At 52.3% G+C, this 114,011-nt stretch carries 107 protein-coding genes and 3 tRNA genes (2 of these 110 cut by a window edge); 86 read left to right on the forward strand and 24 right to left on the reverse strand.

What is annotated here, in order from left to right:
* From P9H32_RS00830 to lipB, 10 genes are all read left to right on the forward strand, one after another.
* On the forward strand, positions 1-2 hold a 2-nt sliver of the coding sequence (locus P9H32_RS00830) for a biotin/lipoyl-containing protein (RefSeq protein WP_322606961.1). 1,810 nt of this gene lie to the left of the window's left edge; only 2 of the gene's 1,812 nt are visible here; its start codon lies off the left edge, out of view; the stop codon is cut by the window's left edge — 2 of its three bases fall inside, at positions 1-2.
* Positions 3-406: 404 nt separating this feature from the next.
* Positions 407-1,513, forward strand: coding sequence for a sodium ion-translocating decarboxylase subunit beta (locus P9H32_RS00835; RefSeq protein WP_348534453.1), 1,107 nt, complete (start codon positions 407-409; stop codon positions 1,511-1,513).
* A 124-nt stretch (positions 1,514-1,637) separates the two neighbouring features.
* On the forward strand, positions 1,638-3,278 hold the full coding sequence (locus P9H32_RS00840; RefSeq protein WP_322606963.1) for a mucoidy inhibitor MuiA family protein: 1,641 nt from the start codon (positions 1,638-1,640) through the stop codon (positions 3,276-3,278).
* Positions 3,278-4,072 carry a diaminopimelate epimerase gene (dapF, locus tag P9H32_RS00845; protein WP_322606964.1) on the forward strand — a complete coding sequence of 265 codons (795 nt, stop codon included), beginning with the start codon at positions 3,278-3,280 and terminating at the stop codon, positions 4,070-4,072. Before P9H32_RS00840 ends, dapF begins: the two co-directional genes overlap by 1 nt.
* A complete protein-coding gene (gene folK, locus P9H32_RS00850) occupies positions 4,056-4,562 on the forward strand; it encodes a 2-amino-4-hydroxy-6-hydroxymethyldihydropteridine diphosphokinase (RefSeq protein WP_322606965.1) in 507 nt (168 codons plus the stop codon). The genes dapF and folK overlap by 17 nt, the downstream gene beginning before the upstream one ends.
* Positions 4,563-4,617: 55 nt before the next feature.
* Positions 4,618-5,409, forward strand: a complete 792-nt coding sequence (gene panB, locus P9H32_RS00855) for a 3-methyl-2-oxobutanoate hydroxymethyltransferase (protein ID WP_322606966.1) — start codon at positions 4,618-4,620, stop codon at positions 5,407-5,409.
* Between the two features lie 81 nt (positions 5,410-5,490).
* On the forward strand, positions 5,491-6,336 hold the full coding sequence (gene panC / locus P9H32_RS00860) for a pantoate--beta-alanine ligase (protein WP_322606967.1): 846 nt from the start codon (positions 5,491-5,493) through the stop codon (positions 6,334-6,336).
* Between the two features lie 104 nt (positions 6,337-6,440).
* Positions 6,441-6,514: transfer RNA gene (locus P9H32_RS00865), tRNA-Cys, on the forward strand.
* 39 nt (positions 6,515-6,553) lie between these two features.
* Entirely contained in the window at positions 6,554-6,937 is a 384-nt protein-coding gene (gene gcvH, locus P9H32_RS00870; RefSeq protein WP_322606968.1) for a glycine cleavage system protein GcvH, read from the forward strand.
* A 57-nt stretch (positions 6,938-6,994) separates the two neighbouring features.
* Entirely contained in the window at positions 6,995-7,690 is a 696-nt protein-coding gene (lipB, locus tag P9H32_RS00875; RefSeq protein WP_322606969.1) for a lipoyl(octanoyl) transferase LipB, read from the forward strand.
* Here lipB and surE read toward each other — a convergent pair.
* Positions 7,687-8,448, reverse strand: a complete 762-nt coding sequence (gene surE / locus P9H32_RS00880) for a 5'/3'-nucleotidase SurE (protein WP_322606970.1) — start codon at positions 8,446-8,448, stop codon at positions 7,687-7,689. The genes lipB and surE overlap by 4 nt on opposite strands.
* 79 nt (positions 8,449-8,527) lie before the next feature.
* Between surE and P9H32_RS00885 the strand changes: the two genes are divergently transcribed.
* The 3 genes from P9H32_RS00885 (at position 8,528) to P9H32_RS00895 (ending at position 10,355) form a co-directional block, all read left to right on the forward strand.
* Complete coding sequence (locus tag P9H32_RS00885; protein ID WP_322606971.1) at positions 8,528-9,256, forward strand: 16S rRNA (uracil(1498)-N(3))-methyltransferase; 729 nt, start codon at positions 8,528-8,530, stop codon at positions 9,254-9,256.
* A 78-nt stretch (positions 9,257-9,334) separates the two neighbouring features.
* Positions 9,335-9,865: an ArsR/SmtB family transcription factor gene (locus tag P9H32_RS00890; protein WP_322606972.1), complete on the forward strand. Its 531-nt coding sequence runs from the start codon at positions 9,335-9,337 to the stop codon at positions 9,863-9,865.
* Positions 9,866-9,905: 40 nt separating this feature from the next.
* Positions 9,906-10,355: a phosphatidylglycerophosphatase A family protein gene (locus P9H32_RS00895; RefSeq protein WP_322606973.1), complete on the forward strand. Its 450-nt coding sequence runs from the start codon at positions 9,906-9,908 to the stop codon at positions 10,353-10,355.
* Here P9H32_RS00895 and P9H32_RS00900 read toward each other — a convergent pair.
* On the reverse strand, positions 10,352-11,428 hold the full coding sequence (locus tag P9H32_RS00900; RefSeq protein ID WP_322606974.1) for a tetratricopeptide repeat protein: 1,077 nt from the start codon (positions 11,426-11,428) through the stop codon (positions 10,352-10,354). The two genes, P9H32_RS00895 and P9H32_RS00900, sit on opposite strands and share 4 nt — an antisense overlap.
* Before the next feature lie 227 nt (positions 11,429-11,655).
* Between P9H32_RS00900 and aroC the strand changes: the two genes are divergently transcribed.
* The 11 genes from aroC to P9H32_RS00955 all read left to right on the forward strand — a co-directional run bounded on the left by aroC (position 11,656) and on the right by P9H32_RS00955 (position 23,117).
* Positions 11,656-12,741, forward strand: coding sequence for a chorismate synthase (aroC, locus tag P9H32_RS00905; protein ID WP_322606975.1), 1,086 nt, complete (start codon positions 11,656-11,658; stop codon positions 12,739-12,741).
* 16 nt (positions 12,742-12,757) lie between these two features.
* A complete protein-coding gene (locus tag P9H32_RS00910; RefSeq protein WP_322606976.1) occupies positions 12,758-14,134 on the forward strand; it encodes an anaerobic sulfatase maturase in 1,377 nt (458 codons plus the stop codon).
* A gap of 1 nt (position 14,135) precedes the next feature.
* Positions 14,136-15,047 (forward strand): peptidylprolyl isomerase, encoded by a 912-nt coding sequence (locus P9H32_RS00915; RefSeq protein WP_322606977.1) that lies wholly within the window; start codon positions 14,136-14,138, stop codon positions 15,045-15,047.
* Positions 15,048-15,488 carry a Sec-independent protein translocase subunit TatA/TatB gene (locus P9H32_RS00920; RefSeq protein WP_322606978.1) on the forward strand — a complete coding sequence of 147 codons (441 nt, stop codon included), beginning with the start codon at positions 15,048-15,050 and terminating at the stop codon, positions 15,486-15,488.
* The gene (gene tatC, locus P9H32_RS00925; RefSeq protein WP_322606979.1) at positions 15,472-16,524 is read left to right on the forward strand and encodes a twin-arginine translocase subunit TatC; all 1,053 of its coding nucleotides are present in this window, start codon (positions 15,472-15,474) and stop codon (positions 16,522-16,524) included. The genes P9H32_RS00920 and tatC overlap by 17 nt, the downstream gene beginning before the upstream one ends.
* A 5-nt stretch (positions 16,525-16,529) precedes the next feature.
* The gene (tatA, locus tag P9H32_RS00930) at positions 16,530-16,757 is read left to right on the forward strand and encodes a twin-arginine translocase TatA/TatE family subunit (protein ID WP_322606980.1); all 228 of its coding nucleotides are present in this window, start codon (positions 16,530-16,532) and stop codon (positions 16,755-16,757) included.
* A gap of 68 nt (positions 16,758-16,825) precedes the next feature.
* Positions 16,826-17,662, forward strand: a complete 837-nt coding sequence (locus P9H32_RS00935; RefSeq protein WP_322606981.1) for a CAAX prenyl protease-related protein — start codon at positions 16,826-16,828, stop codon at positions 17,660-17,662.
* 94 nt (positions 17,663-17,756) lie between these two features.
* A tRNA-Ser gene (locus tag P9H32_RS00940) sits at positions 17,757-17,848 on the forward strand.
* 553 nt (positions 17,849-18,401) lie between these two features.
* A complete protein-coding gene (locus P9H32_RS00945; protein WP_322606982.1) occupies positions 18,402-20,264 on the forward strand; it encodes a hypothetical protein in 1,863 nt (620 codons plus the stop codon).
* Between the two features lie 139 nt (positions 20,265-20,403).
* On the forward strand, positions 20,404-21,705 hold the full coding sequence (locus tag P9H32_RS00950; protein ID WP_322606983.1) for a homoserine dehydrogenase: 1,302 nt from the start codon (positions 20,404-20,406) through the stop codon (positions 21,703-21,705).
* Positions 21,706-21,770: 65 nt separating this feature from the next.
* A complete protein-coding gene (locus P9H32_RS00955) occupies positions 21,771-23,117 on the forward strand; it encodes an aspartate kinase (protein WP_322606984.1) in 1,347 nt (448 codons plus the stop codon).
* A gap of 95 nt (positions 23,118-23,212) precedes the next feature.
* On the opposite strand, the gene ppc is transcribed toward P9H32_RS00955, so the two are convergent.
* On the reverse strand, positions 23,213-25,873 hold the full coding sequence (gene ppc / locus P9H32_RS00960) for a phosphoenolpyruvate carboxylase (RefSeq protein WP_322606985.1): 2,661 nt from the start codon (positions 25,871-25,873) through the stop codon (positions 23,213-23,215).
* Between the two features lie 148 nt (positions 25,874-26,021).
* Between ppc and P9H32_RS00965 the strand changes: the two genes are divergently transcribed.
* The gene (locus P9H32_RS00965; RefSeq protein ID WP_322606986.1) at positions 26,022-26,876 is read left to right on the forward strand and encodes an SDR family NAD(P)-dependent oxidoreductase; all 855 of its coding nucleotides are present in this window, start codon (positions 26,022-26,024) and stop codon (positions 26,874-26,876) included.
* On the opposite strand, the gene P9H32_RS00970 is transcribed toward P9H32_RS00965, so the two are convergent.
* Positions 26,812-27,771, reverse strand: coding sequence for a lysophospholipid acyltransferase family protein (locus tag P9H32_RS00970; protein WP_322606987.1), 960 nt, complete (start codon positions 27,769-27,771; stop codon positions 26,812-26,814). The two genes, P9H32_RS00965 and P9H32_RS00970, sit on opposite strands and share 65 nt — an antisense overlap.
* Before the next feature lie 63 nt (positions 27,772-27,834).
* On the opposite strand from P9H32_RS00970, the gene P9H32_RS00975 reads away from it, so the two are divergent.
* From P9H32_RS00975 to tatA (P9H32_RS00990), 4 genes are all read left to right on the forward strand, one after another.
* The gene (locus tag P9H32_RS00975; protein ID WP_322606988.1) at positions 27,835-28,482 is read left to right on the forward strand and encodes a hypothetical protein; all 648 of its coding nucleotides are present in this window, start codon (positions 27,835-27,837) and stop codon (positions 28,480-28,482) included.
* Between the two features lie 108 nt (positions 28,483-28,590).
* On the forward strand, positions 28,591-28,803 hold the full coding sequence (locus P9H32_RS00980; protein WP_322606989.1) for a hypothetical protein: 213 nt from the start codon (positions 28,591-28,593) through the stop codon (positions 28,801-28,803).
* Positions 28,804-28,834: 31 nt separating this feature from the next.
* Entirely contained in the window at positions 28,835-29,278 is a 444-nt protein-coding gene (locus P9H32_RS00985; RefSeq protein ID WP_322606990.1) for a hypothetical protein, read from the forward strand.
* A 12-nt stretch (positions 29,279-29,290) separates the two neighbouring features.
* On the forward strand, positions 29,291-29,536 hold the full coding sequence (gene tatA / locus P9H32_RS00990) for a twin-arginine translocase TatA/TatE family subunit (RefSeq protein ID WP_348534442.1): 246 nt from the start codon (positions 29,291-29,293) through the stop codon (positions 29,534-29,536).
* Positions 29,537-29,566: 30 nt separating this feature from the next.
* On the opposite strand, the gene P9H32_RS00995 is transcribed toward tatA (P9H32_RS00990), so the two are convergent.
* Together P9H32_RS00995 and P9H32_RS01000 are read right to left on the reverse strand one after the other, a co-directional pair.
* The gene (locus P9H32_RS00995) at positions 29,567-30,751 is read right to left on the reverse strand and encodes an ROK family transcriptional regulator (RefSeq protein ID WP_322606991.1); all 1,185 of its coding nucleotides are present in this window, start codon (positions 30,749-30,751) and stop codon (positions 29,567-29,569) included.
* 99 nt (positions 30,752-30,850) lie between these two features.
* Positions 30,851-31,252 carry a hypothetical protein gene (locus tag P9H32_RS01000; protein WP_322606992.1) on the reverse strand — a complete coding sequence of 134 codons (402 nt, stop codon included), beginning with the start codon at positions 31,250-31,252 and terminating at the stop codon, positions 30,851-30,853.
* A 200-nt stretch (positions 31,253-31,452) separates the two neighbouring features.
* On the opposite strand from P9H32_RS01000, the gene P9H32_RS01005 reads away from it, so the two are divergent.
* The 3 genes from P9H32_RS01005 to lysS all read left to right on the forward strand — a co-directional run bounded on the left by P9H32_RS01005 (position 31,453) and on the right by lysS (position 34,733).
* Positions 31,453-32,025, forward strand: coding sequence for a hypothetical protein (locus tag P9H32_RS01005; RefSeq protein WP_322606993.1), 573 nt, complete (start codon positions 31,453-31,455; stop codon positions 32,023-32,025).
* Positions 32,026-32,095: 70 nt separating this feature from the next.
* Positions 32,096-33,151: a tRNA (adenosine(37)-N6)-threonylcarbamoyltransferase complex transferase subunit TsaD gene (gene tsaD, locus P9H32_RS01010; protein WP_322606994.1), complete on the forward strand. Its 1,056-nt coding sequence runs from the start codon at positions 32,096-32,098 to the stop codon at positions 33,149-33,151.
* Positions 33,152-33,290: 139 nt separating this feature from the next.
* Entirely contained in the window at positions 33,291-34,733 is a 1,443-nt protein-coding gene (gene lysS, locus P9H32_RS01015; protein ID WP_322606995.1) for a lysine--tRNA ligase, read from the forward strand.
* A gap of 172 nt (positions 34,734-34,905) precedes the next feature.
* On the opposite strand, the gene P9H32_RS01020 is transcribed toward lysS, so the two are convergent.
* Positions 34,906-35,571, reverse strand: coding sequence for a hypothetical protein (locus P9H32_RS01020; protein WP_322606996.1), 666 nt, complete (start codon positions 35,569-35,571; stop codon positions 34,906-34,908).
* Between the two features lie 487 nt (positions 35,572-36,058).
* On the opposite strand from P9H32_RS01020, the gene P9H32_RS01025 reads away from it, so the two are divergent.
* Both P9H32_RS01025 and P9H32_RS01030 read left to right on the forward strand, forming a co-directional pair.
* On the forward strand, positions 36,059-37,651 hold the full coding sequence (locus P9H32_RS01025) for an ABC-F family ATP-binding cassette domain-containing protein (RefSeq protein WP_322606997.1): 1,593 nt from the start codon (positions 36,059-36,061) through the stop codon (positions 37,649-37,651).
* A gap of 193 nt (positions 37,652-37,844) precedes the next feature.
* On the forward strand, positions 37,845-38,291 hold the full coding sequence (locus tag P9H32_RS01030) for an REP-associated tyrosine transposase (protein ID WP_322606998.1): 447 nt from the start codon (positions 37,845-37,847) through the stop codon (positions 38,289-38,291).
* Between the two features lie 160 nt (positions 38,292-38,451).
* Here the strand turns inward: P9H32_RS01030 and mfd are convergent, their stop codons facing one another.
* Entirely contained in the window at positions 38,452-41,580 is a 3,129-nt protein-coding gene (mfd, locus tag P9H32_RS01035) for a transcription-repair coupling factor (protein ID WP_322606999.1), read from the reverse strand.
* Between the two features lie 98 nt (positions 41,581-41,678).
* Between mfd and pyrB the strand changes: the two genes are divergently transcribed.
* The 8 genes from pyrB to queD all read left to right on the forward strand — a co-directional run bounded on the left by pyrB (position 41,679) and on the right by queD (position 47,796).
* Complete coding sequence (gene pyrB, locus P9H32_RS01040; RefSeq protein ID WP_322607000.1) at positions 41,679-42,746, forward strand: aspartate carbamoyltransferase; 1,068 nt, start codon at positions 41,679-41,681, stop codon at positions 42,744-42,746.
* Between the two features lie 71 nt (positions 42,747-42,817).
* Positions 42,818-43,750, forward strand: a complete 933-nt coding sequence (gene argF / locus P9H32_RS01045) for an ornithine carbamoyltransferase (RefSeq protein WP_322607001.1) — start codon at positions 42,818-42,820, stop codon at positions 43,748-43,750.
* Between the two features lie 9 nt (positions 43,751-43,759).
* Complete coding sequence (locus P9H32_RS01050; protein WP_322607509.1) at positions 43,760-44,731, forward strand: glycosyltransferase family 9 protein; 972 nt, start codon at positions 43,760-43,762, stop codon at positions 44,729-44,731.
* Positions 44,712-45,368, forward strand: coding sequence for an HAD family hydrolase (locus P9H32_RS01055; RefSeq protein WP_322607002.1), 657 nt, complete (start codon positions 44,712-44,714; stop codon positions 45,366-45,368). The genes P9H32_RS01050 and P9H32_RS01055 overlap by 20 nt, the downstream gene beginning before the upstream one ends.
* The gene (locus tag P9H32_RS01060; protein ID WP_322607003.1) at positions 45,353-45,988 is read left to right on the forward strand and encodes an HAD family hydrolase; all 636 of its coding nucleotides are present in this window, start codon (positions 45,353-45,355) and stop codon (positions 45,986-45,988) included. The genes P9H32_RS01055 and P9H32_RS01060 overlap by 16 nt, the downstream gene beginning before the upstream one ends.
* A gap of 3 nt (positions 45,989-45,991) precedes the next feature.
* The gene (locus P9H32_RS01065; RefSeq protein ID WP_322607004.1) at positions 45,992-46,741 is read left to right on the forward strand and encodes a 7-carboxy-7-deazaguanine synthase QueE; all 750 of its coding nucleotides are present in this window, start codon (positions 45,992-45,994) and stop codon (positions 46,739-46,741) included.
* Positions 46,741-47,427 (forward strand): 7-cyano-7-deazaguanine synthase QueC, encoded by a 687-nt coding sequence (gene queC, locus P9H32_RS01070; protein WP_322607005.1) that lies wholly within the window; start codon positions 46,741-46,743, stop codon positions 47,425-47,427. Before P9H32_RS01065 ends, queC begins: the two co-directional genes overlap by 1 nt.
* Before the next feature lie 12 nt (positions 47,428-47,439).
* A complete protein-coding gene (queD, locus tag P9H32_RS01075) occupies positions 47,440-47,796 on the forward strand; it encodes a 6-carboxytetrahydropterin synthase QueD (protein WP_348534454.1) in 357 nt (118 codons plus the stop codon).
* An 80-nt stretch (positions 47,797-47,876) separates the two neighbouring features.
* Here the strand turns inward: queD and queF are convergent, their stop codons facing one another.
* On the reverse strand, positions 47,877-48,293 hold the full coding sequence (gene queF / locus P9H32_RS01080; RefSeq protein WP_322607007.1) for a preQ(1) synthase: 417 nt from the start codon (positions 48,291-48,293) through the stop codon (positions 47,877-47,879).
* 168 nt (positions 48,294-48,461) lie between these two features.
* Here queF and P9H32_RS01085 point away from each other — a divergent pair, with 168 nt between their 5' ends.
* Complete coding sequence (locus P9H32_RS01085) at positions 48,462-49,277, forward strand: rhomboid family intramembrane serine protease (RefSeq protein ID WP_322607008.1); 816 nt, start codon at positions 48,462-48,464, stop codon at positions 49,275-49,277.
* A 38-nt stretch (positions 49,278-49,315) separates the two neighbouring features.
* On the opposite strand, the gene uvrB is transcribed toward P9H32_RS01085, so the two are convergent.
* Positions 49,316-51,292: an excinuclease ABC subunit UvrB gene (gene uvrB / locus P9H32_RS01090; RefSeq protein WP_322607009.1), complete on the reverse strand. Its 1,977-nt coding sequence runs from the start codon at positions 51,290-51,292 to the stop codon at positions 49,316-49,318.
* A gap of 50 nt (positions 51,293-51,342) precedes the next feature.
* On the opposite strand from uvrB, the gene P9H32_RS01095 reads away from it, so the two are divergent.
* Together P9H32_RS01095 and P9H32_RS01100 are read left to right on the forward strand one after the other, a co-directional pair.
* Positions 51,343-52,866 carry a sulfatase family protein gene (locus P9H32_RS01095; RefSeq protein ID WP_322607010.1) on the forward strand — a complete coding sequence of 508 codons (1,524 nt, stop codon included), beginning with the start codon at positions 51,343-51,345 and terminating at the stop codon, positions 52,864-52,866.
* A gap of 184 nt (positions 52,867-53,050) precedes the next feature.
* Positions 53,051-55,588 carry a glycoside hydrolase 5 family protein gene (locus P9H32_RS01100; protein WP_322607011.1) on the forward strand — a complete coding sequence of 846 codons (2,538 nt, stop codon included), beginning with the start codon at positions 53,051-53,053 and terminating at the stop codon, positions 55,586-55,588.
* Between the two features lie 20 nt (positions 55,589-55,608).
* Here P9H32_RS01100 and P9H32_RS01105 read toward each other — a convergent pair whose 3' ends face one another.
* The 3 genes from P9H32_RS01105 to P9H32_RS01115 are packed head-to-tail and all read right to left on the reverse strand — an operon-like array spanning position 55,609 to position 57,691.
* Entirely contained in the window at positions 55,609-56,166 is a 558-nt protein-coding gene (locus P9H32_RS01105) for a cob(I)yrinic acid a,c-diamide adenosyltransferase (protein ID WP_322607012.1), read from the reverse strand.
* A gap of 30 nt (positions 56,167-56,196) precedes the next feature.
* Entirely contained in the window at positions 56,197-56,646 is a 450-nt protein-coding gene (locus tag P9H32_RS01110) for a YehS family protein (RefSeq protein WP_322607013.1), read from the reverse strand.
* Positions 56,636-57,691, reverse strand: coding sequence for a fatty acid desaturase (locus P9H32_RS01115; protein ID WP_322607014.1), 1,056 nt, complete (start codon positions 57,689-57,691; stop codon positions 56,636-56,638). Before P9H32_RS01115 ends, P9H32_RS01110 begins: the two co-directional genes overlap by 11 nt.
* A gap of 203 nt (positions 57,692-57,894) precedes the next feature.
* Here P9H32_RS01115 and ffh point away from each other — a divergent pair, with 203 nt between their 5' ends.
* The 6 genes from ffh (at position 57,895) to rnhB (ending at position 61,855) form a co-directional block, all read left to right on the forward strand.
* Complete coding sequence (gene ffh / locus P9H32_RS01120; RefSeq protein ID WP_322607015.1) at positions 57,895-59,238, forward strand: signal recognition particle protein; 1,344 nt, start codon at positions 57,895-57,897, stop codon at positions 59,236-59,238.
* Positions 59,239-59,285: 47 nt separating this feature from the next.
* On the forward strand, positions 59,286-59,645 hold the full coding sequence (gene rpsP / locus P9H32_RS01125; RefSeq protein WP_322607016.1) for a 30S ribosomal protein S16: 360 nt from the start codon (positions 59,286-59,288) through the stop codon (positions 59,643-59,645).
* Positions 59,645-59,875, forward strand: coding sequence for a KH domain-containing protein (locus P9H32_RS01130; protein ID WP_322607017.1), 231 nt, complete (start codon positions 59,645-59,647; stop codon positions 59,873-59,875). Before rpsP ends, P9H32_RS01130 begins: the two co-directional genes overlap by 1 nt.
* A 137-nt stretch (positions 59,876-60,012) precedes the next feature.
* Entirely contained in the window at positions 60,013-60,729 is a 717-nt protein-coding gene (gene trmD, locus P9H32_RS01135) for a tRNA (guanosine(37)-N1)-methyltransferase TrmD (protein WP_322607018.1), read from the forward strand.
* A 63-nt stretch (positions 60,730-60,792) separates the two neighbouring features.
* Positions 60,793-61,140 (forward strand): 50S ribosomal protein L19, encoded by a 348-nt coding sequence (gene rplS / locus P9H32_RS01140; protein WP_322607019.1) that lies wholly within the window; start codon positions 60,793-60,795, stop codon positions 61,138-61,140.
* A 67-nt stretch (positions 61,141-61,207) separates the two neighbouring features.
* Complete coding sequence (rnhB, locus tag P9H32_RS01145; RefSeq protein ID WP_322607020.1) at positions 61,208-61,855, forward strand: ribonuclease HII; 648 nt, start codon at positions 61,208-61,210, stop codon at positions 61,853-61,855.
* Here the strand turns inward: rnhB and ybeY are convergent.
* Genes ybeY through P9H32_RS01160 form a run of 3 tightly spaced genes read right to left on the reverse strand, consistent with a single transcriptional unit; the run spans position 61,844 to position 65,513 of the window.
* On the reverse strand, positions 61,844-62,305 hold the full coding sequence (gene ybeY, locus P9H32_RS01150; protein WP_322607021.1) for an rRNA maturation RNase YbeY: 462 nt from the start codon (positions 62,303-62,305) through the stop codon (positions 61,844-61,846). The genes rnhB and ybeY overlap by 12 nt on opposite strands.
* Positions 62,235-64,541, reverse strand: coding sequence for an HD family phosphohydrolase (locus tag P9H32_RS01155; RefSeq protein ID WP_322607022.1), 2,307 nt, complete (start codon positions 64,539-64,541; stop codon positions 62,235-62,237). Before P9H32_RS01155 ends, ybeY begins: the two co-directional genes overlap by 71 nt.
* 21 nt (positions 64,542-64,562) lie before the next feature.
* Positions 64,563-65,513, reverse strand: coding sequence for a PhoH family protein (locus P9H32_RS01160; protein ID WP_322607023.1), 951 nt, complete (start codon positions 65,511-65,513; stop codon positions 64,563-64,565).
* A gap of 261 nt (positions 65,514-65,774) precedes the next feature.
* Here P9H32_RS01160 and P9H32_RS01165 point away from each other — a divergent pair, with 261 nt between their 5' ends.
* Positions 65,775-67,121, forward strand: coding sequence for a PEGA domain-containing protein (locus P9H32_RS01165; RefSeq protein WP_322607024.1), 1,347 nt, complete (start codon positions 65,775-65,777; stop codon positions 67,119-67,121).
* Between the two features lie 262 nt (positions 67,122-67,383).
* Positions 67,384-70,908 (forward strand): pyruvate:ferredoxin (flavodoxin) oxidoreductase, encoded by a 3,525-nt coding sequence (gene nifJ, locus P9H32_RS01170; protein WP_322607025.1) that lies wholly within the window; start codon positions 67,384-67,386, stop codon positions 70,906-70,908.
* 109 nt (positions 70,909-71,017) lie between these two features.
* Here nifJ and P9H32_RS01175 read toward each other — a convergent pair whose 3' ends face one another.
* The 3 genes from P9H32_RS01175 to P9H32_RS01185 all read right to left on the reverse strand — a co-directional run bounded on the left by P9H32_RS01175 (position 71,018) and on the right by P9H32_RS01185 (position 74,788).
* Positions 71,018-72,391, reverse strand: coding sequence for a Gfo/Idh/MocA family protein (locus P9H32_RS01175; protein ID WP_322607026.1), 1,374 nt, complete (start codon positions 72,389-72,391; stop codon positions 71,018-71,020).
* 233 nt (positions 72,392-72,624) lie between these two features.
* The gene (locus tag P9H32_RS01180) at positions 72,625-73,575 is read right to left on the reverse strand and encodes a c-type cytochrome domain-containing protein (protein WP_322607027.1); all 951 of its coding nucleotides are present in this window, start codon (positions 73,573-73,575) and stop codon (positions 72,625-72,627) included.
* 100 nt (positions 73,576-73,675) lie between these two features.
* Positions 73,676-74,788: a hypothetical protein gene (locus tag P9H32_RS01185; protein ID WP_322607028.1), complete on the reverse strand. Its 1,113-nt coding sequence runs from the start codon at positions 74,786-74,788 to the stop codon at positions 73,676-73,678.
* Positions 74,789-75,115: 327 nt separating this feature from the next.
* Here P9H32_RS01185 and P9H32_RS01190 point away from each other — a divergent pair, with 327 nt between their 5' ends.
* The 4 genes from P9H32_RS01190 (at position 75,116) to eda (ending at position 79,653) form a co-directional block, all read left to right on the forward strand.
* Positions 75,116-76,483, forward strand: a complete 1,368-nt coding sequence (locus tag P9H32_RS01190) for a hypothetical protein (protein WP_322607029.1) — start codon at positions 75,116-75,118, stop codon at positions 76,481-76,483.
* A gap of 93 nt (positions 76,484-76,576) precedes the next feature.
* Positions 76,577-77,707, forward strand: a complete 1,131-nt coding sequence (locus tag P9H32_RS01195) for a substrate-binding domain-containing protein (protein WP_322607030.1) — start codon at positions 76,577-76,579, stop codon at positions 77,705-77,707.
* A gap of 167 nt (positions 77,708-77,874) precedes the next feature.
* A complete protein-coding gene (locus tag P9H32_RS01200) occupies positions 77,875-78,975 on the forward strand; it encodes a sugar kinase (RefSeq protein WP_322607031.1) in 1,101 nt (366 codons plus the stop codon).
* A 42-nt stretch (positions 78,976-79,017) separates the two neighbouring features.
* Positions 79,018-79,653 (forward strand): bifunctional 4-hydroxy-2-oxoglutarate aldolase/2-dehydro-3-deoxy-phosphogluconate aldolase, encoded by a 636-nt coding sequence (eda, locus tag P9H32_RS01205; protein WP_322607032.1) that lies wholly within the window; start codon positions 79,018-79,020, stop codon positions 79,651-79,653.
* Positions 79,654-79,803: 150 nt separating this feature from the next.
* Here eda and P9H32_RS01210 read toward each other — a convergent pair whose 3' ends face one another.
* Positions 79,804-80,472 (reverse strand): YceH family protein, encoded by a 669-nt coding sequence (locus P9H32_RS01210; RefSeq protein ID WP_322607033.1) that lies wholly within the window; start codon positions 80,470-80,472, stop codon positions 79,804-79,806.
* Between the two features lie 257 nt (positions 80,473-80,729).
* Between P9H32_RS01210 and P9H32_RS01215 the strand changes: the two genes are divergently transcribed.
* Genes P9H32_RS01215 through P9H32_RS01230 form a run of 4 tightly spaced genes read left to right on the forward strand, consistent with a single transcriptional unit; the run spans position 80,730 to position 83,033 of the window.
* Positions 80,730-81,071, forward strand: coding sequence for a DRTGG domain-containing protein (locus tag P9H32_RS01215; RefSeq protein WP_322607034.1), 342 nt, complete (start codon positions 80,730-80,732; stop codon positions 81,069-81,071).
* Positions 81,068-82,003, forward strand: a complete 936-nt coding sequence (locus P9H32_RS01220; RefSeq protein WP_322607035.1) for a CBS domain-containing protein — start codon at positions 81,068-81,070, stop codon at positions 82,001-82,003. The genes P9H32_RS01215 and P9H32_RS01220 overlap by 4 nt, the downstream gene beginning before the upstream one ends.
* The gene (locus P9H32_RS01225) at positions 81,990-82,334 is read left to right on the forward strand and encodes a hypothetical protein (RefSeq protein WP_322607036.1); all 345 of its coding nucleotides are present in this window, start codon (positions 81,990-81,992) and stop codon (positions 82,332-82,334) included. The genes P9H32_RS01220 and P9H32_RS01225 overlap by 14 nt, the downstream gene beginning before the upstream one ends.
* A 9-nt stretch (positions 82,335-82,343) precedes the next feature.
* The gene (locus tag P9H32_RS01230; RefSeq protein ID WP_322607037.1) at positions 82,344-83,033 is read left to right on the forward strand and encodes a PHP domain-containing protein; all 690 of its coding nucleotides are present in this window, start codon (positions 82,344-82,346) and stop codon (positions 83,031-83,033) included.
* Between the two features lie 3 nt (positions 83,034-83,036).
* Here P9H32_RS01230 and P9H32_RS01235 read toward each other — a convergent pair whose 3' ends face one another.
* Positions 83,037-83,804, reverse strand: a complete 768-nt coding sequence (locus P9H32_RS01235; RefSeq protein WP_322607038.1) for an NYN domain-containing protein — start codon at positions 83,802-83,804, stop codon at positions 83,037-83,039.
* Positions 83,805-83,920: 116 nt separating this feature from the next.
* On the opposite strand from P9H32_RS01235, the gene P9H32_RS01240 reads away from it, so the two are divergent.
* The gene (locus P9H32_RS01240; protein ID WP_322607039.1) at positions 83,921-84,997 is read left to right on the forward strand and encodes a bifunctional 3-deoxy-7-phosphoheptulonate synthase/chorismate mutase type II; all 1,077 of its coding nucleotides are present in this window, start codon (positions 83,921-83,923) and stop codon (positions 84,995-84,997) included.
* 22 nt (positions 84,998-85,019) lie between these two features.
* Here the strand turns inward: P9H32_RS01240 and P9H32_RS01245 are convergent, their stop codons facing one another.
* Positions 85,020-87,440, reverse strand: a complete 2,421-nt coding sequence (locus P9H32_RS01245) for an EF-hand domain-containing protein (RefSeq protein ID WP_322607040.1) — start codon at positions 87,438-87,440, stop codon at positions 85,020-85,022.
* 149 nt (positions 87,441-87,589) lie between these two features.
* On the opposite strand from P9H32_RS01245, the gene P9H32_RS01250 reads away from it, so the two are divergent.
* The 6 genes from P9H32_RS01250 to P9H32_RS01275 all read left to right on the forward strand — a co-directional run bounded on the left by P9H32_RS01250 (position 87,590) and on the right by P9H32_RS01275 (position 95,109).
* Positions 87,590-87,677 (forward strand) — tRNA-Ser (locus P9H32_RS01250).
* A gap of 243 nt (positions 87,678-87,920) precedes the next feature.
* Complete coding sequence (locus tag P9H32_RS01255) at positions 87,921-89,522, forward strand: alpha-L-fucosidase (protein ID WP_322607041.1); 1,602 nt, start codon at positions 87,921-87,923, stop codon at positions 89,520-89,522.
* A 564-nt stretch (positions 89,523-90,086) separates the two neighbouring features.
* Positions 90,087-91,562 carry an RNA polymerase factor sigma-54 gene (rpoN, locus tag P9H32_RS01260; RefSeq protein WP_322607042.1) on the forward strand — a complete coding sequence of 492 codons (1,476 nt, stop codon included), beginning with the start codon at positions 90,087-90,089 and terminating at the stop codon, positions 91,560-91,562.
* 119 nt (positions 91,563-91,681) lie between these two features.
* Positions 91,682-92,083 (forward strand): response regulator, encoded by a 402-nt coding sequence (locus tag P9H32_RS01265; protein ID WP_322607043.1) that lies wholly within the window; start codon positions 91,682-91,684, stop codon positions 92,081-92,083.
* Positions 92,084-92,141: 58 nt separating this feature from the next.
* Entirely contained in the window at positions 92,142-93,059 is a 918-nt protein-coding gene (flgL, locus tag P9H32_RS01270) for a flagellar hook-associated protein FlgL (RefSeq protein WP_322607044.1), read from the forward strand.
* Positions 93,060-93,105: 46 nt separating this feature from the next.
* On the forward strand, positions 93,106-95,109 hold the full coding sequence (locus P9H32_RS01275; protein ID WP_322607045.1) for an ATP-binding protein: 2,004 nt from the start codon (positions 93,106-93,108) through the stop codon (positions 95,107-95,109).
* Positions 95,110-95,171: 62 nt separating this feature from the next.
* Here the strand turns inward: P9H32_RS01275 and P9H32_RS01280 are convergent, their stop codons facing one another.
* Both P9H32_RS01280 and P9H32_RS01285 read right to left on the reverse strand, forming a co-directional pair.
* Positions 95,172-95,435: a hypothetical protein gene (locus tag P9H32_RS01280; protein WP_322607046.1), complete on the reverse strand. Its 264-nt coding sequence runs from the start codon at positions 95,433-95,435 to the stop codon at positions 95,172-95,174.
* Between the two features lie 15 nt (positions 95,436-95,450).
* A complete protein-coding gene (locus P9H32_RS01285) occupies positions 95,451-96,134 on the reverse strand; it encodes a hypothetical protein (RefSeq protein WP_322607047.1) in 684 nt (227 codons plus the stop codon).
* A gap of 522 nt (positions 96,135-96,656) precedes the next feature.
* On the opposite strand from P9H32_RS01285, the gene P9H32_RS01290 reads away from it, so the two are divergent.
* The 18 genes from P9H32_RS01290 to P9H32_RS01375 all read left to right on the forward strand — a co-directional run.
* The gene (locus tag P9H32_RS01290; RefSeq protein ID WP_322607048.1) at positions 96,657-97,517 is read left to right on the forward strand and encodes a flagellin N-terminal helical domain-containing protein; all 861 of its coding nucleotides are present in this window, start codon (positions 96,657-96,659) and stop codon (positions 97,515-97,517) included.
* A gap of 235 nt (positions 97,518-97,752) precedes the next feature.
* Positions 97,753-98,703 carry a flagellin N-terminal helical domain-containing protein gene (locus P9H32_RS01295; RefSeq protein WP_322607049.1) on the forward strand — a complete coding sequence of 317 codons (951 nt, stop codon included), beginning with the start codon at positions 97,753-97,755 and terminating at the stop codon, positions 98,701-98,703.
* Between the two features lie 234 nt (positions 98,704-98,937).
* The gene (locus P9H32_RS01300) at positions 98,938-99,828 is read left to right on the forward strand and encodes a flagellin N-terminal helical domain-containing protein (protein WP_322607050.1); all 891 of its coding nucleotides are present in this window, start codon (positions 98,938-98,940) and stop codon (positions 99,826-99,828) included.
* A gap of 235 nt (positions 99,829-100,063) precedes the next feature.
* Positions 100,064-100,945, forward strand: coding sequence for a flagellin N-terminal helical domain-containing protein (locus P9H32_RS01305; RefSeq protein WP_322607051.1), 882 nt, complete (start codon positions 100,064-100,066; stop codon positions 100,943-100,945).
* 141 nt (positions 100,946-101,086) lie between these two features.
* Complete coding sequence (gene fliD / locus P9H32_RS01310) at positions 101,087-102,523, forward strand: flagellar filament capping protein FliD (protein ID WP_322607052.1); 1,437 nt, start codon at positions 101,087-101,089, stop codon at positions 102,521-102,523.
* Positions 102,524-102,609: 86 nt separating this feature from the next.
* A complete protein-coding gene (asnB, locus tag P9H32_RS01315) occupies positions 102,610-104,571 on the forward strand; it encodes an asparagine synthase (glutamine-hydrolyzing) (RefSeq protein ID WP_322607053.1) in 1,962 nt (653 codons plus the stop codon).
* A 16-nt stretch (positions 104,572-104,587) separates the two neighbouring features.
* Entirely contained in the window at positions 104,588-105,112 is a 525-nt protein-coding gene (gene fliW / locus P9H32_RS01320) for a flagellar assembly protein FliW (RefSeq protein WP_322607054.1), read from the forward strand.
* A gap of 26 nt (positions 105,113-105,138) precedes the next feature.
* The gene (gene csrA, locus P9H32_RS01325; protein ID WP_322607055.1) at positions 105,139-105,366 is read left to right on the forward strand and encodes a carbon storage regulator CsrA; all 228 of its coding nucleotides are present in this window, start codon (positions 105,139-105,141) and stop codon (positions 105,364-105,366) included.
* Positions 105,367-105,392: 26 nt separating this feature from the next.
* Positions 105,393-106,256, forward strand: coding sequence for a flagellin N-terminal helical domain-containing protein (locus tag P9H32_RS01330; protein WP_322607056.1), 864 nt, complete (start codon positions 105,393-105,395; stop codon positions 106,254-106,256).
* Positions 106,257-106,321: 65 nt separating this feature from the next.
* Complete coding sequence (locus tag P9H32_RS01335) at positions 106,322-107,023, forward strand: LysM peptidoglycan-binding domain-containing protein (protein WP_322607057.1); 702 nt, start codon at positions 106,322-106,324, stop codon at positions 107,021-107,023.
* Positions 107,013-107,768, forward strand: coding sequence for a response regulator (locus P9H32_RS01340; RefSeq protein ID WP_322607058.1), 756 nt, complete (start codon positions 107,013-107,015; stop codon positions 107,766-107,768). Before P9H32_RS01335 ends, P9H32_RS01340 begins: the two co-directional genes overlap by 11 nt.
* Positions 107,761-109,998, forward strand: a complete 2,238-nt coding sequence (locus P9H32_RS01345) for a tetratricopeptide repeat protein (protein ID WP_322607059.1) — start codon at positions 107,761-107,763, stop codon at positions 109,996-109,998. Before P9H32_RS01340 ends, P9H32_RS01345 begins: the two co-directional genes overlap by 8 nt.
* The gene (locus P9H32_RS01350; RefSeq protein WP_322607060.1) at positions 109,995-110,342 is read left to right on the forward strand and encodes a hypothetical protein; all 348 of its coding nucleotides are present in this window, start codon (positions 109,995-109,997) and stop codon (positions 110,340-110,342) included. The genes P9H32_RS01345 and P9H32_RS01350 overlap by 4 nt, the downstream gene beginning before the upstream one ends.
* 21 nt (positions 110,343-110,363) lie before the next feature.
* Positions 110,364-110,972: a helix-turn-helix domain-containing protein gene (locus P9H32_RS01355; RefSeq protein WP_322607061.1), complete on the forward strand. Its 609-nt coding sequence runs from the start codon at positions 110,364-110,366 to the stop codon at positions 110,970-110,972.
* Positions 110,973-111,091: 119 nt separating this feature from the next.
* Complete coding sequence (locus tag P9H32_RS01360) at positions 111,092-111,748, forward strand: sensor histidine kinase (protein ID WP_322607062.1); 657 nt, start codon at positions 111,092-111,094, stop codon at positions 111,746-111,748.
* Positions 111,749-111,760: 12 nt separating this feature from the next.
* Positions 111,761-113,143 carry a sigma-54-dependent transcriptional regulator gene (locus tag P9H32_RS01365; RefSeq protein WP_322607063.1) on the forward strand — a complete coding sequence of 461 codons (1,383 nt, stop codon included), beginning with the start codon at positions 111,761-111,763 and terminating at the stop codon, positions 113,141-113,143.
* Positions 113,144-113,279: 136 nt separating this feature from the next.
* Entirely contained in the window at positions 113,280-113,717 is a 438-nt protein-coding gene (gene fliS / locus P9H32_RS01370) for a flagellar export chaperone FliS (RefSeq protein ID WP_322607064.1), read from the forward strand.
* A protein-coding gene (locus P9H32_RS01375; RefSeq protein ID WP_322607065.1) for a hypothetical protein crosses the window boundary here: on the forward strand, positions 113,692-114,011 show its 5' portion. The gene runs 13 nt beyond the window's last position; the window shows 320 of its 333 coding nt (coding positions 1-320); the start codon lies at positions 113,692-113,694; its stop codon lies off the right edge, out of view. The genes fliS and P9H32_RS01375 overlap by 26 nt, the downstream gene beginning before the upstream one ends.

Below are 114,011 nucleotides of genomic sequence, written 5' to 3' on the forward strand. Positions count from 1 at the left end.
AAGGCGCACAGCGAAGGGAATAATCCAAATGAAGAAATTCATCACAATAGGGCTTCTCGTTGCCGCCGTTCTCGGCGGAGCCGCCCGGGTGCGGGCTGCAGATGAAGCGGCTGCACCGGCGGAAGCAGAGAAGACCGAGAAGGGGATTTCCATTGCCGAAGGTTTTATGGAACTCGGCAGGGAAACCGGAGTTTATCGTTTCTTTAATCCGCAGACGGCGGAGGAAAAGCACGATGCGTATGTTGCGGCACTGGAAAAGACGGTTGATGCGGAAATTGCCGCCGGCCATTTTCATGGGGCCTGGGAGCAGATCCATAAAGCACACGGTGTGGATCAGAAGCGGCTCGATCGGTTGGCGCAAGAAGTAGAGGACGCCGAAGCGGAGGGGTATCATGCGCCGGCTTCGCTGCCGCAGGGCGCGGGTCAGTTTATTATGATCATCGTGGGGCTGGTGTTGATTTTTCTGGCCATTAAGAAGGGCTTTGAGCCGCTGCTGCTGTTGCCAATTGGTTTCGGTGCCATTCTGACCAATATTCCGATGGCCGGAATTGCGGCGGGGCCGATGCCGGGGCAGCCGGGTGGTTTTCTGTATTATTTCTACACGGTAGGCGTGGAGTCGGGCGTTTTTCCGCTGCTCATCTTTATGGGGGTCGGCGCCATGACGGACTTCGGTCCGCTATTGGCCAATCCGAAGACCGCTCTGCTGGGTGCGGCGGCGCAGTTCGGGATCTTTATTGCGCTGTTGGGTGCCATGTGGCTCGGCGGTGCATTCGGAATGTTTACGCTGCAGGATTCGGCTGCCATTGGTATCATCGGTGGTGCAGACGGCCCGACGGCCATCTTTTTGGCTTCGCGTCTTTCGCCAAACCTGCTGGGGGCGATTGCTGTCGCGGCGTACTCTTATATGGCACTGGTACCGATTATTCAGCCGCCCATTATGCGGCTGCTGACCACCCCGGAAGAGCGTGCCATTGAAATGAAGCAGCTGCGTCATGTCACCAAAACGGAAAAGATTGTCTTCCCGCTGCTGGTGTTAATTCTCTGTCTGCTGTTGCTGCCTTCGGCGACACCGCTGATCGGTATGCTGATGCTCGGCAACCTGATGAAAGAGTGTAAGGTGGTGGATCGTCTTTCGGATACCGCGCAGAATTCATTGATCAATATTGTGACAATCATGCTCGGTCTGGCGGTCGGTTCTAAGCTGGCGGCTGAAAAGTTCCTGAACGTGCAGACGCTCGGCGTACTGGCTCTGGGGCTCATTGCTTTCTGTATCGGCACGGCGGCGGGAGTTCTGCTGGCGAAGCTGATGAATAAGCTGAGCAAAGAGCAGATCAACCCGCTGATCGGTTCGGCCGGTGTTTCCGCGGTGCCGATGGCGGCGCGTGTTTCCAATAAAGTGGGTCTTGAGGCGAATCCGCAGAACTTCCTGCTGATGCATGCCATGGGGCCGAATGTGGCCGGTGTGATCGGTTCTGCTGTGGCTGCGGGGGTGTTGCTCGCACTTTGCGGATAAACATCAATCAGTCATTGGAATAAGTCTGAAGGGTCGCCAAACGGCGGCCCTTTTTGGTTCCAGACTGCGGAGCTTTTGCGGTAGGCTTTTCCAATCATTGGAAAACTGAGGTGCAGGAGAGATTATGATGAATATATTGGCTGTTGCGGTGCTGGCTGTTTCTTCTCAGGTGACGGATGTCACCGTGTTCAACGATCGCGCGCTGGTGGTGCGTTCGGCAGAGGTGGAGCTGGAGCAGGGGATCTCTACGATCAGGTTTGATCATCTTCCGGAGGCCATTGATTCGCGCGGGATTCAGGTGACGGGCGCTGGAGATGCGGTGGTGCTCGATGTACGTTTCAAAACCGAAAATTATGAAGAGATTCCGGAAGAAGCCTGGAAAAAGCTTTCAGATGAAAAAGCGCGGCTGGAAAAAGAGGCGGATAGCGTCGGGCAGCAAATTGAGCGGTTTGAGGCATCGAAGGAATTTCTGAATGCCATCAGTAAAAAAGTGACTTCTGCGTCGGGAAAAGAGGAAGGGGCCGCTTCGCTCGATCCGGGCAGTTGGGAAAGCATGCTGGCGCTCTACAGCACCAAAAGCGAGGAGTATGACGAAGGCCGCCGCCTTGCCCGGGAAAAACTGGAAGGTATTCGGAAGGCTCTGGAAAAGGTGAATGCGGATATCCGCGATGCCGGGATGCATCAGCGGAAAACGCGACGTGTGGTGGAGGTGGATCTGGAAAGTGACCGGGCGGAAAATGCGGTGCTGCATCTTTCCTATATTGTGCGCGGGCCCCAATGGGTTCCGGCTTATGATATCCGGGTGGATACGGAAACGCGTGAGATGGAGGTAAACTATTTTGCGCTGGTTCGGCAGCGCACCGGCGAGGACTGGAGCGGTGTGGCACTGAAACTTTCGACGGCCAATCCCGGTCTCGGCGGTCAGCATCCGGAACTGGATCCATGGCGGATCAGTATGTCTTCTCCGCGTGCGGCAAAATCGCGGGCCTACAGTTTTTCCGCAAAAGCACTGCCGGACCTGGCCGGCAGCGCGGAGGTTTCGCTTGCGAACTCTTTCGGTTCGGATAGCGAGGTGAGCTCGTGGGCAGAAGCGCAGCCGGCTCCCATTAAACAGAGAATGTCTTCGGTATCGCGCAAGGGGGCATCGGTGGTTTTTGAAGTAAAAGGGCAAAGTGATATTGAATCGGACAATGTGGAGCATCGTGTGGCGGTGACCTCGGTGAAACTGCCTTCGGTCTTCCGTTATTCCTCGGTTCCGAAACTCAGTCCGTTGGCTTACCTGAAAGCGAATGCGGAAAATACAGGTGAGCATCCGTTTTTAGAGGGGAAAGCCAATGTGTTTCTTGATGGAAACTTTGTGACGTCCACTCAGATGGAGCTGGTGGCCCCGGGTGAGGAGTTCTGGGTTTTTCTCGGTGCGGATGAAAGTATGAAGGTGGAGCATAAGCTCATTAAAAAATATCAGAGTAAGGAAGGATTCGGCGGGAAAACGGTGCGGCATACGTATGAATATCTCATGACGGTGAAGAATACGCACAGTGTGCCTGAAGAAGTCATTGTATGGGATCAGCTTCCCATTTCCGGAAGTGAAGGGCTGGATGTGGAGTTGATCGAGCCGAAGTATTCTAAGGATACGGATGCATTGAAGATTGATGATGAGATGCGGATCAGCTGGTTTCGCACGCTTAAGCCGGGCGAAGAGTGGCAAATCCCTTTCAGTTTCCGTGTAGAGGCCCCGCGGGATATGAATATTTCGGGACTCTGATGAATATCTCTTTCCATAAAATGCATGGTGCCGGGAATGATTTTATCGTGATTGATGATTCCGGGCTTCGGTTTCCGCTGGATGATACGCCGTTTATTCAGAAGATGACTGCGCGCCGGACCGGCGTTGGCTGCGACGGAGTCCTGTTGATCCAGCCCTCGGAAACGGCGGATTTCCGGATGCGGTTTATTAATCCAGACGGCGGAGAGGTGGACATGTGCGGCAACGGGGCGCGCTGTATTGCTCGGCGGGCGTTTGATTTGGGTTTGGTGACAGAGGACATGACGATTGAAACCGGTGCTGGCAGGGTTGAGGCACAGGTGTTGGGTCGGCAGGTGCGGATTTGTTTAACTGAACCGAAAGATCTGAAGCTGGGATTGGATGCTGGACTGGAACGTCCGCTTGATTTTTTGAATACCGGTGTGGAGCACGCGGTGGACTGGGTGGATGATCCGTCGGAAATTGATGTTCAGGTTCTGGGAAAAAAAATCCGGGAACATCCGCTTTTCGGTTCGGGTGGAACCAATGCCAATTTTGCGAAGGTGGAAGCGGATGGGTCGATTATATTGCGTACTTATGAGCGCGGGGTTGAGGCGGAAACGCTGGCCTGTGGGACGGGTGCGGCGGCGGTTGGATTGATTGCCGCGGAGAAGGGTTGGGTCAGTTTGCCGGTTCCTGTGCATTGCGCCGGCGGGTATGATCTGGTAATTGATCTTTTTCGAAATAAGGCCACGCTGACCGGTGGGGCGGAATATGTTTTTGAAGGGACGGTCGAATATGGAGATCGGGTTTAGTCTGGGGTCCAATTTATATAATCGGAAAAGGTTGCTGATGCAGGCGAAGAATCTGCTGCTGTCGGCTCCGCGTACCACATTTTCGGCGCAGTCCCCGATTTACGAAACGACACCGGTGGATGTGAAGCCGGAGTATCAGGATATGGCGTATTTGAACTCCATTGTGGTGGTGGAGAGCGAACTTCCGCTGGCCAGCTGGCTTTCTTATATCGGGAAACTTGAGCATATGCTGGGACGTGAACGGAATATTGAGGATCGCAATGCGCCGCGCCCAATTGATGTGGATATTATTTATGCCGGCGACTCGATTATTGACAGCGGTGGGTTGGAGGTGCCGCATCCCCGTTGGGCCGAGCGCGAGTTTGTGGTGCGTCCGCTGGCGGATGTGCGTCCGGAGATGGTGCTGCCGGAAGCGAGTAAGTCGGTGGTGGAGATTCTGGCGTCGCTTGCGCCTGATGAAGGACTTCGCGTTTTTGATGAGCGCTGGTGAAATGATGTAGACGAAGCATACTGCATACTGCTTCGTTGCAATTTAGGAACTCAGGATGAAATGGACTGCCTCAAAACTCAGGGCCCTTAAGGGCGAACAGAAAATTGCCATGGTAACGGCCTACGATGCGCTGACCGGTGCGCTGGCGGATGATGCCGGTATTCCCGCTGTTCTGGTAGGCGATTCGCTGGGCATGACGGTGTTGGGTTATGATACGACGTTGCCGGTGAGTATGGATGAAATGGTGCATCATACGGCGGCGGTTTCGCGCGGGGTTCAGAATGCACTGGTGATTGCAGATATGCCTTTTATGTCGTATCAGCCTTCGCTGGCCGCGGGGCTGGAAAATGCCGGCCGCTTTTTGAAAGAAGCCCGAGCCGATGCGGTGAAAATCGAAGGCGGTGCGATTCGCGGCGAGCTGATTGAATCGCTGGTGAAAAACGGTATTCCGGTGCTTGGACATATCGGGCTGACGCCGCAGAGCATTAAGGAAATGGGCGGATATAAGGTTCAGGGAAAAACGTCTGAACAGGCGAGACAGCTGATGGATGATGCCATGGCGGTGGAGCAGGCCGGTGCGTTTGGACTCGTGCTGGAATGTGTGCCGGCGGAGCTGGGCGAAACCCTCTCGAAGGCGCTGACGATTCCGACCATTGGAATTGGTGCGGGGTCGGGATGCGATGGGCAGGTACTTGTGCTGACAGACCTGCTGGGTATGAGCGGGAAACCTGTCCCGAAGTTTGTGAAGCATTTTGCACATCTGCACGGTCAGATTATTGACGCCTTGCAGGCGTATAAGTCGGAAGTGGAGTCCGGAACCTTTCCTGCTGACGAAAATATCTATTAATTTTGCGGGCAATTGACCTTCATTGAACCGCTCTGATCCAGGGCGTATTCCTGAAGAGTTGTTCTGATGAGTGGGCTAAGTATGAAAATTATCGAATCTCCCAGGGAAATGCAGCAGACGGCGCTGGAGCTGAAGCGTGCCGGAAAAACGATTGGTTTTGTCCCTACCATGGGCTTCCTGCATGAAGGACACCTTTCTTTAATTGAGGCTGCGCGTTCACAGTGCGATGTGCTGGTGGTGAGCATCTTTGTGAATCCGGCGCAATTCGGACCGAACGAGGATCTTGATGCGTATCCGCGCGATTTTGAACGCGATGAAAGCCTCTGTGTGGAGGAGGGCGTGGATATCCTTTTTTATCCGGAGGGGGAGGGTATGTATGCCTCAGACGCCAGTTGCTGGGTGGATGAAACGAGGCTGAGCGTTGGGCTCTGCGGGGGATCAAGGCCGGGCCATTTCCGTGGCGTCTGCACGGTAGTGGCAAAGCTGTTTAATCTGGTGCAGCCGGACCGGGCGGTCTTCGGTGAAAAAGATGCCCAGCAGTTGCGGGTGATCGAACGGATGGTGAGGGACCTGAATTTTCCTGTAAAAATTATCCGCGGACCGATTGTGCGCGAGCCGGACGGATTGGCGATGAGTTCCCGGAACAGATATCTGAATGCGGAGCAACGTCGGCAGGCTCTTTGTTTGAAGCAGGCTCTTGATTTGGCGGAATCGCTGGTCGCTGAAGGCGACCGCAGTGTGGAGTCGATTCGACAGCAGATGCGTGTGCTGATCGGGACGGTGTCGGGGGCGGAAATTGACTATATTGAATTTGTTGATGACGTAACGATGGCCCCGGTTGAGGTTATCGAGTCCGAAACTCTGGTGGCGCTTGCGGTAAAAATCGGGGCGACACGCTTAATTGATAATATGGTTTTGAATCCGTAGTCCGCTACAGCGGAGACGGTTGCGATACCCGTTGTTTTTTTTAGTCATTTCTGTTTGAAAAGCATGAGCGCATCATTACATTGGTGTCCGCTTTTGAAACACAAGGTGCGGTAGCCAAGCGGTTAGGCAGTGGATTGCAAATCCATCTAGATCGGTTCGACTCCGATCCGCACCTCCATTTTTTCAGGTCCGCTTAATCGATAACCAGGAGAAGAAAATGTCGGTTCCACAAGATCTGTTCTACGCTAAATCCCATGAGTGGGTATCGCTTGAAGACGGCATTGCCACAGTCGGCATTACGGATTTCGCACAGAGCCAGCTTTCCGATCTGACTTTTGTTGAGCTTCCGGAAGTCGGGACCGTATTCGAGGCGGGTGATGAAGCTGCCGTGGTTGAATCCGTGAAAGCGGCTGCTGATGTTTATGCCCCGGTCGGCGGTGAAGTGGTTGAGGTAAACGGCGAGCTTGAAGACGCGCCGGAACTGATTAATAACGATTCGTTCGGTAAAGGCTGGATTTTCAAGATCAAGGTCAACGATGAATCGGAAGTTGATAATATGATGGATGCGGATTCCTATGAGGAACTCTGTCCGTCGGAATAATTTCTTCCGCGAATTTAAAATTCAGGGAGGACCGATGTCCTCCCTTTTTTGTTTTGTATGAAAGCGTGGTCTGTCAGTTTTAATGAGCCGGTTCCTTATCAGGAGGGGCTCGATTTGCAGCACCGTCTGTTGAAGGCGCGGCAGGAAGATCGGATTCCGGATACCGTTCTGATGTTACAGCATACACCAACGGTCACTCTTGGTAACCGCGGGCGTGACAATTATCTGCTTAAGACTGAAGAGGAGTACAAAGCATTGGGGATTGATCTGTTTCATGTGGAACGTGGCGGTGATGTCACTTTTCATGGTCCGGGGCAGTGGGTCATCTATCCGATTCTCTATCTCGGGGGCAACGAGGCTGATTCTCATGGCTACCTTTCAAATCTCGAAGAAATAGCGATCCGAACGCTGGGCGATTTTGGAATCAAAGGGTTTCGTCGTGAGGGCAAATCGGGAGCCTGGACTGATGCCGGTAAAGTTGCGGCCATCGGGTTTCGCTTAAAAAAATGGGTTTCTTTTCATGGCATGAGTTTCAATGTGTCGAATGATCTCATGGGCTTCGGCACCATTGTTCCTTGCGGTCTGGTGGGAGAACCGGTGGCTACGATGAAGACGCTGCTTGGCGAAGTTTGTCCTGAAATGGCGACTGTGCGCGATTCCATGCTCAATCATTTTTCCAAGGTCTGTAACCGGGAACTGGAGCGGTATGATGCGGATGACGCGCTTCCCGAAGAGCTAGGGATGTACTTTTAGAATTCCGTTTCCCATTTCCGGATGGCATCGAGTGCTTTATGTGCTGTTAAGTCGATGTGGATCGGGGTGAGGGATACATAGCCGGCTTCAATGAGTCGGATGTCCGTATCGGGATGTTCGTCCTGCAGTTCCAGTTCGCCATCGAGCCAGTAGTAAAGGTTGCCACGCGGATCGCGGTGTTCCGAGAATTTTTCAATAAAGCGCGATCGTCCCATTTTTCCGGCTTTTATGCCTTTAATGGCCTCAAACGGCAGATTCGGGATGTTGACGTTGAGCAGGGTGTCTTTCGGTAAAGGATTTTTCCGGACGTTGGAAATTACAAGCCGGGCCACTTTGGCGGCCGTTTCCCAGTTGGGGTTTTCCCAGGTGCACAGGGAGAGGGCGATGGCGGGGAAGCCGAGAACGACTGCTTCGCTGGCTGCGGATACCGTGCCGGAATAGAGTACGCTGATTCCGGTGTTGGGGCCGAGGTTGATGCCGCTTACCACGAGATCCGGAGGATCCTTTTTGTGAAGAAAGCTGCAGGCGAGTTTGATGCAGTCTGCAGGCGTTCCGTCAACGGCAATGCCGCTGAGTCCATTCTCCCGTTTAACCGGCAGGGTTCGGATGGGATCATAAATCGTGATGGCATGGCCGGTTGCGCTTCGTTCCGTATGCGGGGCAACGACGCGGAGTTCGTTTGTTTTGCAGAGTGCTTCATATAGAGCATTAATGCCTTCGGCGTGGATTCCATCGTCATTGCACAGCAGGATTTTCATTTTCTGATCATGCCGTTCAGGGAATAAAACATCAAGAATGGATGGTTGCATCAGCGCTTCGGAGCCGTATCCTGTCCTGATGAATCTTATTCTGCTCCATCCTGATGAAGTAAAAAATAACCGCACGGTGCTGACTGATGCGCGGGCGAAACATATCCGCAAGGTGTTGAAGGCTGCGCCCGGGAAATCGCTCCGGGTGGGGGTGGTAAACGGACCGTTGGGGCATGGTGTGGTGGAGCGTATAGATTCTGAAGATGTGGAACTGGTATGTTCATTTGAAAAAAGTTTGCCGGCCCGTCCGAAGGTCGATCTGTTGCTGGCGATGCCCCGTCCGAAAGTGCTTAAACGTTTGTGGGCGCAGTTCGCCGCGCTGGGCGTTGGAAAGATTGTGTTGCTGCGCGCCGGAAAGGTGGAGCGCTGCTATTTTGACAGTCATGTCATCGAGCCGGATTTTTATGTCAATCTGCTGCTGGAAGGGTTGCAGCAGGCCCGGTGTACGCATTTGCCGGAAGTGCAGATTGAGCCGTTGTTTAAACCCTATATCGAAGATCGGTTTGCAAACGATTTTTCCGAGCACTGGAAACTGCTTGCAGATCCTTCAGGTAAAAAGCGTATTCGCGATTTCCAATGTCCGGATGGTGCGCAGCGAACCGTCCTGGCCGTCGGTCCGGAAGGCGGTTGGACGGACTATGAACTGGAGATGTTGCGGGGGAAGGGGTTTGCGTTGCTCGGTATGGGGGATCGGATTCTTCGCACAGATACGGCTGTCGTAGGTTTGCTGTCGCTTCTTCATGAATGGGCGGAATGAGGTACACACCTGCGCAGGTGTGCATTTTTGGAAGGTGCACACTTGCGCAGGTGTGAGCGTACGCGTAACAATGTCCGTATGAGCGAAGATCTGATCTGGAGACAACTGCGGGTGTTGGCTAATCCGTTGCGAATCGAAATGCTGACTCTGCTCAGTACCGATTCGAAGTTGTATGTGCAGCGGATTGGAGAGTTGCTCGGCTGTGCAGAGGATATTGCGAGTAAGCATCTGCAGAGACTGGGAGATGGTGGATTTCTGCGTTCGTGGCGCAGAGGGCGATATCTCTATTATGGAATCAATACTGAGCATCCGCTGGTTGCAGCACTTCTTGAGGAGATCGATCGGCCGGAAGCGGATATCGGAACGATCCTTAAAAGTCTGACGGCATTTACCCATGAGCGGCGTATTCAAATCGTTCGCTCACTGATGACGGAACCGAAGTCTGTTGATGCACTCAGAGTGGAAACGGGTATTTCCGGAGATGCGCTGTTGCGGCATTTAAGAAAGCTTGAAGCGCGGGAAATGGTTTTTCACAGAGAGGGGTGCTGGTCGGTTGCTGTTCCGCGGAACCGCCTCAGACAGTGGCTCATGGAATATGTAACAGGTTAATAATGCGCACACCTGCGCAGGTGTGATTACAGGAGTGAAAATGAAAAATTTGATTAAGTGGATCGCAATTGGATTCGGGACGGGATTGAGTCCGGTGATGCCGGGAACGGTGGGAACATTGGTGGGATTGCCGATTGCGTGGTGGGTGATGCGGCTTCCGGAGATCGGAACGCAAGTGATCATCTGTGCCGTATTGAGTCTGCTCTCTATTCCGATCTGTGAAGTGGCGGAGAAGGTTATCGGCGGAAAAGATCCAGGGTGTATTGTGGCCGATGAGTATCTGACGCTGCCGATCACGGTGATCGGATTAACTGATCCCTGGGCCTTGTTGAGCGGCTTTGTGCTGCATCGAATATTTGATATTACAAAGCCGCCGCCGATTAAGCAGCTTCAGCACATTCACGGCGGCTTTGGTATTACGATTGATGACTTTCTGGCGGCCTTAATTGCGCTGGGGCTGAATCACGCTATTTTCTATTATTTCGGTTAGCGTTCTTCGATGCTGCGCATGAGCGCCTGATAGTCTTCATCGCCGCGAAGGCGGTCAAACTCTTCATCGTTCATGTAGTTGAGTGCCTGATTGGGGTCGGAAAGCTGAGCGGCACGCTGGAAGGCCGCAATGGCTTCTTTATTGTTTTCCCGGCGCATTTCAACACGGGCCAGAAGCTGATAGAGTGTAGCATCTTTTTTGATCTCTTCAGTAAGTGTATAAAGCTGTTCCGCCGCCAGATCCCAGTTGCCGATTTTTGTGAGGTACAGTGCAAAGCTATGGCGGGTGTTGCTGTCCTGCGGGCGAAGATCCAGGTATTTTTCATATGCACTGACGGCATCGGCCTCTTTGCCCATTTCCCGATATAGCATGGCCTGGTTTTTGAGCGCTTCCGGGTAGGCGGGGCGCAATTCGAGTGCCCGGATCAGATATTCTTCGCCTTTGTCGTAGGCTTTGGCTTCAATACAGGCGGCGCCTAGATTGTTCAGCACATCGAAGGTGAGATCGGCATCGGAAGCATCTTCAAGCAGTGCGAGGGCTTCGTCATATTTTTTCTGCTGGAAATAGGCCATGCCGAGCGGGACCCGCACGCCGTCGAGGTCCGGCAGAATTTCGAGGGCGTTTTCGTAATGCGTTGCAGCTTTGTTGAATTCACCGATTTCCATGGCCTGCTCAGCGAGGATGAGGTTGAAGGCCGCTTTTTTTACCCATGCAGAGTTGAAGGGGCGTTCTCCTTCACCGTTCCAGACTGGGTCGGCATAGTGGCTGGGAAAATCCATTACCCATTGGGATTCGGAGGGGAGGGAATAGCGCGGAATATATTCCTGGGTAATCGGTGCAGGGGCCTCGGCTTCGCTGATAATTTCCATGTATTCGCGGACCACGACAAAGACCAGGGCGACACCAAGGAGCAGTACTGCCGTGCCGAGTGCGAAACTGACCAGCTGGTGCCGCCGGATTTCGCGGTTTCGTTCTGCAATCATTTCCTGAGAGACCTGCGGCGTGTAGTCGTCCCGTTGTGTCGTATCGGTTGCGTATATATCCTGAAGGTGCTGGCGTTTTTCTGGTTCCATAATAAAGCGATATCCTTTTTGGCGTAGAGAGTGCGGATTGTCCATATCAGGCACGGTTTTGCAATTCAAATCGCGGTGCAGGTTATGTGGAAAAGGGTTGCGGGTGCAGAAGAATTTCTTGGTTTTTTCGTCCATTCCGGCGGCTGTTGGTGCTATAAACACGCGTTTTAAGCAACTTGAACCCAGCGGGAATCCAGGGATTGGAACCCGGTAGATAAGGAAAACCCATGTCGAGTACCTTCGGAACCCTGTATAAAGTGTCCACATTCGGTGAATCGCACGGAAAAGCGGTCGGAGCCATTGTTGACGGCTGTCCGGCGAATCTTGAACTGAGCGAAGCGGATATTCAGCCGCAGCTGACGCGTCGGCGCCCGGGCCAGAGCGCCATGACCACGGCTCGCGACGAAGCAGACAAAGTGATCATTCTTTCTGGCGTTGAAAACGGTAAAACGCTGGGCACTCCGATCGGTCTGATGGTGAACAATAAAGACCAGCGGCCCGGTGATTACGGTGAAATGAGTCAGGTGCCGCGTCCTTCGCACGCTGATTTCACCTATCAGATGAAATACGGGAATCGTGCCGCCAGCGGCGGCGGCCGTTCCAGCGCGCGGGAAACCATCGGCCGTGTTGCGGCCGGGGCCATTGCTGAAAAATGGTTGAAACAGCAGTTCAATACCGAAATTATTTCGTGGGTCAGTTCCGTGGGTGATATTGATGCCCGGGATATGAGTACGGAAAGTCTGACCCGTGAGCAGATTGATTCCAATATGATCCGCTGTCCCGATGAAGCGGCGGCGGAACAGATGATTGCGCTGGTGAAAAAAACCGCGGCGCGAAAAGATTCGGTGGGGGGCATTTTGACCTGCGTGGTCAGAAATATCCCGGCCGGGCTGGGTGAACCGGTTTTTGAACGGATGGAAGCCAGCCTGGCTCAGGCGATGCTTTCCATTCCGGCAACCAAAGGGTTTGAAATCGGTTCGGGATTTTCCGGTGCCCGTATGTTCGGCTCTGATCACAATGATCCGTTTGAGCTCAAGGCCGACGGGCGTCTCGGGACAACGACCAACTTCAGCGGAGGAGTGCAGGGCGGCATTTCCAATGGCGAACCGCTTGTTTTCCGAATTGCGTTCAAGCCGCCGGCCACAATCGGCAAGGCACAGGATACGGCAACGTTTGATGGAGAGGCAACGGTGCTTGAAGCCCGCGGCCGTCACGATCCCTGTGTGGTGCCGCGCGCGATTCCGATTGTTGAAACCATGACGGCGATTACGCTCATGGATTTTGTGTTGCGTCAGGCCTATCGTCAGGCGTAGTTCCGGAGTCTGGAAAATGTCCTCCTCTCGCTACAGTGCGTCCAGTTCGTTTCATGTGATGACCAAGCCGATCGGTCCGCTGTGTAATCTTGACTGCACATACTGTTTCTATCTGGAGAAGGAGAAACTCTTTCCCGGGGCGGAAAACTACAGGATGAGCGATGAGGTGCTGGACACCTATATCCGCAAATATATTCAGAGCCAGAATACGCCGGAAATCTCGTTTGCGTGGCAGGGGGGAGAGCCGACGTTGCTTGGACTCGACTTTTTCCGTAAAGCGGTGGCGATTCAACGGCGTTACGCCGGTGGACGTCCGGTACATAATGCCTTTCAGACCAACGGCACCAAGTTGGATGATGCGTGGTGTGCATTTTTTGCCCGGGAAAAATTTCTGGTGGGGCTGAGCATTGACGGGCCTGAGCATATTCATAACCGCTACCGTGTGAATAAAAACGGAAAAGGATCTTTTGCAGAAGTTTTCCAGGCGTTGGAACTGCTGAAAAAACATCGGGTGGAATTTAATACGCTCTCCTGCGTGACGCGTCAGAGTCCGGACGAAGCGGTCGAAATTTATGAGTTTCTGAAAGAGCAGGGCGTTACGTTTATGCAGTTTATTCCGATTGTGGAACGTGTGGGTGACCGCGCGGCTCATGATATTGGGCTGGGGTTGGCGGTTCCGCCGGATCCGGCGGCAGAGGAGCATTCAGAGGCGATGATGCCGTGGGCGGTGTCGCCGGAGGGTTTTGGACGTTTTCTCAGCCGTATTTTCGATGCGTGGGTGAAAAAGGATGTCGGCCGCGTTTTTGTGAATATGTTTGATGTTGCGTTGGGGGCCTGGTGCGGACTGGAACCGAATCTGTGTACTTTTTCGAAGCGGTGCGGGCAGGCGGTGGCGATGGAGCACGATGGCGGGGTGTATTCCTGCGACCATTATGTGTACCCGGATTATTATCTGGGTAATATTGCGGAGAAATCGCTGGAGGAGATGATTTATTCGCCGGAGCAACAGCAGTTCGGAAAAAATAAATCCGATACGCTTCCGGCGTATTGCAAGGCGTGTGCGTTTCTTTTTGCCTGTAACGGCGGCTGTCCGAAGCACCGTTTTGTGAAGGCGCCGGATGGTGAACCGGGGTTGAACTATCTGTGTGCAGGTTATAAAACGTTCTTCGAGCACATTGATCCTGTTATGAAGGATATGGCCGCGCTTGTCCAAAAAGGACGGCCGGCGGCAGACATAATAGATGTTGAAAAGCAGAAAATGACGGTTCCGGAGGTTGGAAAAACGCCGGACATCTCGGTCGCTGGGCAGGTTCCAAAGACTGGAACGGTGAAGCGAAATGATCTATGTCCGTGCGGTAGCGGAAAGAAATTTAAAAAGTGCTGTGGAAAGTAGTATGAGCGAAGAGAAGATAACGACCGAAGAAGCGAAGCCGGTTTTGGTGAATGGTGAAGAAGTCAGTGAAGGGCTGATTCAGCAGGAGCTGCAAATGCTGCGTGAGCGCTATTCGCAGGAAATGTCTTATACGGAAATGGACGAAAAAGCGGCGAAGATTGAGTCTGATGCCCGTGAAAACGCCGTGGAGCGGGTGCTGTTGATGCAGAAAGCGCGAGAGGAAATTGAGGAGCTGCGGCCCGAGGAGGTCGAAGCCCGTTTTCTGGCCCTGCAGGAGCAGCACGGCGGAAGTGATGAATTTAATAAGCGGTTTGAACTGACCGGGGACGATGTGAAAAAAATCAAGGACGATATCGCCGACGGTGTGCGCCTTGAAAAATATTTTGAAAAAATATGTGCGGGTGTGGAGCGCCCTGTGGAAGCGGATTCGCGTGCTTACTATGCCGCTCATGAGGAAAACTTCCGTATTCCGGAATCAGTGCATGCCGCTCATATTGTTCAGCATCCTTCGCCGGAGCTTCCGCTGGAGCGGGTGAATGCGGATCTGCTGAATGCGCTTGAGCGCCTGAAAAAGGGCGAGGACTTTGAAGCATTGGCCAAAGAGTTTTCGCATTGTGATGATGGTCAGCATGATCTGGGCTGGTTCGGACGCGGGCAGATGGTGCCGTCATTCGAAGAGGTGGCTTTTTCCACACCGGCCGGAGCATGCAGCGATATTTTTCAGACGGAATTCGGTTATCATATTCTGAAGGTATATGAGTACAAACCTGCGGAAACCCGGCCTTATGATGAGGTGCGGTATGATATTGAGAGCCTGCTGTATGATGAGCGTAAGAACGAAGCGATCGGTGCGGTGGCGGATGCGTTGCGGGCTGAAGCAAAAATTGAAAACCTGGTAATTGTTGAGGAATAAATGACAGCCGGTTTTTCACAACTTGGATTTATTGGACCGGGCGGACCGGAATTGATCGTGGTGATGCTGGTGCTGATCATGGTGTTTGGCGCCAAGGATGCCCCGAAAATCTTTCGCAAAATCAACGAATTTATGGCTTCGGTCAGGAATACGGCGGACAGTTTTAAACGTGAGATTATGTATGGCGATCTCCACGCCGATTCCGATACAGACGATGTGTCGTATGAGGACGATGATTACGACTATTCCGCCGATTATCATGACGAGGAATACGGCTATTCAGAAGAGGAGCAGGAGCGGGATTATTCCGATGAAACATTCCATAATCTGGAACATGATCTAGAGGATGCCGGTGTTGAAAAGAGGACGGTTGAGCCAGCTGGCGAAGCCGCGCCTGAAGTGCCGGAAGAAGGTGAGGTGGACGATGCTCGAAAAGCTTAAGTCACTCACCGGAAAATTCCGCTACGACGATTCAGAGATGCCGTTTCTTGAGCATCTTGAAGAATTTCGTCGGATGATCATTCGCGTGTTTGCGTCGCTTGCGGTGGGAATGTTGATTGTGCTTCCGTTTGCGGATCACCTGATCGGAGTGCTGCGGGCACCGGCTGAACCGTATATTATTAAGAATGCAGAAGAGGTGCTGAGCGAAGCTGCCGTGCAGCTGCGGATTCCGGTTGATGCGTTATCAACAAATACACTGTATACAGCCGAAGACGGTACCCGTTATTATGACGTCAAAGCCGAAGTCGCGCTTAATGAAGGGCAACAGGTTCATACCGGTGGTATTCGCCTCCAGTTTTCCGAACCGGCGGCGGCTATCAAAATGTGGCTGACGGTAACCTTTTTCGGTGGGTTGCTGCTGAGTCTTCCGTTTGTGGTCTTCTTTGTCGGCCTCTTCGTAATGCCGGGAATACGGGATGTGGAACGGAAGATGATGAGCCGTATCTCCATGTTTTCCGGGGGACTTTTTCTGGCTGGAATTTACATGGGCTATAAGGTGACGCTTCCTCTGGCGCTTGGGCTGATGTTGAAGATCGGAGGTCAGCTTGGCGGGGAATCCATCTGGTTCTATAACAAATACATCGGGTTTGCCCTGCAGCTGCTGCTGGCATTCGGTGTGGCGTTTCAGATGCCGGTGGTGATTTTGATTCTGGGGAAAATGGGACTGGTCAGTTCCAGCAGTCTGCGCGCCGGACGCCCGTATGTGATTGTCGGAATTTTTGTGCTGGCCATGATTCTGACTCCGCCGGATGTGGTGACTCAGATCCTGATGGCGGCGCCCTTGATTTTTCTGTATGAGTTCTGTGTATGGTTCCTCTATTTCAGTGGAAACCGTGATCTCCCGCCTCGTGAAGAGGAAACGGAGGAGAGCGTCGATGCGGAGCCTGAAACGGGAAGCCACGTTGCTGAAGAAACGCCGGTGGATGAGCCGGATGACGATGAAAACCAACCGAAGAAAGATTTAAGCAAGGAGTGAATGAAATGCAAACATTAGCCATTGGCATGCCGGGCGGACCGGAACTTTTAGTAATTCTGTTTATTGTGCTGTTACTGTTCGGAGCAAAAAAACTGCCGGAATTGTCACGGTCGCTGGGAAAAAGTCTCGGCGAATTTAAAAAAGGGCAGAAGGAAGGTACCCTGCCGGACAGCTCGGAAGACGAGGTTGAAAAACAGGAAATTTCCTCGTCAGACGAGGATCGTAAGGAGTGACCCAATGAAATCGGGCCGCCGTTTCCAGACCATGGAAAATGCGGCTCTTTTTCATGGTCCGCAGGCCCATGAGCGAACGACAGCGCACAGAGCTTTCTCCGGAAGAGCAGAAAGAAAACGGGAAGGCCGTTATTGCCCACGTTCTTCCCTTTGCCATTTGGCTGACCATGATGGTCTGGTTCAGCGATTATAACGCTCGAACCATCGGCGGTCTGATTCTGCTGGCGGTGTTCCGTCCTTGGCGGTGGTATCCAAAGCTCAACTGGAAAAATATCCCGGCGGCGATCGGGGTCGGATTATTTATTTTTATCGTCTGGGTTGGATTTGAGGCGCCTTTTGTTCAGCAGAAAGCTCCGGAATTGACCGAGTGGTATGACCGGCTTTTTGTGGATCCGATTATGAAGCCGTTTAAAACCCGGGAACTTTACGAGGTTCCGCTTTCGGCGGAATCCATGGAAATCCAGGAGGCCGTCGCATTGGGCGAAACGGTTGAGCGGACGAAGTTGCCCTATGAGGTGATTGAGAAGGGCGAGCATGCGGGGCTGCATGAATATGATCCGCGTGTGACGGGCTGGTTGGCATTCTGGGTGCATATGTTCGGATCGTCGGTGATCATCGCGATTATTGAAGAATTTTTCTACCGTGGATTTCTGTATCGCTGGATGCAGGGCAGTCCGTTTTTTAATATTGATGCCGGTATTCTGAACTGGCCGATGCTGATTCTGATTTCGTTCTTTTTCAGCGTGTCGCATTTTGAGCTGGGCGCGGCGGTTATCTGCGGTTTGGCCTATGGACTGCTGTACATCAAAACGCGTGATATCTGGGCGGCAATTATCGCGCATGGAACGACTAATTTTGTACTGGGCCTCTACGTTTTGAAGTACGGGCAGTATCACTTTTGGTAACCGTTTTTTCAAATGCTGGGATGAGGGTTGTTTTTGGCTAAAAACCGCTTGCAAAGCCCGGAGTGCTCATCTATCTTCCCTCCTCACTTTTAGCGGAAAGATGACTGAGTGGCTGAAGGTGCTGGACTGCTAATCCGGTGTACTCCTTACGGGGTACCGAGGGTTCGAATCCCTCTCTTTCCGCCATTATTTAAACCGCCGGTTTTGCCGGCGGTTTTTTTTGTCTGCAGTTAACCGCCGATTAACGGAATCCCGCCGGATCTTCTTTCGTTTCTCGAAACTCGACGTAATGTTCTGTGCCTTTATCCATTTCGCTCTGACAGTAGACATGCTCCCGTTTTGTTAACAGACCCCGGGAATAACCGGATGTCTTATGAACCGCTGCAAACCTGAATATACCGAAAAGAGCGAATCTGAATGGAAAAAATATTATAATTAATAAGGAAATGACCATATTCCCCGTGGGGGGGCTCTTATAGCCTGATAAGTCAAAAGTCATTTGTGTCATTAGAGCGGATGATTCGAATATTCGGGGGAGTGCAAGGCAAAGCTGTTTAATGTCGACGGTCTGTTTGGTGTCAAAGAGCGCCGTATGGGCAATACAATGAACTTTCAAGAGATATAGATCCGGAAAATGCCTATGGGATTATAGTGCTGATGTAAGGGATTAAAATTAAGGATAATAGGCAGAATCTTTGTATCTTTGTACCATCAAGTTAAATAGAGCAGGAGGGTATCGATGGACGTAAAGAGGGATGGAAAAGCCAAGGGAGTTGTCAAAGGTGCGCCAAGCGGGTTTGTGATCAGTTTGGGCATCCATGCTGCCGCGTTTTTTCTGGCAGGGCTTTTTGTGGTGTTCACAGTGGTTCAGAAAGAGGAGAAAAAATTTGTTCCGCCAAAACCGGTGGATCGTCCGAAAATGAAGCTGAAGAAGCCGAAGGTAAATGTGAAGAAGTCATCGAAACCGAAGCAGACACAGCGGATTGTGACTCAGGTTCGGAAGGCCAGTATGCCGGATATCCAGTTACCGGAAATGAGTGGAATCGGTGATGGGCTTGCGGGGGATATCGGCGGGTTTGAAATTGTTCCCAATCTTGAAGAGGTAACGCTGTTCGGTGGTGGTCAGACAATTGGTAATGATTTCGTCGGAACGTTTTATGATTTTAAACGTGATCGGCAGGGGCGACCCAGAAACTCTACGGACACGGACAGCTTTAAAACAGATATCGCCAAATTCATTCGCAGTGGCTGGCGGACATCCGCGCTGGCTCAGTTCTATCGTTCTCCAAAAAAACTGTATGCTACCTCATTTATGGTGCCCACCGTACGTTCCTCCACGGCACCGACAGCTTTTGGGGAACCGGAGACCGGAGGCTGGTGCTGGATGGCGCATTATAAAGGTCAGCTGGTTCACAAGGACGGCATCACCTTCCGTTTCCGGGGGCAGGGCGATGATATTCTGGTGGTGCGTGTGGACGGCAAAGAGGTGCTGAATGCCAGTTGGCCGGGTACGGCCGAGGAAATTTCCAAGTGGCAGTCTAATGATTCAAAAAACCGGACCTACAAACTCGGAAATAATACTGCGGTTATCGGAGACTGGATTACGTTGGAACCGGGGGTTCCGCTCGATATGGAAGTCATTTGCGGGGAAGTGCCCGGTGGTCATTTTGATATGATGCTGGTGGTTGAAGAAGAGGGGGTGGACTATGAACTCAATTCGCAACAGGGGCCCATTCTTCCCATGTTTAAAACGGCGGAGCCGAATCATGATCTGCGGGACCGGATTTATGAACATTTAGTCGAGGGAGAATGTTTTATTGAGGGCGGTCCGGTGTTCAGCGATTTTACTTCGGGGGGAAATGTCGAAGTTTTGGATGCCCCGGCTGTGGATGTTGAGCCGGCTGTTGCTTCCTCTGAAAGCCCGGAAGAATCCGCGGTTCGGCTATGGTCGCTTAAAAACGGTGAAATTCTGGAGGGCATATATGTCAGTTCAATCGGCAAAAGCGTGGTGCTGAAAAGCCTTCAGGGAAAACAGATGAAAGTGCCGGTGGATGAGCTGAACGATGAAGATCTGGCATTCATTACGCTCGCGAATCCGCCGGAGTTCGAGATTGGCTTCACGAAGCAGAGTTCTCAGCGAATCATCGAAACTTCTCCGTTTCTTAATGAAGAGGCTCCGCGTGTCTTTGACTGGACGTTTGGTTTGAAGATCCGGCAGGTCAATACCCGGGAATATCCTCATCCGCTCACCATCGAAATGTTTGCTGTCGGTGAGCAGTATCTTGATGATGATAAGTTTATTCTGCTGGATCGTCAGGTTACAGAATTTGTTCCGACAAAAGAAAACGACCGGGAAAAGGTGTTCAGGAGCAATAACGCCGTGGAACTGATGAATTACAATATGCATTCTCAGCAGTTCGGTCATAAGTATATGGGATATTTAATTACCGTAACGGATGCCCGTGGCGAAATTATTCAGTACGAAGCATCGAACGACTGGCTTTTCCTGGGATTGGAAAATCTGAAGAAGGTTCCCTTGGGCGGATTTTTCGATAAAACTTGCCGGAGGGTTCATCCGTCGGGGCCGAAACGGGACTATTAACCCGATCCATATCGGCTTTAAAATACGGGGGTTCCGGTTTGTGGAGCCCCCTTTTAATGTCCTGAATTGGCTTGAGTCGAAAAGTCAAATCACTATGGTTGCGCTTCTCTTTTTTTGACCAGAAAGCAGGATATTATAGATGAAAGAAATCAAAATCGGCATTCTCGGATTCGGCACAGTTGGGGCCGGTGTTGTGGAAGGGATTCAGAAAAATGGAAGCCTGATGGCCGAGCGTACCGGGATTACTCCGGTAGTTGCTAAGATTGCTGATCTCGATATTACAACCGATCGCGGAATCACTGTGGATGATGGGGTGCTGACGACCGATGCGATGGCGGTAATTGCCGATCCGGAAATTGATCTGATTGTTGAGTTGGTCGGAGGAACCTCAATTGCGCGGACCTTCACGCTCGAAGCTCTGAAGCAGGGCAAGCCGGTCATTACCGCCAATAAGGCGCTTCTGGCGGATTACGGCGCGGAAATTTATAAAACTGCACGGGATAACAATACCGGGATCTATTACGAGGCGGCCGTCGGAGGCGGTATTCCGATTCTGCGGTCCCAGCGTGCAGGGCTGATTGGAAACCAGATTGAAAGTATCTACGGAATCCTTAACGGCACCTGCAACTATATCCTCACACGAATGGAGCGCGAAGGCCTTCCTTTTGATGAAATTCTGGCCGACGCACAAGCGCTCGGTTATGCTGAAACCCCGCCGGACCTGGATATCGATGGGATCGATACAGCACACAAGGCCGTTGTGCTGGCATCGATGGCCTATGGCGCCCCCGTGCCTATGTCGGCCTGCCCGACCAGCGGAATTCGCGGACTCTCTGCCTCGGAAATCGAAAATGCCGATGAATTGGGTTATCAGATCAAGCTGCTGGCGATCATCAAAGACAATAACGGCGAAGTTGAACTTTCCGTGGAACCGGCACTGGTTCCGAAAGAGCATATGATTGCATCGGTTGCGGATTCCTTTAATGCCGTTTTTGTGAAGGGCGACATCGTTGATGATACCATGTATTACGGTCGTGGTGCCGGGCGTTTGCCGACTGGGTCGGCCGTCATCGGCGATATTATGGAAGCAGCATCCGATACCCTGAACAGGGTCGGTCCGCCGGTCAGCGTTACCATGATGCTGCAGAAAACGGAGCTGAAATACTGTTCGGCCGATAATATTGAGAAGCGTTGCTACATTCGCCTTTGTCTGGAAGACAAGCCCGGAGCGATGGCCAAAGTGATGAATATTTTTGGTGAACATAATATCAGTATTGCATCTGTGGTTCAGAAAGAGCGTCATGAAAGCGGTCGTGCGCCGGTGGTGATGCTGACGCAGAAAGCCAGAGAATCGGAATTCGTCGGGGCGATGAATGCGATCCAGGCACTGGATGTGTCCTGCGCCGAACCGATCCGTATGCGCCTTGAAGACTTTGGATAATTCATGATGAACCCCTAAACACAGACGATGAAGTCTGTGTGCGAGGGTTTGAAAGAAGGTAAGATATGAAAGTAGTTAAATTCGGCGGCTCCTCCGTCGCGAATGCAGAGCAGATTTCCAAGATTATTGACATTGTGGTATCCGATGCTGATCGCCGCATGGTGGTGGTGTCGGCTCCGGGAAAACGTTTCAGCGAGGATACCAAAGTTACTGATCTGCTGATTGCGCTCGGCGAAACAGTGCTGGCCGGAGACGACTATGAACCGGCTTTGGAAGAAGTGGTCGGCCGGTACGGCGAAATCCGGCAGGAACTGGATCTGCCGGAAACGATCATTCAAACCATCCGGGCCGATCTGCAGGGACGTATTGAGAACCGCAGCTCCAACGACTTGCAGTTTATGGATACGATGAAAGCCTCCGGTGAGGATAACAACGCCAAGATTATTGCTGAAGCATTCATCAAAAAAGGCTGCCCGGCAAAATATGTCAACCCGGGCGCTGCCGGAATGCTGCTTTCTGACGAATTCGGCAACGCCGAGGTGCTTCCCGAATCTTTCGAGAATCTCGCTAAATTGAAATACGAAGCGGAGATTATCATTTTTCCGGGATTTTTCGGTTGTACCAAAAGTGGTGAAGTGGCGACGTTTCCTCGCGGCGGTTCTGACATCACCGGGGCTATTCTTGCGGCCGCTGTGAAGGCTGAAGTCTATGAAAATTTCACCGATGTGGATTCGGTCTGTGCAATGGATCCGCGGATTATCGACAACCCGCCGGCGATCGATTGTATGACGTACCGCGAAATGCGGGAGCTGGCCTATGCCGGTTTCGGCGTTTTTCACGATGAGGCCATTATTCCCGCCGTTCATGCCGAAATTCCGATCTGCATCAAAAATACCAATAATCCGTCCGCACCGGGAACCATGGTGGTCCCTTCTCGCAAGCCGGAGCTCGGTTCGGTGGTCGGCATTTCCAGTGCTGACGGATTCAGTGCGATTTACATCGATAAATATATGATGAACCGCGAAGTCGGTTTCGGCCGGCGTTTACTCCAGATCCTGGAGGATGAAGGGATTCCTTTCGAGCACACGCCATCCGGTATCGATAACATGTCGGTTATCCTCCGCACATCGACGCTGTCTGACAAGGAAGCTGCTGTGCTCAGCCGGATCGAAAATGAGCTGGATCCGGATAAAGTGGTGATTGATCACGGCCTTTCGCTGGTTATGGTGGTGGGCGAAGGCATGCACTATACGCCCGGGATGGCCGCGAAAGCCACAGAGGCTTTCCATGCCTCCGGCGTAAACCTGGAAATGATTAACCAGGGGGCTTCCGAAATCAGCATGATGTTTGCTGTGAAAGATACGGATCGCATCATAGCCATCCGTTCTCTGGGCGCAGCGTTTTTCGGTTAGACATTTCCAATCGCTGGAAATGAAAACGGGTTTCCAATCATTGGAAACCCGTCTTTTTTTTCCGGCCGTTGGATAGGGCCTTTCTCGACAGAAAATCAGCCGGTATTTTTCATCGCGGCGGAAATGCCGGCAATGGTCACCATCAGGGCGTCTTCCAGTACTTCGGGATGGTTTTCATCTTTTTTGATCCGTCGCAGCACTTCACCTTGCAACAGGTTCAGCGGGTCGGCATAGGGATTGCGGACGAGCACCGATGCTCGCAGGGTTTCCCGTTCAGTTTTCACCGGCAGGTTTTTCACAATGTGTTCTGCAGTCTGTTTGGTGAGTGCCAGTTTTTCGCGGAGTGTGCGGCCGAGCGGTTTCAGTTCATCTGATGCCAGGCAGTCGTCGTAGTATTCCGCAACACGTGCATCGGCTTTGCACAGGACCATATCGAGCATATCCATGAAAAAATAAAAAAACGGCCACTGCTCAATCATTTCCTGAAGAACAGGTTCTTTTCCGTCATCCACGGCGGCTTTCAGGGCTTCTCCGATGCCCAGCCAAGCGGGCAGCATCAGGCGGATCTGCGTCCAGGCGAAGACCCAGGGAATGGCTCGTAGGCTTTCAATGCCCCTGCCGGTTTTCCGTTTAGCCGGACGGCTGCCGATATAGAGCCGTCCCAGTTCCTGTTCGGGGGTAACCTGCCGGAAATATTTCACGAAGTCAGGATGGTCCCGGACGATATCGCGGTAGGCCGTGCACGAAATATCCGACATCCGGTCCATCAGTTCCCGCCATTCCGGGCGGGCAACGGGCGGCGGGGCCAGCGTGGCTTCCGTGACGGCGGCCGTATATTGCATCAGATTGAAAACGGCATTGTCCGGGATGGAATATTTCTGCTGAATCACTTCGCCCTGTTCCGTAACCCGTATACGGCCGTCAACGGTTCCCGGGGCCTGGGCGAGCAGGGCATGCTCAACCGGTCCGCCGCCGCGGCCCACTGAGCCGCCGCGACCGTGAAACAGGTTCATCCGGATGCCGAATTCCTTTGCCACACGGGTGAGTGTTTCCTGGGCTTTATACTGAGCCCAGCTGGCGGCCAGTTTCCCCGCATCTTTACCGGAATCGGAATAACCGATCATCACTTCCTGATCGCCCTGAATATCCTGAGCATACCACGGAATGGAAAACAGGCGTTCCATCGTTTTTCCACAGTTTTCCAGATCGGCCAGCGTTTCAAAAAGCGGAACAACGCGCAGCGGGCGGGTGATGCCGGCTTCTTTCTGCAGCAAGCGTACCGCCAGTATGTCCGAAGGTGAACCGGCCATTGAAATGACGTAAGCGCCCAGTCCGTCACGCGGCAACGTGGCCACCACATCCAGAGTATTCATCAGTTCCTGCTGTTCCGGGGTGAAAGGCATATCGGCCGGAATCAGCGGGCGCCGGTTTTGGCATTCGGCAATGAGGAAGGTCTGGCGTTTTTCTTCGTCCCATTCTTTATAGGAACCAAGTCCAAGATATTCCGTAATGGCATTGATGGCCTCTTCATGACGCGGTGCTTCCTGCCGGATATCGAGGCGGGCGAGCGACAGTCCGAAACACGAGACGCGGCGGATCAGGCTGAGAAGGCTTCGGTCGGCGATCAGATCGCCGTTGTTTTCCTTGAGAGAGCGGTAGCAGATTTTGAGCTGCTCGAGCAGTTCATCGGTGTTGTAATAGATGTCGGTTTTCGGAATGCCCTTTTTGCCTGTCAGTCGGGCCTCGCACCATTTTTTGGTGAGACTCATTTTAGTGCGGATACCACGCAGAAATACCCGGTAGGGCTCGCGGGCATCGCCCACACAGCAGGCGCGCAATTCTTCGCTGCAGTTTTCCATGGAAAGACGCAGGATGAGTTTGTTGATTTCCCGGTGATAGAGATCGGCTGCCATCCAGCGCGAACGCAGAGAAACCTCTCGGGTCACTTCGGCGGTTACATTGGGGTTTCCATCGCGGTCGCCGCCCATCCAGGAGGCAATGCGGATCGGGCAGCAGTCGATCGGCAGCTTTTCGCCCAGTGTCTGTTCCGCGATACGGTCAAGGCTTCGCATGTAGCGGGGCACGGCCTCCCAGAGAATTTCCTCAATAATGGCCATGCCCCATTTGGCCTCTTCAACGGGGGTGGGGCGGGAGCGACGGATTTCATCGGTCTGCCAGATGGCGGTAATCAGGATTTCCAGATCGGAGCGCAGTTCGGCCTGTTCAAAGGGGGTGAGATTCAGTCGGTCCTGCTTGGCCAGCAGGCTGGATATTTTACTGTTTTTCTGAATCAGCGTGCGCCGTTTAACCTCGGTTGGATGGGCCGTCAGCACCAGTTCAATTTCCATGCGGCTGAGCGTTTCAAGAATCTCTTTTTTCGGGATGCCCTGTTCGACCAGTTCGGGCAGCAGCTCTTCGAGTTTGCTGTACTGTTCGCTCAAAGCGTCTTCGGCATGGTTGCGGTGACAGCGCATCGAGTGATAGTTCTCGGCAATGTTGGCCATATTCAGAAAGTGGCCGAATGCCCGGGCCAGCGTCAGGGTATCCTCATCATCCAGTCCGCGAATCAGTTCCCGCAGTTTTTGCGCCGCACCTTCATCCTGATCGTTGCGCGAAGCTTTTGAAAGCGCGCGGATTTCCTCGACCCGTTCATAGAGTCGCTCGCCCGCCTGAGCTTTCAGGGTGCGTCCGAGGATTTCGCCGAGTAAGCGGATATCTTTTCGCAACGGGGTTTGTGTTTCGTCCAGTTTTACCATGATTTTTCCGTCCGTGAATTTCGGGAAAGGTACCGGGAATCCGGCGCGTTGCAATTTTAAATGGTATAAAATTGGTCCGGTATCAAGGCGGGCCGGTCAGGGTGTGGTTCTTGACCTGCCGCGGCAATTCCGATTTTATGGCGGGCTTATGAAAGCTGCCCAGGTAAAACAACGTACCGTATTGGTGACCGGATGCTCGTCGGGAATCGGCGAAGCGACGGCGTATTTTCTACGTGATCAGGGCTGGACGGTTTTTCCGACGGCGCGGAAAGCCGATGATCTTCAGACGCTGAGAAATGCAGGCTTTGATGCACTGGAACTGGATCTCGGAAGCAGTGAGTCGGTGCAGTCCTGCGTGCATACGCTGCTGGAAAAAGTTCCGGAAGGGCTGGGCGGTTTGGTGAATAATGCCGGAATGGCGATGCCCGGTGCGGTGGAGGATCTAAGTCGCGATGCACTTCGACGGCAGTTTGAGGTGAATGTATTCGGATTGCAGGAGCTGACCAACGGCCTGATTCCGACTTTCCGGGCGCAGGAATGGGGGCGTATTGTGACCGTCAGTTCCATCTATGGCGTGATTGCCGCTCCAATGGTTGGAAATTACTGCGCTTCCAAATTTGCGGTTGAAGCGCTGGCCGACGCCCAGCGGGTTGAACTTTCCGGAAGCGGGATTTCGCTGAGTCTGATTGAGCCCGGTCCGATTGTGTCTGCATTTCGGCGCAATGCTGCGGCCGCGCTGGAAGAGAATGTGATTTCGGATGATGTACGTTATGCGGAAAATTACCGCAAAGAGGCGGCACGGCGGAAGAAGCAGTATAAAAAAGTCGATTTTATCAACCGTCCGCCGGAAGACGTGGCGAAGAAAGTTTTCCATGCGCTGGAAAGTTCACGTCCGAAACGCCGCTATGTTATCACTCTGCCGGCGTACCTTGGCGCGTTTATGGCGCGTTTTGTTCCGACGGCGCTGGTTGACCGGGTGATGGCTCGGGAACTTCCTCGATAAAGGGATCGAGCACCCAGCGCTTATTATACCAGAAATACTGCTCCGGCCGTTTCCGGATTTCGTTTTCATACATGGTCATGGTCAGCTGGGTCATGCGCTGCCAGTCGTCTTCGCGGCTGAGTGCGAAATCCGGTTCGATGGGATCAAAAAGAATGCAGCGGTGCTGAGTCCAGGATTCGCGGTAGACCACCATCGGAAAAATCGGCACCTTGGCCTGCCGCGCAAACAGGGCCATACCTCCGACCATGTTGGCTTCCTTGCCGAGAAACTGAACGGCGATACCCTTTGTTCTCGAGCGCAGATCATTGGTCATGGCCAGCACCTGACCGGTTTTCAGTTTTCGCATGACCTTTCGCAGCAGCATCGGGTCGTCGCGCGGCAGGGCCTGTTCACCGGTGCCGCCGCGTAGGCGGTTGATGAATTGATTGAAGAGCGGGTTGCGTTGTACGCCGACAATAAAAAAGAGCGGAACATCAAATACCTCCGAGGCACGTCCGCCGAGTTCCCAGCTGCCCATATGCGGTGTGGCGCAGACGGCACCCCGACCGCTTTTCAGAAATTCATGCAGCCGGTCGGATGCGAGCTGGAAATCGGTATATTTCCGGAAACGCGCCTGGGTCCAGAATCGGTAGCGCAGGACATCGACCATGTTGAAAAACATATATCGCATGGAGAGGAAGGCGATGCGGTTGACCTCCCGGGCGGGCAGATCGCTGCCCAGTACTTCGCGGATGCGTTCTTTTGCATTTGCGACACGCCAGCGGACCACGTAGAAGGCCAGCCAGCCAAGGCCGGCCCCCAGGGCCAGAGCGAGGCGGTAGGGCAGGATATTGAAGCAGAACTGAAAAAATTTCAGTGCGGCATATTCAGCGATGTGTTTGGGGCGATAGTTCATAGGCGAAGGATAGTAGGTGAGCGCCGGCTTGTTTTCAATCTAACAGGAAGATAGCCTTTGCCTATGAAAAAAAGATGGAACACCTCGCTGTGTATACTGCTGGTTCTGGCCGGATGCCGGTCTTATCAGCCCGCATCGGTTTCCGATGGGGCGATTTGCAATCCGAATGTCGGCTGGAACGGATATTCCATACGCGTTCCCGACGGCGTTCAGAGGCTGCGTTCGTCGGCCGACGAAAATGTGCCGGACCGTGAAGAGGAGATCCGCGAACGTTATCGGGAAGCGAACGAACGCTATGTGGCTGATTATCACACGTCCTATTACGAACAGTTTCTTTTTCAAAATTCGGCGCGGTCTTTTTATCTCAGTTTTATCTCGGAGACCTATAATTTTTCCAGAGGTTGGAACAGTCTGACATCCGTTGATAAACAATATATTATACAGAAAATGATCAATCGGAAGAAGGTCATCATCAACGATACTGCGGCGTATTCCGAACAGCTTGAAATCAATGGGCAGCGCGGGTGGTATATCAGCGGAAGCCGCAGGCCCTATTTCCAGAAAAATGCCGAGCCGACAGCGTATGAGGGGATATTTCTGATCGGTAATTTGAAAGAGGCGTTCTGGATCGAGGCCTTCGGGGAAATCACTGCACGTGCGGAGATGAAAACACGTGTTTTTGAAATGGCGGAGAGTCTGGAGGTGCAGTAACTGTATTTCCAGGATTTGGAATGCGGGCGAGGGGTTAAACATTGTTTAGCATGTCTGTTTGGCCTACATTCCGGCGTCACTATTTTGTATGGAAACAGGTTGGGAAAGATGATGAAACGATTGCTGCTCCTGATTTTATCTGCAGCGGTATTCACCGGTCGGGCTGGCGAAAAGAAGGATGATTCGGGCGGGGAAGGTATCCGTCGGCCGGCCCCGTATGTTTTCCAGCGTTTGGAAAACTGGCGAAGAACAGCAACAGCCCGATTATCGGTGATGTGGAGCACTGATTCGTGTGGAGGAACAGAAGCACGGATTCCCTGATCGTATTGAAACGATCATATAGGAGAAGTAGATGAGGTATTTATTTTTGGTAGTTTCGGTTTTGCTGCTGGCCGGTTGTGCTGCACCTGAGCCTCCGGCTGAACCGGTGGTGGATCCCGCTGCCTCCATGGAGTTTCTGCAACCCGGATTGCGTCCGGATGTGCTGCTGTTTCCGGAGTATATGCTGATGGAAGAGTACGAGCTCAATCAGCACGGCCGGATTCCCCAGACGGAGCTGATCGGGGCCGGATTGCGGACAAAGCTCAGTTTGGCCACCGTGCGGAAGGAGTACAGTGATGTTCTGGCCGACAAGGGGTGGAGTATTTCCACTATGGAAATTGACCGGCAGGCCTTTCGGCTTATCGCGCAACTGAACGATCAGACTGTTGAAATCCGGGGGGTTCAGGGACGGGGGCCGACGGAAGTTTTTATTCTATACAGGTCCGGATCTGCTGTCGGTGATGAAGAATTTTAACGGAGATTGATTATGAATATATTAGCCCTTGGTATGCCGGGCGGTTCAGAACTGCTGGTTATTTTATTTATTGTGCTTCTGCTTTTCGGGTCGAAAAAACTGCCGGAACTTTCCCGCTCGCTCGGTCGCAGTCTCGGAGAATTCAAAAAAGGGAAAGAAGATCTCGAGCATGAGTTGCGCACGGTTGAAGAAGATCTGAAAAAATCGACTGATATTCAGGAAGAGCTTGCCGCTGAAAAAAAGGAACATGCTGAATAAAGCGGCCGGTTTGCCGATACTGATTTGCAGCTAAATCAGCGAGCGAACGAGAGGGACCGGATCGTTCATAATGGCGTCGAGGACCAGACAGGCGGCACCGAAAACGGAGTCGTTATCGCGGCCGGAGACTTTGATGCGGACATTTTTTCGCGGCTGTTTCAGAGCACGCTCATCGACGACGGATTTGGTTGTTTCGAGCATATAGGGAAGAACGGGGCGCATGGCACCGCCGAGCACTACCGTGTCTAAATTGAACAGATTCACCAGATTGGCAATGCCCAGTCCGAGCATTTCAGCCATTTCATCGACGACCGGAATCAGTTTTTCATCCTGATCCCGGAGTGCTTTCGAAATCTGCTCCAGATCAATGGACTGCAGGCCGGCTTTGCGGGCGAGGGCGGTGATGCCGACTTCGGTCACCCAGCATCCCCGGTCACCGCAGGTGCAGGTTTCGCCGTCCGTCCTGATTTTCATATGTCCGGCCTGTCCGGCAAATCCGGAGCTTCCGTGGAAGAGCCGTTCTTCGAGCATGAGTCCGGCGGCCATGCCGACGCCGATGCTGAGATAGGCCAGGTTCCGGGCTTTGGAACGGTCGGAGTAGGTGTGATACCCAAGCGCGGACGTATTGGCCTCATTGTCGAGATAGACCGGAATGCCGAAATTGTTTTCCCAACGTTTTTTGAACGGGACATCACTCCAGTTGAGGGTCGGAGCATAGGTGAGTACGCCGTTTTCTGAATCGACGAGTCCAGCAAGGCCGAGGCCGATGCCCAGTGGATTGAGTCCTTCGCCACGGCCCCAGTTGAGGGCATCCTGCACCAGCCGTTCGGCCAGCTGGATGCTTTCGTCCTGCGGTTGGGCGGCTGAAATTCCGGCGGACTGTTCCCAGAGAATTTTTCCGTTGAAGTCGGCCGCGATGACGATGATGCGGTTGATGTCGATTTCAGCTCCGACGGCAAAACCGCCGTTGGGGGCGAGTTCAAGCAGAAGTCCGGGGCGTCCGGCACCGGTGCGACGGAATTCGGTTTCCACCACGAGCCCGGCGCTGAGCAGGTCGGTGACAATGTTGGAGGCCGTATTACGGGTCATGCCGAGTTCTTTGGCCAGGTCGGCGCGGGCCAGCGTTCCGCGTTCGCGCAACAGTTTAAGAATGGCTGACATATTCAGCCGTCGTACCGTAACCTGATCCGCTTTTTTGTGGTTTGCCCGCTGCATATCAACTCCATCTGTGAACGAAAGCCGGAATATAGGCTTTTTTATGAAGTGATGAGAAGCGATTTCCGGAAATTGGAAGAGTGGGCGGGGTGTTTGGGGCTATTCCGCGGCGTTGGCCCATTCTTCCACCTCGGGGTCGAGGTAGGCGTATTCCATCAGTTCTTCGGCCCAGTGTTCCCCCATGCCGGCCACGTGCCGGAGCATGCGGAATGCGATGACCTGTACCGCAGGGACCTCGGAATAGAGAGAATTGTTGAGACAGCGCCAGTGTGAAGGAACAATTTTTCGTGGATCGTCAACCTGTCGGTGGCAGCCTTCGCAGATGAATACACAACCTTCAACGCTGGGTTCTTCATCCAGCGGAGGGACTTCGTGGACCTCGAGTTTAACACCGCTTTTCCCGCAGAGTTCGCAGTGGGAACGGGAACGGCGGACGAGGTCTTTTGCATAGCGCGCCAGCATGTTCTGGCGGTAGAATTTTCCCTTGAATCCCGTGGACATGGTTTTTCCTTTTCAACAGATGAAGCGGGTAAAGATAAGGGATATTTTTCCAATGTCTGGAAAAAAAGCGTATTTTCCTCAGCTAGTTACCGCGAAAAAACAGTTGCGGACGCTTACTAATCCTTTAATACTGGCCGCCGTACAACAGTGTGTGTGGAACGGGTGTTCCGATAACTGGAAATTACACAGGAGACAGAGAAATGAAACAACTCGCCCTTGGCCTTTTGGCTCTCGCCGTAAGCATCGGATTCACCGGTTGCAAATCCGCCCCGAAAGCAGATTCGGATAAAACCATGTTTGATTACATGCAGGAAGAAGTCGGTAAAATCACGGAAAAAGGCGGTATGGCGTCTGTCGGTCTCGGTGAATCCCGCAACACCCAGCTGGCCATCACCAAAGCAAAAGTCGAAGCGCGTAAAAATCTGGCGCAGTTGGTTCAGGTGAAAATTGAAAACCTGGAAAAAGCGTTCATCGAAGAGGTGGGAGAAGCCAGCGGTTCTGAAATCAACGAGCTGTTCAGTTCGGCCACCAAGCAGATCACCGCACAGGAACTGCAGGGCACTGTGCCGAAAATGCAGAAATATGAAGCCAACGACGGTGTCACCACGGCTTATGTGCTGATGGTGCTCAATCCGGATGTTATTCCGGCCACACTTCAGAAAAGCGGTAATAAACTCTACGAGCGCTTCCGTGCATCAAAAGCTTTCGAGGAGCTTGATCAGGAAATCAAGGAATTCGAAGAGGCGGAACGCCAGGGTATGCTCGGCATGTAATCCGCAAAAAAAGCTAAAGTTTGAAAACGGGGCTTGAATCTCAGATTCAGGCCCCGTTTAACTACCCGCTATGAAAATCCTAGGAATTGAAAGCTCGTGCGATGAAACTGCAGCGGCCGTGGTTGAAAACGGTCGGCATGTTCTCTCCAATGCCATTTACTCCCAAATTGCCAAGCACCGTCCTTACGGCGGAGTGGTGCCCGAAATTGCATCGCGCAACCACGTGGCCAAACTGCCTTCGATCATTGAAGAGGCGCTGGAAAATGCAGGCGAGACCTACGATTCCATTGATGCGATTGCCGTGACTTACGGTCCGGGGCTGGCGAGTTCGCTGCTGATCGGTTATTCCGCAGCAAAAACGCTGTCGCAACGGCTGGATAAGCCGCTGATCGGAGTGAATCATCACGAAGGGCATCTGCATTCGGTTTTCATGATTGAAAATCCGCCGGCCGAGGAGGACGCCTATCCTATGCTGGGACTCCTTGTTTCCGGTGGTGACAGCAGTATGGTGCTGATGAAAGCGCCGGGTCATTATGAAATCATCGGCAGTACCATCGACGATGCTTCCGGCGAAGCGCTCGATAAAGCGGCGGCCATTCTGAAGCTGGGGTATCCCGGCGGACCGATTATTCAGAAAACCGCCGAGGGCGGAAACCCGAAGGCGATTCGTTTTCCACGCGGGCTGGAGAGTGTTGATCGGGGGAAGTGGGTGTATAAATATGCCCGCGACCTTTGCTTCAGTTTCAGCGGATTGAAGACCTCGCTGCTGACGTATGTGAAAAATCTTGATCATGAGCCGGAGGGTCAGGAGCTGGCTGATATTGCGGCCAGTTATCAGGAAGCTGTAGCTGATGCGCTGACGATGCGCGTGGAGCGAGCGCTTGACCGGTTCGAAATTAAAAGCTTCTCCTGTGCCGGCGGGGTTTCAATGAACCGGGTGCTGCGCGAAAAACTGGCGGCCCTTTCTGAAAAAACCGGTGTTACGCTGCTGCTTTGCCCGCCGCCGCTCTGTACGGATAATGCCGCGATGATTGCCGGCGCGGCCTATGAAAAGGTGCGGCTGGGCAAAGCTGCCAATGAGCCGATCGATGTAAATCCCAATCTGCGCCTGGCCGATTGGGAATAGTTTTTTTACCGCAGAACACAGACACCGTTAGAGATTCCTGAATGGAGGGGCTTTGCATTCTTCCGTTTAAAATTTTTCTGTGCATTGACTTGGGGGCGGGGAATGCTATGGTTTGCGGCCAATTTTTCAGGAGAAAATCATGAGCGAAGAAGTTTCCGGAAACGAATACCGCCAACAGCGTATTGAAAATATGAAAAAGCTTGAGGAGGCCGGTTTCCCAGCCTTTGGAAAAGCATTCGAGCGCACGGCGCGCCTTGCGGATCTGCATGCGGACTTTGAATTGGATAAAACCGTGAAAGCCTGCGGCCGGATTGTGGCGATTCGAAAAATGGGCAAAATGGCGTTTGCCCACATTTCAGACGGCTCGGCCAAATTTCAGCTCATGGTGAAAAAGGATGTGCTCGGCGAGGATAACTTCGCGGCGTTTAAACTGCTCGATCTCGGCGATTTTGTGGGGGTGGAAGGCGAGCTTTTCATTACCCGTACTGAAGAGGAAACGATTCGGGTAAGCAGCTGGACGCTGCTCTCCAAAGCCCTGCTTCCGCTTCCGGAAAAATTTCATGGTCTTACTGATGTGGAAACCCGCTATCGTCAGCGTTCGCTCGACCTGATCTCCAATGAGGAAGTGATGGACCTCTTCAAGAAGCGCACGCAGATCGTGAAGGAGATTCGTAATTTCCTGGACGGGCGCGGTTATTTTGAAGTGGAAACTCCGATGATGCATCAGATTGCCGGCGGGGCCTCGGCCAAGCCGTTTAAAGCGCACTATAATGCACTCAGTACCGATGTTTATATGCGGATTGCTCCAGAGCTGTATCTCAAACGGCTGATTGTGGGCGGTATGGATCGCGTATATGAAATGAACCGGAATTTCCGCAATGAAGGGCTCGATCGCACGCACAACCCGGAATTCACCGCGTTGGAAATCTATGAGGCCTTCGGCGACATGCGCACCATGCAGGAGCTGATTCAGTCGATGTTCACTCATCTGGCCGAAACCGTATTCGGTAAAATGGAATTTGAGTGGATGGGGAACACCATTAACCTGACGGCGCCCTGGCGTGAAGTGCCCTACTATGATCTCATTAAAGAGCACCTCGGCGAGGACTGGTTTGATAAGACGCTCGAAGAAGCCAGGACCAAAGCCGAAGAACTCGAAGTGCACATTGAAGACGATATGGACTTCAAGCAGGTGACTCACGAGATTTATGATAAGACTATTGAAGGAACACTGATCCAGCCGACCTTTATCACCCGTCTGCCGAAAGAACTGGTTCCGCTGGCCAACCACTGTGCCGACGATCCGGAACTGGTCGATGTATTTGAGCTGATTATCGGCGGTAAGGAAATTGCGCCGGCCTACAGTGAGTTGAATAATCCTGTTGAACAGCGAAAACGCTTCGAGGAGCAGGCCGCAGGCGATGGCTCAAAAATCGATGAAGATTTCCTGGAAGCGCTCGAATATGGAATGCCTCCGACCGGTGGAATGGGTATTGGCATCGACCGCCTGGTTATGCTGTTGACCGGCTCGGATGCCATTCGCGATGTTATTCTGTTTCCGCAGCTCAAGCCGCGCATATAGACGTGTGCTGATCTGTTTATAATGGGTGGGTCGGGCTCCGGGTCAATGCCCGGAGTGACGGCAGCACGCATACAGAGTCCGTGATTTTCCCATTAACGACGGTCTGTTTTCTCGGGGGTTCTTTGCGGAAAGTCCGTGGGCTTTCCGTCATCATTTCCTGAGCCCGAAGCGATTAGATGATAAGCTGACGTCGGATAATCAGGATGGAAATTCCCGTCAATGAAATCATGATTATGGATCTGGGTTCGGGAATAACGGATGCATTCAGGTTGTCGAGTTGCACGCCGAACATGGCATCTGCAGAGCCGCCGTTATCATAGTAATTTCCCTGTATTCCATAAGCGGTGATGGCCGTTAGATCCAATCCGGGGGTTGTTCCGGCCGTTGACGTGATTCCATCGTTGAAATCGACCCACGCAGAGGAGAATGTACTGGTGTTGAAGTCGGAGCTGGAAAAGTTGAATCGTTCACGGGTTCCGTCTGCATCCAACAGCAGCACTTGAATTACGTTTGCTCCATGGTCGGGCAGAAGGCGCGCTGTAAGTTCCAGAGCGATGGTTCCTGATAGGTTTAAATTCAGTCCGAGCGTTTCCGCACCTCCACTTACGGTTGGATTTCCGCCTTCCAGCGGGAGCACTTCCTGTCCGGAAACACTGCCGTCGGTGAAGGACTGAAACTGGTCAACCGGGGAAGCCCATGTGGATCCCGTATACGAGGATACGAGTGGATTTGTTGTTTCGAAATCTGAAATCAGTACATCGGAGGATGCTTCGACTGTGCAGCATGCAACTATAATGAGTACGGGGCTCAGCGACTTTATCGGAAGCCTGAATTTCATGTTAACCCTCCTTTGATATATTAGCTTTCTGAATAAGCATTTTTTATACCTTAGCTGAATGAATATTAAGTCCTTATCATCCGTTTTCGGTGAAGGGTAGCGAAGCGCTTCGGAGAGTGGTGGGCGGTATTTGCAGACCCGCTGCACCGCGAAAGAATGTATTGGAGCATAAGGGCGGTTTTGTTGCGGTTAGGAGAGAGGCGATGATTTTGACGGTTTCTATTAAGGGATCATGATCTGGAAATTTTTGGCAACGGTGGATCTGTGGGTCTGAACGGTGATCATTATTCTCAATTTGTCAATAAGGAGAAAATGTTGTGCTTTCGGAGAAGCTTGCCGACGCGGCCGTCAATCTCGTGTTTCATTACGTTTGTTTTCATTTAGACAGAATATCTTTTATCAAAATTCCTGTCGGTTCAATCGGCTGATCCTGTTATGAAAGCGCGCTCTTTAACCCGAATTTTTGATTAAACAGGATTTCTTATCTATGATTGCGACATCGAATATAACCATGCGCTTTGGTAAAGACGCCCTTTTTGAAGACGTCTCCGTCAAGTTTACCCCCGGCAACCGCTACGGCCTGATCGGAGCAAACGGTTCCGGAAAATCGACCTTCATGAAAATTCTGACCGGGCAACAGCAGCAGAGCGAAGGGGAAGTGGTCATCGGGAATGACTGCACATTGGGATATCTCCGGCAGGATCACGCCGCATTTGATGAATTTTCAATCATTGATACCGTGTATCAGGGTAATCCCGAACTTTGGAAAATTCATTGTGAGCGGGAATATCTCTACAATAAAGACGAGCTGACCGACGAAGAAAATGACCGGTGCGGCCATATTGAAGATGAGTTTGGCGAAGCCGGCGGATATACCATGGAGTCCGAGGCGGCGACGCTGCTCGTGGGCCTCGGATTTACGGAAGACCTGTTTGAACAGAATATGACCGTGCTGCAGGGCGGCTTTAAACTGCGGGTGCTGCTGGCGCAGGTGCTGTTCGGGCAACCCGATATTCTGCTGCTTGACGAACCGACCAACCACCTGGACATGGAGTCGATCGAGTGGCTGGTGGATCTGCTGAAGCGCTACACAGGGACCCTGATCACGATCTCGCATGACCGCTTTTTCCTGAACCAGGTCTGTACCCATATTGCTGACCTCGACTATCACGAAATCCGCATGTTCCCCGGGAATTATGACGACTTCACCATCGCGGCTCTGGATGCACGCGAGCAGCAGGAAAAGGCGAATAAGAAAGTCGAGAAACAGGCCAATGACCTGAAGGCGTTTATTTCGCGTTTCAGCTCCAATGCGTCCAAAGCCAAACAGGCGACGTCCCGCAAAAAACAGCTCGATAAGCTCGAAGTCACCAAAATCAAACCCAGCAGCCGCGTTTCGCCTTTTATCCGCTTTAATCCGAAAAACCGGCTGGGTGACAAAGTGATCGAGGCGAAGGATCTCTCCAAAACCTACGATGAAGTGTTATTTAAGGATTTTTCCTGCACCATCGGGCCGGAAGAACGCGTGGCGATTATCGGTAAAAACGGCATTGGAAAAACGACGCTGCTGAAAATTCTGTGTGATGAGCTGAAGAGTGATACAGGATCTATTATTTTCGGCGAAACCGTTGAAATCGGCATGTTTCCGCAGGACACGGCGGATCTGCTGGATCCGGCGGTCAGCGCACTGGAATGGCTCGGCCGTTTCGGTGACGGCGAATATAACGAAGTTGAGCTGCGCTCCTTCATGGGCCGCATGCTGTTTCGCGGCGAAGACGTGCTGAAAAAAGTGGGCGTTCTGAGCGGCGGCGAAAAGGCCCGTCTGGTTATTTCTAAAATGACCATGGAAGGGGGGAATGTGCTGGCGCTCGACGAGCCCACCAACCACCTCGACCTTGAATCCATCGAGGCGCTCAACTTCGGCCTGTCGCTGTTTCCGAATACACTGCTGTTCGTCTCCCACGACCACCGCTTTATCGCCACCCTCGCCACCCGCATTCTCGAAGTCACCGAAACCGGCATCATCGATTATCCCGGCACACTGGATGATTACGAAGCCATGAAGCGCAACCGGAAATAAAACCGGGGCGTTGGGTAGGGCGCGACCGCCGGGCGCGCCGCATGTCCGCGGAGCCTGAAGTAGAGCTGGCAGTTCGTGCATGCTGAGCGTGCGGCGGACGGCTCGGCGAGCCGTCCCTACCTTTCGGACCGCCCGGCGGACGGTCCCTGCCTTTGGGCTTGTCCGGCGCTTTTCTCGCATTTAATATTCTTTCATGCTTCCTGAAAGAAAAGGGCTTCCGCATGGCATTCCGTATTGGGTTGATTCCGGTTCGGAATATTTCATTACGATCTGCGCGAAACCCAGGGGCGTGAATCAGCTCTGCCAGGAAAGCAGATTTGAATGCTTACGTGATTCCCTTCAGTTTCGGCAGGATCGCGGGGACCTGTGGGTTCATCTCTGTTTGCTGATGCCCGATCACCTGCATGCGATCATGAGTTTTAACCGCGATGTCGGCATGCAGAAATCTATTACGGACTGGAAGCGGTACACCTGCACACAGTCCGGTATCCAATGGCAGCGCGACTTTTTCGATCATCGTCTCCGCGCCGATGAATCCTATATCGAGAAAGCGCATTATATCCGGATGAACCCGGTCCGCGCCGGGTTGTGTGAACAGCCCGAAGACTGGCTTTACGTTTGGGAAAACCGAAGCTGGTAACGTGCGATCGCCAAGTGATGCGACAGTGGTAGGGCGCGACCGCCGGGCGCGCCGCGAGTCTGCGGGGGCCGGAATATAGCTGGCAGTTCGTGCATGCTGAGGGTGCAGTGGACGGTTCGGCGAGCCGTCCCTGCCTTTCGGACCGCCCGGCGGTCGGTCCCTACCACTCTTCGGCTACGAGGGATATGATCTCTTTGAGCATGGGCGTGGTTTTGTCGCGGTTGAGGGTGGGGTGACGTCCGCCGTAGGTTTTGTACTTTTTCTCTTTGGACATCATGACCTGGAAATTACGGACGATGATCGATTTGAGGTCGTGTTCGGCGGCGGTGATGCGCAGTTCGGCGATGAGCATGAGACGCTGTACCTCCGGGGGCAGTTTGCCGAAGCGGTCTTTGATCTCGCGTTTCATCCGGGTGATTTCCTGTTTGGTGGCGAGAGCGGAAATCCGCTGGTAGAGGCGGAGCCGGAGGTTTTCATCCTCGATGTAATCGTAGGGAATAAAGGCGCCGTTTTCCCGGTTTCCAGACTTTGGAGAAAGGTCGAGGAAGTCGATTTTCACGGTGACGTCCATGAGCGGCGGCGGTTTTTTGCCCTGCAGGATGGCGATGGTGCGTTTGAGCAGCTGGCAGTAGAGGTCGAAACCGACGGCGGAGATATGGCCGCTTTGTTTGGCACCGAGCATATTGCCGGCACCGCGCAGTTCGAGGTCGCGCAGGGCGAGTCGGAAACCGGAGCCGAGGCCGGTGTAGCGCTTGATGGCGTTCATGCGGTCGCGGGCGGCGTCGATGAGGTCGCCGCCGGGGGTAAGCATCATGAAGACAAAGGCTTTGTGGTTGGAACGTCCGACGCGGCCGCGGAGCTGGTAGAGATCGGAGAGGCCGAAGCGTTCGGCGTTTTCAACGATCATGGTGTTGCAGTTGGGAATATCGACACCACTTTCGATGATGGTGGTGCAGAGCAGGATATCGAACCGGCCTTCGACAAAGGCGTGCATAATTTCGGAAAGTTCTTTTTCGCCCATCTGCCCGTGAGCGACGGCAATGCGGGCTTCGGGGACGAGGGCCATCAGTTTGGTTTCGACGGTATGAATGGTTTTGACGCGGTTGTGCAGATAGAAGACCTGTCCATTGCGGTGGAGTTCAGCGCGAATGGCTTCGGCGATGATTTCCTCGTCGTAAGGAATGACGTTGGTATCGACCGGTTGGCGTTCCTGCGGAGCGGTTTTGATGGTGCTGAGGTCGCGAACACCGGTGAGGCTCATATAGAGCGTGCGCGGAATCGGCGTGGCCGACATGGTAATGAGATCGACCTGTTTCCGCAGTTCTTTGAGGTGCTCCTTGGCGGTGACGCCGAAACGCTGCTCTTCGTCAATGATGACGAGGCCGAGGTTTTTAAAGTTTACGTCTTTGGACAGAATGCGGTGGGTGCCGATGAGGATATCAACTTCGCCCTCCAGGGTTTTTAAAAGGGTTTTGTTCTGCTGTGCTTTGGTGCGAAAGCGGCTGACCATATCGACGGTGACCGGAAATGCAGCCATACGTTCAGCACATGAGTCAAAATGCTGCTGGGCGAGCACGGTGGTGGGCACGAGTACCGCGACCTGCATGCCATCCATGACCGCTTTAAAGGCGGCGCGCATGGCGACTTCGGTTTTTCCGAAGCCGACATCGCCGCAGAGCAGGCGGTCCATGGGGCGCAGTTTTTCCATATCGCGTTTAAGTTCTTCGGCAGCAGTCAGCTGGTCGGCCGTTTCGGTATAGGGAAAGGCGGCTTCGAATTCGGCCTGCATGGCGGTGTCTTTGGAAAAACGGAATCCGCGTTTGGCCTGACGTTCGGCCTGGGTTTGCAGCAGCTGGGCGGCAATATCCTTTACGGCTTCTTCGGCCCCGGCCTTGTCGTTCCGCCATTTCCGGCCGCCGAGGGTGTGTGGTTTCGGCGCATTTTTTCCCATGCCTTTATAGCGGGTGAGCAGGTGGGCCTGGGTGACGGGAAGGTAGACTTTTTCGCTTTTAGCATATTCAATGGCGAGCACTTCCATGCTTTTGTCGGAAAAGGTGGTTTCAACGATGCCGAGATATTTACCGACGCCGTGCTCGACGTGCACGACAAAATCGCCGGGCTGGATGTCGGCCGCCTCGTTGACGCGCTCCTGTTTCTGAAAGCGTTTGGCCGTTCGGGCGTGGGCGCTGCGGTTGGTGTGGTAGGCATAGAAGTCGGCTTCGGTGATCAGCAGAATTTTCCGATCAAAATCCACCGCACTTTCATGGATTACGCCTTTGTGGAGTTCCAGGGATTGGAAGCCTTCGAGGTCGGAATAAAGTTCCGTGAAACGATTGAGCGTGCCTTCGGTTTCAAAAAAGAAATGGATATTCCAGTCATTGGATGCTTCGGCACAGCGTTGATCGACAAAGCGTCGGCGGGATTCTTCCGCTTCTTTGGGATGGGTGTCGTATGAAACGGCGACGAGCCCGGTATCGTAAAAGCTGAAACCGGTTTCTACAGGGCGATGCCGGGTCGATGATGTGACTTGTACGTCGTTAACGGTGAGCGTGTTTTCCGGAAGCAGGTCGGTGAGCGGGCAGGTTTCGTCGCCTGCAAAACCGAAGTCGAGCTGAGGAAGCTGGACGGATTCGGTTTTTTCGATGGAGCATTGGGTCTGGTCGTCGAAATAGCGGATAGAGTCGATTTCGTCGCCGAAGAATTCGATACGGACGGGGCGGGGCGAGCCGGGCGGCCAGCAGTCGAGGATGCCGCCGCGCAGGGCGGCTTCGCCCTGGGCATAGACTTCGATGCCGAATTCGTACCCGGCTTCGGTCATCCATGCGCAGAGTGTTTCAGGGTTGTGTTCTTCGCCGAGTTTCAGGGTCTGAACAGCCTGTTCCGATTTTCCGGAGATTGGAACGTCCTGCTCCATGGCCTGGGGGCAGGTGATGATGATGAAGCGTTGTTTCTCGGAGAGGAGTTGAACGAGTTTGAGGTGTTCGCCGAAGACCGCGGGGTCTTTTTCCATAGGTTGGAATAAGCAGGGGCGGGCGGATTCCGGTGATGCGGTGCCGCCTGTTTGCAGTAGACGCTGCAACGAAAGGAGTGATTCGTGGAGACGCTCCATTTCGCGAACGTCGGCTGCGATCCAGAGTACATTTTTTTCCAAGGTCTGGAACAGGTCGGCGCAGAGCAGAGCCTGAGCGCTGATCGGGGTGTCTGTCAGCTGAATGGAGCTGGTTGAAACGCCTTTAAGCACCTCTCCGTTTACCCGGAGGGTGCTGATTTTCTTCTCTTGAAATGACATGGCGGAAATGTAGGGGAAGAAATGGGATATGGGAAGGGTGGACTTTACGATCCGTCGCGCTATGATTACCCACTTGTTTTCGGAAGAAGGAAGAGATCATGGCTGATGTGAAAAATTTAAGTGATATTTCGTGGAAGGCATTCAAGACGTTGTCGTTGGCGGAGAAGGGCAGCTATTTTCGGGGAAGACACACGCTGATTGCCCAGCAGTTTACGCGCAGTGAGATTGAAGAGCTGTGTACACTGGCAACACGGATTAAACGGATCAATAAGCGGCGGGCCGGGGCCAACTTCCTGAAGGGGCTGCTGTCCGACAAGCGCGCAATGCTTTATTTTGCGCAGCCGTCATCGCGTACCTATCTTTCTCACAATGCGGCCTGTCAGATTCTGGGGCTGGATACAATGGATGTGCGCGACCAGAAGACGTCGAGTGAGGTGAAAGGCGAAACGCCTGAAGATACGATCCGGACCTTCAGTTCGTATGCCGATATGATTATCATGCGCCATCCGGTGGGGGGGTTCGCAGAGCGCGTGGCCTGGATGATGGCGCATACGAAACGGGAAATTCCGATTCTGAATGCGGGGTCCGGTGCGGATCAGCATCCGACGCAGGCGCTGCTGGATATCTACACGCTGCAACGAAGTTTTGAAAAGATCGGCGGGATTGACGGCAAGCATGTGGCCTTTGTGGGGGATCTGGCGCGTGGGCGTACGGTGCGTTCGCTGGCCTGGCTGCTGACCCTTTATAAGGATATGACGCTTTATTTTATTGCGCCGGACTCGCTGCAGATCGGGCAGGATATTCTCGATCAGCTGGACGAAGCGGGTACAAAATATGTGGTGACAGAGGATTTTGAATCCGTCATGCCGAAGGCCGATGCCATTTATATGACCCGGATTCAGGATGAATGGGATGTGGATGGTGACGGCAGTACCACGGAGGCTTCGGATTATTATATCGGTGCGGAGCATATGGATATCATCAAGGATACGACGGTGATTCTGCATCCGCTTCCGCGTCGGCAGGAAATCAGCACGGAGATTGATAATGATCCTCGTGCGGTTTACTGGCGGCAGATGCGTAACGGGATGTGGATCCGTGCGGCGCTGATTCTGAAAACATTCGGCCGCGAAGATGAAGTGAACCGTTATTACGACGACTATTAATTTGGATGAAAAATGAGGATGGAGGCGCGAAAGGTCGCGGCTCACATTTGACGAATCACGAGGAAAATACGATGGAACATTTAATTTCTCTAAAACTGTGGAGTCCCGAGAAGATTCGCGAAGTGCTGGATCTGGCGAAGGATGTGAAGGCGAATCCGGAAAAATATTACAACGCCATGGCGCACAAAAATCTGCTGATGATTTTTGAGAAGCCCAGTCTGCGCACCCGTCTATCCTTTGAATCAGGGATGACTCAGATGGGCGGGCATGCGATTTATTATGATATGTCCACGTCGCCGATGGGCAGTGGAAAAGAGACCATCAGCGATTCCATGCGGACCGCTTCGCGGTTTGTCGATGTGGTTATGGCGCGGCTTTTTAAGCATGAAGATCTGCTGGAAATGGCTGAGTATTCCACCGTGCCGGTCATCAACGCGCTGACGGATGACAGTCATCCGTGCCAGATTCTGGCCGACCTCCAGGCGATTGAGGAGAAAAAGGGAAAAGTTGCCGGGCTGAAATTGGCCTATCTGGGCGACGGGTTCAATAATGTGACGCATTCGCTGATGTATGGCGGAACCAAAATGGGGATGCATGTTTCGGTGGGATCGCCGGCCGGCGAGGAGTTTTCTCCGCGGGCGGATGTGGTTGCGGATTGTGAAGAATTTGCAAAGGAATCCGGCGGATCTGTTTTTGTGACTGATGATCCGGTGGAAGCGGTACGGGATGCTGATGTCGTCTACACAGATTCGTGGATGAGCTACCATATTCCGAAGGATCAGGAGGAAGCCCGCATTGCTAAATTTATGCCCTATCAGGTGAACAGCGCGCTGATGGCGCATGCAAAACCGGACGCGATTTTCATGAACTGCCTTCCGGCGATCCGCGGTTGCGAGCAGACTGCGGAAGTGATCGACGGTCCGCAATCCATTGTTTTTGATGAAGCGGAAAACCGGCTGCACGCGCAGAAAGCGGTTGTTCTTACGCTTTGCGGGGCGGCGTAAGTTTCGGTGATGCGCATCCTGATCGTCAAAACCAGTTCGCTGGGGGATCTGTTTCATGCGCTGCCGGCGGTGCATCTGCTGAAAGCCGCAATGGATGCCGAAATCGACTGGGTTGTAAACACGCAGTATGTCGGGCTTGCGGAGTGTTTTTCCGATGTCCGGAAGGTGATCCCTTTTCCGCGTCAGGGCCTGATTTCAAACCTTGGAGCATTCAGGGCGGAGCTGCGGAAGGAAACCTATGATCTGGTGGTGGATCTGCAGGGACTCCTGAAGAGTGCGCTGATCTGCCGGATGGCGAAACGGGCGAAACGGGCAGAAATTCTCGGTCCGTCGTTTCAGCGGGAAGGTGCGCGGTTTTTTTATTCTGCGGTTGTCGGGAAAAAAAACAAACAGCGCCACGCGGTGGAGGAAAATCTCGATGTACTCCGTTTTCTTGGAAAACCGGATTTCCCGGTTGAATTCCCGATCCGTTTTCCCGATGTTGACTTCCAGTGTCTGGAAAAAAAGCCGGTGGTGGTTTTTGCGCCATGTTCGCGGCATGCAGCTAAAAACTGGCCCTGGAAACGGTTTGTTGAGTTAGGGGAGCATCTGGATTGCCAGGTGATCCTTGTGGGGGCACCGACCGATGTGGAAACGTGTGAAAAAATTGAAAATCACCTGCCGGAGGGGGCCTGCACCAACCTGTGTGGAAAAACCTCGCTACTGGAACTCGGTGGTGTGCTGCAACGGGCGGATCTGGTGGTGACGGTGGATTCGGGGCCGATGCATATGGCTTCGGCAGCGGGTACACCGTGCCTTGCGATTTTCGGGCCGACCGATCCGACGCGCGTCGGCCCCTTTGGCGATCAGCATCGCGTGGTGCGTGTTTCCGGTGTCCGGACGTATTCAAAGCAGGATTTAGACAGTATCAGAATGGTAAAAGCCATCGATGTTATTCAAACAGCAAAGGGTATGCTGAACGATGAAACTGTGGGATTATGACGCCTTTATTCTGGATCTGGACGGCACCCTGATTGATTCAGGGAAATACCATGCGCAAGCGTTTGCTGATGCGGTGCTGGCGCAGAGTGGATACCGTTTGAAACCATATGAACATCATGAGTTTTTCGGTAAGCACAGCATCTGGTTTGCGGAAGATCTGAACGAGCGCTATGGATTGTCTTTGGATCCGCAGGAGGTGCTGAAGCACAAGCGCGAAAGGGTGCAGGAAATTTTTGTGGCGGAGCTTTTTGCCGGTGCACAGGCGTTTCTTGAATTCTGGTGCGGGAAAAAAACGATGGCGCTGGCAACCAATTCTCCGCTGGAATTTGTGGAGCCCGCGCTGCGGGATGCGCAGATTTTCAATTGTTTTGATGTGATTACCACAGCCAGTGATGTGAAGCGGCGTAAACCTGATCCGGAGATTATTGAGATCACGGCGGAGCGGCTGGATGTGGAGCCTGAACATACGCTGGTTTTTGAGGATCAGCTGATCGGCATCAAAGCGGCGAGGGCGGCCGGGGCCAAGGTGATTGCGGTGGATAACGGCCAGCCGGTGAACTATCCCGTCGATGTGGCGGTGCATACGTGGAATGATCTTTTAAAACTTTCGGAGCTGCATCGATGGAATCCCAATTGATTATTTTTGACCTCGACGGCACCTTGATTGATGCGCGCGGGGATTTAACGGCGGCCGTTAACCGGATGCGCAAGCATTTCGGGCTTGGACCGCTGGATTTTGAAACGGTCAGCAGCTACATCGGAAACGGGATGGCCAAACTGGTGGAGCGTTCACTGCAGGATTCTGATATTCCGCTCGATGATGCGATGAGCATTTATCCCGGATTTTATTATGAAGACCTGACGACGCACACGGTGCTTTATGACGGAGTGAAACAGGGTATCCCGGAGCTGGTTCAGTCTGGGCACCGTGTGGCGCTGTTGACGAATAAACCCGGCGGTCCAAGCCGGGCGATTCTCGAGCATTTTGGTCTTTCAGAATTTTTTACGGCCATTATCGGCGGCGGAGATGTGCCGAACCTGAAGCCGGAACCGGATGGGATTTTCCGGTGCCTGGAATGTTCCGGAATGGAAAAAGCCAGGGTCTGGATGGTGGGGGATCACTATACAGATCTGGCCGTGGCGGAAAATGCGGGGGTTCGCAGTGCCTTGGTGGAATATGGTTTCGGGGAGGCGCGGGGCTATAAACCCGATGCACAATTTGCTTCGTTTCCGGAGCTGGTCGGGTACTTTGTCTAGCCTATGAAAACGTACCTGTCAGAAATTTTCAGTTCGATTCAGGGCGAGGGGCCGTATGTCGGTGAACGCCATCTGTTTGTGCGTTTCTGCGCCTGTCACCGGAAATGTATTTATTGCGACACCGATACGTCGCTTTCGGACTATTGTATTGTGGAACGCCGGCCGGGTTCCGGTGAGTTTGAGCAGATCAAAAACGCGATGTCTGTGGAACAGGTTTTCGACCTGGTTCAGGAGGTCGATGCCAAAACTCGCAATAACCGGATTTCGATCACGGGCGGAGCCCCGTTGATGCAGCATCGGTTTCTGCTGAAGCTTCTGCCGATGCTGAAAAATGCCGGGCATAATATTTATCTGGAAACGGCGGGCGATCTGCCGGGCCCGTTGAAAGCGATTATTGAGTTTGTGGATGTCATTGCCATGGATGTGAAACTCGAAAGCGTGACGGAGGAACCGGCAACGTATCCGGCACACTGGCAGTTTTTGAAAATCTGTCGCGATTACAAGGTGGAGACCTTTGTGAAACTGGTGCTCTCGGCCAATACGCATGAAGGCGAGCTGATCGAAGCGGCCAAGGGGATCAAAAAGGCCGGCGGCGAAGATACCTTGGTGGTGATTCAACCGATGACCAAAGCGAGTAAAACGGATGCTGTACCCTCTGGAGAGCAGCTTTTCCGCTGGCAGGATAAAGTGGCGTCGGTATTGCCGAATGTGCGGGTTATTCCCCAGACCCATAAAATGTTGGAGATGCTTTGATGGCGAAAAAAGCGGTGGTTTTGCTGAGCGGCGGGTTGGATTCCGCTACAGTCATGGCGATGGCGGTGGCAGATGGATTTGATGTTTATGCGGTTTCCTTTCGGTATGGCCAGAGGCATTCCGTGGAGCTCGACTGCGCGGTGGAACAGGCGGCTGAAGGTGCAAAACAGCATAAAATTGTCGATATCGATTTGAGTTCGTTCGGCGGCTCGGCACTGACCGATGATATTGATGTGCCGAAACACGAATCGGTGGACGATCTGACCGAAGAAATTCCGGTGACGTATGTCCCCGCACGAAATACCGTTTTTCTTTCTTATGCGCTGGCCTGGGCCGAAGTACTTGAGGCAGATGATGTTTTTATCGGCGTCAATGCGCTCGATTACAGCGGCTATCCTGATTGTCGGCCGGCATTTATTGCAGCCTATGAAAAAATGGCCAATCTTGCCACGGTCGCCGGAGTGCAGGGCCGGAAGCTTACGATTCATACGCCGCTGATTGATCTGACCAAGGCGGAAATTATTCAGCGCGGACTTGAATTAGGAGTTGATTACGCTAAAACGACGAGCTGCTATGACCCGGCGCCGGATGGAAAAGCGTGTGGGCATTGCGATTCCTGCCTGTTGCGCAAAAAGGGATTTGCCGATGCCGGAACCTCCGATCCACGCCCGTATATTGAGGACTGATTTATGCCGAAAATGACGATTTCAAAAGAGTTCAAGTTTGATTCTGCGCACTTTCTGCCGTATGTGCCGGCGGATCATAAGTGTGCAAATATGCACGGACATACCTATTATATTGAGATTCACTGCGAAGGGGAACTGGATCCGAAACTCGGCTGGGTGATTGATTTCAACGCAGTGAAAAAAGTGGTCGATCCTCTGATTGATCAGCTGGATCATAAAGTGCTGAACGATATCGAGGGGCTGGAAAATCCCACAGCTGAAATGATTGCGGTCTGGTTCTGGAACAAAATCAAGCCGGATCTTCCGAAACTGGCCAAAGTGGTCGTGAAGGAAAATCCCACTAACGTCTGCATGTACGCCGGCGAATAGGTTTAATCGAAAAGGCTCTGAATATTCCGGAAGTTACCGGGATGAAACTCAGCGTTTTTAATCTCTTTGCGGTTGATTACTTATGCTTCCGCAGAGTCGATTTTTACGGAAGAGGTAATGCCGCCGCGTGCGGTGAAGTCGCCGTTCACGATGAGCCGCAACGGTTGCAGCTCTTTTTCAAGGTCCGTATAAATGCGGTTTACGATTTCCTCGTAGAACGTACCGGTCTGACGGAAAGAAAAGAGGTAGAGCTTCAGCGATTTGCTTTCGACGCAGATTTTATTCGGAATGTATTCGATCGTGATGGTTGCGAAGTCGGGCTGGCCGGTGATCGGGCAGAGTGAGGTGAATTCCGAGGTCTGGAAAGAGATTCGGTAGTTTCGGCCCTGATTCGCATTTTCAAAGGTTTCCAGTTTTGCTTCATCCGGGGAGGTCGGATAGCGCGTTTCGCCTTTTTTCAGCAAGGTCAGTCCGGTCAGTTTGGTTTCGTCAGTCATAATGGTCCAATCGTTGGAAAAATGTGCGCGTCATCCTATCCAAACCCAGAAAACGGGCAAGCCCCATTTTCAACGGTTTGTGTCTGGCGGGGTCGATAATTTAGACGACGAGCAAGATTGACCGGATTCACCGGTTTTGGTCTTCTCTGCGGAATTCGAAAGGGAAAGATGTATAATCGCCAAGCACAGAATATCGGGGGGATTGCCCGAATCACGCCATCGGTAAAGTTTCTGCTGATTGTGAATGTTGTTGTTTACTTCATTGATTCCTTCACGTCCTCCGTTCCGGAATACCGTTTTCTCACGAACACGTTTGCTCTGCAGGCCAGCTGGTGGACCACGCCGTTCGGTTTCGGCGAGCTGTTCACTTATATGTTTATTCATGCCAGTATCGGCCATTTGCTGATGAATATGATGGGGCTTTATTTTCTGGGGCCCACCTTGGAGCGGGGTTTGGGGCCGTACCGATTTTTTATTCTGTATTACACCAGCGGTATTCTCGGAGGACTCGGCTGGTCGCTTCTGGCCGGGCCGGGGCAGATCTGTGTCGGGGCATCCGGTGCGGTGATGGGGGTTTTAGGTGCTTTTGCCATGCTGTATCCCAATACAGAAGTGGCCCTTATCTTTCTGCCCAACGTGCCGTTCAAAGCCTGGAAATTTGTTTTGGTGCTGATGCTGTTTGAATTTTTTCAGACGTTTGTGCATCCCCTCATCGGCGGCATTGCCAACGCGGCTCACCTTGTCGGAGGCCTTGCCGGGATGGGCTATGCGATGACCATCCGTCATCCGCATATTATCGAACGTCTGAAAACAAAACTTCCAGACCTTGGAAAAAAGAAGGCGAAGCCCCGTGCAAAATCGTCGGCGCAGCCGACGCTCTCGAAAGCTGAGGTCGATGCCATTCTTGATAAAATCGGGAAAGAAGGCATGGGGGCTTTGACGCCGCGTGAACGGGAAATGCTCAAGCGCGCAACCCGCGGGTAGAGTACAATCCCGGTGCGGGCCGCTCCGGCGGCCGGTTCTTACCCTTGTTTTTCCTGCAAGGCCTGAATCTGGTCGCGGAGGGTGGCGGCGCGTTCGAACTCGAGTTTTTCAGCCGCTTCCATCATTTCCTGCTCCAGCTGATGGAGTGTCTCGGCCACGGAATATTCCACGCCCGCTTCCGCGACGGCGGCTTCGACCGTTTCTTCTGCAGTTTCGTAGATCGTTTTCAGGCTGTCCTGAATGTCTTTTTTGATGGCCTGCGGTACAATGCCGTGTTCTTTGTTGTAGAGAGTCTGTTTGCGCCGTCGGTGGTCGCATTTGTCGAGCATGCGCTGCATGGAATCGGTGATTTTTTCGGCATACATTATGACCCTTCCGTCGATGTGCCGCGCTGCACGTCCTGCGGTCTGAACCAATGCTGTTTCTGAACGAAGGAAGCCTTCTTTGTCGGCATCGAGGATGGCGACGAGTGAAACTTCGGGGAGATCGAGCCCTTCGCGCAACAGGTTGATTCCGATGAGGCAGTCAACCGTTCCGCTGCGCAGTTCACGCAAAATATCCACGCGTTCCAGCGCATCGATGCCGGAGTGGAGATAAGATACTTTCAGTCCGGTTTTTTCCAGATATTCAGTCAGGTCCTCTGCGGTGCGTTTGGTGAGGGTGGTCACCAGCGTGCGTTCATTTCGTTCGGCGCGGATACGGATTTCCTCCATCAGGTCGTCGATCTGGTTTTTGAGCGGTCGCAGTTCGACCGGTGGATCGACAATTCCGGTCGGCCGGATGATCTGTTCAACGGGTACGCCGCCGTGTTCCAGTTCATAGGGGCCGGGGGTTGCGGAAAGAAAGATGATCTGGTTGGTGATACTGATGAATTCATCAAAATTCATCGGCCGGTTGTCGAGTGCGGATGGTAGACGAAAACCATGGTCCACCAGCGTGCGTTTGCGCGACTGGTCGCCGTTGTACATGCCGCGGACCTGGGAGAGGGTTACGTGGGATTCGTCGATGATGGTGATGAAGTCATCGGGAAAATAGTCGAGCAGGCATTCCGGCCGGTCGCCCGCATTGCGACCGGCGAGATGGCGGGAATAGTTTTCAATACCGCCGCAGAACCCGATTTCCTTGAGCATTTCGAGATCATATTCGGTGCGCATTTTTATGCGCTGGGCTTCAATAAGCCGGTTTTCCCGTTCAAATACGGCTACTTGCTGTTCCATTTCCTGGCGAATGGCAATGAGCGCGGCATCGATTTTTGTCTGCGGCATCACAAAATGTTTCGCCGGTGACACCATGATGTGATCGTAGGCTTCGATGGTATCCCCGGTCAGAGGATCGATTTTTTTTATATTTTCAATCTCATCGCCCCAGAATTCGAGGCGAAGGCCGTAGTCTTTGGCGTAGGACGGAAAGATGTCGAGTGTGTCGCCTCGGACCCGGAATTTTCCGGGGCCGGGTTCGTAGTCGTTCCGCTCATATTGAATTTCGACCAGTTTTTTCAGGATGGCATCGCGATTGAGCTCTTCGCCCACATTGGCGCTGACGACCATTTCTTTATAATCTTCCGGCGATCCCAGACCGTAGATGCAGGAGATTGAGGCGACGATTATGACGTCGTCGCGGTTGAGCAGAGCATCTGTGGCGGCGAGGCGCAGGCGTTCGATTTCTTCATTGATGGAGGAATCTTTTTCGATGAAAGTATCGGTCTGCGGAATGTAGGCTTCGGGCTGGTAGTAGTCGTAATAGGAAATGAAATATTCGACAGCGTTGTTCGGGAAAAAGGTTTTGAGCTCGGCGTAGAGTTGGGCGGCGAGGGTTTTATTGTGCGATAATACGAGGGCGGGGCGTCCGTGGCGAGCAATCGTGTTGGCGATGGTGAAGGTTTTTCCTGAGCCTGTAACGCCTTCCAGGGTCTGGAACTTTCGTCCTTCGGCAAGGCCTTTGACGAGTTTGCTGATGGCCTCCGGCTGGTCTCCGGTGGGTTGAAAACCGGCTTCGATCTGAAATGATTTGTCCATAGCACGCAAACTATACACGTCCATTCGTGAAAAGCCAAATGAAGGGAAAGATGATGAGGAGATTTATACTGTTGGGCGGCCTGATTTGGGCGGGTGTTGTGTTGGCCGCGGAGCGGCCGAATGTGGTGATTCTTTATACCGATGATATGGGATTCGGCGATGTGGGGGCGAATAACCCGGAGTCAAAAATTCCGACGCCGAATTTTGACCGGCTGGCCGCCGAGGGTATGCGGTTTACGGACGGTCACAGTTCGTCGGGCATCTGCACGCCCAGCCGGTTTGCGTTGCTGACCGGAATGCATCACTGGCGGCGGTTTCACGGAATTACGCAGAGTTTCACCGATTCGGTGTTCAAGCCCGGTGATTTTACGCTGGCAAAAATGTTCAAGGCCAGCGGGTATAATACCGCCGCCATTGGGAAATGGCATCTGGGCTGGGGATTTGATGCGATTAAACGGGCGAATGCCAGGCCGGTGACGGTGGAACAAGACGGACGGAAAAAGAAGGCGTATACACCAGACGCTTTTGACTGGAGCAAGCCGGTTCCGAGGGGGCCGCTGGATCAGGGGTTTAACTATTATTTCGGCGATGGAACCATCAATTTCGCCCCGTATTGTTTTATGGAAAATGACCGGGTGGTTGAGCCGCCGACGGTAATGATGAATACGGAAACCTTTAAAACAATTCCGGAGGGCAATTGGGAGTTCCGGCCGGGGCCGATGGTGAAAGGGTGGGATCCTTATCGGGTTCTGCCGACGCTGGTCGACAAGGCGGTGGAGTGGATCGGGAAGCAGGATAAGGAAAATCCCTTCTTTTTATACCTGGCTTTTCCATCGCCGCATGCACCGATTATTCCTAACGATGAATTCCGCGGAACTTCTCAGGCGGGTCCCTATGGCGATTTTGTTTGCGAAACGGATGCTATGGCCGGGAGAGTTCTCCAGGCATTGGAAAAGAACGGTTTTTCAGAAAATACAATCGTTGTTTTTACGGCCGATAACGGTCCGGAAAAATATGCGTTTGAACGTTACCGGAAATATGGTCACTGGAGCTCCGGTCATCTGCGCGGGCTGAAACGCGATGTGTGGGAGGGCGGTCACCGGGTTCCTTTTGTGATCAAATGGCCGGGGCGTGTGCAGGCCGGAGCGGTGTCGGACGAAACGGTGAGTCAGGTGGATCTGGCGGCAACGTTTGCTGCGATGCTGGATTATGAGCTGAAATCAGACGAAGCGATTGATAGTTATGACCTTTCCCCGGTGCTGGATGGAAAAGTGCTGAATACGCCGCTTAGGGTTGCCACGGTTCAGAATACCAAGCCTCAGGTCTATGCTCTGCGCAAAGGCGACTGGGTGTTGATTGACGCTAAAAGCGGGACCCATTCGATGCCGCCGGAGTGGTATGATGAAGAAATGGGGTACCGACGTGCGACTACGCCGGGGCTGCTCTATAATTTAAAAGATGATCCGGAGCAGAAGCATAACCGGTATGAAGAGTATCCTGAAAAAGTGGAGGAAATGAGGGCGTTGCTTCAGCGTTACCGCAGCGGTAAAGGCTGCGCCCCGCATGCGGAATAAGAGGGCATCTGTACCGTCAGCACTTCTTTTAAGGTTTGCGGCCGTGTTCGGCCGAATCCGGAGGATTGTGAGTGGCGGTGTTTCGGGTGTGCTTATTGGTCGTATATAATTGACGCAAACCCCGATATTTCTTCCGGTTGGGGTGTGGCATGTTGATGCTGTGAATATATCGGAGGCTTTTCGGATGCGTAAATTTCTTTTGCTGTGGCTGTGTGTGTTTGCCGGACTTCAGGTTCGGGCGTCTACCTATGTTGATGATCAGGGGGTGATGCGCTGGAAGGAGACGCAGAAGGAAGTCTGTGTTTTCGGGATCAACTATGCTCCGCCGTTTGCCTATTGGGAAAGCCGTTTGCCAATCGGTTACGATCAGCATCAGGCGATCGACGAAGATGTGTATCATATTGCCCGACTGGGCATTGATGGGTATCGCGTGCATGTCTGGCCGTCATATATCAGCGATGAAGACGGAAATCTGGTCTACAATGAACATTTTGAGCTTTTTGACTATCTGTTGTTTAAGCTGAAAGAGCGCGGCATTAAAATTTTTATTACGCCGATGTATCTGTCCGGAACCCATGACGGGTTTCCGAAAAAATTCGGGGGCAAGGTGGGTTGCCTGTCAAATCCGGAAGCCTTTCCGGCTCAGGCCAATTATCTGGCCCGGTTTGTGTCACATGTGAATCCGTATACGGGAGTGGCTTATCAGGATGATCCTGACATTCTCGGGTTCGAGATTGTCAATGAGCCGGCGCATTGGAAACGCCCGGATCTGATTGAGGGGTATATCAACCGCATGGCCGATGCCATTCGCACGGCCGGATGCGATAAGCCGCTTTTTTACAATATGACCACCAGTGCCATGCATATTGATGAAATCCTCAAAGGGAAAATTGATGGCGGTACGTTTCAGTGGTATCCGACCGGTCTGACGTCCAATCACGATCTGAAGGGAAATATGCTGCCGAATGTGGATCGATACGTTATTCCTTTTGCGGATCGGCTGGACGGGCGGTTTGCAAAGTTCGGGTATGAATTCAGTCCTGCGGATGTCGGGGCATCGTCGCACCTGTATCCGGCGATGGCTCGCAGTTTTCGGGAGGCTGGATTTCAGTTTGCGGCACATTTTGCTTATGATCCGATGCATGCGGCCTACTGTAATGTGGCCTATCGTACGCACTTTCTGAATTTGGCCTATACGCCGAAAAAGGCCATCGGCATGCTGATTGCTGCGGAGGCCTTTCATGCTGTTCCGCGGAACAGGGGGTATGGCCGTTATCCGCATAACAACCGCTTTGAAGCGTTTCGGCTGAGTTATCCTGATGATCTTGCCGAGCTGGTGACCGAGAAAAAGTTTCTTTATTCCAATGATACGGAAACGGAGCCGCCGACGCCCGCGCTGCTGGAGAAGGTGGCAGGTACAGGGTGTTCGCCGGTGGTGCGCTATGACGGAACCGGAGCTTATTTTTTTGATAAACTGGAAGACGGGGTGTGGCGGATGGAGGTTATGCCGGATGCTGTCTGGGTGGAGGACCCGTTCTTTGTTCCCTATATTGAGCGGGAAACGGCGGTTGCGGTGTGGAGGGAACGAGCGGTTGAACTGTCTCTTCCGAATCTTGGCCGACGTTTTTCGGTTTGCGCTTTGAATAAGGGAAATACAATACAGAAAATGGCGGAAGACGGAGGGTTTACGATTGAGCCTGGAAGTTACCTGCTGGTGCGGGAAGGGGTGAAAACCGACTGGGATGCCGATGATTGTTGGCAGAATATTCGACTGGGAGAATTTCAGGCACCGCATCGCGGTGTGACGGATAACCGAATGTTACACACGCCGCCGGCGGAGGTGGATGCTGGAAAAATGCTGCGCCTTTCGGCCCGGGTGGTTTCGGAAGAAGCACCTGAAGCTGTGGAGTTGCTGGTGCATGAGGTGGGGCGTTCCGCCCGTCGGATTCCGATGAAAAAACAGCGGGGGTTTGATTATGAGGCTGAGCTTCCGGCAGATCTGCTGCAGCATTCCGGGGTATTACGCTATTACATCTGTGTGAAGCGGAAGGCGGATTGGAAAACATTTCCATCGGGCACGGTGGGTGGACATCCGCTCGAACGCAGGGTTTATGGGGACGATCGACTGATTGATAAAGAGTCGTATAAGATTCGTGTGGTCGAAAAAAATATACCGGTCTGTCTTTTTGATGCGGAGAGGGACTGGCGCGATATCACCAAAGCGCATCGAAAGCATCGGTTCGATCTCTACCCCGCACCGATTTCCGGCAAGAGCCTTATTCGCCTGAATGTGCAGGCCAAAAAAGATGAAATGCAGGATTTTTCTGTACGTATGTATTGCCGGCCGTATCTGAAAAACCGGGAGGAAACCCTTAAATCCCGGAAAACTCTTTCGCTCTACGGGCATGCATTGAATGATAAATCATGCACTGTTCAGGTAGGACTGTTGATGGAAAATGGGGGGTGTTACGGGGCAACGATGACCGTTTCGCCGGAATTGGAAACATATAGGCTGCCGTTGTCGGCATTGAAGCCGGTGAAGAATGTATTGCTTCCCCGGGCGTATCCCAGTTTTCAGAGTTATTGGTTTGAGTCGGCCGAGGTGTCTGAGTTTGACCTGACCAAAGTCGAAAGCCTGCAGATATCGATCCGTCCTGAAACCGGAGAAAAGGAACTGCCGGCAGGAAGTGGTGTGGCTGTCGGCTGGGTAACCCTCGAGTAATCTGAGGAATGTCGGGCAGGTCAGGGACGTTCGGTTTTCGGATTTACCCAGATTTCGTCGGGAATGCCGTCCAGTTTCGAGGCATAGCGCGCGAGCACGAAAAGGGTGTCCGACAGGCGGTTGAAATAGGCGAGCAGGGTGGGGTTGACATCTGTCGTTTCGCGCAGAGTGACGAGGCGCCGTTCCACCTTGCGGGATGCGGCGCGGGCGATATGCAGGTGAGCGGCCGCTTTTCCGCCGGCCGGCAGGATAAAGTGGGTCAGCGGTTCGAGTTCTTCTTCGGTTTTATCAATCAGGGTTTCGAGTGCGGTAATGTTATCCTCCGAAATATACGGCAAACGCCGATCCATGCTGACGTTGGTGACTTCGGATCCGGCGACCAGCAGCAAGCTCTGAAAGCCTTTCAGGATGCTGTCCAGCGGTTTGTCGGTAATGTAGGCGCGGGCCAGGCCGATGGCGGAGTTGCATTCGTCGATCGAACCTTGCACCTCCATCTGCGGATCATTTTTCGGTACGCGTGTTCCGTCAAAGCGCCCCGTTTCTCCTTTGTCCCCTGTCTTTGTGAAAATCTTCGGCATATCATTTCTCCTTGAAATTAAGAAGGTGAGCTAAACACTCAGACCGTGAATGAATTTGCGCAGGACCTGTTCGGGAACTTTGCGGTAGTTGCGGTGGCCCTCTTTGCGGAAAAAAGAGCCGAGTTCAGCGCTGGTGACTTTGAAGTCGGCTTTATTGAATACGGAAAGCATGCCGTCTTCTTTGAGCTCAAGGGCAATGCGGAGTTTTTTCAGAATCTCGTTGTTGGAAACAAACTCCAGCGGTTCCGGAATTTTTCCGGAGGGATGCGGGCCGCGTTTTTTGATGATCAGGCCGTCGAGAAAGCGGCAGAGATCAGGATCGCTGAGCGGGGAATAGCCCGGCTCATCTTCGCGTTTAAGCCAGTTTACCACTTCTTCGGAGGTGGTGGTCCGGCCGGTCAGAGCCATGATTTCGGCTACGGTTTCATCGTTGATATTAAGGGCGTAGCGAAGGCGGCGCAGGGAATCGTTATTGGTCATTGGAAGGGGCTTTCTTTCGACGGGCCTTGCGGATGAGATTCATGGCTTTAAAGCTGATGAGTTTTCTGGACTCTTCATCCCAGAGGTGGATGCGGAGCGATTTCAGGCTTTTGCGCACGCCGAGCGGTTCGATGTGCTGGAGCTTCTGGATCTCATCGTGGCAGGGCTGCAGGTTATAGTTAGGAATGGAGGGGTTCAAATGGTGAATATGGTGCAGGCCGATGTTGCCGGTGATCCACTGGGCGACCTTGGGCAGTTTGTAGTAGGAGCTGCCTTCCAGAGCGGCTTTGAGGGAATCGCGGACATCGTTTCGGGCCCAGTAGACTTCTTCGTACTGGTGCTGCACATAAAACAGCCAGACGCCGAGCGTGGCGGCAATGATGGTGATGGGCAGGTAGATCGACAGGAATGTCGTGTAGCCGATGGTCATTCCGCCGATCAGCAGGATGATCAGCAGGGCGAGGTTGGTGATGTAGACGCTGAGTCGGCCTTTATGCTGGATGCCTTTCTGGGAAAAGCGGTGGAAGACGAGGAAAACGTAGGAGGGGCCGACGCCCAGCAGGAAGAAGGGGTTGCGGAAAATCCGGTAGATGATCCGTTTGATTTTCGGGGCTTCGATATATTCATCGACGGTGAGGGTCCATATATCGCCGACGCCGCGTTTGTCGAGATTGCCGGCGGTGGCGTGGTGTTGGATGTGGGCTTTTCCCCAGTCGCGGAAGGGGGTGGAGCAGAGTATGCCCGTGATATAGCCGACGAGGGTGTTGGCCCAGCTGGATTTAAAATAGGAGGAGTGGCAGCAGTCGTGAAAGATAATAAAAATCCGCACGAGCAGCGGGCCGGCGATCAGGATGGCCAGAATGCCGGTCCACAGGGGCAGTGCGGTGGTGAAGGCGGCGATGGCCAAGGCCCAGAGCAGGGCATAGGGGATCAGTGTGTTGATCATCTGCCATGCGGCTTTGCCGCGGCTGGGTGTGGTGAACTGGAGAATAATCCGGTTCAGTTGCTGACGGGTGATAGGTTCGCTGGATAGTTGTTCGGTCATGTGTTTTGCTCGTTTAAACGGGGCCCTCAATTCATTAGGCAATAAAATGGGGGAATATGTTCAGCCGCGTAAACTACAATATCGAGCCGTCGGTGCGAGATTATTTAAGGAATATTGGTTGGGGGGTTTTTTGGTTTTGCCTCACCGAGGGCTTTCCGCTTAACTCCACGGCTCGATTAACACTTAAATGAGACCGGATTCCCATGTTTGAAAATTTAAGTTCTGCCCTGCAGAAAACATTCAAAGACCTGCGAGGCTATGGCAAGCTGACGGAGAAAAACGTCAAGGATTCGATGCGCGAGGTGCGCATGGCGCTGCTGGAGGCGGATGTCAATTTTAAGGTGGCGCGCGACTTCGTCAAAAAAGTGCAGGAAGATTGCATGGGCGAAGAGGTGATGGGCAGCATTACGCCCGGTCAGCTCGTCGTCAAACGGGTGCAGGATCACCTCGAAGAACTGCTTGGCGGCGCGCATAAGGATTTTGACCTCACCGGTAATCCGGCCTCTGTAATGATGATGGGCCTGCACGGTTCCGGGAAAACAACGTCGTCGGGTAAACTGGCGCTGCGCTGGAAAAAATCGGGCCGCCGGGTATTGCTTGTGGCCTGCGATATCCGTCGTCCGGCCGCGGTGGAGCAGCTGATGATTCTGGCGGGGCAGGTAGGCTGCGATGTGATCGGCCCCGAGCCCGGTGAAACGGTTCCAATGCTTGGAAAACGCGCGGCGGAGCATGCCCGGAATGCAAAGTATGATGTAGTGATCTATGACACCGGCGGCCGTTTTCAGGTGGATGATGAGCTGGTGCAGGAGCTGAAGGAATTCAGCGAATTTACGCAGCCGAAAAACCGGGTTCTGGTGCTGGACGCTGCCATTGGGCAGGAATCGGTCAATGTGGCGGAAACGTTCCGCGATGCGGTCGGTCTGACGGGCCTGATTCTCACGAAGCTCGATGGCGATGCGCGTGGCGGTGCGGCACTTTCGGTTCATGCTGTGACGGGCTGTCCGATTCTGATGACGGGGTCCGGGGAAAAGATGGAGGATCTGGAGCCGTTCTATCCAGACCGCATGGCCTCGCGTATTCTGGGCATGGGCGACGTTGTCAGCTTTGTGGAGAAAGCACAGGGGCTGATCGATGAGAAAGAAGCCTTGAGGATGCAGGAGAAGCTTTCGAAGAATCAGATGGACCTGGAGGACTTCCTGAGCCAGATCCAGCAGATGAAAAAACTGGGTCCGATGAGTAATTTGTTTGATATGATGCCCGGTGATGCCATGAAAATGGACCAGAAAAAGAAGGATGCCATCGCCTCCGCTTCAGAGCTGGAAATGAAGAAGTTTGAGTCGATCATTCAGAGTATGACGCCGTGGGAGCGGCGGAATCCGAAAAAAATCGATCGGTCGCGCCGATTGCGTATTGCGGCGGGATGCGGGCGCAAGTTCCAAGATGTCAACCAGTTGCTTAAACGGTTTGATCAAATGGGAAAAATGGGCAAGCAGTTCAAAAAGATGGAAAAAAGGTTGCGGCACCTGAAGAAGTTCACTACAAAGTAGCCCCTTTATCCGGAAAACCGGTTAATTTTCTTTAGGAGAGATAACAAATGGCAGTAAAAATTCGACTTCGCAGAATGGGCAGCCGCAACGCTGCGTTCTACCGTGTAATTGTTCAGGACGGTCGTTATGCACCGACCGGCCGTTTCATTGAAACACTCGGCTGGTATGACCCGAAACAGCAAGGCAACAACTTTTCGCTGAATATTGATCGTGTAAACTACTGGCTCGAAAACGGTGCGCAGCCTTCCGATACCGCAGCAAGCCTGATCAAAAAAGCGGAAGCGCTTCCGGCTGAAAAAGCGGTTTCCGGTGAAGTTACCGAAGAAGAAGTCCCGGCAGCAGCCGTAGAAGCAGAAGAAACTTCAGAAGAAGCGCCTGCCGCTGAAGAAGCGGAAAAAGCCGAGTAATGAAACGGATTCTCGAAACTATCGCCAAATCGCTGGTGGATGCGCCGAACGAGGTGCAGATCACGGAAGTTGACGGCGAAAAGACCCTTATCTTCGAGCTGCGTTGTAACGCTAAAGACGTGGGTAAGATTATCGGAAAGAGCGGTAAGACGGTGGGGGCCATGCGCACCATCCTCAATTCCATGGCTGCAAAGCAGGGCCGCAAAGCCATGCTCGAAGTGGTCGACTAGAAATCTTCCCGTGCTTGGAAATAAAGGCGTTCTGTAATGGGACGCCTTTTTTATTTCTGAACAGAAGGTGGTCAGGGAATTCGATGGATTGAGCGCCGTTCTTTGCATACCTTACGGTCTTCTATTGGATGATTGATATGAGTGAAGCGCTTCAGATTGATGTGATTACGCTGTTCCCCGGAATGCTCAAAGGGTTTCTGGAGGAGAGTATGATGAAACGGGCGGCCAAGGCCGGGCTCGTGGAGTTCAATCTCATTAATCCGCGTGATTTCACAACCGATAAGCATAATACGACAGATGACCGTCCGTTTGGTGGCGGCCCGGGGATGGTAATGAAATGCGAGCCGTTGTTTTCGGCGGTTGAGTCTGTCAGGACGCCGGAGAGTCGCGTGATCCTTATGACACCTTCCGGCAGCCCGTTTAGGCAGAACGACGCAGAGCGGATTTCCAAAGAGTGGAAACACCTGATTTTTATCTGCGGGCATTATGAAGGCGTGGATCAGCGGGTGATTGATGCACTGGTGGATGAGGAAATTTCGATTGGCGACTATGTGCTGACCAATGGAGCGCTTTCAGCGGTTGTGGTGATTGATGCGGTGGTTCGGCTGCTTCCCGGTGCACTGGGGGCAGGAGAGATTGCCACCGAGGAGGAATCCTTTTCTTCCGGATTGCTGGAATATCCGCAGTACACCCGTCCGCCGGAGTTTCGGGGATTTGAGGTGCCGAAAATTCTGTTTTCGGGGGATCATGGAAAAATTGAACAGTGGCGTCATGAACAGGCGCTGAAGCGCACGAAAGAGCGCCGGCCGGATTTGCTGAAGCATTCCGGTGAAAAGGACGAAAACAACACTTGACCGAGCGGGCCAGTCATATATTATCTGGCGCTCTTTGAATAAATCCAGAAGCGAGAGAGTTTTATGAACACTGTAGAAAAAATAAGCCGCGAACAGGCTAAGCAGGATCGTTTTCCGAAGTTCCAGATCGGTGATACCATTAAAGTTCACTATTGGATTAAAGAAGGCGGAAAAGAACGTATTCAGATCTATTCCGGTACCGTGATTGCCCGTAAGGGTGGTGGCGTAATGGAATCCATTACCGTTCGTCGTGTTTCCTATGGCGAAGGCGTTGAGCGTATTTTTCCGCTGAACAGCCCGAACATCGATAAGATTGAAATCGATCGCCACGGTAAAGTACGTCGTGCAAAGCTGTACTACCTGCGTGATCTGGCCGGTAAGAAAGCCCGCATTAAAGAACGCCGAGTCTAGTCATTGCTGATTGATGATTGCCGATTTCAGATTTGTTAAATCGGTAATCTAAAATCAAAAATCGACAATGAAAAATCCCGATGTCCTGCTTTATGAAGAAGAAGCTTGGGCGTCGGGTTTTTTGCGTCTGTGTGGAGTTGATGAAGCGGGCCGCGGGCCGTTGGCCGGACCGGTTGCGGCGGCGGCAGTGATTTTTGATCCCGGTTATATCCGTGCCGAGCTGGTTCCAACTTTTGGAAAGCTTACGGACTCCAAGATGATGAGCGAAAAGCGGCGTGAGGAATTTTTCCAAATTCTGGAAGCCTGCGATCATGCGCGAATCGGGGTGGGCATAATCGGCCCCGCAGAGATTGATGAAATCAATATTTTAAAAGCGACTCATAAAGCGATGGGGCTTGCGATAAAACAGGTTGATGCCGATTTTGCGCTGGTTGATGGTTTGCCGGTGAAAGGGTTGCCCTGTGGGCACAGAGCCATTGTGAAAGGCGATGCGCTCTCGATCTCTATTTCTGCTGCGAGCATAATAGCTAAAGTCACCCGCGACCGTATGATGGTTGAGCTTGATGCACAATATCCGGAATACGGATTTGCCGGGCATAAAGGTTACGGCACCAAAAAGCATCTCGAAGCGCTTCAGCGGTTTGGGGCCACGCCGGTGCATCGTCAGTCATTCCGGCCTGTAGCGGAGCTGAGACAGGGCGAATTATTCGAATAGGTTGCTGATGGCTTCCTTGCCGATTTCTTCAATCCATGCGGTTTCGGTATCGAGCATGGCTTTTTTCTTTTCGGGGGTGTTGTCTTCGGCGCCGGAGAGATGGTCGAAGCCGTGGGCAATATAGAGGGCGAGCTCGTAGTCGGCGCCCTTTTCTTCCGGTCCACGCTGGACGGCGCGATCGATGTTGATGATCAGATCGCCGGTATAGCCTTCATCTTCGCCGGGAATCGGGTCGTAGCGGAAGCTGATGACGTCGGTGGGACGCTCTTTGCCGAAGTATTCCAGATTGGCCGGAATAATCCCGGGGTCATCGGTCAGTACGACGCAGACTTCGTTCCAGGGTTCAGATGTTCTCGGGGCCAGACGTTTACCGAGCCATTCAGCCAGCTTTTGAATTTTTTCCAGATTCAGGGGATGGCGGGTCTGTTGGTTTAGCAGTGTTATTATCATCGTCTTTAGGGTAGGGGATTCGGCCATGGAGCATGTTAGACAACGAGAAAATGAAGGACTGCTTCACTACGTTGATCTGCGCCATGGTGAGGTTGGCATAGTCCATCTGTCCGTCGCGGATTTTCATGGCGAAGATTTCGTCCATCAGATTGGAAATTTTCTGCGGGGTCGGTTTTTCGATTGAGCGGGCCGCGGCTTCCGAGGCATCGGCCAGCGAAAGGATAGCCATTTCCGGGGTGACGGCGGGGGCGCCGCCGTAGCGGAAGTCGGAATCGTTGATGACTTCGCTCATGGAGCCGCCGGATCCTTCTTTGGCAGCCTGTTTGGCCTTGTGATAGAAGAACGAGATCAGGCCGTTTCCGTGGTGCTGTTCGATGGCGTCTAGAATCGGCTGCGGCAGTTTATGACGTTTGGCCAGCGTGAGCCCTTCTTTCACGTGTGAGGAGATCACCAGGGCACTCATGTGCGGGGAAAGCTCGTCATGCGGGTTTTCTTTGTGCTGGATGTTTTCGGTGAAAAATTCCGGCTTGGCCATTTTTCCGATGTCGTGGTAATAGGCGCAGACTCGGATGAGCAGGGAGTTGGCGCCGATTGCTTCGGCGGCATTCTGGGCGAGTGTGGCGACCATTAGGGAGTGGTGATAGGTTCCCGGTGCCTGTATGGCCATTTTCTGGAGGAGCGGGTGTCCCATATCGGAGAGTTCGAGGAGGGTGATATCGGTTGTGATTTTGAAGAGTTTCTCAAATAGCGGGATAAGCAGGAGGGTCATCACTGTGACAATCAGGCCGGATATGACGGAGGTAATGATTTCCTTGATCATGACGGGCATATCCGGTCGGTTCAGGATGGCGGAGGCGAGCACAAAGAGTACTTTTACCGCGCAGATCCAGATGCCCGCACGGAACAGGCTGGAGCGTTTGTGAATATTTCGTACGCAGCTTGCGGCCGTGATGGTTACAATCATACCGAGTGCAAAAATATTGAACTGTTCGCCGTAGAGCACAGCGGATGCAAAGCTGCACCAGAACCCGAGGGTTATGGCGGCGCTGCCTCCAAGCAGAATGCCGGCCAGAAGAACCGCGAGGCCGAAGGGCACGGCATACATCAGCAGCGAGTGGGAGAATAGGCCGTAGGAGATGGACAGATAGGTAAGCAATCGGGCAATGCCCAAAGTGATCGAGGAGAGGATGATGAGCAGAAGCACTTTGTCAGGTTGGTGAATGAGCGGTGCGTTGGTGGTACGCAGTATGACGGCTGTGGCAATGAGACCTGCAAGCAGCATGATGCTGCTGCCGAGTACTTCCAGAGCCCGTTCCCAGAGGTCCTGTTCAGCAATCCGCTGTTTGGTGTGTTCGTTTAAGAGCATCAGCGTCTGTTCCGTGGCTTTTTCCCCTGCCCTTGCAATTGTCTTTCCTGCCGGGATTTTCTGAATAACCGGCGGGACAAGATCGGCTGCGGCTTTACGCGCTGTTTCTGTGGCTTTGCTGTCGTAGTGAAGATCCTCTTCAATAAAATAGGGGAGGACGCGATTGAGAATTTTCCGTTGTGCGGCATTGTTGAGGTTTTCGGTGACTGTCCAGACGGCCGTGCGGGTGGAATAGATGTCCTGCTGCATGGCTGTGCGAGTCTGGTTGCCGGGGCTGGAGACGATGGTCAATGTGTTTCCGTTTTTATTGTTGAACAGATTGACGCGTGATTCGTCGGAAATCACCCCGGCGGCCATGACACTGCGTATGCCGTTTGCTATCTCCTCCTTCAGTGCGGGGATGCCGTTGGTCGGGAAGCTGGAAATTAGGTCCTGAGTTTTTATTTTGGTGCCGGCGATTACTTCTTCGAGCTCAACGAAAATTTCAGCTTGCCGGTTGGAACTGGCGGTGTGGTATGCGGTGAGCAGGTTGAAGAAATTATCGGTATTCTGCACGGCCTCTTCAATCGTGTTTTCTTCAAGAATGAAAACGCCGGGCACCGCATCGGTTGCGCTCTGTTTGTTAAGCGCGGTTTCGTTGAGGTTCTCGCAGTAGAAATCGACAACGGCAACGACCGGAGTGGTGATTTCGTGGCCGGAGCTGATCATGGGGGTGTGCACAACGCCCTGACCGTAAAAGAGCCAGGTGATGCCCAGCCAGAGCAGCAGGCCCAAACCGACGGATTTATAAGGGATCTCCTGTTTGCGTTTGACTTCAGTCTTACGCTCGGCGATCCCTTTCTTTTTTTTATCTTTGAAGCGTTTTTTCACGGCAGTTCTCCGTTAAAGCGGTCAGGCTTTCCGTTTTTTCTGATAAGCCTCGATAACCTTCTGTACGAGCGGGTGGCGTACCACATCGCGTTCGCTGAGTTCACAGACTTCCAGATCCTGGATATTTCCGAGGATGGAACGGGCTTCTTTGAGACCTGAAGTTTTATTGCTGGGCAGGTCGATCTGAGTGAGGTCGCCGGTGATTGCGCACCTGGAGTCGAATCCGATACGGGTGAGAAACATGAGCATCTGCTGCGGGGTGGTATTCTGGGCTTCGTCCAGAATAACAAACGCATGATTGAGTGTGCGTCCGCGCATGTAAGCCAGCGGAGCAACTTCGATGATGCCGCGCTCGATGTAGGTTTCGATGGCTTCGGCCGGAAGCATGTCGTGCAATGCATCATACAGCGGCCTGAGATAGGGGGCCACCTTCTGCTGAAAATCGCCGGGCAGGAAGCCGAGGTTTTCGCCGGCTTCAATGGCCGGGCGGGTCAGAATAATCCGGCTGACATCTTCGCGCAGGAGGGCCGCCACGGCCATGGCCATGGCGAGATAGGTTTTTCCCGTTCCGGCAGGACCGATGCCGAAGGTGATCGTGTTCTTCAGCATGGCACTCAGATAGATCTGCTGGCCGAGAGTTTTAGGGAATACCGCCGGTTTTCGGGGACTGACGTCGATGCGGATGCTCGCCAGTTTTTCAAAAATCTGTTCCTCGCCGTGCGTGAGTGCGTTGTAGGCATAGCCGACAGCATGGCTGTCGAGAGGGCTGCGGTTTCGTGCTTCGCGCAGGTTTTCAATAAATTGGGCGATGCGGACGGCCTGTTCTTCGGGGCCCTGAACCGTGGCATCCCGGTCGCGCAGTATCAGCTGGAGGTTGTGTTCTTTTTCGATGAGATCGGCGAGGGGTTCCAGAGCGGCGCCGATTTCGCGGGCTTCGCTGGAATTGTTAAAATGTATGGTAAGCGTATTCATATACAAAAAGGGGACGAGGGCCGGATCATTGTTCGGGGCCCGGAAGGGGTGGGGTTAAAACCGGCCTAATCGGCTGGCGGCCATGTCTTATTCGAAGTCATTGCCCGGGAGTTAAGGCGATTTCGCGCATGCCGTCAACCCTATTGGCAGAGTTCCGGAGGGTGGAAATAAGATCAATTATTCCAAGGGTTGGAACGATTTATGCTTTAAATTCTGGAACTTGTTTTGAACGGAAATCTATGAATCAAGGGGTATGAGAAAATGAACCGAAAAACAGCTGTGAAAGTAAGTTTTGCTGTGGGGGCGCTCCTGTCGTTGCTCCTGTCTGGATGCGCGCCTGTGACGTTGTCGAGTGAACCGTCTGGTGCCTATGTATACAATAAAGGTCATGAAGAGACCGCGTTGGGAATGACACCTTTTAAAGTGAATCTGGTTGCAAATCAAAAAGAACTGATTGTTCGCAAGAACGGCTATTTTTCTAAAACGGTCGTCATTTCTCCGACCGACCCGGAAAGTATAAATGTTGAACTGCAGCGTCGCGATAAAGTGTTGTTACGTTCGAATCCGGATGGTGCCGAGCTGTATGTGGATGGCAGGCGTGTCGGACGCACGCCGTATCGTGTGGATTACAAAAAGGCGTGGCGGACCTTTGAGGTTCGCTCGGCGGGTTATGCTTCGCAGATCTGCACGATACCGGAGGATCCGGAAGGAGACGTGATGGTGGATCTGGAACGGGATAATTCACTGATGATTACAAGTAAGCCAAGAAATGCAGCCGTTTTTACAGAGGAAGGTGATTTTCTGGGCCGGACGCCCTTAGGGGTTCCGGCGGGAGATACTCTGATTCTGGAAGTGCGAAAAGAAGGCTATTATTCCACATCATTTACAGTGGATGAAGAAACGGCCGGTCCGTTTGTGGTTGAACTGGAGCGCGAGCCGATTGTGATTGTTTATTCAGAGCCTGAGGGAGCGCTGGTGAAACATCGGGGTGTGACGCTGGGCGTTACGCCGTTCCGTCGCCTTGTTGAAAATGATATGGACATCGAGCTGGTCTACAACCGGTACAAAACCGCTGAAATCACCATTGCGCCGGATTCGCCCCGGGAAGTGCGCGTTGAACTCGAAAAAGAGCCGTATGTTACGATTAACAGTAATCCGGCGGGAGCCATGCTCTATCGTTCCGGAGGTGTTGAGTTGATCGGAACCACGCCGGTAGAAGTGCTGATGAGTAAGGATACCGCGTTTGAAATGCACAAGCCAGGGTATGATATCAAGTCGTTTACCCTTTCTCCGCAGTCGAAAAGCGAGGTCACGGTTCCGCTTAAGCAGACGGTCGGTAATCAGGAAAAAATTGTTAAAATCGACAGCACGCCCAGTGGTGCGAAAGTTTACCGCCCCGGGGGGGCAGAATTTATCGGAACAACTCCGCTCGAGCAGCCGGTACGTGGGGAACGTACCTTTGAGCTTCAGCTGGACGGATTTGAAACCAAGATTGTAACCGTTGCGCCGGATTCGGCTGACAACGTAACCTTTGCATTGGCTAGGGATGAATCGGCGAGGAATGTCACGGTCAGCGACCCCTTGTTGAATACCCCTTCATCCTTCTAGCCAATGCACTTATCTAAATGGAAAGCCCCGCTTCGGGGCTTTTTTTATGTGTTTGTGTTAAAAATACTATTGATATTGAGTATAAATAACTGAAACGCAATGAATTATCGTAAAAATTAGCAGCAAAAAAACTTTCAATCGGGACGCTTTGTGGGATTATTTGTTGATTCTCCGGCGCAAGCTGGAGGCTGAAGTGTGAAATAGGTAATATTTTCGTACTTTTTAAAAATTAGGGATGTTAACAATCAAGGAGTAATCTCACATGAGCAAGAACATGGTTACCATCGATGGTAATACTGCTGCGGCGCATATTGCATATGCGTTTTCTGATATCGCGGCCATTTATCCGATCACCCCTTCCTCCAATATGGGTGAGTATTCGGACGAATGGGCAGCACAAGGGAAGAAAAACCTTTTCGGTAAAACAGTGGATGTTGTGGAAATGCAGTCCGAAGCCGGAGCTGCGGGCGCGGTTCATGGTTCTCTGAGCGCAGGTGCTCTGACCACTACCTTTACAGCATCGCAAGGTCTTCTGCTGATGATTCCGAACATGTATAAGATTGCCGGCGAAATGCTGCCGACTGTTTTTCATGTTTCCGCCCGCTCGCTGGCGGCGCAGTCGCTCTCAATCTTTGGAGATCACTCCGACGTAATGTCGGTGCGCAATACCGGCTGGGCGATGACTTGCGGAAATTCCATTCAGGAAACGATGGATATGGCTACCATTGCTCATTTGTCGACTCTGAAGGCGCAGGTTCCTTTCCTGAACTTTTTCGACGGTTTCCGTACCTCCCACGAGCTGCAGAAAGTTGAAAACATTGAATATGATGATCTCAAAGAACTGATTGAGCCGGAATACATCGAACGTTTCCGTGCCCGTGCGTTGAGACCGGAAAAACCCACTGTAAAAGTGGCGGCGCAGAACCCGGATGTTTATTTCCAGGGTCGGGAAACCTCCAATAAATATTATGATGCAATTCCTGAAATTGTTCAGGAATACATGGATGTGTTTGCCGCCAAATTCGGCCGTAAATATAATCTGTTCGACTATGTCGGTGCAGCAGATGCTGAAAAAGTGATCATTGCCATGGGTTCCGCCTGCGATACTGTTGAGCAGACGATCGAAAAACTGAATGCCAAAGGTGAAAAACTCGGCTTGGTTAAAGTACGCCTCTACCGTCCGTTCTCTGCAAAAGCTTTTGTGGACTGCATTCCGGAAAGTGCGAAAAAGATCATCGTACTTGATCGTACGAAAGAGCCGGGCGCACTGGGTGAACCGCTTTACCTCGACGTGGTAACTGCACTGGAAGGTAAAGGATGCAAAATTATCGGTGGCCGCTATGGCCTCTCCTCGAAAGAGTTTTCTCCGGCCATGGTGAAGGCGGTTTATGACCATGCTGATAACGGGGCCTGGCACAACTTTACGGTCGGCATCCACGACGATGTGACCAATCTTTCCATTCCGGTTGGCGAAGAGTTTAATATTGAACCCGACGATGTAAAGTCCGCCGTTTTCTGGGGCTTCGGATCAGACGGAACGGTCGGTGCATGTAAAAACACCATCAAAATTATCGGTGACAACACCGCAATGACCGCTCAGGCCTATTTTGTGTATGACTCCAAGAAGTCCGGCGGTGTAACGACTTCTCATCTGCGTTTCGGGGAAAGTTCGGTCAACTATCCGTACCTGATTCAGAATGCCGGCTATGTGGCCTGCCATAATGTTTCGTACATCGGCCGCTATGACATGCTCGGCGCGGTTGCTGAAGGCGGAACGTTTGTGCTCAACTCGGAAATTCCGACCTCGGAAGTGTTCAATCATCTGACGAAGGAAGAACAGCAGATCATAATCGATCGGAAGATCAATTTCTACAACGTGAATGCGTTGAAGATCGCTCTTGAGGTGGGGCTCGGCTTCCGCATCAACACGGTCATGCAGACGGTATATTTCAAACTTTCCGGGGTACTTCCGGAAGATGAAGCCATTCAGCTGATCAAAGACTATGCCAAAAAGACGTTTGAGCGTAAGGGCATGGACATTGTTGAAATGAACTGGAAAGCCATCGATGCTGCCGCGGCGGCGATCGAAAAGGTTGAGGTTCCTTCCGAGATCACCGAGTCGTACGTACTGCCGGATCTCATTCCGGCCGATGCATCGGACTTCACTAAAGATGTGATTCTGCCGACTATGCAGCAGAAGGGGGACAGCATTCCCGTCTCTAAGATGACTTTTGACGGAACACTTCCGACCGGTACCACCAAGTTGGAAAAACGAGGAATCGGTCCGCGTGTTCCGAAGTGGCTCAGCGATAACTGCATTCAGTGCAACCAGTGTATTATGGCTTGTCCGCATGCTGTAATCCGTGCCAAACAGATCAATCCGGCGGAACTTGAAAAAGCTCCGGAAAGCTTCAAAACCGTAAAATCCAAGACCAAGAACGAAAGTGACCTGGAATACAAAATTCAGGTTTACATTGAAGATTGTACGGGTTGCGGGGTCTGTGTGGAAACCTGCCCGGCGAAAACCAAGGCGCTGGAATTCACGACGCTCGACGATGAGCGCGCTGCAGGCGAAGTGGAAAATACCACGTTCTTCGAAAACCTTCCGGATAACAACCTTGAAGGCGTTAAGGTTGAGACGGTTAAAGGGATTCAGATGAAAAAGCCGCTGTTCGAGTTCTCCGGGGCCTGTGCCGGTTGCGGAGAAACGCCGTACGTGAAACTCGTTTCGCTGGTGTGCGGTGAGCATATGCTGACGGCGAATGCGACGGGCTGCTCCTCCATTTACGGAGGTACGTTCCCCACCATTCCGTACTGCACCAACAAAGACGGCCGCGGTCCTGCCTGGGCGAACTCGCTCTTCGAAGACAACGCCGAATACGGTCTGGGCTTCCGCATCGCGGTCGACAATAACCGGGCTCTGCTCCGCAATGCGGTGGCGGCTCTGCTGGAAGTCGGCACTACGGTCGACCTCAAAGCTGCACTCGAAAAAGCGGTGGAAATCTGCCAGGACAATGTGATTACCGACGAAGCCATCGCTGCGCAGAACGCGGTGAAAATTCTGCTCGACAGTGCCATGGCTGAAGCTTCTGCCGAAGCTGCTCCGCTGGTTCGCAAAATCAAGGAACTCGAAGATTACTTTGTAGACAAAGCGGTCTGGATCTTCGGTGGCGACGGCTGGGCCTATGATATCGGTTACGGCGGCCTCGACCATGTGGTGGCTTCCGGCAAGAATGTAAACATTCTTGTCCTGGATACCGAAGTATACTCCAATACCGGCGGTCAGGCCTCCAAGTCCACCCCGATCGGTGCGGTGGCCAAGTTCGCCACGGGCGGTATGCGTGCCGGTAAGAAAAACCTCGGTTTCATGTGCATGAGCTACGGTACGGTTTATGTGGCTCACATCTCCATGGGAGCCAATCGTGTCCAGACGCAGAAGGCCATTCAGGAAGCGGTTGCCTATGAAGGGCCGTCCATCATCATTGCTTACGCTCCGTGTATTGCACACGGCATCGATATGATGAAGACGCAGACCATTGCGAAGGAAGCTGTTGAGTGTGGCTACTGGCCGCTCTACCGCTATAACCCGGCTGCCGAAGAGGGTTCAAAGTTCACCTGGGATGCGCGTCCGCCGAAGGGCGATTTCCAGACGTTTATTCGCAATGAGCGCCGCTACAGTACACTGCTGAAGACCGCGCCGAATGAAGCTGAAGACCTGTTCGCTCTGGCAGAAAAAGATGCGAAGAGACGCTGGGACTTCATGCAGGCTGTGGGCCCGCTGATGTAATCTGCGAAGGTTAAAACGGGAACGCCCGCCGGTAACGGCGGGCATACTTTCCGGATTCCTGCACCGGCGGACGTGTCCGCCGGTTTTTTTTGTATCCAGTCTCTGGAACTTATTTCCAGAGTTCTTCGCCGTATTCCCATCCTTTGCGTACCGGTTCTTTCAGAAAGCGGTTCAGTTCCGGCCGGTTGGTAATTTTCATATTCTTTGAATCCCACTCGATTTTTCCGCCGTGGTTGGCGGCAATCAGACCGAGCAGCATAATTTCGGTGAACGGTGCGGCGTAATCAAAATTGGCTCCGCATGCAGGGATGTTTCCTTTGACCGCTTCGACGAGTTCTTTGATCGGGCCGCCTTTTACGCGCGGGATGACTTCGTCCGGATAGCCCGAGGCCTTAAACTCGATTTGCGCTTCTTTATTGGCGAGGCGCGGATTGTTGGAGCGGTTATCGGTAAAGCCGTTATTTTTTGTTCCGAAATAGTAGGTCCCGGCTGCGGGCGGATTGCCGGGCCAGCTCCAGTCGGCAGGGGCTTTCGGTTTGAACTCATCGGTGACGCCGTTGTGCCAGTAGAACGTGCAGGGTGATTTATCACCACGGTGTCTGAATTCAAATTTAATGCTGCAGCCATCGACGACCAGCCACTCATTCCCGCCGGCTGTATTTACTGCTTCAACGGAAACCGGTTCGTAGAGGTCGAGCAACCAGACGGGGGCGTCGGCGACATGGCAGAACCAGTCGCCGAATGTGCCGGTTCCGTAACGGTTGAATCCTCGCCAGGTTTTGGGATGGTAGCGGTGATGGAAGGGGGCGGGACCTGTGGGACCCTGCCAGAGGTTCCAGTCCAGCGTTGCGGGAACCGGGTCTTGGGTTGGAGGAAGTGTTTCCGGCCGGGAAAAAAACGGGTTCCCCCAATGCGGTCCGCCGATGAAGCTGTGGGCTTCGGTAATCTGTCCGAAAATGCCGTGATCATACCACTCTTTCAGCTGTCGAATGCCGTTAAAGGTGTGGCCCTGATTGCCCATATTGGTAAGCACCTGATATTTTTCTTTGGCTTTTTTCAGGGTGCGCGCTTCCCAGATATTATGCACGAGCGGTTTCTGGGTGAAGACGTGGAGGCCGCGCTGCATGGCTTCCATGGTAGCGGGAAAGTGGGTGTGGTCGGGGGTGTTGACGCAGACCATATCAAGGTCGTTTCCGATTTTGTCCAGCATGACGCGGAAATCGGTGAAGGTTCGGGCGTTGTTGATGGACGGGAATTTTCCGGCATGCTGACCGAATTGGGCGGTGTCTACATCGCAGATTGCCACCAGGTTTTCATTCCGTGTTCCGCTGTAAGCCTGTGCTGCGATATTACCTGCGCCGATCATGGCCACATTCACTTTGCTGTTTGCTGATTGTCCGGTTTTTCCGATGCTGAACAACGGAATAGCGGTGGATGCCGCTGCTGCGGTTTTCTGAAACGTGCGCCTGCTCAGATTTTTCATGGGGTCTCCTGTTACATTTTCTTCCGGATAAAGAGCGCGCAGATTGTTTCGGTTTTGATTGCTTTCGTCCGACCTGCAGCGGTGTGCCCGGCTCAATCAGAAAACGTCTGGCTGTTTCGTGGCTGGACAGGGCCTTTTGGCCAGGGCCTTAAAAAGACGCATTGGGAAATGCGACCCCGTTGAAACGCGGCGGCCATTTTTTTAATCATGGCTGATGTGGATGGGGTGCACGCTTACCGTTGTCCGGAAAGCCGTTCCGTTAATGCTGCAGGAGGGGGATCCAGTTCCGAAATCGATGCGGTCGGGGAGGCTCCGGATGCAATCCACCAGCTCACCAGTGCAGTTTCTTCATCCGTCAGCGGGGGGCGGCCATTCGGCGGCATGAAGGCGTTAGAGGAGGGATCAAGGGTGATGCGGTAATGCACTTCGCTGCCTTGCAGGCTGCCCGGCTCAATGCCGGGCATTCCTCCATCACCGCCGGCCATAAGACGTTCAAAAACATCCATGCGGAAGCCGCCCATTTCCATGGCTGCGCTGTGGCAAAAATAGCAGTTTCGTTCAAATATCGGTTGAATGACAGCTTCATAGGCGGATGCATCGGCCGTGATGTCGGCAGGTTTGGGGAGCTCTGTGTTGAACAGGTTTTGGAAAGCTGTCGGAAGTTTGGCGTAAAGATAATCTTCTCCATGAACCATCGAGGCGCCGTGGTGACTGCCGGCGACAAGTACGCTGATTGACAGCAGCAGGGCGGAAAGGTAGAGCACGCCGGAGCCGTGGCAGGGCCGGTCGAGATGCAGCACTTTTAATATCAAAGTGAGGGCCATCAGCACCGTTGCTGTTATTTCATTCTGCATATGAGTTTGAAGCAGTTCGCCTGCTCCGCCGTCGCCGAGGGCCAGCGCATAGCCGAAAATGCATGTCGTGATACCGAAGAGCAAACAGAGGAAAAGGATGACCAAATTTGCTTCCCGCAGATTGTTCAGTGTCGTAAACCGGCTGAGCAGTTCAAGCAACGGGACAATCAGCAGAAGTGCAATAGGAAAATGGAGGATCAGGATATGAAACCGGCCGACTGCCGCAACGGCGTCACTGCCGGGGTTTCCGGAGAGCGGAAAAACAAAAGGAAGAGGCAGCAGGATGAGAACGGTCAGTGAGCCGAACAGTAGAGTCAGTTTAAAACGCATAAGCCCATCGATTATCCTTTCAATCTGTGTTTATTGCGTGCTTCTTACGGAGGCTGCTGCAATCATTCTGTCGGTCCGTTTTGCAGGGCGGTCTGTTTGATTATAAACGGTCGGCATATTTGGTGTGGAAGGCCTTCACCTCGGCCATCTGGGCTTCGGGAAGTTCGTGCTCTTTCAGGAAATTGTAAGCGCGTCGGCCGATCAGGAATGATTCGCTGTTGAGCAGTGGGATGGTGTTGGAAACCACCAGTTCGGAATCAAAATTGTGCTCGGTCATCAGATTAAGCATGAGATGCACTTCGTAATAACTTCCAAGGTTTGGAAGCTGGGCGCTGAGGAGGTCGTAGAATCCTTCTGGAGCCGCCAGATCGGTGGAGGCCAGTGACGAGAGGTAGAGCACCTGCTTTTTGGAATCACCCTGCGGAAAGAGTTCAGCCATGGTTTGATAGTAGGTTTCAGGGCCCTGGCTCTGAAAATATTCAATAGAGGCGCTGGCGAGTTCGGTCGTGCCGTCAAGCGCCAGTGTTTTGATCTGTTTTTGCACGGCGGGGTCGGTGATATTTCGTTTAGAAAGGGCTTCTACAGCAAAGGCCACCTCAGAACTGTTGCTGTTTTTCAGCATAGTGAGCAGCTGTTCTGTTCCGATGGTTTCAGCGGTAATGTTCTGAATTTCCGTCTGCATGTCGCCGTGAACCCAGTGCCAGAGGGTATAGCAGGTGTATACCGCACCAGCCACAAAAGCGGATTTATCGGAGAGCAGTGTCGCGCTGGAAGTTCCGTCAGTATCCGATTCTTCATTCATCATGGCATCGGCGGGCGAAACAATGTCTGCGGCACTCACATCGGCCAGAGTGGAATGTTCGTCGTTCAGGATTTTTATAAGTTTGGCGTGATCAGCTTGGGTAAACTGCTCATGCCCCATTTTGGTGAGGTTTCCGCCCTTTGGAAATTCATAGCGTATAAATCCGCCGTGCACATCCCAGAGGAGTCGGACGGTGATGATTTCGCACTGGCCGTCTCCGCAGATGACGGAATCGACGTCGGTATAGTATTCTTTGATAAATCCGTTTGCGTTCAATACCTGAAAAACCGGCTGGATACGAGGTTCCTGAACTTCAAATCCGGGATGGAGAACCAGCGCTTCAAAAGAAGCCGCCGCGTATGCGGCGGAGGCCAGTGTGCCGGCGACCAGTAATGTGAAAATCGTTTTCATATTCATGCACTTAATTTACGGGTAATTGAAAATAAAAATATACTACTTTAGTCCTATATTATGCACAATAACGTCATGCCGCGTCATAATTGGACTTCTTTTGTCCGCAAACTGAAGCCCCGTTTGAAATGAGAGGCCTTTAACTGCGAAAACTGAGCGGGAAACCATCAGGAATATCAATAAAAGGATTGCGGATTATCGGCCGAAAGTTAGTATGAAATCTGATTGTTGTACAAAAGTACCATAGTCGCCCGAATTGATGATGAAACAAAGCGGGTGCTTCAATTTGATGGAGAAATCCATCCGCGAACGAGATGAGGAATTATAATGCAAAAACGCTTTTTTGCTAAACATGCAAAGTCGAGTGCGGCTTTGGTGAGTCTGGGAATTCATGCGGTCCTGATTGTGATTGCTTTGTCCTTTGTTGCGGTGACCGTAATCAAGAAGGAAGAGCAGAATTTTGAGGCCAAGCCGGTGAGCCGGCCGAAGATGAACCTGAGGAAGCTTCAGGTCCCGGTTAATATCAAAAAGAAAAAAGTTCAGAAGCCGAAGCTGCGTAAACGCATCGTCGTGCAGCCGAAGCTGAACCAAAGCGTTCCTGATATCAAAATGCCGGAAATCAGCGGGGTTAAGGGCGGCTTGGGCAATGCGGCGGCCGGCGGCCTGGGCGGTGCCGAAGCGCTGGGTTTTTCCATGCCGGAAATTGAAATTTTCGGGGTAAAGGGAAAAGGCGAAAAGATCATTCTGATTCTCGGGGCCGATGCAGACATGATGTCGGATGAAATGGGCGGTATCCCGGCATTCACCATCATCAAAAATGAAATGATTCGTATTGTGGAGGAGCTTCCGCCGACCGCGTTGTTTAATGTGATGATCTATGACTGGAAAGAGGTGACTATGGCCTTTCCTAACATGGTGCCGGCAACCGATTCCAACGCTCAGAAAATGCAGGGCTGGCTGGAGCCGCTCAATGCCGTAACTAAAGGAATGGGTGATCGCGACTTCGGTATGCATACGCTCGGACCGGGCGGTACGGTTTCCTCGGAAAGACTTATGTATGGAAAATTTGCGGATCCCAGCGAAGTCGGGGCCAAAAAGGGGACTAAGGTTGATACTCGGTCTTGGTACCAGGCAACAATGCTGGCGCATAAAATGGGTGCAGATACCATTTTCGTGCTGACCGATGGCTGGGATCTCCAACGTGTGGCAATTTCCTCCAAAAACCTGTCGCGTGAAGAGTGGGATAAAACATCGGCAGGGAAAAAATGGGCAGAAGCTTATAAAAAAGGTCTGAAGCTACTCGATGAAGAGAATAAGAAAAGGCGGGAAGCCGGCAAGCCGCCGAAGGTGCTCAATCGTAATGAGTGGTCGGTAAACAAAGAGTACTTCCCTGGATTAGAACGACCGCCGACACCGGAGTGGTATAACTATACTCCGAAAGATTTTGCTGAAGCCTTTGTGCTGAACCGTGCGGATCATGAAAAAGACGAAGTTTCGATGACGAGCGGTTTGAAGAAGAAAAGGGGTAAGATTGATTTTTCATTCAATGTGATTCAGTTTGTTCCGAAAGGAAAAACTGCGAGTGCTAGCTCCGCAAATAACTTCAAGAAACTGACCAGCCTGTGCAAAGGTGAGTACAAGACGGTTGCCGGTATGGACGAAGTTCAGAGCTATGTGACAGCTGATCCTGAATAAAGAGCTCTTCAGAAGTCTGTTGATAACACCGGCCGGGTTCGGCCGGTGTTTTTATTTATCACCTAAAACATGGGTGTAAGCCTATATAAGAGAATGTCTAAAACCGTCGAAATCGCACTGGCCATGAACTATGCGAATCCTTTTGTCCGCAAAGCGGTTGAAGGGATAGCCCGTTATACCTTTCATCGGGGAAACTGGCGGTTTTTCGCTCCGCATGGAGCCCCCGAGGTGACGTTGGCGGAACTCAGCGAATGGAAGGGCGGCGGCGTAATCGGTATGCTGGATCGTCAGTCGGTCTCCGGCTTGCGTAAACGCGGAATTCCCGCGGTTAATATATTCGGCCGTTTCAGTGAACTTCCTGAAACCTCTGTGGTGGTGGATAATCAGGAAATCGCCCGAATGGCGGCTGAATATTTTATCCATAAGGGCATTCGTCGATTTGCCATTACCGGGCGTCGGGTTTTCGGCGATGCAACACTGAAATATCAGGCCTATCTCGGAACACTGGCTGAATATGGGTTCCAATGTCTGGAACTCAAATCGCGTCAGGCCATTCAGAATCTCGGGGCGGAAATCCAGACTTTGGAAGGCGACGGACCGGTCGGGGTATTCGCCACGGAAGATCCGGTGGGACGCGTGGTGATCGATGCCTGTTCTGATCACGATTTGCGGGTGCCGGAGGAGGTTTCTGTGCTGGGGGTGAACAACGATCTGTTTGCCTGCGAAATGCTGCACCCGCAGATGTCGAGCATTGAACTCAGTCCGGAGCGCATCGGCTGGCAGGCGGCAAAAATGCTCGATGAATTGATGCAGGGGGGGCGTCCGCCCGAGGAACCGGTCCGGATTTCTCCGGAACGCATCGTAGAGCGCCATTCAACGGATCTGGTGGCCGTGGGCGACCGGGTGGTGGGCGATGCGCTGCGTTTTATTCGTGATCATGCCCATCAGTCGATTCTGGTCGATGATGTTGCCCGAGCTGTTCACGTTGCGCGCCGCACGCTTGAGCATAAATTCCGTAATCTTCTTTGCATAACCGTTCATGATTCCATTCGCCGTGAACGCATTGCCCGGGCCTGCCGCCTGCTTAAAGAGACCGATATGCTGGTGGAAGAGCTGGCCGAGTCCTGTGGCTATACTACGCGCGAGCGTTTCAATCAGGCATTTAGAACCGAAACGGGGACCACGCCCTCCGGCTACCGAAAACGATACCGTTTCACCGATTGAATCAGCAGTCCTGTTGGTTATGTATTTGCTCGAAGGCTCGATTGTGTGTGTAAAGGGATGAATGTCTTTTTGCGCATAATGGCCGTTATAATGCGCGATATGCGTATTTACCGATTGAGAGAGGATACGTAGAGTGTTTCTGCATTTATTAAACATGGAGAGACAGTATGAGTAAGCTTGAACTGAAGCCGGCCGAAGCCTGCCGCTATGATATTCTTTCTCTGGGCGAAGTGATGCTTCGCCTTGATCCGGGAGAGGGCCGGATTCGTACCGCCCGTCAGTTCCGTGCCTGGGAGGGGGGCGGAGAATATAATGTTGCGCGGGGGCTGCGCCGTTGTTTCGGTCAGCGTGCCGGTGTGGTGACCGCTTTTGCGAAGAATGAAGTGGGACTGCTGATGGAGGATTTTATCCTGCAGGGCGGCGTGGATACATCGCTGATTAAATGGATGGACTATGACGGTATCGGCCGTTCGGTTCGTAATGGGTTGAATTTTACGGAGCGGGGATTTGGTATTCGTGGCGCGGTGGGCTGCTCAGATCGCGGTAATACGGCGGCATCACAGTTAAAAGCCGGCGATATTGACTGGGAATATATCTTCGGCACATTGGGCGTGCGCTGGTTTCATACCGGCGGCATCTTTGCGGCCCTTTCTGAAACGACCGGAGAGGTCGTGATTGAAGCAGCCAAGACGGCGAAGAAATACGGAACGATTGTTTCTTATGATCTGAACTACCGTCCTTCGCTTTGGAAAGGTTTCGGCGGTCTGGAAAAATGCCGGGAGATTAATCGCGAAATAGCGAAATATGTGGATGTCATGATCGGAAACGAAGAGGACTTCACCGCCTGTCTCGGTTTTGAGGTGGAGGGTGCTGATGAAAATCTCACCGATCTCGAGGTGGATGCCTTTAAGAAAATGATTGCTAAGGCTGTTGCGCAGTTCCCGAATTTTAAGGCCACCGCCACAACGATGCGCGGCGTGAAAACCGCAACGGTGAATGACTGGGGTGCGATGTGCTGGGTGGACGGTGAATTCTATACGTCTACGCATCGGCCGGAACTGGAAATTATGGATCGGGTCGGCGGGGGCGACAGTTTTGCTTCCGGTTTTATTTACGGCATGATGAATCTGCAGGATCCGGAAAAAGCCATTGAATACGGCGCAGCACACGGTGCGCTGGCGATGACGACGCCGGGCGACACCACGATGGCGTCGCTCGCTGAAGTTGAAAAAATCGTGGCCGGAGCCGGTGCGCGGGTAGATCGGTAAGGGCGACATACATGTCACCCGTATGGGAAAAGGAGAAATAGAATGCTGAATGAAATTTTAAAACGCCCGGTTATTCCGGTGATTGTTATTGATGACGCCAACGATGCGGAACCGTTGGCGGAGGCGTTGCTGAAAGGCGGTATGGATGTCATTGAGGTCACCTGTCGTACAGCGGCGGCACCCGAGGCACTGGCGCGGATTAAAAAAGCCTTTCCAGAAATGCTGCTCGGTGCCGGGACGGTTGTAACGTCAGACCAGGCAAAGATGTGCATTGATACCGGGGTGAGTTTCGGTCTGGCTCCGGGACTGAATCCGGATACGGTTGAATTTTTTCAGGAAAACAACACGCTTTTTATTCCGGGGGTTATGACGCCATCCGAGATTGAAGCCGGGCTGGCGATGGGCCTGAACATGCTGAAGTTTTTCCCGGCCGGTGCAGCCGGCGGCGTAAATATGCTGAAAAATCTCGGTGCACCGTATGCGCCGCTGGGCGTACGGTTTTGTCCGACAGGCGGACTGAATCTGGATAATATGAACGATTATCTTGCCCTTCCGGTCGTGAGCGCTATCGGCGGATCCTGGCTTGCGACGAAACAGCAGATTGCGGAGAAACAATGGAATGTGATTACCGCACAGGTTAAAGAAGCATTGGCCAAAGCGGCTGAAGTGAGTGCATAACGCAGTACGCAGTCTGGAAACAACCGCCGTTCTCTTTTGTTGCGTTCGGCGGTTTTTTCGTGAAATTGCGGCGTTTATTTTATGCTGCGCACGGATGGTCTGGAGGTGGGGCTGACCGTATTTTTTCGCAGATTTGCGGTGGCGAAGCGGTCATTCAAAGGCTGTTTTGAATGCTTCGAAGGCTTCTTTCAGGTCGGCCAGTTCCTGTTTGAGGTCGGAGACTTCGTCTTCCAGGGTTTGGATGCGTTCAAGGCGGCTGGGTCCGGTCTGCATTTCGGGGACGGCGATTTCTTCGGGTTCTTCTTCCTGGATTTCGGGCGCGGCGCCGAATAGGTGTGCCCAGCGCCGTTCGCGTTTTCCGGGCTGGCGGGGGAGCTGGACGACAAAGCAGCCTTCTTCATGATTTTTGAGTTCGTGGAGCAGCATTTCAACCTGGTTGGAATCTGCGAGGGCGTGGAGGCGGGAGCAGTGGGCGCGCAGATCCCCGGGTGTTTGCGGGCCGCGGATGAAGAGTTCGCAGAGGATGGCCATCTGGGAGAGTGAAAAACTCCAGTGCTCGGCAACGTTGTGACGGTATTTCATGACGCGGCTTCCGGATGCGGAGACTTCGACGGCGAGTTTGTGCTCGGTGCGGAGTTCAAAGAGCGTTTGTTCCACTGTGGCGGAATCGAGCTCCATGACGGGATAGCGGTTATTCTTCTGATTGCAGGCGTTAACGAGTGCGTTGAGGGTCAGCGGATAGTGATCCGGTGTGGCCATCTCTTTTTCGATGAGGCATCCCAGGACGCGTTGTTCGACGGGGCTGAGTTCAAATTCCATTTCGGGTCTCCAATCGGTCAAAATTTAACGGTTCAAAATAGGGGATGCGTGGTGTTATTTCAATGGTTGGAAACTTCCAATCATTGGAAAAGAAACGGTAGGCTCAAAAACTGGAGATTCCGGACGTACTGTTCGACGTTGAAGCCCTTAGAAAGAAATGAATCTAAATTGGCGGGCGGGTCGCATTTCGATTGAACGCACGGGAAAAAACCATTTCAATCCGGAATCGTTCTATAAGTATCGAATTTTGGAGAGTCATGGAACTTTTACGCATAGCACATGCTCTGGATGCCGAGTTGATCTGCGGTCCCGATGACTGGGAGAGTATGCAGATTGAGACGGTTTTTGCTTCGGACCTCATGAGTGATGTCCTGATGAGCGAACGGGAACAGATGCTGCTGATCACCTCGCTGTCGACTGAGCAGTCGATCCGCTCTGCAGGTATTGTCGGATCGGAAGCGGTGGTGATTGCCAATCATAAAACGGTGACGGAGGGCATGATTGAACTGGCGAAAGAGCAGGATATGACCCTGTTGGTTACCCGCCATCCGAAATATGAAGCTTCGGTGTGCATCGGGCGCATTATGGAGCCGCAATGAGTCCTGAGGAAAACAGGCAGCCGCTGCAGTCATCGCTTCGGGTTCAGGAGCTGCTGTATGGTCTGCGCATCAGCGAAGTGATGACCAATAAGGTTTTTGCGGTTTCCAAAAACTGTACGATGCGCGATGTCCGCGTGATTATGCGGAATAATGAAATCAGCGGGGTCCCTGTTGTGGACAGCAAACGGGTGGTCGGCATTGTGACGATGAACGACCTTATGAATGCGCTCGAAGAGGGGCGGCTGGACGACTGCGTGGTCTCCTGGATGTCGGGCGAGGTTCAGACGCTGGCCGAAGACATGCCGCTCTCGTTCGCTATTTCGGCGTTCGGGAAATTTTCATTCCGCCAGTTTCCGGTGGTTAATAAGGCGAATGAACTGACCGGTATTCTGACGTTTCGGAACATCAACCATGCGTTGATTCGCGAGCTTTCCCGACAGCTGCGTGAAATGGAACAGCAGAACGAAAATCCGCCGGAACCCGATTCGCTGCAGTTTACTAAAGTGTATCAGTTGGCCCGCTATGATTTTGAAAATGGCGGAAAGGCTTCGAGTGCGATCAAGAAGTTTCTTAAACTGCGCAGAGTTCCGCCGAAGCTGGTTCGCCGGGTCGCCGTTGCGGGGTATGAGCTGGAAATCAACCTGGTTGCACATTCCATTGGCGGCATGCTGAGTTTTGATATCAATGATGAGCGCGTTAAAATATCATCGCACGACCGGGGGCCGGGCATTGAAAATGTTGACGATGCACTGACCGAAGGGTTTTCGACGGCGAACGAGTGGATTCGTTCACAGGGATTTGGCGCGGGCATGGGGCTGCCGAATGTGAAGCGGGTTTCTGATGAGTTTGCCATCGAGTCTGCCGTGGGAATGGGGACGATGGTGCAGGCGGTCATTTATCTAACACAGGAGAAGGACGATGAAAATAAGTGATCTTGCTTCGATGGAGCAGTTTACCTGCCTGCAGGAGAAATATGAAGATATCGAAATTGAGGCGGGTTATACCTCCGACCTGCTTAGCGATGTGATGGGAAATGCCGCTGAAAACTCGGTGTTGATTACCATTCAGGCCCACAAAAATACGGTTGCGGTTTCTTCGCTCGCGGGTGTGGCCGCCATCATCATCTGCAACAACCGTATCGCTCCGGAAGATATGCTGGCGGCCTCAGCCGAGGAGGGGATAGCCGTTTTCCAGACCTCGGAAAATCAGTTTAAAACGTCGGCGCTGGTTGCCCGGCATCTTGACGGCAGAGCGGCGGAGTAGGAGCCGGTCATGCACTATCGTGCTGATTTTCATATCCACAGCTGTCTGTCGCCCTGTGCATCGCTGGAGATGTCGCCGGCATCTATCGTGAAAGCCGCAAAGGCCGCCGGCCTGAATGCCATTGCGCTGACCGATCATAACTGCGGCTTCAATCTTCCGGCCTTTGGAACAGTTTGCAGTCGTCTGGGCATGGCCTGCCTGTACGGAATGGAAGTCACGTCCGTGGAGGAGGCGCATATACTTTGTCTGTTTGACCGGCTTGATGCCGCTATGGAGATGGGAGCACGGGTATATGACAGCCTGCCGGATATTCCGAATCAGCCTGGAAAATTCGGGGACCAGCCGATTATCGATGAAGACGAAGACATTCTGGGATTTGCTGAAAAATTTCTGATCAGCGCCTCGGGGTTTGCTGTTTCGTCGCTGGTGGAGGAGGTGCACGCGCTTGGAGGGCTGGTGATTCCGGCGCATATTGATCGACCGGTTTACGGCATTATTGCTCAGCTCGGTTTTCTGCCCGATGAACCGTTCGATGCCGTGGAGCTGACGGCTTATGGCGATGCCGGGCTGGCGGGCACGTTTCCGGTCATCCGAAGTTCGGATTCACACCACTTAAACGGGCTGGGCACTGCGCATACCCGGCTGGAAGCAGAAACGCTTACGGTTGCGCAGGTGCGTTCCAGCCTTTGGAATGCGTGAGTTTTATTTTTTCTTATCCTTCACAAACAGGGCGTTGCCGTTTCCGCTTTTTCGGCGCTCGATATCGAACAGGCCGATGCCTTCGAACAGGAGCGGAAATGTTTTATAGCCGAATTCCCGGGGATCGAAATCCGAATGTTGGCGTTTGATGAGACTTCCGCAGGTTGAAGCCCGGGCCCAGCCGTCGTCATCAGCTGTTTCTTCCACGGCGTTGCGCAGGGTATTCACGAGTTTAGTATTCTGTTTGAGAGTCTGCTGCCGATTGGTTTTGGCCGCGGTTTTTTTTGCGGTTTTCTTGGCGGTCTTTTTCGGCGGTTCCTCTTCTTCTTCCACATTAAGCAGTTCGGTGAGGATAAAGTCGTCGCAGGCACTGCGGAATGCTTTTGGCGTTTTCTTTTCGCCGACGCCGAAGACATAGATCTGCGATTCTTTCAGGCGAGAGGCGAGCTTGGTGAAATCGCTGTCGGAGGTAATCAGAGCAAAGGCGTCGTACTGGTTTGAATAGAGCAGGTCCATGGCATCGATGATCAGTGCGGCATCGGACGAGTTTTTGCCTTGCGTGTAGGAAAACTGCTGGACCGGATTAATGGCCAGATCATTCAGCGGTTGTTTCCAGTTGATCAGATGTTTGCTGCTCCAGTCACCGTAGGCTTTTTTTACCACAATGTGACCATGTTTGGAGAGCTCGGCCATAACCGCTCCAAGCACTTTGTATGAAGCGTTTTCGGCATCAATCAGTACGGCAATTTTCTTTGCACTGTCATTATTCATGGCGTGACCTTTCATTTAAGAAACAGATTGTATTCAAGCGTTTAATCTATTCGCTTCGCATTGCGAAGTCCGCACAAAGATGGAATGATGAACTCAATTAAGCGAGGTTTAAATTCATGCGTAAACAGGTGTTGAATGAGTGGGGGTTGAAGGCTGATCCGCTGTTTCTGGCGGCAGGACCGTGCAGTGCGGAAAGTGAAGAGCAGGTGCTGGAAACTGCAAAGGCGCTGGCGGAAGCCGGCGTGAGTTTTTTGCGGGCAGGTATCTGGAAACCGCGTACGCGGCCGGGCAGTTTTGAGGGCGTTGGTCCGGAGGGCTTGGTTTGGCTCGAGCGGGCTCGGGCCGAAACCGGGCTTAAAATCGGGACCGAAGTGGCGGAGCCGGCGCATGTGGAAGCGTGTCTGGAGCACCGCCTCGATGTTTTATGGATCGGAGCGCGAACCACCACAAATCCGTTTTCGGTGCAGGCGATTGCTGATGCATTGAAAGGTACGGATATTCCTGTTTTTGTGAAGAATCCAATGAGTGCTGATGTGGCCCTGTGGATGGGGGCTGTTGAGCGTCTGGCCAATGCCGGTTTAACGCGGTTGGGTGCGATTCACCGCGGGGTCAGTTCTTCGCTTGAAATGCGTTACCGCAATGCCCCGGCCTGGAAAATGCCGATCGAGTTAATGCGCTGCATGCCGGACCTGCCAATGATCTGTGATCCGAGTCATATCTGTGGAAAGGCCGGGCTGATTCCGGCCATTGCGCAGGAAGCGATGGATCTGTTGTTTGACGGGTTGATGATTGAGGTGCATCCGAATCCGCCGGAAGCGCTTTCCGATGCCGCTCAGCAACTGACGCCGAAACAGTTTTCGGAACTGATTGACGGGTTGCAGCTGCCGCATGAAAAGAGTGAAAGTTCTTCGTTTATCCATCGCATGAGTGCGTTGCGCGACGGTGTTGACGAGCTCGACAGTCAAATGCTCGAGCTGCTGGGCCGGCGTATGGACGTTGTGCGTGAAATGGGGGCGCTTAAACGGGAACAGAATATTTCGACGCTGCAACTGGACCGCTGGACGGAAATCCTGCAGGACCGTGTGACGCGCGGTGAATTGCTGAATCTTTCAGAGCCTTTTGTGCAGCAGTTGATGCAATCCATTCATGAAGAGGCGATCCGTCAGCAGGAGAAGGACCGCATCGGGCTGTAGCCGGGTTCCAAACATTGGAAAATCAGTGGGGCTGAGCCCGGTATTCTGCATACTCTTCGGTGTCGATGGTTCCGTCGCTGTTTTTATCAATACGTTGAAAGTTGCTGTGCAGACGGCCGATCACTTCGTCTGCCGTTAACGTTCCGTTTCGGTCGATGTCGTATTTGCGAAGCAAAGCGCGATAGGCACTGACCTGTTGCGCATGGGCGTCTTTTTCGGCTTCTTCTGTGCTAACAACGGGAATCTGCCGTCCGAACACCTCGCCGCCGAATGGATCTTTTTGGAGATAAATCAGATAGCTCTGGGATACTTCAATATTCCGTTTTTCACGGGTGTGGATGGAATAGGTGACCTGCAGCGTCAGTGGTTTGTCGAGGTCGAGCTTGCGGGCCTGCAGGATAAACTCCCGGGGCTCGGAATCGGTCGCAACGGCAGTGACTCGATCCGCGGAATTGATGGAAGGAGCCACAACGCCAGCCGGTGTGGTGAGCTGATATTTTATGGATTCGCCGAGATTGTTCCATTGTACGTTGAAGAGGGGATCGATGTGGAACCCGAGATAGAATTTACCGTTTCCGGACTCAAGCAGTGTTTCAGAGCCTTCGACCCGCGCTTTAACAAAATAGGGGGATCGGGATTGTTCGGGGGTGATTTTCAAGGGTTGGAAGCGCTCTTCCTGGCTGATTTTAACGCGCGGAACGAGCTGGGATTTGATCATATTGATGGGTTCCATGACCGGTGAAGAAAGGGTCTCGATGTTGAACGGCTCTGTAACCGGTGCGCTTAATTCGGTCAGTTTTCCGCGCAACGCGGAGTGATCGGCCAGTGAGCCGGCATATACTTCTTCGCCGGAACGGGAAAAAATGAAAACCTCGGCGCCGTTCTCCATCATGAGCTGCTGTGCGGTTTCGTTGTCCATGGTGTCATAGAGCCAGGGAACGACAGTGCTCAGCTGTTCTTTGGCAACCACGGTGTGCTGCGCCCGCACTCGCGAAGAAAAGGGTTCGATGTATCCGTTGTTTTCGGGATGTTTGAGGTACTTGTAAATATAGTAGAAACGGAGGCCCTGAGGGTAAAAGTCTCGTGCGGCGGCTTCGATGTTGCGGTAGTTGCGGATAAAGTTATCGTCGGTCAGATCGCCGAAAGCCAGTACGGTGTGCGGGGCATCGGCAATTAGGCTGCGCAGTTTGATTTTAGGGCTTTCTTTGCTCCGGAAAACATATACATCCGGAAGGGTACGGGCTTCCGGTTCCGGCACGGATTCCGGTTTGGAAAGGTTCGACGGGCGGTTCGCCGCTTCGGCCGCAGCGGCCAGTTTTGCGGCTTCTTCGGGGGAGTCCACGACATCCGAAGTTGCATCGGTTCCTATGTTTTCCAACCCTTTTGATCCGCGGTTGCTTACAAAAACGGGCTGGAGTAAAGCGGCCCGTGTGCCGGAACGGGCGGCAATGGCACCGGCCCCGCGCGGGGAAAGGTTTTTTTCAAACGTGCAGGCGTTGACGATGGGTATAAAAGCGCCGGAAAAGCCCAGGGCACCGCCGTCGTTGCGAGCGGAGTTCTGATTAAACATACAGTTCGAAAGCAAGAGCTCCATGCCGGCTTCTTGGGTGCTGACCGCCGCAATGGCGCCGCCGAAGTCATCGGTGGAATTATAGAGAAAAGCGGAATTTTCAATTTCAATCCGGCCCTCATCATTCACGATAACCGCGCCGCCGCGCTTCGGAGCAAAGTTGGAGGAGAATGTGGAATCGATAATATTCAGTGAGCTTTTACCGAGAGAGGCAATGGCGCCGCCGGTGTCGGCCGAGTTGGAGTAGAACGTACAGTTTGAGAGGGTCAGTTCGCCGAGGCTGACCTGAATGGCCCCGCCGGACACCGCACTGTTCTTTTCAAATGTGCAGTTAAAAACGCGGACGTTTCGGCTGCCCGGTACCACGCGCAGTCCACCGCCGAATTGGTTTTCAGCAATAGAATCGGCATTGCCGCGCTGGATGATGAATCCATCGATGAGGGTGTCACCGGTAGTGGTCAAGACGTGGTAGGCGTTGTCGGTGATGGAACCCGCCCGTCCGATGTCGCCGCTGAGTACGGTGCGGTTCGCTTTGGGAATGCGTTGAATGAGATTTGTTTCATTGCCGCGGAATCCCCCGTAAAGTTCGGTGTTTTCCGGAATCCGGAACGTCGCCTCTTTATTCGATCCTTCCGGTTTGTAGTGCCCGGCACGAATCCAGATCTGTCCGCCGCCGTTGGTCGAGGCGGCCTCCAGCGCGGTATTCAGCGAAGGAAACGCGCTTAACCAGGATTCGCCGGTGGGAGATTCGCCCTGAAAACCGGAATCGACATAATAGGTTGCTGCAGCCGCTGTAAAAGCCATGCCGCAGAAAAGAGCAGGGAGGGTCTTATTAATGATTTTGAATAAATGCATACGCAGATTATCTAACATGAGCAGCGAACGCCTCTCAAATCAAAAGGTGTTTCTCTTCAACAGACTAAAAATGAAAACGCCGGAAAAATGCGCAGAAATGAAGGATTCCTTTAAAAACGGCTTGCCTTGTTTTATGTGGAATCTATACATTCCGCGTTCTTCCACACGGAGAGATGTCTGAGTGGTTTAAGGTACCGGTCTTGAAAACCGGAGAGGTGCAAGCCTCCGGGGGTTCGAATCCCTCTCTCTCCGCCACTTTGAAGGGGCGCTGATTGTCGAAATCAGCGCCCTTTTTTTATCATTTCGAGGACGCAGATTCCATTGAAGCCTGTGGTCCTAAAATCAGGGGAAAGCGCAGTAAAACATGAACATCCAGGCTGGAATGGATCATGGGATCGTCCATGTTCTTCGGGAGTTCATCTATGGAGGAAACCGATGCAACGTGGAGATTATATTCATACTGTTTACATTGGTGAATCTGTAATGAGGAAATTGAGAATGAGAAGGTTTGGATATTTGGGCCTGTGCCTGGTCGCTGCGGTTTGTGCGGCCAAAGGTGAAAGATACACAGCAACGTGGGACTCATTGGTGAATTATGAGGCCCCCGAATGGTATGAGGATGCCAAGTTGGGCTTCTGGCCGATCTGGGGTGTTTTTTCTGTTCCGGCATTTAAAGGAGATCATGCGGCGGAATGGTACGGGCGCTGGATGTATTGTAAAGAAGGGCAGAGCAGCCGAAATAATCAGGGACTGGCGACGCATTTTTATCATAAGCAAACGTATGGCGATCCCGGCACATTCGGCTACAAGGATCTGATCCCGAAATGGAAGGCTGAACGCTTTGATCCGGATTCCTGGGCGGATCTGTGTGTGGAGGGCGGCGCAAAGTTTTTCTGCACACTGGCCGTGTTTCACGATAGTTTCTGTCTGTGGGATAGCGATTTGACCGAATGGAATTCGGTTGATATGGGGCCCCAACGCGACATCGTGAAGGAATTAGGTGATGCCATGCGGAAAAGGGGGCTGAAATACGGGGTATCTAATCATTCGGCGTGGAACTACGGCTTTTTTCAGTGGAACCATATCAATGGTTATGACGCCAGAGATCCGGCCAATCAGGATCTTTACGGGAATCCAATTATTCCGGAAGAAGCACGCACCGCCATTATCAAGGAAGGTGAAGATCGTGTGGAGTGGCTGAAGCGGTCGCGCTGGAATCTGAAACCCAGCGAACGCGATCTGGACCGATGGCTGGAGCGAACCAAAGAAGTTACGGATAAGTATCATCCGGATCTGCACTATTTTGATTGGGGCATGAATCCGGATACGTTTACTTCCCGCCGGATGGAGTTTGCGGCCCATTATTACAACAAGGCGATGGAGTGGGGCGGTTCGTTTGAAGACCCGGGCGTGGTGCTGAACTATAAAAACTGGAAAACCTTTAAGCCGGGTACTGGTGTTCGGGATTTTGAACGTGGCGGCATGAGAGAACTGGCGGACATGGTTTGGCAGACAGACGATTCTATTTATGATGGCAATAATTGGGGGTATGCCGAAGGGGTGCCCATTAAGCCGACTGATATGATCGTGGATCAGCTGATGGATGTGATCAGTAAACGGGGCGTACTCATGCTGGCTATTGCTCCCAAAGCGGATGGTACGTTCCCGGAAGATCAGAAACAGTTTATACGGGAACTGGGGGCATGGTTGAAGGTCTGCGGGGAAGCCGTTTACTGCACAAGGCCTTATGAGATTTATGGAGAGGTTTCCGATACGTGGTATGATAAAGACGATCACGGTCATTTGAAATTTGAAGGCCAGCCGGATGATATCCGTTTTACCCGGAGCAAGGATAACACCGTTCTTTATGCGACCTTCCTCGCCTGGCCGGGTGAACAGGCCGTTATCAAAACGTTTGCCGGGGCTGATTTGAAGGGGGTGAAATCTATTTCACTGCTGGGCCGTAAGGGAAAGCTTGATTGGGATATCACGGAGCAGGGCCTGCATATCATGCTGCCGGAAAAAGCTCCGGAATACGGCATGGCCTATCCGGTGCGGATTGAGTTTGAAGATCAGATTATTTCATCGATCAAAAAATAGAAAGCGGGGGATCTGAAGCTGTTTCCGCTTTATTCATGAAGAAGGAACCCTGCAGGTGAAGATTTTCTTTAATCTGTTTAACAGCTTCTTGATCGCTTCGGCGCAGCTTATTTTTGAGAATCCGTGCACCGAGCGATCCCGCACATTAAGAGCCGGAGTGTTCGGGCTGAAATTCGCGAAGTGTTTCTGCGCATTGCCCGCGGGGCGAAGCTGCGATTAAAAAAAGAGTTGGGCCGTATCTGACGGTTAGGACATTGATCAAGAATTTCAGGTTCAAATGGCAGGTGAAGCTTTACGTAAAATCACCCCGCCTTCTACAAATCCGCTGCCTGGTCTGTCGAGTATGGCGGTGTGGTGTCGGATTTCACTCTCCAGTTGTTGGTTTCTCCGACATTCGGGGGAGGACCGATTTGGTCCCTTTTTTTGGGGATTAAAAAAACTGAAATTCATAAGTTATTGAAGATGAGGGGGTATACTTTTTGGGATGATTTTTTGTGGGATCAGGAGGCTGCAGTTGGCTCACTCTGAGCTATAGGTGTTTTCAATTACCACGGGAGATGGATCATGAATACCAACATAAAGATGTATCAAAGTTCAAATGTTACGCAGCAACTCAATCTGGCACCCCAGTTGTTGAATTGGCTTAAGATTCTTCAAGTGTCTTCTGTTGAACTTTCAGAGTTGGTTGATCGTGAGTTGGTTTCCAATCCGGCTTTGGAGGCTGCGTCGCCCGAAGAATCACCTATGGCCGATGATATCGGATCGGATGTGCTGGCTTCCTCTGCTGATGGAATTGATCTTTGCCGTTCAGAAGTGGGTGAGCGGCTCGGGGTGTTGGCCGATATTGATGAGGAGTGGCGTCTTGCGGACGAACCTCGGCTTTCGAGCAGTCATGTGTTGCAGGAAAAGCATGATTTCACGATGGATCATATTGCAAGCACTTCCCGTCTGCAGGACGAATTGGAGCAGGCCATTCTTTTTGCTGACCTCAGCGAAACACATGCCGAAGCGGCCCGGATTATTGCGGGATCAATTGATGGACGGGGCTATCTGGATGCTTCGCTGGAAGATATTGCGAAGGCGTCCGGGCTGGATGTAAGCGAAATTGCGGTTGTTCTTGAAAAATTCCAGGCATTGGCGCCTGCCGGAATCGGAGCTCGTGATTTGCGCGAATGTCTTACGCTTCAGTTGAAGGCCATGGATTCGGATACTGAGTTGGCCCAGATGCTGGTTAATAATTGGCTGGACCACTTAGCGGCAGGCCGGGCGGTTATGGTGGCGGATCACCTTGGAGAGGATGCAGACAAGGTTGAAGCGGCATTTCGATTGATTCGCACTCTCGATCCGGAGCCGGGAAAGAACGATCCGTCTGTGCCGACCGAATATGTCGAAGCTGATTTGGAAATTCGCTCTAAGAATGGGGAGTTACACGTTGAATTGCTGGATGAACGCCTGCCTAAACTGCAACTGAGCAGTTATTGCAAGCGTCTGTTGGATGCCCGTCAGGGAAGTAAGGCCGATTTGGAGTATATTCGTGGAAAAGTGCGGGAAGCCAGTTTCCTGATTCAGGGAATTTCTCAGCGACAGGATACGATGCTGAAAGTTGCGCGTCAGATCGTACGTGTGCAACAGGAGTTTCTTTCTTCGGAAAACGGTGCGTTGCAGCCGCTCACAATGAATAAAGTGGCCGCTATGATCGGTGTGCATGAAACGACGGTGAGCCGGGCCATTGCCAATAAATACATCCGCACCGAGCGCGGTCTGATTGAAATGCGCTCTTTCTTTAAAGTGGGATATCGGTGTGCTGACGGCTCATCGGTGACGCCGGAGCGGGTTAAAACCCGATTGGAAGCTTTTATTGATGCTGAAGAAGCATTGAAGCCGTTAACCGATGCTCACATTTCGGAACGGTTCAAAAAGGAGGGGCTGAAAGTGGCTCGTCGTACCGTGGCTAAATATCGTGAAGAGCTGGGCATTCCTTCGTCCAAGGAGCGGTTGATCCGGGCCCGGCGCAGGGAAGAGCTGGCTATTGCTGTGTAGAGGGATCCGGGTATTCGCTTCGTGCTTAGTGTGTTGTAAAAATGACGGTGTATTTTCTTTTTTAAATAGGTTTTTCCAATAAAATTTTCGTATTTTAGGGCCGAAGTAAGAAGGGTGATATGCTTGATTCAGGAACGGATAACGCAACCATTTTGGTGGTGGATGATGAAGAATGTTTGCTGAATCTGATTCGCATTGTTCTGACGCAGGAAGGATATACGGTATTAGGCGCCGAGTCAGCGGAAGAGGGCTTGCTGATTATGCAGTCCTCTGCGGGAAATATTGACCTGTTACTGACGGATATGCGCTTGCCGAATATGAGTGGCGGCGAACTTGCAAAAGAATTTAAAACGGCATATCCCGCGTCGAAGGTGATTTATATGACGGCCTATTCTCCTGAAGATGCAACGCTTCGGCTTCCGGGTGAGATCGTACTTTTCAAGCCTTTTTATCCGGAACTTCTTTGCGATATGGTTAAAACCTCATTGGCCGGTTTGACTTCGCATAAACTGCCCATTTGATTCTCCATGGCATCGGTCCTGCTGCTGTTTGTTTATCTAAAACACGAGGAGTAGAACCGTGCGAATTTCTAATCAGATGTCGAACCAGATGTTGTCGAACAACATTATGGACAATCAGGCAGCGGTATATCGTAAAGAACAGCAAATTGCTTCGGGGAACCGAATGGAGAAAGCATCCGACGATCCGGTGGCATGGGCTCGCCTTTCCCAGTTGCTGGATCAGCAAGAAGGGCTCGTGCAATATGAGCGAAATGCCCAGTTGGTTGAATCCCGGTTGCTCTCAGCTGATCAGATGCTGGATTCCATAGGATCGCTCCTTCAAAATGCTTCTGAACTTGCGGTTCAGGCCTCGGACGGTACGTTGAATGAGGCTGATCGTCAGGTTTTGGGAGCACAGGTGGATGCATTGCTTGAGCAACTGGTGACCCGCGCGAACACGCCGTCTGATGGGGGCGGCTATCTGTTTGGCGGAATCCAATCCGCGTCTGAGCCTTTTGCGGTGACCCGCAATGCCGATGGTTATATCGACTCGGTGGTCTATGAAGGCGGAAGTGTATCGGCGATGGTCGAAGTGGCCGCCGGGGATGCGCTGCCGAATCAGCTGGTGGGCGGGGGGGCGGACAACGGAGTGCTGATCTCGAGTTCGACCGATGCTTTTGCGCCGCTGATTGAAATGCGTGATCGTCTTTTGGCGGGTGAGAATCTGGCCGAAACGACGTTGCAGACTCAGGTGGATGGAGCTGCTGAAAAGGTGATTGTCAGCCGGGCTTCGGTTGGAGCTTATATAGAGCATCTTTCCTTTGTGAATGAAATCCGGGGCAATCAGGACGTGTCGCTGAAGGAAGATATTTCTGCTCTTGAGGGCATTGATATAGCTCAGGCGGTAAGTGAGCTCACGGAAAAGCAAACGGCCTATCAGGCGGCGCTGGCTATGGCCACAAAAACCGTCAACATGTCGTTGTTGAATTATATTTAGTGGTGGCGGGGTGCTCTTCGGGCAGTGCCGGAAATAACGGGTTCTTATGAAGGAAATGCCGATTGGGTTTAAGTCGCTGGCGATTAAGCTGACGATATTTATTCTATTGATCAACACGGTGGTTCTATCGGCGTTGGGGGTCTATTATTCGCGCCACTTCGGGCAATATATCGAAAATCAGCTTGTCGCTCAGTCTCTAATTCCCGGCGTGCTCATGAATGAAAGTTCGCTGAATTATTCGATGGTCCGTGAGCCTGAAGTGCTCGAGCGACTGATTGGCCGGAAGGTTGATCATGCCATGGTGGTTAGAGCAAGCGGTCGGGTGCTCTACAGTTCTGCCGCACGGGAGGAGGGGGTTAAGTTTCGCGATATTGATCCCGGCAGTGCAATTTTTGAGCAATTGATGGAGAAGGATGGCGAGCTCCTTATTCGAAAAGATATTTATCGAACGGAGTCCAGCCGCAATATTATCCAGCCGCTTCATATCCAGGACACATTGGCCGGCTATCTGTGGATGGCAGTGAACACAGAATACGATATGTACTTTAAGCGGAAGCTGTCTGTGATTTTCTTTCTTGGAACACTGGTGTGTATTTTGGTTGGAGGTTTTGCTCAGGCATTCATCGTCAACCGTTTGGTTGTTCCGCGGATTCTGCGCTCCGTGCAGTGTCTGCATTCCGTGCAGAATGGGAATCTGGCGGCCCGGATTCAGGCCGATGCCTCGGGCGACGAGATCGGGGTGTTGGAGCATAGTGTGAACGCTATGGCCTGCGAAATTGAACTGCGCACTTCCGCGACCGAGGAGGCGACCCATGAAATGGAATTGGCAAAAGAAGCCGCAGAAAATGCCCGTACGGTGGCTGAGCGCGCCAACATGGCAAAAAGTGAATTTCTTGCCAATACATCGCACGAGATCCGGACACCGCTGAACGGAATTCTGGGGATGTCGGAAATCCTGCTCGACTCGTCTCTCAATCAGCAGCAGCAGAATCAGGTGGATACGATCCTGAATTTGGGCGAAAATTTATTGGAAACCATAAATAATATTCTAGACCTTTCCTGTGTAGAAAGCGGCCAGGTGGAAATCCTGTTTGAACCGCTCGATCTGCATCGGTTCTTTGCTGATCTTGAGCGGGCATTTGTTCCTTCGACGATGAGTTACGGAATTCCACTGGATATTATGATCGATCCGGAGATCCCTCGCTATGTCCAGGCTGCCCAAGGGCCACTGCGTCAGATATTGAGCAATTTAATCACCAATGCCTTCAAGTTTACCCGCAAAGGTGAAATTCGTGTGCGGGTTGAATCGGAGGGGATTGATGCGGAACAGCACGGTTGTCAGGTTCGGTTCGGAGTGGAGGATACCGGTATTGGTATTCCGGAACATGCCCGTGCCAAGATTTTTGAAGCGTTTGCTCAGGCAGACGGTTCCAGTACCCGTCGATATGGCGGGTCCGGACTTGGACTGACTATTTCAAATCAGCTGGTTTCCCGGATGGGCGGCAATCTGACGGTGGAAAGTGAAGAGGGTAAAGGGTCGTCTTTCATTTTTGAGCTGCCCTTCACCTATCTCGATGCCTTGCCGAGCGAGAAGGGCGAACGTATATCATCTGAAAATGAATATCAGGATAAAGAGGAGCCTCTTTCCGGTACCAACGTATTGGTCGTTGAAGACAACAAAGTGAACCGCCTGATGGCAAAAACCTTTTTGAAGCGAGAAGGCTGTCATGTGGTGGAGGCGGAAAATGGGCAGGAGGCACTGGAGGCACTGGGGCTGGAAAACGGCCCGGCGGATTCATTACATTCGTTTGATATTATTGTGATGGATATTCAAATGCCGGTTCTCGACGGGCTGGAAGCCACCAAGTTGATTCGGGAGCGCGAGAATCCGGACCGCCGTGTGCCGATTATTGCTTTTACCGCTCATGCCATGCAGGGCGATAGGGAAACCTTTGTGGCTGCCGGCATGAATGACTATTTGGCCAAGCCTATGCGCAAGCAGCAGTTGTTGGATATTCTGCAGAAGTATGTTGAACCGGCCATGGCATAAAAAAAAGGCCGGGTCATATTTTCCCGGCGATCTTTTACATGTTCAAACGATTCTTCGGGGTGCTAAAGCTGGTCAATGATGCGGTCGAGTGATGCGGCGTCGAGTTCTACCGGGGCATCACGATCCGAGGAAAACCGTTGCAGGATCTCTTCTCTGGGAAGCATCTGTTCTTTGAGTGTTGCAAGACTGCGCGAGAGCAGGAGGGCTTTATCTGATGTGCGAGCCCGATCACATTCGTTGCCGCTTGACGGGGCATGAGTGGGCTTCGGGAGGTTTGTATGGTAGCCGACGGTTGTGGTTGAGCTCGTGGTGAATCCGATTTCCATTTTCTTCAATCCTTATTAAAGCGAAAGCCGGTCGGCCATAACCGTGCCGCACATGTCGGAAACAAAAGCCTGATATGCGGCGGGAGATTTGATTTTAAAGCCCAGGTCGTCCTTGCTTTCATTTTCGCTTTTATGTGCGTTGCTGTATTCGATGAAATAATCGTAAATGTCGCGGTTTTTCGCATCAAATACGCCCGCGAATTCAGCACAGATTTTTCCGGTTCCGGAGTTTATCAACAGCAGGCTGATATCGATACGTTGCGGGTGGTAGGGGATCATTTCGCGCACATTCGGGCAAATGACGTAGGTGCAATTCATTAAAGCTCCGAGAAAGGCGACTTCTTTAAGATCGAGCGATCCGTCGTTGCGCATGAGATTGCGGTCTTCGATATACGGTGCGTAAGCACTATCGGGACGAATGATTTTAAGCGAGGAGGCGAAGCGCCGTTGGGCACCGCCGTAAAGGTGGTGGTAGAAATCAGTTTGAAGGTTTTGATCTTCAATTCCCAAAGGGGGAAGAAGCAGGATTTGATTGGCGTTAACCGAATCCGGCTGGTCTTTGTTCCAGTCGTAGACATGCATGCGCAACGGTGAATTCTGGTCGGTATTAATTTCAATCGGCTTGTTGTTCTTCAGGTGCGTACACCCTGCGGTCAAGACGACTAACAGACTGGCAAAACCCCATGTTTTGGACATCATTTGGGCTCTCCTCCCGTTGCATATTGGATATCAAACGTGGATTCGCAACCACAGGGGCAGACCACGTGTAATGCCTTGATTTGACCGTCTTTCATGATCGGGGTCAATTGGATCTTTTCCGGTTTGGTCCCAATCTCGATCGGATCGGGCTGGAACTGTACCTTGTCGGCTCGAACAATGCCTGTTTGGCGTTGCGACGGCCTGTGTTGGCTCAGTGACTTATGCGCCATATGGGTTCGGCTGACATAGGTGCTTTTTTCCCATTGTTTCTCAGATGTCTTCATGATCGCAGGAGAAGCAAGCCCGATGCCATGGCGGGACGAAGCGTGCGAAATGGATGATACGTGTTAATTCGGCAAAAATTGCCGGATTGAATGGTTTTTATTTGTCCGGTTTAAGTAGTGCGCTCCAGGGGCCGAATAATCAGGCATCCGCAGGAATTTCCGGATGGTCCGGAAAGGCGGATGGGTGGCACAAGGATGTGCAGCTCGTTTGATAAAACAAGGGCCAAGGAGGCACAAAATGCAAGTCAGTAATAATATTTCATCATTCAATGTATGGAAAAACTATACCAACAACGTCAGCAGTCTGCGCGACTCGATGTCAAAACTTTCGTCAGGAAGTCGCATCAATAACGCAGGTGACGATCCCTCAGGCCTGGCTATGAGTGAACGGCTGCGCACCCAGTCCCGCAACACGGCTGCGGCGGCGGGCAATGTGGAAAACAAGCTCAATTATCTGCAGACGGCGGATTCATGGATGCAGAAAATGCACGATATGCTCGGTCGTATGGGCGAGCTGGCTGTGATGTCCAACGATGGGACCAAATCGCAGGTGGATCGCGATATTCTGCAGAAGGAATTCTCGCAGATGCAGGAAGAAATCGTGCGGATTGCGGACGATGCCGGAAAGTTTAACGGTAACGCACTGTTTGACGGAACGACAATTTCGCAGCAGGTGGGTGCGGATGGCGGACAGACCTTCGATGGTGTGTCTATCGATCTGCAGTCTACAACGGCGACGGATCTGGACGGAGCTACTGGTGCGGGCACGACGACCTGGGCGGACCTGATTGACGGAACGGTGAATATCTCCACTGCGGCCGCTGCGGAAGCGGCTGTGGGCGACCTTCAGCTTGGCGTCGATTTCATCAGTAACAAACGTGCGGATGTCGGTGCGGAAATGAAGCGGATGGACCAGACTCTGGACGGGCTGCGCTCCTACGAAGAAAATATCAGTGCCACCGAAAGCCGGATCCGCGATGTGGATGTGGCCAAGGAAACCGCTGAGATGTCGAAATACAATATTCTTCAGCAGGTTGGAACAGCGATGTTGGCCCAGGCTAACCAGCTGCCGCAGGGTGTGCTGCAGCTTCTTGGATAAGTTACTTCCAATGGTTGGAAAGGCGGGCTCCGTTTTCGGAGTCCGTTTTTTTATCTTTATTTCAGGCTTTTCGGAAACCGGCAAAAATTACCGATTTGAGCATCTAATTTAAGTTCCGGGCTCCGTAGGCCGAATAACGTTCTATCCGCAGGAATTTCCGGATGGTCCGGAAAGGCGGGGGGTGGCACAAGGACGTGCAGCTCGTTTGATAAAACAAGGGCCAAGGAGGCACACAATGCAAGTCAGTAATAATATTTCATCATTCAATGTATGGAAAAACTATACCAACAACGTCAGCAGTCTGCGCGACTCGATGTCGAAGTTGTCTTCCGGCAGCCGCATCAATAACGCAGGTGACGATCCCTCAGGCCTGGCAATGAGTGAACGGCTGCGCACCCAGACCCGCAATACTTCAGCAGCGGCGAGCAACGTGGAAAACAAGCTCAATTATCTGCAGACCGCAGATTCGTGGATGCAGAAAATGCACGATATGCTCGGTCGTATGGGCGAACTGGCTGTAATGGCCAATGACGGGACTAAGTCGACCACGGATAAAGATATTCTGCAGAAAGAATTTGCACAGATGCAGGATGAAATGAAGCGTATTACCGGGGCAACGACAAGCGATACCGATGCTGCGGGAAAGTTCAATGGCCTTCGCCTGTTTCAGGCGGTTGATGCGGATACGAGCGGTGCATTGGATGGAGTTATTCAGCAGGTTGGCGCAGATGGCGGCCAGACGTTTGAAGGCGTTGCACTTGACCTGACGGCTGCGAATACGGACGTGATATATACCGACCTCGGTGCGGACGGTGCGCCCGCTGGAGGCGACGATACTGTATTTACCTGGGGAAGCCTGCTGACCAGCACGACCGATGGAAGTGGATTGAATATCGGATCCACCGGAGAGCCGGGAATGGCTGTTGGTGCAATTAATGCCGGGATTGATTACCTCAGTGGAAAACGTGCGGATGTCGGTGCGGAAATGAAACGCATGGACCAGACTCTGGACGGATTGCGCTCCTACGAAGAAAATATCAGTGCCACTGAAAGCCGTATCCGCGATGTGGATGTGGCCAAGGAAACCGCTGAAATGTCGAAATACAACATTCTTCAGCAGGTTGGAACGGCCATGTTGGCTCAGGCCAACCAGCTGCCGCAGGGTGTGCTGCAGCTTCTCGGCTAAGTTACTTCCTGAGATTGGAAAAGGCGGACTCTGTTTTCAGGGTCCGCTTTTTTGTCTGTATTTCAGTTTTTTCGGAAACCGGCAAAAATTACCGATTTAAGCCGATTGCTTAAGTTCAGGGATCGGTTGGTCGAATAGTTTCATATCCGCAGGAATTTCCGGAAGGTCCGGAAGGCGGTGAGTGGCACAAGGATGTGCAGCTCATGAGTATAAAAATCGCCAAGGAGGCACAAAATGCAAGTCAGCAATAATATTTCATCATTCAATGTATGGAAAAACTATACCAACAACGTCAGCAGTCTGCGCGACTCGATGTCTAAACTTTCGTCTGGAAGCCGTATCAATAACGCCGGGGATGATCCTTCCGGCCTCGCCATGAGCGAACGGCTGCGCACCCAGACCCGGAATACTTCAGCAGCAGCGAGCAACGTGGAAAACAAGCTGAACTATCTGCAGACGGCAGATTCGTGGATGCAGAAAATGCACGATATGCTCGGTCGTATGGGCGAGTTGGCTGTGATGGCTAACGATGACACCAAGTCGGATACAGATAAGGACATCCTGCAGAAAGAATTCTCCCAGATGCAGCAGGAAATTGAACGCATTGCCGGGGATAGCAATGTGGCAGGAGGGGGCGATGCGGATGCCGCCGGTAAGTTTAACGGACTGGCCTTGTTTCAGGGCGGAACCCCGATTTCTCAACAGGTGGGTGCAGATGGCGGACAGGTTTTCACTTCCGCAGCGTCGCTGGATCTTTCCGGCGCATCTACTGAAAACATTGGAACGGGGACCACTTGGGGCGCATTAATCACGTCAGGTGGAGCGCTTGATATTTCTGCAGGCGGGGATGCGGGTGCGGCCGTAACCGAGGTGAATGCAGCCATCGACTTCATCAGTGGGAAGCGTGCGGATGTCGGTGCGGAAATGAAACGTATGGATCAGACTCTGGACGGATTGCGCTCTTATGAAGAAAATATCAGTGCTACCGAAAGCCGTATCCGCGATGTGGATGTGGCCAAGGAAACCGCTGAAATGTCGAAATACAACATTCTTCAGCAGGTTGGAACAGCGATGTTGGCCCAGGCCAACCAGCTGCCGCAGGGTGTGCTTCAGCTTCTCGGCTAAGTTGCTTCCAGAGATTGGAAAAAGCGGGTTCCGTTTTCGGGGCCCGTTTTTTTATGCATAGACCTTTTGAGGAAACGGCAAAAATTTCCGCTTGGAATGTCGGGAACTTAAGAGAAAGAACCAAGCGGTCGATTAACCAATTGCCATTAGAAGTTTTGGGTGGTCCAGAACGAATGGCAAGCAACACAAGGACGTGTTGCTTTGAAGTAAACTGCATATAACCAAGGAGGAAACCATGCAGATCAGTAATAATACCTCGGCGTTCAATGTATGGAAAAACTATACAAACAACGTCAGTAACCTGCGCGACTCAATGTCAAAGCTGTCTTCCGGCAGTCGCATCAATAACGCAGGCGATGATCCGTCGGGACTGGCCATGAGCGAACGACTGCGTACGCAGTCGCGCAACACGGCCGCAGCGGCGGGGAATGTGGAAAACAAGTTGAACTACTTGCAGACCGCAGATTCCTGGATGCAGAAAATTCACGACATGCTCGGTCGAATGGGCGAGCTGGCTGTGATGGCGAACGATGGTACGAAATCAACAACCGATAAAGATGTTCTGCAGAAAGAGTTCAAGCAGATGCAGGATGAAATTTCCCGGATTGTTGACACGACCGACGGTGCTGGAAAGTTCAATGGATTGGCTCTGTTTGGCGGTACTGCTGTTTCGCAGCAGGTGGGTGCAGATGGCGGACAGAGCTTTACCGGTGCAGCGATCGACCTGACTCAGGGCAGTGCGGATACGCTTGCCGGGGGCAGCAAGTGGGGCGACCTGATCAACAGTGGTCTGGCCGATGCGGCTTCCGGTTTGATTGCAATTTCCGGTTCAGAAGGTGATGCCGGAGAGGCTGTGTCTGTAATCAATGAAGGAATCGATTATATCAGCACGAAACGTGCGGATATCGGTGCTGAAATGAAACGTATGGACCAGACCCTGGACGGGCTGCGCTCCTACGAAGAAAACATCAGTGCCACCGAAAGTCGGATCCGCGATGTGGATGTGGCCAAGGAAACCGCAGAGATGTCCAAGTACAGCATCCTGCAGCAGGTCGGAACGGCAATGTTGGCGCAAGCGAATCAGTTGCCGCAGGGCGTGCTTCAGCTTCTGGGCTAAGCATTCCCTGCTAAAAGAAGACGGGACCATTAATCGAACGGTCCCGTCTTCGGGCCCCGGGGCATTGGTTGTTTTGGGGCTGCGGCATTCATCCTGCTTTAGATCAGGATGAATTAACGTATGAACGTTTGAGGATCGGCCATGGGAATACATGTTGGAGGGTTATCTTCGGGAACGGACTACGCAGGCATGATTGAACAACTCATGGCGGCGCGTCGGATTCCGATTGATACATTGGATAATAAGCGAATAGAGCTCGACTACGATATGGGAGCGTGGTCGCAGTTGAATACGTTGGCGTCTTCGCTGACGTCCTCGCTGGACACGCTTCGCGGATTTGATCTCTGGCGCAGTATGTCATCTGAATCCTCTGTGGAAAGCGTGGTAACCGCTTCTGCCGCGACCGCTTCGGCAGAACAGCAGTATTCGCTGGTGGTCTCCAATCTGGCCAAGGCACAAAGTATTTCTTCTGATATCGTGGATACCCCAACCGATCTTATTGGTGGTGGTTACGCATCGGAAGGTGATGTGTTTGAAATCGAGGGCGAGGAAATTACGATTGAAGCGGGGGAAACGCTGACCTCATTACGCACCAAAATCAACAGTGCGGCACTTGAGATGCCGGATGAAACGCGGGTGCAGGCCAGTATCGTCAACAACCATCTCGTATTGACCCGCGCGAATACCGGGGCTGATTCAATTTCGCTTTCCGATACAACCGGAACGGTCCTGCAAAATATAGGGATACTGGATGCTTCGGCTGCGATTAAAAATGAAAATGTTGCCGGTGAGAATGCGGAATTCACGGTCAATGGAATTTCGGTGGTGCGCACATCAAATGACAAACTCACCGATGTTATTGAAGGGCTGACCCTCAACTTAAAAGGGGTGGGGGCATCCACGCTGGATATTCATGCCGACCGCGAAGCGGTTAAACTTGCTATTTCTGAGTTTGTGGAAAATTACAATGCATTAGCTGCGGTGGTGGATGATTACAGCAGTGTGGAATTGGGGGGGAGTTCAGAGCTGGCTGTGAAAGGCGAGTTATATGGCGATTCCCTTTTGAGTTCCATTCGACTGGATCTGCGGCGTATGGCGACGGGGTCGAAATCCGCCGCACTCGATGAAACCAATGCCGCATATTCTTATAATGGCGAGACCGGCATCATGGATAATTTGTCGGATATCGGTATTTGGACCTCCGGTGAAACCAATCAGCTCAGTATTGTGGACAGCAGTCGGCTGGATGACATGCTGGAATACGAATTCTCCAATATGGAGCAGCTGTTTAAAGGGGTTTACGACGAAGAGGCGGTTGCATATACGAACGGAGTTGCTTCCGATATGTATCGTTATGCCGATAAAATCAGTGCATCACTTACGGGAGATATTGCCGAACGTATTGAGTCGATGACTGAAAAGTATGATGATTATTCTGCTGAGATGACGGAGTTGGAGGCGGCTCTGGAAGATTATGAGCAAACGCTTTGGGATCAGTTTACCGCTATGGAAGATGCGCTTGCCAATATGGAATATCAGATGAGCTACATCGAATCCATGTTCAGTTCAGGTAGTTAGTCAATCCATTCTGTTTCCAATCCCTGGAAGTCCGGAATTTCCCGTGGCATCTCCTTTGCTTCATGTAAGCAAAGGAGAAATGTCCAATGTGTGGAATTGCCGGTTTTTTCAGCTGGGATTCAAATGCGCCGGTTCCTTCCCGCCCCCTGCGGCGTGCGTCGGAACGAATGGCGTTGCGGGGTCCGGATGCAGATGGTTTCTATGAACAGAGCGGAGTGGGGTTTGCTCATCGTCGACTGACGGTGATCGATCTGACCGGTGGCTGGCAACCGCTCGAGGACCGCGCTTCCGGGGTTTGTCTCACGTATAACGGTGAGATCTATAATTTCAGAGAACTGCGCACACAACTGGTCGGACTCGGGCATACATTCGAAACGCAATGCGATACCGAAGTGCTGTTGCACGCCTATCTTCAGTGGGGGCGGGCGTGTACGGAACGGTTTGTCGGTATTTTCGCCTTTGCCATTTATGATCCGCAGGAAGAACTGCTTTTTCTGGCGCGTGACCGCATGGGGGCCAAGCCGCTCTATTATGCCCAAACCGATGAAGGTGTTGCATTTGCTTCAACGGTGGCGGCGTTGCGGGCCTTTGACGGGATCGGGTCGGATATTGAATTCGATGCCGTATTGCACTATTTCAGTTCAATTCGTACCACGATGGGGTCACGCACTTTGTTGCGGGATGTCCAAACCCTGGAAGCCGGTTTTCAGTTAACGGCCCGGCGCGTAAATCGATCGGTTGAGTTTCAGCGATATTGGGAATTTCCGATTGTTCCGGAATCTGAAAAAGAGGCGCCGCCGTTGAGTGAAGCGGTGGAAACCGTTCGTTCGCTGGTGGAAGAGGCGGTGGCCGGGCAGCTCGTGAGCGATGTCCCGCTGGGCGGCTTTCTCAGCGGCGGGATTGACTCCTCTCTGATTGCTTCGCTGGCGTCGAAGCAAGGCGCGTATGGCGCCTATAATGTCGGCTACGGGGAACACGGGTGCAATGAATGGCCGTATGTTCGAATGGCGGCGGAGTTTGCGGAAATCCAATGTCGGGAAATTCATCTCAATTCCGACGGATTTGTCGATGCCTGGATTTTTTTGATGAAAGAAAAGGGCTTGCCGCTCAGTACGCCGAACGAGATCCCGATTTGGCAGCTGGCCCGTTCGCTGCGGGAGGATTATACCGTGGCGTTGAGTGGCGAGGGAGCGGACGAGGTGTTCGGCGGGTATGTGACACCGTATTTTTCGGCGTATGATTTTGACCGTGCGAAACGAAAGCCGTCCGATGCGCCGGGGTCCGTGGAGCGGGCGCTGCTGCGGCTTTACGGACAGGACTGCCTGCCGGGGCATGTGGCGCATCACTTCCTGTTGAATTCCTGGATGGCACCGGCGACGCAACAGGTTTTGCTTCAGCCGGATCTGTCCGCGCGGTTCCCGGCTGTTTGGGATTTTTATCAGGGCCTGTTCGATCGGTTTGAGGGGTGCTCGACATTGGATAAACATATGCATCTGCATGCGCGCATTAATTTAGAAGGGCTTCTGAATCGGGTGGATTCAAGCACCATGTCGGCTTCGGTGGAAGCACGTGTGCCTTTTACTGATCACCGTATTGCGGATTATCTCTATCGATTGCCGAACGAGTACCGGATGGCATGGCGCGACGAATCCGCACGCCAGCAGGGGCGCGTGATGAATGTTGCAGAAATCGACTCGCGTAATTTGGTCGAGAGTAAGCTGCTGCTGCGCCGCGCCTTTCGGGACGAAGTTCCGCCGGAAATTATGAATCGTCGGAAGGTCAGCTTTCCGGTGCCGTTCCGGGAGTGGTTCGGAGGGGCGCTGCGTGATTTTGCCGGGGATACGCTTTCTTCTTCCTGTTTGGTGGGCGAAATGGTGCAGCGGCCTGTTTTGACGGAGCTTATTGACGGTGCTGATGATCCCGGTTACGCCATGCAGCTTTGGCCGCTTGTTAATCTGGCGCTTTGGGAGCAAAACGGATTACACCCGGAGGAGGGGGCGCCGGATCCTGTGGCATCTGAACTGCTAAACTCAACTTGTCTTACTTAAATTGAAAGGGATACAGATGAATAAAACCAATGAAACGCCGGATCCGATGGTGTTGGAGACCGAAACCCGCACTGTCCGCATTCCGGTGAGCGATGGCAACATTTTCACGTTCCCGGACGGAGTCCCCGCCTTCGAGGACTACAAGCAGTTTGTGCTGTATTGCAATACAGATATGCAGCCGTTCTTTTTTATGAAATCAATCGGAATTTCGCCGGAAGTTTCCTTTGTCTGTCTTGATCCATTTCTGGTTTGTCCGGACTATCAGGTTCGGGTGGGGCCATCGGATTTGCAGGCGCTTAATCTGCAGCGCGGTGAGGATGCATTTATCTTTTCATTCGTAACTGTGCGCGATGACCCCAGCGAAATCACTGCAAATCTGCAGGGGCCGGTGATTCTGAATATGAAGAACAGTCAGGGCCGTCAGATCATCAGCGAAGGGACCCGGCATGATGTTCGTTTCCGTGTTTGGGATGCGTTGATGCAATCCCGGGAAACATCGGATTCTGCTGAAGATGATTTGACTGCAACACAGTGCCGTTAGACGGAATTTAAGCCAAGGAGGGCTACATGTTGATTCTGACAAGGAAGTCGAATGAAAGCGTTATGCTGCGAGACGATATTGAGGTCAAAGTACTCAGCGTGCGCGGTGATCAGGTTAGTTTGGGATTTTCGGCTCCGGCTGAAATGAACATCTACCGAAAAGAAATTTTTGAAGCGATTCTGGCCGCCAATAAAGAAGCGGCGGACCAATCGAATGCGTCTCTGGATGCCCTGTGCGGGATGTTCGGGCAATAGATGCAGGTTGAATAAAGGATAGAACGATGCAGATATCGAATAATACAACGGCGTTCAACGTCTGGAAAAATTATAACAGCAATATTGAAGGTCTTCAGAATTCGATGGCCAAATTATCGTCCGGCAGCCGCATAGAAAATGCCGGTGATGATGCTTCCGGACTGGCCATGAGCGAACGGCTGCGTACGCAGTCGCGTAATACGTCCGCTGCAGCAGGCAATGTGGAAAACAAATTGAACTATCTGCAGACGGCCGATTCCTGGATGCAGAAAATGCACGATATGCTCGGCCGTATGGGGGAGCTTGCGGTGATGGCCAACGATGGCACGAAGTCGGATATCGATCGCACGGTATTGCAGCAGGAGTTTGCTCAGATGCAGGATGAAATTGCCCGCATCACTACCGGGGCCAATGCCGCCGGAAAATTTAATGGCGTTGCTCTTTTTCAGGGCGGTCCCGGCATTATGCAGCAGGTGGGAGCCGACGGGGGGCAGACCTTTTCTTCCGCCGCAGTGGATTTGACGACAGCCAGTGCTGACGATTTGGGCAATGGAACAACGTGGGGCGAATTGATTGACAGCGCGGGGAGCATTACTATTTCAGCGCAACCCGATGCTGAAACCGCCGTTACTGAATTGCAGTTGGGAATCGATTTCCTGAGTGGAAAACGGGCGGATGTCGGGGCTGAGATGAATCGCATGGAGCAGACGCTGGACGGGCTGCGAAGTTATGAAGAAAATATCATGGCCACAGAAAGCCGGATTCGCGACGTGGACGTTGCAAAGGAAACGTCTGAAATGACGAAGTATCAGATTCTTCAGCAGGTCGGTACCGCCATGTTGGCGCAGGCCAATCAGCTTCCCGGGAATGTTATGCAACTGTTTGGCTGAAATTGATGTGTGCCTCGCGGAAAGATTCCCGGACGAGGTAGCAAACCGGTTTGGATATAGATGATATGAAAGCAGATGTCAGTAAAGGTACGGTGCTCATGGTATTTGCCGTTGTATTGCTCTCGGGCAGGAATCTGTCGGCAGTTCCTGTGGAGGTTCCGGTGGGAGCGCCCTCTCGGTTACAGACCTTGGAACGTAAAGCGAGTGAGTATGAACGCTACAAGGCGCAGTATCTTGAAATTCAGGAACTGTTCGACAACATGCTGGCTCTTCTTCCGGTCGATGAAGAAGAAGAGGCTGTGCCTACTCCCGAGACCGGATACGGAATGCTGTCCAACTTGCTTGAAAAAGCAAATCAATCGGATGCATTGGGTCGGGAACTTAAACGAGTGCAAGCGGAGAAAGAGCACATTCGGAAGCAGTACGAAGCCTTGAAAGAAGAGCATGAAGAGATGAAGGCTTCGTTTGCAAGCACAGCAGACGTCATTCAGGCACTGGAGACCGAATCTGAAAAATGGAAAGTCAAATCGGAAGGGTTGCGAGAGACCATAGAGCGGTTGCTTTTGGGTGAATTTGAGTATTACGAGGTGAAAGAAGGCGATTCACTGCAAAGTATTGCCGCCAACCCCATGGTCTATGGAGATCCTCTGCGCGCCACCTGGCTGCGGCAGGCCAACCATCGTCAGGTCGAGAATCCCGATAATTTATCTCCCGGTGAAGTTCTGGTTGTGCCCCGATTCCCAAGGAACGGATCGTATGAATTTTAGCAACAAGGATGAGGCCATGGAATTGAATGCCAAGGTGCTGGTATTGGACGATGAGCCGCTGGTCCGGTTGCTGATCTGTTCAAAACTGGAGCAGGCCGGAGCGCAGGTGAGCGAGGCCGGTTGTTGTGCTGATGCACTCAAGCTGATGAGGAACACCCGGTTCGATGCCGCGTTGTTTGACTATCGTTTGCCGGATGGAAACGGAATTGATGTGGTTCGTCTTTTGCGCAAGGAGGGGTTCGAATTACCTATTGCAATGCTCAGCGGAGAGGCGGCAGATCTCGAAGAGAAAACCGTGAATGATCTCGGTATTTGTGCCGTATTTCCGAAACCGCCCGATGTGGCACTGATTGCAAGAACGCTGGCGCGAGAGGCAGGTTGTTCAACGATTAAGGAAACGGTAAGGGTGGGGCGCTATGTGTATGTTAAAGCCGATCCCGCCGATACGCAAAACTGGTCCGAGTGGGCGGGTAATGATTGGCTGGCGGTTGATTTTTCAGCATGGCCTTCCGATTCATTGCCGTCGGCAATGATCGATTTCATTCGCATGCCGCGTCGTGGAATGGCCGTGGTGGGTGCAACGCCGGCTTTGTGTGAATATTTTGATGCGCTGGATTTGAATATTGAATTTGCCGCCGGGATTGATGAGTTGGCCGCGCTTTCGCGGCGTCCGACAACGCCGTTGGAACGCGCTGCTCTTTTGGAATCGGTACAACCGGGGAAATTGACGGAATCTCATGCGTAAAATAGTCATCATTTTAGGGCTGGTGCTCTGTGCCGTTGTAATGGAAGGCCTTGTTTTTTTTGCAAGTTCGCGGATGCCGGCTGAAGCTGAAATTCCTGAACTGGAAGAGCCGTCCTCTTCAACGTTTGATGAAATGCTGGCCAACGCGGCTCTCTATAAGGAGCAGCGGCGGTTTGACGTGGCCCGTGAATTTGTCCGTCTGGCCCTTGATCGGGCAGCGACCCGGCATGAGCGTGCTTTAGCCGGCCACCAAATGGGGGGGTTGTTATTTGAAGACTATCTTCGGGGCGGAAGCTCCCGCCCCGGTGCAGCGGTTTTGTATCTTCAGGCGGCATTTGATGAGTACGATCAGGAGTTTGCTTTACAGGCGGAAGTCGGGCTGGAATTGCTGGATGTTCTGGAAGAGATGGGCGACGAACCGCACTTCCTGGAATATCTGGAAAGGATGATTACAACGGCCGAAGAACCGGAATGCCTGATCAAGTTATGGCGCCGTAAATTTGAGTTTCTGATGAATTCAAATCGGGGCTGGCGCGAATTAACTATAGCGTTGGCCACTGCGGAAGCGATACCGCTCCAGTCGGCGGAGTGGGCGGATCTTCTGGCGGATGTAAAGCTGCATTCCCGCGAAAAGCTGTTGGCCGACGACAGCTGGCTTGAAGCTTATGCCCTGACAGAGGGCGGAGAAGGACTGGCTGCCTACAGGATGCGGATCTTTCATGAAATTCGAAAGAAGCTGGAGCGGATTATCGAATTCGGGGAAAAAGAACAGCAGGAAGAGGCCTTGTTGCGGTTGGCCAATGCAATGGTGTCGGTTGAAAAGTATGAAGAAGCTCAAACGTATCTGACGGATTTTCTTGAAAGGGAGCCGACGCATAACTTAACCGAAGCGCTTATGCTGTTGAGTCGGATTTCGCGGGTTCAGGGCGAGGTTGCCTACGCGGCCGAACTGGCCGAATTGCTCATCCGGCGATTTGATTTTAACGCGCACTCGCAAGCGGAAATTCTTCAGGTTGTAGAGCTGTTGGAAGAACATGAACTGTATGAAGACGCTTTAGGGCTATTGCAGGGTTGTTTCAGTTTCGGCGATCCCGCAGGTCGGGAGTTCGGACCGCTGATTGCCCGAGCTGCGGTGCTTGAAGAGCGGCTCGGCGATCATGATCATGCGTTGAATTATATGAATCAGCTTCAGCAGTCAGATGCGAATGATGCATTTGCAATGGCATTTTCTAAGTTGATAGATCTGAACATGGCCGAAGGAAACTATGAGGTGGTTGAAGATTGGGTGCTTCGGTTTATCGGTCGAATTCCTGAGCGCTCCGCAGCTTATCAGAATTCCTTGTTTTCGTTGTTTGAGGCGAAATATTGGCTGGACCGCCCCGTACTTGAACAGCTGTTTGTTGGATCGGCTGCCATTCAGAATATTCCCGAAGATCCGCGTGTGGGTTCGGTGGAGTTGCGTATGGCCCGGTACATTGAGGATATGAAACTGACTGATCTGGCGGTTTCCTACTATAACCGGATCGGTTTGCTTAATTTTTTCCAGGGCAATGAACACAATGCAACATTCAATGATAATATCAGTGAACAGGCGATGCTCGGAAAAGCCCGGTGTTTGAAAAAGCAGGGAGACTGGTCGGCGGCGGATCATCTTTTCAGAGAATTATGCAACCGGACAACGTCTCCATTGGTTAAATCGGAAGCGGCAGTGGGGTGGGCGGAACTCGCCAAGCGTTTCGGGCAAAAAAAGGAAGCCGCGCGGCGCTACGACCTGGCCTATGTTCAGATGCTGTCTGCTCCGGATCAGGTGCGCTATACGTTGGGACGTTTAAATTTGCAGGGGGATGAAAAATTTCGTGATCCCGCTGTTATGGAGGATAATCTTTCTTTGTTTCTCAATTTGCCGGACGGCGAACGGCGCAAGGCTTTGGCGGCTTATTTCAACGATACGTTTGATTATTTGTACGAGGCCGGAGATGAACGGGCAATGTTGCGCCTGATTGATCTAGCATACCAGTCTGATTACGCCGAATGGCTGCCGATTCAGAGTTATGTGCTCCGGCTCTATGAAGACCGGTTTCAGACCGAAACACTCGAAGGACTGGGCCGCACACTGCGTGAAAAGGGCGAAATTGCGGATGCTTCTCTTGCCGAACTTGCGCAGGTGGTTGATCAGATGGAGTTTTTAGTCGCAACAGTGAAAAAACATCGGAAAAAGGTCGTGGAATGACTGAACATAAAATCAGCAACTGTATAGATCACATTCAGACCCTCTGTGAACAACTGAATCGTGATAATGAACGGGTCAAACAGCAAGGGCGCATGGCGACCTTGGCCGAAGCCCGGCAGATGGATAAACTTTCCTTAGCTCTGATAGAAGAAATCCGAAGTCTTCCCCCCAATGCCTGCAGTCTGTTGGAAAATCCAGAGCAACAACATCGGGCGAGAGCCGTTATGGCTTCGGTTCGCACGATGTTGGAGCACGTGGCTCAGCCGGCTCTGTTATCCAGCTCAAAAGAGAAGCGGATTCCTCCGGCGGCATCACGGCGGATGGAAGCCTACGGCACTTGTTAAGCAGGAAGAAATGAGATGGATATGATGGAAACAGCACTTGTGGTGGATGAGGATTTTTTAATGCGCGGCTATGCACTCGACCGTCTTAAGCAGGAAGGTGTTTATGCGATAGAAGCGTCTTCCGGAAAAGAACTGTTACGCCTGCAGGCAAGTCAGAAATTCGATCTTGTATTTGCCGATCTGGATATTTTTCAGACCGCTGACGGAGTGTTTAATAGAGAACCGGATACGATTTATGTGGTGATGACTTCGTTTCGTAATGTGGACAAGGCCATTCAACTGGTCAGCAGCGGGAAAGTGTATGACTATTTGGTAAAACCTTTCTCGCCTGAACAGGTCTCCGTCATCATTTCACGGACCCGGGAGTTGCTCCGGCTGCGTGCTCAGATTGAGTTGCTTGAAAAAAAAGCGGCTCCGGCCGATCGAAGGCCTCAGCCGATGGCGTCGCCGGGAGTTTCCTCGGAATCGACAACCAATCTGCAGGACCTCGAGCGCCAAACTATAATGCGGGTATTGCACGAAACCCGCGGCAGCCGAACTGTGATGGCTGAAAAGCTGGGAATCAGTGTTCGTACTTTGCGGAATAAGTTGACCCAATATAAGCAGGATGCGTCGATACAGCTCCCCTGATTGCTGATAGGATCAATCACGTTTATATTCGATAAATTGAAAAGTCCGCTTGTGTTTACTTTTTAGCTAGATACTGTTTGTCGGGATTTTCTGTATTGAATGTAGTAGGGAGACGCGGTGTGATTTTAGATGCTGATGGAACGGGACGAATGGTGCGGCTTTTGCGGCATCGGTTATTGAATGTTGTATCCGGTTTGAAATCGGCCAATAGTTTGTTGGCTTCTGAACTTGATGATCGGCTTACGGCGCGGGAGCGCGAATATTTCCCGCTGATGGACAAGGAATACGATAAGATATCCGACATCGTCGGGCGTATTGAGGCTCTTTTCGGTATTCTGCCGAAGTCGGAATTCGTTCCGTTGCAGGATGCTTTGTCCATGGTGGTGACGAATCTGAGAGAAACCTTCCCTATGGCAGAGATCCGGCTGGATATTGTTTGCAAAGATTCCGAGCAATTGGTGTGCAAGACGACGATCGAAACCGTGCTGCATGAAGCGGTGGGCAATGCCTACGAAATTTCGAGAAAACCCGTTAAAATCGTGATTTGCGATGTTGATGATCGGCTTTCAATTCGTGTTTTAGATCAGGGGGAGGTTCTATCAACGGAGGTTCAGGATATGGCCTTTGAGCCTTTTTATTCAACACGCAGCCGGCATTTAGGAGTGGGGTTATCCATTGTCAAACGGCTGGTTGAGCATCGTAGTGGAACGGTATCTATCGGTGTTGAAAATGATGAAAACGTGGTGGAATTTATTCTGCCTCGCATGAGTTTATAGGAGACAGAGGTTATGGGGAAAACTGAAAGTTTCACCGATATCAAAGTACTGGTAGTGGAAGACGATGATCTGCTGCGCCGGGTCATGTATGACCGATTGACGGCGAGTGAATGCGAAGTGATGGCCGCGGATTCACTGCATGATGCTCACCGGTTACTCGCTTCTGCTTCGTTCGATATTATGATCACTGATATTCGGTTGCCTGATGGAAGCGGGTTGGACCTGCTGGAGGAACAGCGGGAAGCGGCTCCGGAGATGGCGATTGTGGTTATGACGGCATTTGCCGATGTGGATACTGCGGTCTCCGCCCTGAAGCAGGGCGCATTTGACTATCTTTCAAAACCATTTGAAGACGAGCAATTGTATAAAATTTTACGAAACCTTAAAGACAAGAGTAAGCTGACGCGGAAAGTGGAAACACTTAAGGATTATTCCTTGCGCGAGTTCGAAGGGTTTGTGCAGTTTGATCAAATGATCGGCACATCAGCGATGACTGAAATTTTCAATATGGCGGGACGGGTGGCCAAAAGCGGTGCCACGGTGCTGATTCTCGGGGAGAGTGGAGCGGGGAAAGGCATGTTGTCCAAAGCCATTCATCGTTCCAGTCCGCGCGTAAAAGAACCGTTTGTTGAAATTAACTGTTCGGCGATTCCTGAACACCTGCTTGAAAGCGAACTTTTCGGATATGAATCGGGTGCGTTCACGGATGCGAAAAATAAAAAACTCGGTCTCTTTGAAGTGGCCGAAGGCGGTACCATCTTTTTAGATGAGATCGGTGATATGGATTTAGCCCTGCAGGCCAAGGTGCTCAAGGTTCTGGAAGACCGGGAATTCCGGCGTCTCGGAGCATTACGTCCGACGCAAGTGGATGTCCGGATTATTGCGGCGACAAACCGTAATCTCAAAGAACTGGTTAAGGAAGGAACCTTCAGAGAGGATTTATTCTATCGACTGTCTGTTGTGCCCATCAAAGTTCCTCCATTGCGGAATCATCCGAACAGTATCGAACCGATGGCCAATTATTTTCTGCAGTTGTTCGCGAAGCAGATGGGGCGTGTTGTGCAAGGATTTGAGGCCGATGCATTGAGCATGCTTCGTGCATACAATTGGCCGGGCAATGTACGTGAACTGCGCAATGTCATTGAACGGGGGTTGATTCTGAGTGACGGTGACTACATTAAAGCTTCTGCTCTGAATCTGGACGTGGGAGCGGCACCGGCAAGCGCCGAAGAGGGATCCAATCTGACTGAGCTGCTACCGTTGGCGGAAATAGAAAAACGACATATTAAACGGGTCTTGAAAACGTTAGAGGGCAACCGTAAGGCTGCGGCAGAAGTGTTGCAGATTCACCGGACGACGCTGTACAAGAAAATAGAAGTCTACGAGCTGGGATAGTTTCGAGATTCGGATGAAGGCTGTTGACGGGCGGTCTGAATCAAACAGAGGGACCTCATAAATTCTTCCCGTGTTGGTTTTCATGGCATCTGGACTGCTAACAAAAGAGCAGATTAGAAAGAAGGATGTAAAAGTCATGGCAGAATTGAACCAATATCAGAAAGCGGCAGTGAATACGGCTACTGCGATGGAACTTGTATTGATGGTATACGATGAGTGCATTCGAAGTCTGGAGAAGGCGGAAGAGGCGTTTAAACTGGAAGGACCTGAGCGCATTGAACCCATCGGAAATCATTTGAGACATGCTCAGGATGCGATTACTGAGTTGTCTGTTTCTTTGGATCTGGAACGCGGCGGAGAAATTGCTGAGAACCTTAATCGCCTGTACGATTTCATGAGAAATCATCTGAGTCAGGCCAATCTCAAGAAAGAACTGCAGCCGGTACAGGATGTTAAAGAGATGATGGTGGATCTGCGCGGTGCCTGGAGTCAGGTTGCCGAGCAAGCACCCATGTTGGCCCCGGAGCCTCCTGGAGGAAATCGAGGCAATGGAAGGATCACTCTCGCGGGCTAGCGATATCATGACGTTGCTCGAACAGCTTGAACAAATTGAGAATCGGCTGGAACGTTCGTTCCGTCTAGGCCGTTTTGATACCTTTAATCAATTATTGTCTGATCGCTTTGTCGTGTTGAAGAAAGCGCGTCAATTGCCGGAAAATGAGGTTTTTTTTGAGCGGGCGCGTCAGCAGAGTAATCGCTGGAATGAACTGCTTAGAAAGCGGGTTCGCGAGCATCGTCAGCGGCAAATGCAGGAGAAGACGATCCAGGGCTACGGCAGGGAAGTGCCGAAGTCGGGGCGCATGCTCAA

It is taken from the genome of Pontiella agarivorans (assembly GCF_034531395.1).
Taxonomy (GTDB): Bacteria; Verrucomicrobiota; Kiritimatiellia; order Kiritimatiellales; family Pontiellaceae; genus Pontiella; species Pontiella agarivorans.

Excerpts from the sequence above, each read along its gene's own strand:
- P9H32_RS00840 (WP_322606963.1), top strand. The coding sequence starts at position 1,638 with ATGATGAATATATTGGCTGTTGCGGTGCTGGCTGTTTCTTCTCAGGTG.
- dapF (WP_322606964.1), top strand. The coding sequence starts at position 3,278 with ATGAATATCTCTTTCCATAAAATGCATGGTGCCGGGAATGATTTTATC.
- folK (WP_322606965.1), top strand. The coding sequence starts at position 4,056 with ATGGAGATCGGGTTTAGTCTGGGGTCCAATTTATATAATCGGAAAAGG.
- panB (WP_322606966.1), top strand. The coding sequence starts at position 4,618 with ATGAAATGGACTGCCTCAAAACTCAGGGCCCTTAAGGGCGAACAGAAA.
- panC (WP_322606967.1), top strand. The coding sequence starts at position 5,491 with ATGAAAATTATCGAATCTCCCAGGGAAATGCAGCAGACGGCGCTGGAG.
- gcvH (WP_322606968.1), top strand. The coding sequence starts at position 6,554 with ATGTCGGTTCCACAAGATCTGTTCTACGCTAAATCCCATGAGTGGGTA.
- lipB (WP_322606969.1), top strand. The coding sequence starts at position 6,995 with ATGAAAGCGTGGTCTGTCAGTTTTAATGAGCCGGTTCCTTATCAGGAG.
- surE (WP_322606970.1), bottom strand. The coding sequence starts at position 8,448 with ATGAAAATCCTGCTGTGCAATGACGATGGAATCCACGCCGAAGGCATT.
- P9H32_RS00885 (WP_322606971.1), top strand. The coding sequence starts at position 8,528 with ATGAATCTTATTCTGCTCCATCCTGATGAAGTAAAAAATAACCGCACG.
- P9H32_RS00890 (WP_322606972.1), top strand. The coding sequence starts at position 9,335 with ATGAGCGAAGATCTGATCTGGAGACAACTGCGGGTGTTGGCTAATCCG.
- P9H32_RS00895 (WP_322606973.1), top strand. The coding sequence starts at position 9,906 with ATGAAAAATTTGATTAAGTGGATCGCAATTGGATTCGGGACGGGATTG.
- P9H32_RS00900 (WP_322606974.1), bottom strand. The coding sequence starts at position 11,428 with ATGGAACCAGAAAAACGCCAGCACCTTCAGGATATATACGCAACCGAT.
- aroC (WP_322606975.1), top strand. The coding sequence starts at position 11,656 with ATGTCGAGTACCTTCGGAACCCTGTATAAAGTGTCCACATTCGGTGAA.
- P9H32_RS00910 (WP_322606976.1), top strand. The coding sequence starts at position 12,758 with ATGTCCTCCTCTCGCTACAGTGCGTCCAGTTCGTTTCATGTGATGACC.
- P9H32_RS00915 (WP_322606977.1), top strand. The coding sequence starts at position 14,136 with ATGAGCGAAGAGAAGATAACGACCGAAGAAGCGAAGCCGGTTTTGGTG.
- P9H32_RS00920 (WP_322606978.1), top strand. The coding sequence starts at position 15,048 with ATGACAGCCGGTTTTTCACAACTTGGATTTATTGGACCGGGCGGACCG.
- tatC (WP_322606979.1), top strand. The coding sequence starts at position 15,472 with ATGCTCGAAAAGCTTAAGTCACTCACCGGAAAATTCCGCTACGACGAT.
- tatA (WP_322606980.1), top strand. The coding sequence starts at position 16,530 with ATGCAAACATTAGCCATTGGCATGCCGGGCGGACCGGAACTTTTAGTA.
- P9H32_RS00935 (WP_322606981.1), top strand. The coding sequence starts at position 16,826 with ATGAGCGAACGACAGCGCACAGAGCTTTCTCCGGAAGAGCAGAAAGAA.
- P9H32_RS00945 (WP_322606982.1), top strand. The coding sequence starts at position 18,402 with ATGGACGTAAAGAGGGATGGAAAAGCCAAGGGAGTTGTCAAAGGTGCG.
- P9H32_RS00950 (WP_322606983.1), top strand. The coding sequence starts at position 20,404 with ATGAAAGAAATCAAAATCGGCATTCTCGGATTCGGCACAGTTGGGGCC.
- P9H32_RS00955 (WP_322606984.1), top strand. The coding sequence starts at position 21,771 with ATGAAAGTAGTTAAATTCGGCGGCTCCTCCGTCGCGAATGCAGAGCAG.
- ppc (WP_322606985.1), bottom strand. The coding sequence starts at position 25,873 with ATGGTAAAACTGGACGAAACACAAACCCCGTTGCGAAAAGATATCCGC.
- P9H32_RS00965 (WP_322606986.1), top strand. The coding sequence starts at position 26,022 with ATGAAAGCTGCCCAGGTAAAACAACGTACCGTATTGGTGACCGGATGC.
- P9H32_RS00970 (WP_322606987.1), bottom strand. The coding sequence starts at position 27,771 with ATGAACTATCGCCCCAAACACATCGCTGAATATGCCGCACTGAAATTT.
- P9H32_RS00975 (WP_322606988.1), top strand. The coding sequence starts at position 27,835 with ATGAAAAAAAGATGGAACACCTCGCTGTGTATACTGCTGGTTCTGGCC.
- P9H32_RS00980 (WP_322606989.1), top strand. The coding sequence starts at position 28,591 with ATGATGAAACGATTGCTGCTCCTGATTTTATCTGCAGCGGTATTCACC.
- P9H32_RS00985 (WP_322606990.1), top strand. The coding sequence starts at position 28,835 with ATGAGGTATTTATTTTTGGTAGTTTCGGTTTTGCTGCTGGCCGGTTGT.
- tatA (WP_348534442.1), top strand. The coding sequence starts at position 29,291 with ATGAATATATTAGCCCTTGGTATGCCGGGCGGTTCAGAACTGCTGGTT.
- P9H32_RS00995 (WP_322606991.1), bottom strand. The coding sequence starts at position 30,751 with ATGCAGCGGGCAAACCACAAAAAAGCGGATCAGGTTACGGTACGACGG.
- P9H32_RS01000 (WP_322606992.1), bottom strand. The coding sequence starts at position 31,252 with ATGTCCACGGGATTCAAGGGAAAATTCTACCGCCAGAACATGCTGGCG.
- P9H32_RS01005 (WP_322606993.1), top strand. The coding sequence starts at position 31,453 with ATGAAACAACTCGCCCTTGGCCTTTTGGCTCTCGCCGTAAGCATCGGA.
- tsaD (WP_322606994.1), top strand. The coding sequence starts at position 32,096 with ATGAAAATCCTAGGAATTGAAAGCTCGTGCGATGAAACTGCAGCGGCC.
- lysS (WP_322606995.1), top strand. The coding sequence starts at position 33,291 with ATGAGCGAAGAAGTTTCCGGAAACGAATACCGCCAACAGCGTATTGAA.
- P9H32_RS01020 (WP_322606996.1), bottom strand. The coding sequence starts at position 35,571 with ATGAAATTCAGGCTTCCGATAAAGTCGCTGAGCCCCGTACTCATTATA.
- P9H32_RS01025 (WP_322606997.1), top strand. The coding sequence starts at position 36,059 with ATGATTGCGACATCGAATATAACCATGCGCTTTGGTAAAGACGCCCTT.
- P9H32_RS01030 (WP_322606998.1), top strand. The coding sequence starts at position 37,845 with ATGCTTCCTGAAAGAAAAGGGCTTCCGCATGGCATTCCGTATTGGGTT.
- mfd (WP_322606999.1), bottom strand. The coding sequence starts at position 41,580 with ATGTCATTTCAAGAGAAGAAAATCAGCACCCTCCGGGTAAACGGAGAG.
- pyrB (WP_322607000.1), top strand. The coding sequence starts at position 41,679 with ATGGCTGATGTGAAAAATTTAAGTGATATTTCGTGGAAGGCATTCAAG.
- argF (WP_322607001.1), top strand. The coding sequence starts at position 42,818 with ATGGAACATTTAATTTCTCTAAAACTGTGGAGTCCCGAGAAGATTCGC.
- P9H32_RS01050 (WP_322607509.1), top strand. The coding sequence starts at position 43,760 with ATGCGCATCCTGATCGTCAAAACCAGTTCGCTGGGGGATCTGTTTCAT.
- P9H32_RS01055 (WP_322607002.1), top strand. The coding sequence starts at position 44,712 with ATGAAACTGTGGGATTATGACGCCTTTATTCTGGATCTGGACGGCACC.
- P9H32_RS01060 (WP_322607003.1), top strand. The coding sequence starts at position 45,353 with ATGGAATCCCAATTGATTATTTTTGACCTCGACGGCACCTTGATTGAT.
- P9H32_RS01065 (WP_322607004.1), top strand. The coding sequence starts at position 45,992 with ATGAAAACGTACCTGTCAGAAATTTTCAGTTCGATTCAGGGCGAGGGG.
- queC (WP_322607005.1), top strand. The coding sequence starts at position 46,741 with ATGGCGAAAAAAGCGGTGGTTTTGCTGAGCGGCGGGTTGGATTCCGCT.
- queD (WP_348534454.1), top strand. The coding sequence starts at position 47,440 with ATGACGATTTCAAAAGAGTTCAAGTTTGATTCTGCGCACTTTCTGCCG.
- queF (WP_322607007.1), bottom strand. The coding sequence starts at position 48,293 with ATGACTGACGAAACCAAACTGACCGGACTGACCTTGCTGAAAAAAGGC.
- P9H32_RS01085 (WP_322607008.1), top strand. The coding sequence starts at position 48,462 with ATGTATAATCGCCAAGCACAGAATATCGGGGGGATTGCCCGAATCACG.
- uvrB (WP_322607009.1), bottom strand. The coding sequence starts at position 51,292 with ATGGACAAATCATTTCAGATCGAAGCCGGTTTTCAACCCACCGGAGAC.
- P9H32_RS01095 (WP_322607010.1), top strand. The coding sequence starts at position 51,343 with ATGATGAGGAGATTTATACTGTTGGGCGGCCTGATTTGGGCGGGTGTT.
- P9H32_RS01100 (WP_322607011.1), top strand. The coding sequence starts at position 53,051 with ATGCGTAAATTTCTTTTGCTGTGGCTGTGTGTGTTTGCCGGACTTCAG.
- P9H32_RS01105 (WP_322607012.1), bottom strand. The coding sequence starts at position 56,166 with ATGCCGAAGATTTTCACAAAGACAGGGGACAAAGGAGAAACGGGGCGC.
- P9H32_RS01110 (WP_322607013.1), bottom strand. The coding sequence starts at position 56,646 with ATGACCAATAACGATTCCCTGCGCCGCCTTCGCTACGCCCTTAATATC.
- P9H32_RS01115 (WP_322607014.1), bottom strand. The coding sequence starts at position 57,691 with ATGACCGAACAACTATCCAGCGAACCTATCACCCGTCAGCAACTGAAC.
- ffh (WP_322607015.1), top strand. The coding sequence starts at position 57,895 with ATGTTTGAAAATTTAAGTTCTGCCCTGCAGAAAACATTCAAAGACCTG.
- rpsP (WP_322607016.1), top strand. The coding sequence starts at position 59,286 with ATGGCAGTAAAAATTCGACTTCGCAGAATGGGCAGCCGCAACGCTGCG.
- P9H32_RS01130 (WP_322607017.1), top strand. The coding sequence starts at position 59,645 with ATGAAACGGATTCTCGAAACTATCGCCAAATCGCTGGTGGATGCGCCG.
- trmD (WP_322607018.1), top strand. The coding sequence starts at position 60,013 with ATGAGTGAAGCGCTTCAGATTGATGTGATTACGCTGTTCCCCGGAATG.
- rplS (WP_322607019.1), top strand. The coding sequence starts at position 60,793 with ATGAACACTGTAGAAAAAATAAGCCGCGAACAGGCTAAGCAGGATCGT.
- rnhB (WP_322607020.1), top strand. The coding sequence starts at position 61,208 with ATGAAAAATCCCGATGTCCTGCTTTATGAAGAAGAAGCTTGGGCGTCG.
- ybeY (WP_322607021.1), bottom strand. The coding sequence starts at position 62,305 with ATGATAATAACACTGCTAAACCAACAGACCCGCCATCCCCTGAATCTG.
- P9H32_RS01160 (WP_322607023.1), bottom strand. The coding sequence starts at position 65,513 with ATGAATACGCTTACCATACATTTTAACAATTCCAGCGAAGCCCGCGAA.
- P9H32_RS01165 (WP_322607024.1), top strand. The coding sequence starts at position 65,775 with ATGAACCGAAAAACAGCTGTGAAAGTAAGTTTTGCTGTGGGGGCGCTC.
- nifJ (WP_322607025.1), top strand. The coding sequence starts at position 67,384 with ATGAGCAAGAACATGGTTACCATCGATGGTAATACTGCTGCGGCGCAT.
- P9H32_RS01175 (WP_322607026.1), bottom strand. The coding sequence starts at position 72,391 with ATGAAAAATCTGAGCAGGCGCACGTTTCAGAAAACCGCAGCAGCGGCA.
- P9H32_RS01180 (WP_322607027.1), bottom strand. The coding sequence starts at position 73,575 with ATGCGTTTTAAACTGACTCTACTGTTCGGCTCACTGACCGTTCTCATC.
- P9H32_RS01185 (WP_322607028.1), bottom strand. The coding sequence starts at position 74,788 with ATGAAAACGATTTTCACATTACTGGTCGCCGGCACACTGGCCTCCGCC.
- P9H32_RS01190 (WP_322607029.1), top strand. The coding sequence starts at position 75,116 with ATGCAAAAACGCTTTTTTGCTAAACATGCAAAGTCGAGTGCGGCTTTG.
- P9H32_RS01195 (WP_322607030.1), top strand. The coding sequence starts at position 76,577 with ATGTCTAAAACCGTCGAAATCGCACTGGCCATGAACTATGCGAATCCT.
- P9H32_RS01200 (WP_322607031.1), top strand. The coding sequence starts at position 77,875 with ATGAGTAAGCTTGAACTGAAGCCGGCCGAAGCCTGCCGCTATGATATT.
- eda (WP_322607032.1), top strand. The coding sequence starts at position 79,018 with ATGCTGAATGAAATTTTAAAACGCCCGGTTATTCCGGTGATTGTTATT.
- P9H32_RS01210 (WP_322607033.1), bottom strand. The coding sequence starts at position 80,472 with ATGGAATTTGAACTCAGCCCCGTCGAACAACGCGTCCTGGGATGCCTC.
- P9H32_RS01215 (WP_322607034.1), top strand. The coding sequence starts at position 80,730 with ATGGAACTTTTACGCATAGCACATGCTCTGGATGCCGAGTTGATCTGC.
- P9H32_RS01220 (WP_322607035.1), top strand. The coding sequence starts at position 81,068 with ATGAGTCCTGAGGAAAACAGGCAGCCGCTGCAGTCATCGCTTCGGGTT.
- P9H32_RS01225 (WP_322607036.1), top strand. The coding sequence starts at position 81,990 with ATGAAAATAAGTGATCTTGCTTCGATGGAGCAGTTTACCTGCCTGCAG.
- P9H32_RS01230 (WP_322607037.1), top strand. The coding sequence starts at position 82,344 with ATGCACTATCGTGCTGATTTTCATATCCACAGCTGTCTGTCGCCCTGT.
- P9H32_RS01235 (WP_322607038.1), bottom strand. The coding sequence starts at position 83,804 with ATGAATAATGACAGTGCAAAGAAAATTGCCGTACTGATTGATGCCGAA.
- P9H32_RS01240 (WP_322607039.1), top strand. The coding sequence starts at position 83,921 with ATGCGTAAACAGGTGTTGAATGAGTGGGGGTTGAAGGCTGATCCGCTG.
- P9H32_RS01245 (WP_322607040.1), bottom strand. The coding sequence starts at position 87,440 with ATGTTAGATAATCTGCGTATGCATTTATTCAAAATCATTAATAAGACC.
- P9H32_RS01255 (WP_322607041.1), top strand. The coding sequence starts at position 87,921 with ATGAGAAGGTTTGGATATTTGGGCCTGTGCCTGGTCGCTGCGGTTTGT.
- rpoN (WP_322607042.1), top strand. The coding sequence starts at position 90,087 with ATGAATACCAACATAAAGATGTATCAAAGTTCAAATGTTACGCAGCAA.
- P9H32_RS01265 (WP_322607043.1), top strand. The coding sequence starts at position 91,682 with ATGCTTGATTCAGGAACGGATAACGCAACCATTTTGGTGGTGGATGAT.
- P9H32_RS01275 (WP_322607045.1), top strand. The coding sequence starts at position 93,106 with ATGAAGGAAATGCCGATTGGGTTTAAGTCGCTGGCGATTAAGCTGACG.
- P9H32_RS01280 (WP_322607046.1), bottom strand. The coding sequence starts at position 95,435 with ATGGAAATCGGATTCACCACGAGCTCAACCACAACCGTCGGCTACCAT.
- P9H32_RS01285 (WP_322607047.1), bottom strand. The coding sequence starts at position 96,134 with ATGATGTCCAAAACATGGGGTTTTGCCAGTCTGTTAGTCGTCTTGACC.
- P9H32_RS01290 (WP_322607048.1), top strand. The coding sequence starts at position 96,657 with ATGCAAGTCAGTAATAATATTTCATCATTCAATGTATGGAAAAACTAT.
- P9H32_RS01295 (WP_322607049.1), top strand. The coding sequence starts at position 97,753 with ATGCAAGTCAGTAATAATATTTCATCATTCAATGTATGGAAAAACTAT.
- P9H32_RS01300 (WP_322607050.1), top strand. The coding sequence starts at position 98,938 with ATGCAAGTCAGCAATAATATTTCATCATTCAATGTATGGAAAAACTAT.
- P9H32_RS01305 (WP_322607051.1), top strand. The coding sequence starts at position 100,064 with ATGCAGATCAGTAATAATACCTCGGCGTTCAATGTATGGAAAAACTAT.
- fliD (WP_322607052.1), top strand. The coding sequence starts at position 101,087 with ATGGGAATACATGTTGGAGGGTTATCTTCGGGAACGGACTACGCAGGC.
- asnB (WP_322607053.1), top strand. The coding sequence starts at position 102,610 with ATGTGTGGAATTGCCGGTTTTTTCAGCTGGGATTCAAATGCGCCGGTT.
- fliW (WP_322607054.1), top strand. The coding sequence starts at position 104,588 with ATGAATAAAACCAATGAAACGCCGGATCCGATGGTGTTGGAGACCGAA.
- csrA (WP_322607055.1), top strand. The coding sequence starts at position 105,139 with ATGTTGATTCTGACAAGGAAGTCGAATGAAAGCGTTATGCTGCGAGAC.
- P9H32_RS01330 (WP_322607056.1), top strand. The coding sequence starts at position 105,393 with ATGCAGATATCGAATAATACAACGGCGTTCAACGTCTGGAAAAATTAT.
- P9H32_RS01335 (WP_322607057.1), top strand. The coding sequence starts at position 106,322 with ATGAAAGCAGATGTCAGTAAAGGTACGGTGCTCATGGTATTTGCCGTT.
- P9H32_RS01340 (WP_322607058.1), top strand. The coding sequence starts at position 107,013 with ATGAATTTTAGCAACAAGGATGAGGCCATGGAATTGAATGCCAAGGTG.
- P9H32_RS01345 (WP_322607059.1), top strand. The coding sequence starts at position 107,761 with ATGCGTAAAATAGTCATCATTTTAGGGCTGGTGCTCTGTGCCGTTGTA.
- P9H32_RS01350 (WP_322607060.1), top strand. The coding sequence starts at position 109,995 with ATGACTGAACATAAAATCAGCAACTGTATAGATCACATTCAGACCCTC.
- P9H32_RS01355 (WP_322607061.1), top strand. The coding sequence starts at position 110,364 with ATGATGGAAACAGCACTTGTGGTGGATGAGGATTTTTTAATGCGCGGC.
- P9H32_RS01365 (WP_322607063.1), top strand. The coding sequence starts at position 111,761 with ATGGGGAAAACTGAAAGTTTCACCGATATCAAAGTACTGGTAGTGGAA.
- fliS (WP_322607064.1), top strand. The coding sequence starts at position 113,280 with ATGGCAGAATTGAACCAATATCAGAAAGCGGCAGTGAATACGGCTACT.